Annotated in this window: 120 protein-coding genes and 4 tRNA genes (2 of these 124 cut by a window edge); 84 read left to right on the top strand and 40 right to left on the bottom strand. The window is 70.8% G+C overall.

What is annotated here, in order from left to right; genetic code table 11:
• Together ACFYXU_RS04990 and ACFYXU_RS04985 are read left to right on the top strand one after the other, a co-directional pair.
• Window positions 1-1,361 carry the 3' portion of an MFS transporter gene (locus tag ACFYXU_RS04990; RefSeq protein WP_376507451.1) on the top strand. It extends 28 nt beyond the left edge of the window, so the window shows 1,361 of its 1,389 coding nt (coding positions 29-1,389); the start codon falls outside the window, past its left edge; it ends in the stop codon at window positions 1,359-1,361.
• Window positions 1,362-1,390: 29 nt separating this feature from the next.
• Entirely contained in the window at window positions 1,391-1,708 is a 318-nt protein-coding gene (locus ACFYXU_RS04985) for a DUF6401 family natural product biosynthesis protein (protein WP_389407490.1), read from the top strand.
• 40 nt (window positions 1,709-1,748) lie between these two features.
• Here the strand turns inward: ACFYXU_RS04985 and rarD are convergent, their stop codons facing one another.
• Both rarD and ACFYXU_RS04975 read right to left on the bottom strand, forming a co-directional pair.
• Window positions 1,749-2,654, bottom strand: coding sequence for an EamA family transporter RarD (gene rarD / locus ACFYXU_RS04980; protein WP_376507494.1), 906 nt, complete (start codon window positions 2,652-2,654; stop codon window positions 1,749-1,751).
• 154 nt (window positions 2,655-2,808) lie between these two features.
• Window positions 2,809-3,684 (bottom strand): NmrA family NAD(P)-binding protein, encoded by an 876-nt coding sequence (locus ACFYXU_RS04975; RefSeq protein WP_376507453.1) that lies wholly within the window; start codon window positions 3,682-3,684, stop codon window positions 2,809-2,811.
• Window positions 3,685-3,784: 100 nt separating this feature from the next.
• Between ACFYXU_RS04975 and ACFYXU_RS04970 the strand changes: the two genes are divergently transcribed.
• The 4 genes from ACFYXU_RS04970 to ACFYXU_RS04955 all read left to right on the top strand — a co-directional run bounded on the left by ACFYXU_RS04970 (window position 3,785) and on the right by ACFYXU_RS04955 (window position 9,546).
• Entirely contained in the window at window positions 3,785-4,186 is a 402-nt protein-coding gene (locus ACFYXU_RS04970; protein WP_389456512.1) for a winged helix-turn-helix transcriptional regulator, read from the top strand.
• A 107-nt stretch (window positions 4,187-4,293) separates the two neighbouring features.
• A complete protein-coding gene (locus tag ACFYXU_RS04965) occupies window positions 4,294-5,088 on the top strand; it encodes a hypothetical protein (RefSeq protein WP_389407488.1) in 795 nt (264 codons plus the stop codon).
• Window positions 5,085-7,349 (top strand): bifunctional serine/threonine-protein kinase/ABC transporter substrate-binding protein, encoded by a 2,265-nt coding sequence (locus tag ACFYXU_RS04960; protein ID WP_389456510.1) that lies wholly within the window; start codon window positions 5,085-5,087, stop codon window positions 7,347-7,349. The genes ACFYXU_RS04965 and ACFYXU_RS04960 overlap by 4 nt, the downstream gene beginning before the upstream one ends.
• Before the next feature lies 1 nt (window position 7,350).
• Window positions 7,351-9,546: a bifunctional serine/threonine-protein kinase/ABC transporter substrate-binding protein gene (locus tag ACFYXU_RS04955; RefSeq protein ID WP_389456508.1), complete on the top strand. Its 2,196-nt coding sequence runs from the start codon at window positions 7,351-7,353 to the stop codon at window positions 9,544-9,546.
• A 6-nt stretch (window positions 9,547-9,552) separates the two neighbouring features.
• On the opposite strand, the gene ACFYXU_RS04950 is transcribed toward ACFYXU_RS04955, so the two are convergent.
• From ACFYXU_RS04950 to ACFYXU_RS04930, 5 genes are all read right to left on the bottom strand, one after another.
• A complete protein-coding gene (locus tag ACFYXU_RS04950) occupies window positions 9,553-10,614 on the bottom strand; it encodes a 2-oxoacid:ferredoxin oxidoreductase subunit beta (protein ID WP_376507457.1) in 1,062 nt (353 codons plus the stop codon).
• On the bottom strand, window positions 10,607-12,544 hold the full coding sequence (locus tag ACFYXU_RS04945) for a 2-oxoacid:acceptor oxidoreductase subunit alpha (RefSeq protein WP_389456506.1): 1,938 nt from the start codon (window positions 12,542-12,544) through the stop codon (window positions 10,607-10,609). Before ACFYXU_RS04945 ends, ACFYXU_RS04950 begins: the two co-directional genes overlap by 8 nt.
• A 282-nt stretch (window positions 12,545-12,826) precedes the next feature.
• The gene (locus tag ACFYXU_RS04940; RefSeq protein ID WP_376507496.1) at window positions 12,827-13,498 is read right to left on the bottom strand and encodes a LuxR C-terminal-related transcriptional regulator; all 672 of its coding nucleotides are present in this window, start codon (window positions 13,496-13,498) and stop codon (window positions 12,827-12,829) included.
• Between the two features lie 591 nt (window positions 13,499-14,089).
• A complete protein-coding gene (locus tag ACFYXU_RS04935) occupies window positions 14,090-15,406 on the bottom strand; it encodes a sensor histidine kinase (protein WP_376507458.1) in 1,317 nt (438 codons plus the stop codon).
• 367 nt (window positions 15,407-15,773) lie between these two features.
• Window positions 15,774-17,072: a sensor histidine kinase gene (locus ACFYXU_RS04930; protein ID WP_389456503.1), complete on the bottom strand. Its 1,299-nt coding sequence runs from the start codon at window positions 17,070-17,072 to the stop codon at window positions 15,774-15,776.
• A 181-nt stretch (window positions 17,073-17,253) separates the two neighbouring features.
• Here ACFYXU_RS04930 and ACFYXU_RS04925 point away from each other — a divergent pair, with 181 nt between their 5' ends.
• The 13 genes from ACFYXU_RS04925 to ACFYXU_RS04865 all read left to right on the top strand — a co-directional run bounded on the left by ACFYXU_RS04925 (window position 17,254) and on the right by ACFYXU_RS04865 (window position 29,212).
• Window positions 17,254-17,682, top strand: a complete 429-nt coding sequence (locus ACFYXU_RS04925) for an NADH-quinone oxidoreductase subunit A (protein ID WP_329854508.1) — start codon at window positions 17,254-17,256, stop codon at window positions 17,680-17,682.
• On the top strand, window positions 17,673-18,251 hold the full coding sequence (locus tag ACFYXU_RS04920) for an NADH-quinone oxidoreductase subunit B (RefSeq protein WP_389407483.1): 579 nt from the start codon (window positions 17,673-17,675) through the stop codon (window positions 18,249-18,251). The genes ACFYXU_RS04925 and ACFYXU_RS04920 overlap by 10 nt, the downstream gene beginning before the upstream one ends.
• Window positions 18,248-19,831 carry an NADH-quinone oxidoreductase subunit C gene (locus ACFYXU_RS04915; protein WP_389456501.1) on the top strand — a complete coding sequence of 528 codons (1,584 nt, stop codon included), beginning with the start codon at window positions 18,248-18,250 and terminating at the stop codon, window positions 19,829-19,831. The genes ACFYXU_RS04920 and ACFYXU_RS04915 overlap by 4 nt, the downstream gene beginning before the upstream one ends.
• Window positions 19,828-20,796, top strand: coding sequence for a complex I subunit 1 family protein (locus ACFYXU_RS04910; RefSeq protein ID WP_329854503.1), 969 nt, complete (start codon window positions 19,828-19,830; stop codon window positions 20,794-20,796). The genes ACFYXU_RS04915 and ACFYXU_RS04910 overlap by 4 nt, the downstream gene beginning before the upstream one ends.
• Window positions 20,796-21,371 (top strand): NuoI/complex I 23 kDa subunit family protein, encoded by a 576-nt coding sequence (locus tag ACFYXU_RS04905; RefSeq protein ID WP_389407481.1) that lies wholly within the window; start codon window positions 20,796-20,798, stop codon window positions 21,369-21,371. The genes ACFYXU_RS04910 and ACFYXU_RS04905 overlap by 1 nt, the downstream gene beginning before the upstream one ends.
• Window positions 21,368-21,916: an NADH-quinone oxidoreductase subunit J gene (locus tag ACFYXU_RS04900; protein WP_389456499.1), complete on the top strand. Its 549-nt coding sequence runs from the start codon at window positions 21,368-21,370 to the stop codon at window positions 21,914-21,916. Before ACFYXU_RS04905 ends, ACFYXU_RS04900 begins: the two co-directional genes overlap by 4 nt.
• Window positions 21,916-22,257, top strand: coding sequence for an NADH-quinone oxidoreductase subunit NuoK (nuoK, locus tag ACFYXU_RS04895; RefSeq protein ID WP_329854497.1), 342 nt, complete (start codon window positions 21,916-21,918; stop codon window positions 22,255-22,257). Before ACFYXU_RS04900 ends, nuoK begins: the two co-directional genes overlap by 1 nt.
• The gene (locus ACFYXU_RS04890; protein ID WP_389456497.1) at window positions 22,254-24,233 is read left to right on the top strand and encodes an NADH-quinone oxidoreductase subunit L; all 1,980 of its coding nucleotides are present in this window, start codon (window positions 22,254-22,256) and stop codon (window positions 24,231-24,233) included. Before nuoK ends, ACFYXU_RS04890 begins: the two co-directional genes overlap by 4 nt.
• Before the next feature lie 27 nt (window positions 24,234-24,260).
• Window positions 24,261-25,814: a NuoM family protein gene (locus tag ACFYXU_RS04885; RefSeq protein WP_389456739.1), complete on the top strand. Its 1,554-nt coding sequence runs from the start codon at window positions 24,261-24,263 to the stop codon at window positions 25,812-25,814.
• The gene (locus ACFYXU_RS04880) at window positions 25,811-27,313 is read left to right on the top strand and encodes an NADH-quinone oxidoreductase subunit N (RefSeq protein WP_389456495.1); all 1,503 of its coding nucleotides are present in this window, start codon (window positions 25,811-25,813) and stop codon (window positions 27,311-27,313) included. Before ACFYXU_RS04885 ends, ACFYXU_RS04880 begins: the two co-directional genes overlap by 4 nt.
• A 29-nt stretch (window positions 27,314-27,342) precedes the next feature.
• Window positions 27,343-27,798: a large conductance mechanosensitive channel protein MscL gene (gene mscL / locus ACFYXU_RS04875; RefSeq protein ID WP_329854492.1), complete on the top strand. Its 456-nt coding sequence runs from the start codon at window positions 27,343-27,345 to the stop codon at window positions 27,796-27,798.
• A 155-nt stretch (window positions 27,799-27,953) separates the two neighbouring features.
• A complete protein-coding gene (htpX, locus tag ACFYXU_RS04870) occupies window positions 27,954-28,817 on the top strand; it encodes a zinc metalloprotease HtpX (RefSeq protein ID WP_329854490.1) in 864 nt (287 codons plus the stop codon).
• Complete coding sequence (locus ACFYXU_RS04865; protein ID WP_329854488.1) at window positions 28,814-29,212, top strand: YccF domain-containing protein; 399 nt, start codon at window positions 28,814-28,816, stop codon at window positions 29,210-29,212. The genes htpX and ACFYXU_RS04865 overlap by 4 nt, the downstream gene beginning before the upstream one ends.
• 529 nt (window positions 29,213-29,741) lie before the next feature.
• Here the strand turns inward: ACFYXU_RS04865 and ACFYXU_RS04860 are convergent.
• From ACFYXU_RS04860 to ACFYXU_RS04850, 3 genes are all read right to left on the bottom strand, one after another.
• On the bottom strand, window positions 29,742-30,371 hold the full coding sequence (locus tag ACFYXU_RS04860) for an alpha-ketoglutarate-dependent dioxygenase AlkB family protein (protein WP_384560969.1): 630 nt from the start codon (window positions 30,369-30,371) through the stop codon (window positions 29,742-29,744).
• Entirely contained in the window at window positions 30,368-30,865 is a 498-nt protein-coding gene (locus tag ACFYXU_RS04855; protein ID WP_389456493.1) for a methylated-DNA--[protein]-cysteine S-methyltransferase, read from the bottom strand. The genes ACFYXU_RS04860 and ACFYXU_RS04855 overlap by 4 nt, the downstream gene beginning before the upstream one ends.
• Before the next feature lie 117 nt (window positions 30,866-30,982).
• Window positions 30,983-31,474 (bottom strand): YajQ family cyclic di-GMP-binding protein, encoded by a 492-nt coding sequence (locus tag ACFYXU_RS04850; RefSeq protein ID WP_329854483.1) that lies wholly within the window; start codon window positions 31,472-31,474, stop codon window positions 30,983-30,985.
• A gap of 195 nt (window positions 31,475-31,669) precedes the next feature.
• Here ACFYXU_RS04850 and ACFYXU_RS04845 point away from each other — a divergent pair.
• A tRNA-Tyr gene (locus ACFYXU_RS04845) sits at window positions 31,670-31,751 on the top strand.
• A gap of 59 nt (window positions 31,752-31,810) precedes the next feature.
• Here the strand turns inward: ACFYXU_RS04845 and ACFYXU_RS04840 are convergent.
• Window positions 31,811-32,467: an NAD(P)H-binding protein gene (locus tag ACFYXU_RS04840; protein ID WP_376507467.1), complete on the bottom strand. Its 657-nt coding sequence runs from the start codon at window positions 32,465-32,467 to the stop codon at window positions 31,811-31,813.
• A gap of 2 nt (window positions 32,468-32,469) precedes the next feature.
• Window positions 32,470-33,750 carry an amidohydrolase family protein gene (locus tag ACFYXU_RS04835; protein ID WP_376507468.1) on the bottom strand — a complete coding sequence of 427 codons (1,281 nt, stop codon included), beginning with the start codon at window positions 33,748-33,750 and terminating at the stop codon, window positions 32,470-32,472.
• A 205-nt stretch (window positions 33,751-33,955) separates the two neighbouring features.
• Here ACFYXU_RS04835 and ACFYXU_RS04830 point away from each other — a divergent pair.
• From ACFYXU_RS04830 to ACFYXU_RS04805, 6 genes are all read left to right on the top strand, one after another.
• Window positions 33,956-34,028, top strand: a tRNA-Thr gene (locus ACFYXU_RS04830).
• A 44-nt stretch (window positions 34,029-34,072) separates the two neighbouring features.
• A tRNA-Met gene (locus ACFYXU_RS04825) sits at window positions 34,073-34,145 on the top strand.
• 88 nt (window positions 34,146-34,233) lie between these two features.
• Window positions 34,234-34,398, top strand: coding sequence for a 50S ribosomal protein L33 (rpmG, locus tag ACFYXU_RS04820; protein WP_003956487.1), 165 nt, complete (start codon window positions 34,234-34,236; stop codon window positions 34,396-34,398).
• A gap of 105 nt (window positions 34,399-34,503) precedes the next feature.
• Complete coding sequence (locus tag ACFYXU_RS04815; RefSeq protein ID WP_389456491.1) at window positions 34,504-34,956, top strand: MaoC family dehydratase N-terminal domain-containing protein; 453 nt, start codon at window positions 34,504-34,506, stop codon at window positions 34,954-34,956.
• A gap of 2 nt (window positions 34,957-34,958) precedes the next feature.
• Entirely contained in the window at window positions 34,959-35,387 is a 429-nt protein-coding gene (locus tag ACFYXU_RS04810) for a MaoC family dehydratase (RefSeq protein WP_389456489.1), read from the top strand.
• A 54-nt stretch (window positions 35,388-35,441) separates the two neighbouring features.
• The gene (locus ACFYXU_RS04805) at window positions 35,442-36,500 is read left to right on the top strand and encodes a UDP-N-acetylmuramate dehydrogenase (RefSeq protein ID WP_384825388.1); all 1,059 of its coding nucleotides are present in this window, start codon (window positions 35,442-35,444) and stop codon (window positions 36,498-36,500) included.
• An 11-nt stretch (window positions 36,501-36,511) separates the two neighbouring features.
• Here the strand turns inward: ACFYXU_RS04805 and ACFYXU_RS04800 are convergent, their stop codons facing one another.
• Window positions 36,512-37,144 (bottom strand): NAD(P)-dependent oxidoreductase, encoded by a 633-nt coding sequence (locus ACFYXU_RS04800; RefSeq protein ID WP_389456487.1) that lies wholly within the window; start codon window positions 37,142-37,144, stop codon window positions 36,512-36,514.
• An 87-nt stretch (window positions 37,145-37,231) separates the two neighbouring features.
• Here ACFYXU_RS04800 and ACFYXU_RS04795 point away from each other — a divergent pair, with 87 nt between their 5' ends.
• Window positions 37,232-37,828, top strand: a complete 597-nt coding sequence (locus tag ACFYXU_RS04795; RefSeq protein WP_376507472.1) for a TetR/AcrR family transcriptional regulator — start codon at window positions 37,232-37,234, stop codon at window positions 37,826-37,828.
• On the opposite strand, the gene ACFYXU_RS04790 is transcribed toward ACFYXU_RS04795, so the two are convergent.
• Window positions 37,821-38,837, bottom strand: coding sequence for an adenosine deaminase (locus ACFYXU_RS04790; RefSeq protein ID WP_329854472.1), 1,017 nt, complete (start codon window positions 38,835-38,837; stop codon window positions 37,821-37,823). The genes ACFYXU_RS04795 and ACFYXU_RS04790 overlap by 8 nt on opposite strands.
• 119 nt (window positions 38,838-38,956) lie before the next feature.
• A complete protein-coding gene (locus tag ACFYXU_RS04785) occupies window positions 38,957-40,183 on the bottom strand; it encodes a pyridoxal phosphate-dependent aminotransferase (RefSeq protein ID WP_329854471.1) in 1,227 nt (408 codons plus the stop codon).
• Window positions 40,184-40,388: 205 nt separating this feature from the next.
• On the opposite strand from ACFYXU_RS04785, the gene ACFYXU_RS04780 reads away from it, so the two are divergent.
• From ACFYXU_RS04780 to ACFYXU_RS04735, 10 genes are all read left to right on the top strand, one after another.
• Window positions 40,389-40,461 (top strand) — tRNA-Trp (locus ACFYXU_RS04780).
• A 104-nt stretch (window positions 40,462-40,565) separates the two neighbouring features.
• Window positions 40,566-40,853, top strand: coding sequence for a preprotein translocase subunit SecE (gene secE, locus ACFYXU_RS04775; protein ID WP_329854469.1), 288 nt, complete (start codon window positions 40,566-40,568; stop codon window positions 40,851-40,853).
• 43 nt (window positions 40,854-40,896) lie between these two features.
• Window positions 40,897-41,778 (top strand): transcription termination/antitermination protein NusG, encoded by an 882-nt coding sequence (nusG, locus tag ACFYXU_RS04770; protein WP_329854467.1) that lies wholly within the window; start codon window positions 40,897-40,899, stop codon window positions 41,776-41,778.
• 158 nt (window positions 41,779-41,936) lie between these two features.
• Window positions 41,937-42,371, top strand: coding sequence for a 50S ribosomal protein L11 (rplK, locus tag ACFYXU_RS04765; RefSeq protein WP_015035536.1), 435 nt, complete (start codon window positions 41,937-41,939; stop codon window positions 42,369-42,371).
• Between the two features lie 79 nt (window positions 42,372-42,450).
• Window positions 42,451-43,179, top strand: coding sequence for a 50S ribosomal protein L1 (gene rplA, locus ACFYXU_RS04760; RefSeq protein WP_329854465.1), 729 nt, complete (start codon window positions 42,451-42,453; stop codon window positions 43,177-43,179).
• 115 nt (window positions 43,180-43,294) lie between these two features.
• A complete protein-coding gene (locus ACFYXU_RS04755; protein WP_389456484.1) occupies window positions 43,295-44,221 on the top strand; it encodes a hypothetical protein in 927 nt (308 codons plus the stop codon).
• Between the two features lie 251 nt (window positions 44,222-44,472).
• Window positions 44,473-45,003 carry a 50S ribosomal protein L10 gene (gene rplJ, locus ACFYXU_RS04750; protein ID WP_030687887.1) on the top strand — a complete coding sequence of 177 codons (531 nt, stop codon included), beginning with the start codon at window positions 44,473-44,475 and terminating at the stop codon, window positions 45,001-45,003.
• Between the two features lie 112 nt (window positions 45,004-45,115).
• Window positions 45,116-45,499 (top strand): 50S ribosomal protein L7/L12, encoded by a 384-nt coding sequence (gene rplL / locus ACFYXU_RS04745; protein ID WP_073910766.1) that lies wholly within the window; start codon window positions 45,116-45,118, stop codon window positions 45,497-45,499.
• A 548-nt stretch (window positions 45,500-46,047) separates the two neighbouring features.
• Window positions 46,048-49,530 (top strand): DNA-directed RNA polymerase subunit beta, encoded by a 3,483-nt coding sequence (gene rpoB / locus ACFYXU_RS04740; RefSeq protein WP_329854460.1) that lies wholly within the window; start codon window positions 46,048-46,050, stop codon window positions 49,528-49,530.
• A gap of 109 nt (window positions 49,531-49,639) precedes the next feature.
• Window positions 49,640-53,554: a DNA-directed RNA polymerase subunit beta' gene (locus ACFYXU_RS04735; protein WP_329854458.1), complete on the top strand. Its 3,915-nt coding sequence runs from the start codon at window positions 49,640-49,642 to the stop codon at window positions 53,552-53,554.
• Window positions 53,555-53,613: 59 nt separating this feature from the next.
• Here ACFYXU_RS04735 and ACFYXU_RS04730 read toward each other — a convergent pair whose 3' ends face one another.
• The 14 genes from ACFYXU_RS04730 to ACFYXU_RS04665 all read right to left on the bottom strand — a co-directional run bounded on the left by ACFYXU_RS04730 (window position 53,614) and on the right by ACFYXU_RS04665 (window position 65,683).
• A complete protein-coding gene (locus tag ACFYXU_RS04730) occupies window positions 53,614-53,877 on the bottom strand; it encodes a hypothetical protein (RefSeq protein ID WP_361393234.1) in 264 nt (87 codons plus the stop codon).
• On the bottom strand, window positions 53,864-54,097 hold the full coding sequence (locus ACFYXU_RS04725) for a hypothetical protein (RefSeq protein WP_329854454.1): 234 nt from the start codon (window positions 54,095-54,097) through the stop codon (window positions 53,864-53,866). The genes ACFYXU_RS04730 and ACFYXU_RS04725 overlap by 14 nt, the downstream gene beginning before the upstream one ends.
• A gap of 17 nt (window positions 54,098-54,114) precedes the next feature.
• Window positions 54,115-55,026: a peptidoglycan-binding protein gene (locus ACFYXU_RS04720; RefSeq protein WP_376507475.1), complete on the bottom strand. Its 912-nt coding sequence runs from the start codon at window positions 55,024-55,026 to the stop codon at window positions 54,115-54,117.
• Between the two features lie 76 nt (window positions 55,027-55,102).
• A complete protein-coding gene (locus tag ACFYXU_RS04715) occupies window positions 55,103-55,486 on the bottom strand; it encodes an ATP-binding protein (protein ID WP_329854451.1) in 384 nt (127 codons plus the stop codon).
• Window positions 55,487-55,502: 16 nt separating this feature from the next.
• Window positions 55,503-56,072 carry a hypothetical protein gene (locus ACFYXU_RS04710; RefSeq protein ID WP_329854450.1) on the bottom strand — a complete coding sequence of 190 codons (570 nt, stop codon included), beginning with the start codon at window positions 56,070-56,072 and terminating at the stop codon, window positions 55,503-55,505.
• Window positions 56,072-57,202: a hypothetical protein gene (locus ACFYXU_RS04705; protein ID WP_376507476.1), complete on the bottom strand. Its 1,131-nt coding sequence runs from the start codon at window positions 57,200-57,202 to the stop codon at window positions 56,072-56,074. Before ACFYXU_RS04705 ends, ACFYXU_RS04710 begins: the two co-directional genes overlap by 1 nt.
• An 11-nt stretch (window positions 57,203-57,213) precedes the next feature.
• On the bottom strand, window positions 57,214-58,356 hold the full coding sequence (locus ACFYXU_RS04700; RefSeq protein WP_389407474.1) for a hypothetical protein: 1,143 nt from the start codon (window positions 58,354-58,356) through the stop codon (window positions 57,214-57,216).
• A gap of 40 nt (window positions 58,357-58,396) precedes the next feature.
• Window positions 58,397-59,587, bottom strand: a complete 1,191-nt coding sequence (locus ACFYXU_RS04695) for a hypothetical protein (RefSeq protein WP_376507479.1) — start codon at window positions 59,585-59,587, stop codon at window positions 58,397-58,399.
• 39 nt (window positions 59,588-59,626) lie between these two features.
• Window positions 59,627-60,820 carry a hypothetical protein gene (locus ACFYXU_RS04690; RefSeq protein WP_389407473.1) on the bottom strand — a complete coding sequence of 398 codons (1,194 nt, stop codon included), beginning with the start codon at window positions 60,818-60,820 and terminating at the stop codon, window positions 59,627-59,629.
• A 39-nt stretch (window positions 60,821-60,859) separates the two neighbouring features.
• Window positions 60,860-61,783, bottom strand: coding sequence for a phage distal tail protein (locus ACFYXU_RS04685; protein ID WP_361393248.1), 924 nt, complete (start codon window positions 61,781-61,783; stop codon window positions 60,860-60,862).
• A gap of 166 nt (window positions 61,784-61,949) precedes the next feature.
• Window positions 61,950-63,197: a tape-measure protein gene (locus ACFYXU_RS04680; protein ID WP_329854439.1), complete on the bottom strand. Its 1,248-nt coding sequence runs from the start codon at window positions 63,195-63,197 to the stop codon at window positions 61,950-61,952.
• Window positions 63,194-64,393, bottom strand: a complete 1,200-nt coding sequence (locus ACFYXU_RS04675; protein WP_389407472.1) for a phage tail protein — start codon at window positions 64,391-64,393, stop codon at window positions 63,194-63,196. Before ACFYXU_RS04675 ends, ACFYXU_RS04680 begins: the two co-directional genes overlap by 4 nt.
• 29 nt (window positions 64,394-64,422) lie before the next feature.
• Window positions 64,423-65,376 (bottom strand): hypothetical protein, encoded by a 954-nt coding sequence (locus ACFYXU_RS04670; RefSeq protein ID WP_389456482.1) that lies wholly within the window; start codon window positions 65,374-65,376, stop codon window positions 64,423-64,425.
• 97 nt (window positions 65,377-65,473) lie between these two features.
• Complete coding sequence (locus ACFYXU_RS04665; RefSeq protein ID WP_361393254.1) at window positions 65,474-65,683, bottom strand: hypothetical protein; 210 nt, start codon at window positions 65,681-65,683, stop codon at window positions 65,474-65,476.
• Window positions 65,684-65,985: 302 nt separating this feature from the next.
• Between ACFYXU_RS04665 and ACFYXU_RS04660 the strand changes: the two genes are divergently transcribed.
• Window positions 65,986-66,807, top strand: coding sequence for a hypothetical protein (locus tag ACFYXU_RS04660; protein ID WP_389456480.1), 822 nt, complete (start codon window positions 65,986-65,988; stop codon window positions 66,805-66,807).
• Window positions 66,808-66,858: 51 nt separating this feature from the next.
• Here the strand turns inward: ACFYXU_RS04660 and ACFYXU_RS04655 are convergent, their stop codons facing one another.
• From ACFYXU_RS04655 to ACFYXU_RS04640, 4 genes are all read right to left on the bottom strand, one after another.
• Window positions 66,859-67,194 (bottom strand): hypothetical protein, encoded by a 336-nt coding sequence (locus ACFYXU_RS04655; RefSeq protein WP_389456478.1) that lies wholly within the window; start codon window positions 67,192-67,194, stop codon window positions 66,859-66,861.
• Window positions 67,195-67,307: 113 nt separating this feature from the next.
• Window positions 67,308-67,598, bottom strand: a complete 291-nt coding sequence (locus ACFYXU_RS04650; RefSeq protein ID WP_329854431.1) for a hypothetical protein — start codon at window positions 67,596-67,598, stop codon at window positions 67,308-67,310.
• Window positions 67,599-67,686: 88 nt separating this feature from the next.
• The gene (locus ACFYXU_RS04645) at window positions 67,687-68,298 is read right to left on the bottom strand and encodes a phage tail protein (protein WP_329854429.1); all 612 of its coding nucleotides are present in this window, start codon (window positions 68,296-68,298) and stop codon (window positions 67,687-67,689) included.
• Window positions 68,299-68,407: 109 nt separating this feature from the next.
• The gene (locus tag ACFYXU_RS04640; protein ID WP_329854427.1) at window positions 68,408-68,815 is read right to left on the bottom strand and encodes a hypothetical protein; all 408 of its coding nucleotides are present in this window, start codon (window positions 68,813-68,815) and stop codon (window positions 68,408-68,410) included.
• Between the two features lie 465 nt (window positions 68,816-69,280).
• On the opposite strand from ACFYXU_RS04640, the gene ACFYXU_RS04635 reads away from it, so the two are divergent.
• Window positions 69,281-70,105 (top strand): hypothetical protein, encoded by an 825-nt coding sequence (locus ACFYXU_RS04635; RefSeq protein WP_376507484.1) that lies wholly within the window; start codon window positions 69,281-69,283, stop codon window positions 70,103-70,105.
• Window positions 70,106-70,160: 55 nt separating this feature from the next.
• Here ACFYXU_RS04635 and ACFYXU_RS04630 read toward each other — a convergent pair whose 3' ends face one another.
• The 3 genes from ACFYXU_RS04630 to ACFYXU_RS04620 are packed head-to-tail and all read right to left on the bottom strand — an operon-like array spanning window position 70,161 to window position 71,351.
• Window positions 70,161-70,364 carry a hypothetical protein gene (locus ACFYXU_RS04630; protein WP_329854424.1) on the bottom strand — a complete coding sequence of 68 codons (204 nt, stop codon included), beginning with the start codon at window positions 70,362-70,364 and terminating at the stop codon, window positions 70,161-70,163.
• Complete coding sequence (locus ACFYXU_RS04625) at window positions 70,358-71,083, bottom strand: hypothetical protein (protein ID WP_376507647.1); 726 nt, start codon at window positions 71,081-71,083, stop codon at window positions 70,358-70,360. Before ACFYXU_RS04625 ends, ACFYXU_RS04630 begins: the two co-directional genes overlap by 7 nt.
• On the bottom strand, window positions 71,076-71,351 hold the full coding sequence (locus ACFYXU_RS04620) for a WhiB family transcriptional regulator (protein WP_361393264.1): 276 nt from the start codon (window positions 71,349-71,351) through the stop codon (window positions 71,076-71,078). Before ACFYXU_RS04620 ends, ACFYXU_RS04625 begins: the two co-directional genes overlap by 8 nt.
• Window positions 71,352-71,603: 252 nt before the next feature.
• Here ACFYXU_RS04620 and ACFYXU_RS04615 point away from each other — a divergent pair, with 252 nt between their 5' ends.
• From ACFYXU_RS04615 to tuf, 5 genes are all read left to right on the top strand, one after another.
• Entirely contained in the window at window positions 71,604-72,053 is a 450-nt protein-coding gene (locus ACFYXU_RS04615) for a helix-turn-helix transcriptional regulator (protein WP_361393266.1), read from the top strand.
• A gap of 409 nt (window positions 72,054-72,462) precedes the next feature.
• Window positions 72,463-72,834, top strand: coding sequence for a 30S ribosomal protein S12 (gene rpsL, locus ACFYXU_RS04610; RefSeq protein ID WP_003948652.1), 372 nt, complete (start codon window positions 72,463-72,465; stop codon window positions 72,832-72,834).
• 2 nt (window positions 72,835-72,836) lie between these two features.
• Window positions 72,837-73,307: a 30S ribosomal protein S7 gene (gene rpsG / locus ACFYXU_RS04605; protein ID WP_015035567.1), complete on the top strand. Its 471-nt coding sequence runs from the start codon at window positions 72,837-72,839 to the stop codon at window positions 73,305-73,307.
• Window positions 73,308-73,346: 39 nt separating this feature from the next.
• Window positions 73,347-75,476: an elongation factor G gene (gene fusA, locus ACFYXU_RS04600; protein ID WP_329854419.1), complete on the top strand. Its 2,130-nt coding sequence runs from the start codon at window positions 73,347-73,349 to the stop codon at window positions 75,474-75,476.
• 153 nt (window positions 75,477-75,629) lie between these two features.
• Window positions 75,630-76,823, top strand: coding sequence for an elongation factor Tu (gene tuf, locus ACFYXU_RS04595; protein ID WP_329854418.1), 1,194 nt, complete (start codon window positions 75,630-75,632; stop codon window positions 76,821-76,823).
• A gap of 146 nt (window positions 76,824-76,969) precedes the next feature.
• Here the strand turns inward: tuf and ACFYXU_RS04590 are convergent, their stop codons facing one another.
• Window positions 76,970-78,943, bottom strand: a complete 1,974-nt coding sequence (locus tag ACFYXU_RS04590) for a PIG-L family deacetylase (RefSeq protein ID WP_389407469.1) — start codon at window positions 78,941-78,943, stop codon at window positions 76,970-76,972.
• Between the two features lie 201 nt (window positions 78,944-79,144).
• Here ACFYXU_RS04590 and ACFYXU_RS04585 point away from each other — a divergent pair, with 201 nt between their 5' ends.
• The 33 genes from ACFYXU_RS04585 to truA all read left to right on the top strand — a co-directional run bounded on the left by ACFYXU_RS04585 (window position 79,145) and on the right by truA (window position 98,350).
• Window positions 79,145-79,507, top strand: a complete 363-nt coding sequence (locus tag ACFYXU_RS04585; protein ID WP_376507649.1) for a YciI family protein — start codon at window positions 79,145-79,147, stop codon at window positions 79,505-79,507.
• On the top strand, window positions 79,504-80,745 hold the full coding sequence (locus ACFYXU_RS04580) for an RNA polymerase sigma factor (RefSeq protein WP_376507650.1): 1,242 nt from the start codon (window positions 79,504-79,506) through the stop codon (window positions 80,743-80,745). The genes ACFYXU_RS04585 and ACFYXU_RS04580 overlap by 4 nt, the downstream gene beginning before the upstream one ends.
• A 433-nt stretch (window positions 80,746-81,178) precedes the next feature.
• Window positions 81,179-81,487 carry a 30S ribosomal protein S10 gene (gene rpsJ, locus ACFYXU_RS04575; RefSeq protein WP_003948644.1) on the top strand — a complete coding sequence of 103 codons (309 nt, stop codon included), beginning with the start codon at window positions 81,179-81,181 and terminating at the stop codon, window positions 81,485-81,487.
• Window positions 81,488-81,500: 13 nt separating this feature from the next.
• Window positions 81,501-82,145 carry a 50S ribosomal protein L3 gene (gene rplC / locus ACFYXU_RS04570; protein ID WP_361393272.1) on the top strand — a complete coding sequence of 215 codons (645 nt, stop codon included), beginning with the start codon at window positions 81,501-81,503 and terminating at the stop codon, window positions 82,143-82,145.
• A gap of 7 nt (window positions 82,146-82,152) precedes the next feature.
• Window positions 82,153-82,803, top strand: coding sequence for a 50S ribosomal protein L4 (rplD, locus tag ACFYXU_RS04565; RefSeq protein WP_376507652.1), 651 nt, complete (start codon window positions 82,153-82,155; stop codon window positions 82,801-82,803).
• The gene (gene rplW, locus ACFYXU_RS04560; RefSeq protein WP_024755407.1) at window positions 82,803-83,126 is read left to right on the top strand and encodes a 50S ribosomal protein L23; all 324 of its coding nucleotides are present in this window, start codon (window positions 82,803-82,805) and stop codon (window positions 83,124-83,126) included. The genes rplD and rplW overlap by 1 nt, the downstream gene beginning before the upstream one ends.
• 40 nt (window positions 83,127-83,166) lie before the next feature.
• Complete coding sequence (rplB, locus tag ACFYXU_RS04555) at window positions 83,167-84,003, top strand: 50S ribosomal protein L2 (RefSeq protein ID WP_030208986.1); 837 nt, start codon at window positions 83,167-83,169, stop codon at window positions 84,001-84,003.
• A 12-nt stretch (window positions 84,004-84,015) separates the two neighbouring features.
• Window positions 84,016-84,297, top strand: a complete 282-nt coding sequence (rpsS, locus tag ACFYXU_RS04550; protein ID WP_015035577.1) for a 30S ribosomal protein S19 — start codon at window positions 84,016-84,018, stop codon at window positions 84,295-84,297.
• Window positions 84,298-84,339: 42 nt separating this feature from the next.
• The gene (gene rplV / locus ACFYXU_RS04545; RefSeq protein WP_004571827.1) at window positions 84,340-84,687 is read left to right on the top strand and encodes a 50S ribosomal protein L22; all 348 of its coding nucleotides are present in this window, start codon (window positions 84,340-84,342) and stop codon (window positions 84,685-84,687) included.
• A complete protein-coding gene (rpsC, locus tag ACFYXU_RS04540; protein ID WP_015035579.1) occupies window positions 84,687-85,526 on the top strand; it encodes a 30S ribosomal protein S3 in 840 nt (279 codons plus the stop codon). The genes rplV and rpsC overlap by 1 nt, the downstream gene beginning before the upstream one ends.
• 5 nt (window positions 85,527-85,531) lie before the next feature.
• Window positions 85,532-85,951 carry a 50S ribosomal protein L16 gene (gene rplP, locus ACFYXU_RS04535; protein WP_017239579.1) on the top strand — a complete coding sequence of 140 codons (420 nt, stop codon included), beginning with the start codon at window positions 85,532-85,534 and terminating at the stop codon, window positions 85,949-85,951.
• Entirely contained in the window at window positions 85,951-86,175 is a 225-nt protein-coding gene (rpmC, locus tag ACFYXU_RS04530) for a 50S ribosomal protein L29 (protein WP_056552388.1), read from the top strand. Before rplP ends, rpmC begins: the two co-directional genes overlap by 1 nt.
• A complete protein-coding gene (rpsQ, locus tag ACFYXU_RS04525) occupies window positions 86,175-86,456 on the top strand; it encodes a 30S ribosomal protein S17 (protein WP_024755411.1) in 282 nt (93 codons plus the stop codon). The genes rpmC and rpsQ overlap by 1 nt, the downstream gene beginning before the upstream one ends.
• Window positions 86,457-86,563: 107 nt before the next feature.
• A complete protein-coding gene (gene rplN / locus ACFYXU_RS04520; protein WP_003956455.1) occupies window positions 86,564-86,932 on the top strand; it encodes a 50S ribosomal protein L14 in 369 nt (122 codons plus the stop codon).
• 2 nt (window positions 86,933-86,934) lie between these two features.
• On the top strand, window positions 86,935-87,246 hold the full coding sequence (rplX, locus tag ACFYXU_RS04515; protein WP_015035583.1) for a 50S ribosomal protein L24: 312 nt from the start codon (window positions 86,935-86,937) through the stop codon (window positions 87,244-87,246).
• The gene (gene rplE / locus ACFYXU_RS04510) at window positions 87,243-87,800 is read left to right on the top strand and encodes a 50S ribosomal protein L5 (protein WP_106975815.1); all 558 of its coding nucleotides are present in this window, start codon (window positions 87,243-87,245) and stop codon (window positions 87,798-87,800) included. Before rplX ends, rplE begins: the two co-directional genes overlap by 4 nt.
• Before the next feature lie 5 nt (window positions 87,801-87,805).
• Window positions 87,806-87,991, top strand: coding sequence for a type Z 30S ribosomal protein S14 (locus ACFYXU_RS04505; RefSeq protein ID WP_003948630.1), 186 nt, complete (start codon window positions 87,806-87,808; stop codon window positions 87,989-87,991).
• 208 nt (window positions 87,992-88,199) lie between these two features.
• The gene (gene rpsH, locus ACFYXU_RS04500; protein WP_015035585.1) at window positions 88,200-88,598 is read left to right on the top strand and encodes a 30S ribosomal protein S8; all 399 of its coding nucleotides are present in this window, start codon (window positions 88,200-88,202) and stop codon (window positions 88,596-88,598) included.
• A 21-nt stretch (window positions 88,599-88,619) separates the two neighbouring features.
• Complete coding sequence (rplF, locus tag ACFYXU_RS04495) at window positions 88,620-89,159, top strand: 50S ribosomal protein L6 (RefSeq protein ID WP_024755414.1); 540 nt, start codon at window positions 88,620-88,622, stop codon at window positions 89,157-89,159.
• A 3-nt stretch (window positions 89,160-89,162) separates the two neighbouring features.
• Window positions 89,163-89,546 carry a 50S ribosomal protein L18 gene (gene rplR, locus ACFYXU_RS04490; protein WP_015035587.1) on the top strand — a complete coding sequence of 128 codons (384 nt, stop codon included), beginning with the start codon at window positions 89,163-89,165 and terminating at the stop codon, window positions 89,544-89,546.
• A 45-nt stretch (window positions 89,547-89,591) separates the two neighbouring features.
• Window positions 89,592-90,194, top strand: coding sequence for a 30S ribosomal protein S5 (gene rpsE, locus ACFYXU_RS04485; RefSeq protein ID WP_015035588.1), 603 nt, complete (start codon window positions 89,592-89,594; stop codon window positions 90,192-90,194).
• Entirely contained in the window at window positions 90,194-90,376 is a 183-nt protein-coding gene (gene rpmD / locus ACFYXU_RS04480; protein WP_015035589.1) for a 50S ribosomal protein L30, read from the top strand. The genes rpsE and rpmD overlap by 1 nt, the downstream gene beginning before the upstream one ends.
• A gap of 1 nt (window position 90,377) precedes the next feature.
• Complete coding sequence (rplO, locus tag ACFYXU_RS04475; protein WP_030318646.1) at window positions 90,378-90,833, top strand: 50S ribosomal protein L15; 456 nt, start codon at window positions 90,378-90,380, stop codon at window positions 90,831-90,833.
• A 213-nt stretch (window positions 90,834-91,046) separates the two neighbouring features.
• On the top strand, window positions 91,047-92,366 hold the full coding sequence (gene secY / locus ACFYXU_RS04470) for a preprotein translocase subunit SecY (protein ID WP_329854403.1): 1,320 nt from the start codon (window positions 91,047-91,049) through the stop codon (window positions 92,364-92,366).
• Window positions 92,366-93,013 (top strand): adenylate kinase, encoded by a 648-nt coding sequence (locus tag ACFYXU_RS04465; RefSeq protein WP_329854402.1) that lies wholly within the window; start codon window positions 92,366-92,368, stop codon window positions 93,011-93,013. The genes secY and ACFYXU_RS04465 overlap by 1 nt, the downstream gene beginning before the upstream one ends.
• Before the next feature lie 97 nt (window positions 93,014-93,110).
• The gene (gene map / locus ACFYXU_RS04460) at window positions 93,111-93,962 is read left to right on the top strand and encodes a type I methionyl aminopeptidase (RefSeq protein ID WP_190101706.1); all 852 of its coding nucleotides are present in this window, start codon (window positions 93,111-93,113) and stop codon (window positions 93,960-93,962) included.
• Between the two features lie 204 nt (window positions 93,963-94,166).
• Complete coding sequence (gene infA, locus ACFYXU_RS04455) at window positions 94,167-94,388, top strand: translation initiation factor IF-1 (RefSeq protein ID WP_003956442.1); 222 nt, start codon at window positions 94,167-94,169, stop codon at window positions 94,386-94,388.
• A 63-nt stretch (window positions 94,389-94,451) separates the two neighbouring features.
• Window positions 94,452-94,565, top strand: coding sequence for a 50S ribosomal protein L36 (gene rpmJ / locus ACFYXU_RS04450; RefSeq protein WP_003956441.1), 114 nt, complete (start codon window positions 94,452-94,454; stop codon window positions 94,563-94,565).
• A 189-nt stretch (window positions 94,566-94,754) separates the two neighbouring features.
• A complete protein-coding gene (gene rpsM / locus ACFYXU_RS04445) occupies window positions 94,755-95,135 on the top strand; it encodes a 30S ribosomal protein S13 (RefSeq protein ID WP_017239590.1) in 381 nt (126 codons plus the stop codon).
• A 66-nt stretch (window positions 95,136-95,201) separates the two neighbouring features.
• The gene (rpsK, locus tag ACFYXU_RS04440; RefSeq protein ID WP_006376016.1) at window positions 95,202-95,606 is read left to right on the top strand and encodes a 30S ribosomal protein S11; all 405 of its coding nucleotides are present in this window, start codon (window positions 95,202-95,204) and stop codon (window positions 95,604-95,606) included.
• A 131-nt stretch (window positions 95,607-95,737) separates the two neighbouring features.
• Window positions 95,738-96,760 (top strand): DNA-directed RNA polymerase subunit alpha, encoded by a 1,023-nt coding sequence (locus ACFYXU_RS04435; protein ID WP_003966937.1) that lies wholly within the window; start codon window positions 95,738-95,740, stop codon window positions 96,758-96,760.
• Window positions 96,761-96,937: 177 nt separating this feature from the next.
• Window positions 96,938-97,402, top strand: a complete 465-nt coding sequence (rplQ, locus tag ACFYXU_RS04430) for a 50S ribosomal protein L17 (protein ID WP_329854398.1) — start codon at window positions 96,938-96,940, stop codon at window positions 97,400-97,402.
• 90 nt (window positions 97,403-97,492) lie between these two features.
• On the top strand, window positions 97,493-98,350 hold the full coding sequence (truA, locus tag ACFYXU_RS04425) for a tRNA pseudouridine(38-40) synthase TruA (RefSeq protein WP_389407468.1): 858 nt from the start codon (window positions 97,493-97,495) through the stop codon (window positions 98,348-98,350).
• Here the strand turns inward: truA and ACFYXU_RS04420 are convergent.
• On the bottom strand, window positions 98,321-99,445 hold the full coding sequence (locus ACFYXU_RS04420; protein ID WP_376507656.1) for a hypothetical protein: 1,125 nt from the start codon (window positions 99,443-99,445) through the stop codon (window positions 98,321-98,323). The genes truA and ACFYXU_RS04420 overlap by 30 nt on opposite strands.
• A gap of 56 nt (window positions 99,446-99,501) precedes the next feature.
• Between ACFYXU_RS04420 and ACFYXU_RS04415 the strand changes: the two genes are divergently transcribed.
• The 4 genes from ACFYXU_RS04415 to glmM all read left to right on the top strand — a co-directional run bounded on the left by ACFYXU_RS04415 (window position 99,502) and on the right by glmM (window position 103,867).
• Window positions 99,502-101,124 carry an ABC-F family ATP-binding cassette domain-containing protein gene (locus tag ACFYXU_RS04415; protein ID WP_376507657.1) on the top strand — a complete coding sequence of 541 codons (1,623 nt, stop codon included), beginning with the start codon at window positions 99,502-99,504 and terminating at the stop codon, window positions 101,122-101,124.
• Between the two features lie 251 nt (window positions 101,125-101,375).
• Window positions 101,376-101,819 (top strand): 50S ribosomal protein L13, encoded by a 444-nt coding sequence (rplM, locus tag ACFYXU_RS04410; protein WP_190101702.1) that lies wholly within the window; start codon window positions 101,376-101,378, stop codon window positions 101,817-101,819.
• A gap of 44 nt (window positions 101,820-101,863) precedes the next feature.
• The gene (gene rpsI / locus ACFYXU_RS04405; protein ID WP_015035601.1) at window positions 101,864-102,376 is read left to right on the top strand and encodes a 30S ribosomal protein S9; all 513 of its coding nucleotides are present in this window, start codon (window positions 101,864-101,866) and stop codon (window positions 102,374-102,376) included.
• A gap of 132 nt (window positions 102,377-102,508) precedes the next feature.
• Entirely contained in the window at window positions 102,509-103,867 is a 1,359-nt protein-coding gene (glmM, locus tag ACFYXU_RS04400) for a phosphoglucosamine mutase (protein ID WP_361393276.1), read from the top strand.
• A gap of 70 nt (window positions 103,868-103,937) precedes the next feature.
• Here glmM and ACFYXU_RS04395 read toward each other — a convergent pair whose 3' ends face one another.
• Both ACFYXU_RS04395 and coaA read right to left on the bottom strand, forming a co-directional pair.
• Window positions 103,938-104,885 (bottom strand): DUF389 domain-containing protein, encoded by a 948-nt coding sequence (locus ACFYXU_RS04395; RefSeq protein WP_389407467.1) that lies wholly within the window; start codon window positions 104,883-104,885, stop codon window positions 103,938-103,940.
• Window positions 104,886-104,903: 18 nt separating this feature from the next.
• Window positions 104,904-106,103 (bottom strand): type I pantothenate kinase, encoded by a 1,200-nt coding sequence (gene coaA / locus ACFYXU_RS04390; RefSeq protein WP_389407466.1) that lies wholly within the window; start codon window positions 106,101-106,103, stop codon window positions 104,904-104,906.
• Between the two features lie 262 nt (window positions 106,104-106,365).
• Here coaA and ACFYXU_RS04385 point away from each other — a divergent pair, with 262 nt between their 5' ends.
• The 3 genes from ACFYXU_RS04385 to ACFYXU_RS04375 all read left to right on the top strand — a co-directional run.
• Complete coding sequence (locus ACFYXU_RS04385) at window positions 106,366-107,133, top strand: hypothetical protein (protein ID WP_389407465.1); 768 nt, start codon at window positions 106,366-106,368, stop codon at window positions 107,131-107,133.
• A 99-nt stretch (window positions 107,134-107,232) separates the two neighbouring features.
• Window positions 107,233-109,080, top strand: coding sequence for a glutamine--fructose-6-phosphate transaminase (isomerizing) (gene glmS / locus ACFYXU_RS04380; protein ID WP_376507661.1), 1,848 nt, complete (start codon window positions 107,233-107,235; stop codon window positions 109,078-109,080).
• A gap of 7 nt (window positions 109,081-109,087) precedes the next feature.
• On the top strand, window positions 109,088-109,122 hold the 5' portion of the coding sequence (locus ACFYXU_RS04375) for a holo-ACP synthase (protein ID WP_329854382.1). It continues 334 nt past the right edge of the window; the window shows 35 of its 369 coding nt (coding positions 1-35); the start codon lies at window positions 109,088-109,090; its stop codon lies off the right edge, out of view.

The following is a 109,122-nucleotide window of genomic DNA, read 5'->3' as shown; positions in this document are numbered from 1 at the left end:
TCGTCCTCTGCGGGACGATCTTCCTCGAAGGCATCGACGTCGCCATGCTCGCCGTCGCCGTGCCCACCGTCCGCGCCGACCTCGGCCTCACCACCGGCACCGCCGCCTGGGTCATGTCCGCCTACGTCCTCGGCTACGCCGGCTTCACCCTCCTCGGCGGCAGAGCCGCCGACCTGCTCGGCCGCCGCCGGATGTTCCTCGGCTGGCTCGCCGTCTTCCTGGTCTTCTCCGGCCTCGGCGGCCTCGCCGACCAGGGCTGGACCCTCATCCTGGCCCGCTTCGTCACCGGCGTCGCCGCCGCCTTCATGACCCCCGCCGCCCTGTCGATCATCACCACCTCGTACGAGGAGGGCCCCCAGCGCAACCAGGCGCTCCTGGTCTTCGCCGGCACCGCCGCCGGCGGCTTCTCCCTCGGCCTCGTCATCGGCGGACTCCTCACCCAGCTCGGCTGGCGCTGGGTCTTCTTCGCCCCCGTCCTGCTCGCCGCCGCGCTCCTCGTCGCCGCGCTGCGGCTCGTCCCGAAGGAGCCGCGCCCGGCCCGCGGCCAGGGCGGCTTCGACCTCGCCGGGGCGCTCACCGCCGCCGGGGCGATGCTGCTCCTCGCCTACGGCGTCGTCCGTCTGGAGCACGGGCTCGACGGCTGGACCGTCACCGCCGCCGCGGCCGCCGGGGGGCTCCTCCTCGCCGGGCTCTTCGTCGCCGTCGAGCGCCGCGCCGCCGTCCCGCTCGTCCGGCTCGGCATCCTCCGCCGCGCCTCCCTGGTCCGCGCCGACCTGGGCGCCCTGCTCTTCGTCGGCTCCTTCTTCGGCTTCCAGTTCGTGGCCACCCTCTACCTCCAGGAGCTGCGCGGCTGGTCGTCCCTGGAGACGGCGCTCGCCCTGCTCGTCATGGGCTGCGACGCGGTCCTCGCGCCGACGCTGACCCCCCGGCTCGTGGCCCGCTTCGGGAACGCGCGGGTGATCCTCGGCGGCTTCGTCCTCGCCGTCGTGTCGTACGCGCTGTTCCTGCCGGTCGGGCCGGACTGGTCGTACGCGGCGATGTTCCCGACGCTGCTGCTCACCGGGATCGCCTTCGCCCTCGCGTACGGACCGCTCACCATCGCCGGCACCGAGGGGATCGCGGAGGAGGAGCAGGGACTCGCGAGCGGCCTGCTCACCACGGCCACCCAGTTCGGCTCGGCGGTCGGCATCGCGGCCGTCACGGCGGTGTACGGCATCGCGGGCGGCGGCCTCGGCGGCTTCCGGGCGGCGCTCGTCGTGCCCGTGGTGATGGTCACGCTGGGCGCCCTGATCACGGCGACGGGGGTACGGGCCGGGCGGCGGACGGAGGTCCCGGAGGCTGCGACGGACGTCACGGTCTGAACCGCCCGGTACGCACCTAATGTGGAGGGATGAACGAATCGCCCGTCTGCCCGCTGACCGACGTCGCCGCCACGTACATGCCCCGGCTCTCGGAGTTCTCCGTCGAGCCGGGGCTCGTGGCCGCCGTCGACCAGCACGCGGCGGCCGTGTGCGACGCGCTGCTCCCGGCCCGGCGGGGCCCGGAGGGCCTGAGCTTGCGCCGGGAGGAGCTCGCCGACTACGTCCTCGGGTTCACCGACCGGCTCTCCGAGTCCGAGTGGACCGAGCCCGCGGGCCACGACTTCGCGAGCCTGCGCCTGACGGCGGTCTGCTGGCTGATCCGGGAGCACGGCCTGCTGAACGTGTGACGGCCCCGGCCGCCGGCGGGCCGGGCCCGGGGCGGGAGGCTCACGGCGCGGAGGTCACGGGGGCCACGGGGAGGGGCTCCACGGGGGACGCCGCGGCGGCCGCCGCGACCGCCGCGCGGCTCCTGCGGGCGGTGCGGAGGGCGTCCCAGGTGAGGAGCGTCAGGGCCAGCCAGACCAGCGCGAAGCCCGCCCAGCGCTCGGGCGGCATCTCCTCGTGGAAGTACACGACGCCGAGCAGGAACTGGAAGGTCGGCGCCAGGTACTGGAGCAGGCCGAGCGTCGACAGCGGGACGCGGATGGCGGCGGCGCCGAAGCAGACCAGTGGCACCGCCGTGACGATGCCGGTGGCGGCGAGCAGCGCGGTGTGGCCGGCGCCGTGGGAGCCGAAGGCCAGACCGCCGGTCGTGCCCAGCCAGACGAGGTAGCCGAGGGCGGGCAGGAACTGCACGGCGGTCTCGGCGGCGAGCGACTCCAGGCCGCCGAGGTTGACCTTCTTCTTCACCAGGCCGTAGACGGCGAAGGAGAACGCGAGGGTGAGCGAGATCCAGGGCGGCCGCCCGGCGCCCACCGCGAGGACCACCACGGCCGAGAGGCCGACGCCGACCGCCGCCCACTGCGCGGGGCGCAGCCGCTCCTTCAGGACGAGGACGCCGAGGGCGATGGTGACGAGCGGGTTGATGAAGTAGCCGAGGGAGGCCTCGACGACGTGGCCCGTGTTCACGGACCAGATGTACAGGCCCCAGTTCACGGTGATCACGGCGGCGGCGACGGTGATCAGGCCGAGCTTGCGCGGGCTGCGCACGAGCTCGGGTATCCAGCTCCAGCGGCGCACCGCGAGCAGCGCGATGCCGACGAAGGCCAGGGACCACACCATCCGGTGGGCGAGGATCTCGACCGCTCCGGCGGGCTTCAGGAGCGGCCAGAAGAGCGGGACCAGTCCCCACATGCCGTAGGCGCCGATCCCGTAGAGCAGTCCTGCTCTTCCTTCGTTCTTCTCGGTCTTCACCCGGACCTCCCGCCCTGTGCCGCGCTGTCCCGTCGAAGGTAGCGCCGCACGGGGCGGGTTGTCATGCCCGTACCGCTATACGGTCATGACAACGTCACGAGGCGGCCAGCGCCTCCTTGATCGACTCGGCGACCGGGGTGGTCGGGCGGCCGATCAGCCGCGCCAGGTCGCCGGTCCGCCGGGCGAGCGCGCCGAGCGCCACGGCCCGGTCCACGTCGACCAGGATCTCGGCGAAGGGCGCGGGGACCCCGGCGCCGGTGAGGATCTCCAGGTGGGTCGCGGCGGGCACGTCGCTGTAGACGATCTCCCGGCCGGTCTGACCGGCGATCTCGGCCGCGTACTCGGCGAGGGACCAGGCGGTGTCGCCGCTCAGCTCGTACGCCGTGTTCCGGTGCTCCTCGGCCGGGCCCGTCAGGACGGCGGCCGCGGCGGCGGCGTAGTCGGCGCGGGAGGCGGAGGCGATCCGGCCCTCGCCGGCGTTGGCGACGACGGCGCCGTGCGCCAGGACCGGGGCCAGGTTCGCGGTGTAGTTCTCGGAGTACCAACCGTTGCGCAGGAAGGTGTACGGCAGGCCGGACGCCAGGATCAGCTCCTCGGTCGCCTTGTGCTCGTCGGCGAGCGTGAAGTCGGCCTCCGGGCCGCCGAGGATCCCGGTGTAGGCGAGCTGGGCCACGCCCGCCGCCTTGGCGGCGTCGATCACGGCGGCGTGCTGCGCCACGCGGCGACCGACCTCGCTGCCGGAGATCAGCAGCACCCGGTCGCCGGCCTCGAAGGCCCCCGCCAGGGTCTCCGGGCGGCTGTAGTCGGCGATCCGCAGCTCGACCCCGCGCTCCGCGAGGTCGGCGGCCTTCTCCTTGTCGCGGACCACGGCGACGACGGACCCGGCGGGGACGGCGGACCCGCCGGTGAGGAGGGCGTCGATGACGAGCCGGCCGAGCTGTCCGGTGGCTCCGGTGACGACGATGCTCATGGTGCTTCCTTCTTCCCGTGGGGGGTGCGGTGGGCGATGCACTCACCGTATGTCGGGCGCTAACCTTTCGTAAGTACCCACTTTGAAGTAAGGTACTGGTATGGGAGTAAGTGAGAAGGCCGAGTACGGACTGCCGCAGCCCGTCGTGGTGGACGCCATGTGCCCCGAGCGCCGCGTCCTGGAGCACGTCACCAGCCGCTGGGGCGTCCTGATCCTGATCGCGCTGGGGGAGCGCTCGTACCGCTTCAGCGAGCTGCGCCGCGCCATCGGCGGGGTCAGCGAGAAGATGCTCACGCAGACCCTCCAGACCCTGGAGCGCGACGGCTTCGTCCACCGCGCCGCCCAGCCCGTCATCCCGCCCCGCGTCGACTACAGCCTCACGGCGCTGGGGGTGGACGCAGCCCGCCGGGTCTCGGAGCTCGCCCGGTGGACCGCCGACAGCCTCGACGCGGTCGAGGAGGCGCGCGTGCGTTACGACGTGGTCCGGGAAGCGTCCCAATGATGTTGTAACCAGGGCGTGTTGGGGCCCCGAGGCGTACGATCTGCTCACCATTCGGGGAGTCTGTGACCGTGCGTGGGGGAATCGTGGTCGGGACAGGGCGAAGACTGGTGCGCGCCTGCGGGGCGGCGGCGGTCGGCGGCACGTTACTGCTGGCGGGCTGTTCGGCGGGGCACGACGGCGCGGGCGGGAAGACCGGCGGCGGTACGAGCCCCACGGCGAGCGGGGCGCCGACCCCGGACGGGAAACCCACGCCCACCGCGCTCGACTTCACCCCGGACCCGAGACGCGTCCCGAAGAACGCCGCCGAGGCCCGCCGCCTGGCCCTGGAGATCGTGGCGGAGCCCGAGGCCTGGGGCCCCGACTACGTCAAGCGCAGCCCGTACCTCAGCGACCCCGACGCCTGGCCGGTCCTCGACACGGACTGCGCGTGGGAGACCGGCGCGCTTCCCTCCTCCGTCCTCGCCAGCGTCACGGCCCACAGCGAGATCCCGGCCGCCGGAGGCAAGGGCGCCCTCCGGGTCGCCGCCGTCGTCACCGTGCACCGCACCGAATCCGACGCCGACTGGGAGATGGCCGAAACCCTGGAGGAGGCGCTGCGCTGCCCGAACCAGCAGCTGCGGCAGGGCGAACGCATCGTCGACCTCGGGTCCATCGGCCTGCCCTACGGCATCGGCGGAAACGCCCATGCGAGCGACTCCCTCTCCGAACGCGGCTTCTACCTCGACGACGCCGTCAAGGGGCGGCAGGGCTACAGCTGGTTCCAGGTCCGCATCGGCCAGGTCACCATCGCCACCGCCGTCAAGGGCGCGCCCGGCCGCACCGAGGACCTCGTCACGGTCCAGACCCAGGCCCAGGTCACCATGGAAGAACGCGTCAAGACGCGGATGGGAGCCACCTCGTGAGCCCGGCCTCCCTGCCTGCCCCGGCCCCCGGTCCCGGCCCCGAGGCACTGCGGACGCTCCTGCCCTCGGACCCCTCGTCGATCGCCGGCTACCGGCTCCTCGGCCGGCTCGGCGCCGGAGGCATGGGCGTCGTCTACCTCGGCCGCACCGACACCGGCGAGCTCGCCGCCGTCAAGGTCACCCACGGCGACCAGGCCGACCAGCCCGAGTTCCGCGCCCGCTTCCGCCGCGAGGTCGAGGCCGCCCGCCGGGTCTCCAGCCCCTGGGCCGTACCCGTCACCGGCGCCGACCCCGACGCCCCCGAGCCCTGGATGGCGACCGCCTTCGTGCCCGGACCGTCCCTCGGTGAAGCCGTCGGCGCCCACGGACCGCTGCCCGAGCGGAGCGTCCGCGTCCTCGGCGGCGCCGTCGCCCGCGCCCTCGCCGCCGTGCACACGGCCGGGCTCGTCCACCGGGACGTCAAGCCCGGCAACGTCCTCCTCGCCGTCGACGGCCCGCGCCTCATCGACTTCGGCATCGCCCGCGCCACCGGCGAGACCGGACTGACCGCGACCGACATGGTCGTCGGAACCCCCGGCTTCCTCGCCCCCGAACAGGCCGAGGCCCGCGCCGCCGACATCGGCCCCGCCGCCGACGTCTTCGCTCTCGGCTGCCTCCTCGCGTACGCGGCGACCGGCCGCCCGCCCTTCGGCACCGGCGCCCTCGACGCCCTCCTCTACCGGACCGTGCACGACGAGCCCGACCTCGCCGGCCTGCCGGAACCCCTGCTCGGCCTCGTACGGCAGTGCCTCGCCAAGGACCCCGCCGCCCGGCCCACCGCCGAGGACGTCGCCGCCCGGCTCACCGAGGACGCCCCCGGCGCCGCCGCCGACTGGCTGCCCGCCCCCGTCGTCGCCACCATCGCCGCCCGCTCGGCCGCCATGCTGGCGCTCCCCGACATCGACGCCACCGCGCCCGGCACGGACCCCGCCGCCCCGGCCGGATCCAGCAGGCGCGGCTTCCTGACGCTCGGCGCCGGGGCCGCCGTGCTCGCGGCGGGCGGCGGCGCCCTCGCCCTGTGGAACTCCCGACGGGACGGCTCCGGAGACGGGAAGACCCCCGCGCCGGCCCCCCGGAAGACCTGGGCCGTCGGCGTCCTCGCCGACCTCTCCGGGCCCGCCCAGGAGATCGGCCGGGCCCAGGAACGCGGCGCCCGGCTCGCCGTCGAGCGGTTCAACTCCGTCCACCGGGGCAAGCCCTTCACCCTCGAACTCAAGGTCTCCGACGACCGGGGCGACCGCACCGGCGCCCTCGCCGCCGCCCGCCGCCTCACCTCCGACCCCTCCGTCCTGGCCGTCCTCGGCCCCACCTCGGACGACACCGGCATCGCCGCGCTCCCCGCCTTCGAAGCGGCGGGCGTGCCGCTCCTCACCACCTCGGCGGGATACAACCTCTTCACCCTGCGCGGCGACGCCGGCCCGGCGAACACCACCGTGCTGCGCGCCGTCCCGAACCACTTCATGGCCGGGGCCTTCCTCGCCTGGTCCACCACCCTGCTGCCGAGGGTCGGACGCCCCGGCGTCCTCCAGGAGCGCACCGACGACCAGTACGGCTGGCAGTACGTCAGCGGCGCCCGCTTCGGCTACCGGCAGGCCGGCCTCACCCCGCACTTCCGGGTGGTCCCGGGCCGCGCCACCGACTACCGCTCGATCCTCGGCGAGATGATCGACGCCGGCATGGACACGTACGTCCACTGCGGCGTCCGCTCCACGGCCGTCCTCGCCGCCCGCGCCCTCGACGGGCTCGGATTCACCGGAGCACGGTTCACCGGACAGCACGTCTTCGGGACGGAGTTCATCCAGGAGGCCGGAGCCGCCGCCGAGGGCTGGTACCTCTGCGCGCCGGTCATCGACCCCGTCCAACGGGCCGCCGACCCCCGGCAGAAGGCCGCCGACCGCACGCTCGTCCAGGACTTCGTCGACGCCCACCGCAAGCGCTACGGCACCGCTCCGGCCTACTACACCGGCGAGTCCTTCGACGTGGTCAACCTGGTCACGTCCTGGCTGACCTCCCGCGCGGCCCTGGGCCCGCTCACCCGCAAGGGCGCGTGGGAGGCCCTGCGCGCGCGGACGTACACCGGGGTCATGGGCGGCTACGGGTTCGACAAGAACGGCGACCTGTCCGGCGTCGGCACCTTCCTCTACCGCGTACGGAACGGGGCGTACACCTACCTCGGCGCGGCGCCCGCCGAACCCGCGAAGACCAAGCCCGGAAAGACCTGAGGTGCGGCCGCTCCAGAGGTCCGACCCCTCCGCCGTCGCCGGGCACCGGCTCCTCGGGCGGCTCGGCACCGGCGGCATGGGCGTCGTCTACCTCGCCCGGTCCCCCGGCGGCGCGCTCGCCGCGCTCAAGCTCATCCGCGCCGAGCACGCCGCCGACCCCGGCTTCCGGGCCCGTTTCCGCCGCGAGGCGGCCACCGCGGGGACCATCGGCGGCCGGTGGGTGGTCCGGGTCATCGGATCCGACCCGGAGGCCCGCGAACCCTGGCTGGCCACCGAGTACGTGCCCGGCCCCTCGCTCGCCGAGGCCCTCGCCCTGCACGGCGCCCTGCCCGAGCCGACCGTACGCGTCCTCGGCGCACGCCTGGCCGACGCCCTCGACGGCATGCACGCGGCCGGACTCGTCCACCGCGACGTCAAACCGGGGAACGTCCTCCTCGCCCTCGACGGACCCCGGCTCATCGACTTCGGCATCGCCCGGGTCGGCGGTGCCACCGCGCTCACCGCCACCGACGCGATGATCGGCACGCCCGGCTTCCTCGCGCCCGAGCAGGCCCGCGTCCTGGGCGTCGGCGAGGTCGGACCTGCCAGCGACGTCTTCTCGCTCGGCTGCGTCCTCGCGTACGCGCTGACCGGCAGCCGCCCGTTCGGCGCGGGCGCGGTCGCCGCCGTCGTCTACCGCACCGTCCACGAGGAACCCGACCTCGACGGCCTGCCCGAGGCACTGCGCCCGCTGGTCGAGGCGTGCCTCGCCAAGGACCCCGCGGACCGGCCCACCGCCGCCGAGGTACGGGACGCCCTCGGTCCGTACGAGACGCCGGCGGCGGGCGACTGGCTGCCGCCGGGCCTGCCCGCGCTGATCGCCCAGCGCTCCGCGCAGGTCCTCGACCTGCCCGTCGCCGACCCGACGGCGCTCGACCCCGGCGAGCCGGCCGGGACCTCGCGGCGGCGCCTCCTGGCCCTCGGCGCCGCCGGCGCGGTCGCGGCCACGGGCGGCCTCACCGCCTGGCTGCTCGGCCGCAACCCCCCGAGCGGCACGGGCGGCACGAGTGGTGGCGCCGGCGGCACCGCGGCACCGCGGGGGAGGCACACCCTGGGCGTGGTCACCGATCTCAGCGGCCCGGGCACGGCGGACGGGCGGGCCCAGCAGCGCGGACTGCTCCTCGCCCAGGAGACCTTCAACGCCCGCGCGGACCGGCCCTTCGACCTGGTGGTCGAGGTGCGGGACGACGGCGGGGACCCGAAGCGGTCCACCGCTGCGGCCCAGGCCCTGCTCAAGCGTCCCGCCCTGGTCGCCGTGCTCGGCCCGACGACCGCCGACACGGCCGTCGCCACGGCGAACGCCCTCGTCGACGCGGGGGTGCCGGTGCTGGACGTGGTGGCCGCGGTTCCCCCCGGGACCACGATCCGAGGGCAGATGCCCGCCCTGCGCACGTACTTCGAGGCACGGCCCTACGCCCAGGCGTCGATCGCGCCGTTCGGCCGCTGGCTCACCGAGCACCACCGGGACCGCACCGCGGTCATCGACGACCGCGCCGCCGGCGACCTCGGCTGGCTCATGGTCCAGGCCCTGCGGCAGTCGCCTCCCGCCCGGGGCACGGTCACCGTGCACCAGGTGGAGGCCGACGACGACGACTTCGGCCCGGCGGTCCGGGCCGCGCTCGCCGCCGCCCCGACGGGCGTGATGTACGTCGGGACCTCGCCGCGCCGGGCCGCCCTGTGCGCCAAGGCACTGGGGCGGCAGGGGTACCGGGGCCCCCGCGGAAGCGTCGAGCCCGCGCTCCGGCCGGAGTTCCTCACCGAGGCGGGCCCGGCCGCCGAGGGGTGGTACTTCGGGGCGGGCTACATCGACCCCGACACGGTCCCGGCCGCGAAGGCCTTCGCCGCCGCGTACCGCGCGCGCTGGGGGCTCGCCGCCTCCGACCCCGTCGACCGCTTCGCCACCGAGTCGTACGACGCCCTGCACTGGCTGGCACAGGCCCTGCGCACCGCCCTCGCGAGGAACCCGGGGCACCCGGTCGCCGCGATGCCGAACGTGCTCATGAACACCGACCGGCGGTACCGGGGCGTGGGCCGGAACTACGAGTCGATGGCCGCCGAGGGCGCGGTCGCCACCCTCGACGGACTGAGCCTCTGGCGGATCAGCTCCGGACGGCCCCGCTGCCTCGGCCCGTACGCCGAGGCGGCGAAGCGCGGCTGAACCCGGTCAGCCGACCACCGTCCACGTGTCCCGGCCCGTGAGCAGCTGGGCCAGGTCGCCCTTGCCCTGCTGCTCCACGGCCGTCTCCAGCTGCTCCGCCATCAGCGTGTCGTACACCGGACGGTCCACCGAGCGGAGGACGCCGATCGGCGTCCGGTGCAAGGTGTCCGGGTCGGCCAGGCGGGAGAGGGCGAACGCGGTCGTCGGGGAGGCCGCGTGGGCGTCGTGGACGAGGATCCGGGCCTCGTTCTCCGGGGTGACCGTGACGACCTGGAGGTCGCCGGTGGCCGGGTCGCGGACGACGCCCTTCCCGTTCCCGGCGCCGAAGCGGATCGGCTCTCCGTGGGTGAGACGGATGACGGCCTCCTGCGCCTGGTCCTTGTCCTTGAGGGCCTCGAAGGCGCCGTCGTTGAAGATGTTGCAGTTCTGGTAGATCTCGACCAGCGCGGTGCCGTCGTGCTCGGAGGCCTGCCGCAGCACCTCGGTGAGGTGCTTGCGGTCGGAGTCGACCGTCCGGGCCACGAAGCTCGCCTCGGCGCCGAGCGCCAGCGACACCGGGTTGAAGGGTGCGTCGAGGGAGCCCATCGGGGTCGACTTGGTGACCTTGCCGAGCTCGGAGGTGGGGCTGTACTGGCCCTTGGTGAGGCCGTAGATCCGGTTGTTGAAGAGCAGGATCTTCAGGTTCACGTTGCGGCGCAGGGCGTGGATCAGGTGGTTGCCGCCGATGGAGAGCGCGTCGCCGTCGCCGGTGACCACCCAGACGGACAGGTCGCGGCGGGAGGTCGCGAGGCCGGTCGCGATGGCCGGGGCGCGGCCGTGGATGGAGTGCATCCCGTAGGTGTTCATGTAGTACGGGAAGCGGGAGGAGCAGCCGATGCCGGAGACGAAGACGATGTTCTCCTTCGCCAGACCGAGTTCGGGCATGAAGCCCTGCACGGCGGCGAGGACGGCGTAGTCGCCGCAGCCGGGACACCAGCGGACCTCCTGGTCCGACTTGAAGTCCTTCATCGACTGCTGGGCCTCGGCCTTCGGCACCAGGCTGAGGAGGGTCTCCGTGGGCTCAGGCATCGATGGCCTCCTTGAGGACGGCGGCGAGCTGCTCGGCCTTGAACGGCATGCCGTTGACCTGGGTGTGGCTGCGGGCGTCGACGAGGTACTTCGCCCGGACCAGGGTGGCGAGCTGGCCGAGGTTCATCTCGGGGATCACGACCTTCCCGTACCGCTCCAGGACCTCGCCGAGGTTCTTCGGGAAGGGGTTGAGGTGGCGCAGGTGGGCCTGGGCGACGGCACCGCCCTCCCGCCGGATGCGGCGCACGGCGGCCGTGATCGGCCCGTAGGTGGAGCCCCAGCCGAGGACCAGGGTGCCCGCGCCGTCCGGGTCGTCGACCTCGACGTCCGGGACCTCGATGCCGTCGATCTTGGCCTGGCGGGTGCGGACCATGAACTCGTGGTTGGCGGGGTCGTACGAGATGTTGCCGGTGCCGTCCTGCTTCTCGATGCCGCCGATGCGGTGCTCGAGTCCGGGGGTGCCGGGCACGGCCCAGGGGCGGGCGAGGGTCTCCGGGTCCCGCTTGTACGGCCAGAAGACCTCGGTGCCGTCGGCGAGCGTGTGGTTGGGCCCGGTGGCGAACAGCGTCCGCAGGTCCGGGAGTTCCTCCACGTCCGGGATGCGCCAGGGCTCGGAGCCGTTCGCCAGGTAGCCGTCGGAGAGCAGGAAGACCGGCGTGCGGTACGTGAGCGCGATCCGGGCGGCTTCGAGGGCCGCGTCGAAGCAGTCGCCGGGCGTCCTCGGGGCCACGACCGGCACCGGCGCCTCGCCGTTGCGGCCGTACATGGCCTGGAGCAGGTCGGCCTGCTCGGTCTTGGTCGGCAGACCGGTGGACGGGCCGCCGCGCTGGATGTCGACAATCAGCAGCGGCAGTTCGAGCGAGACGGCGAGCCCGATGGTCTCGGACTTCAGCGCCACGCCGGGGCCGGAGGTGGTCGTCACGGCGAGCGAGCCGCCGAAGGACGCGCCGAGCGCCGCCCCGATGCCGGCGATCTCGTCCTCCGCCTGGAAGGTGCGCACGCCGAAGTTCTTGTGCCGGCTCAGCTCGTGCAGGATGTCCGAGGCCGGGGTGATCGGGTACGAGCCCAGGTAGAGCGGCAGGTCCGCCTGGCGGGCGGCGGCGACCAGGCCGTACGAGAGGGCCAGGTTCCCGGAGATGTTCCGGTAGGTGCCGGTGGGGAAGGCCCGGGTCGCCGGGGCGACCTCGTAGGAGACGGCGAAGTCCTCGGTGGTCTCGCCGAAGTTCCAGCCGGCCCGGAACGCGGCCACGTTGGCCTCGGCGATCTCGGGCTTCTTCGCGAACTTCCGGCGCAGGAACGTCTCGGTGCCCTCGGTCGGACGGTGGTACATCCAGGAGAGCAGCCCGAGCGCGAACATGTTCTTGCTGCGCTCGGCCTCCTTCCGGGGCAGCCCGAAGTCCTTGAGCGCCTCCAGGGTCAGCGTCGTCAGCGGCACCGGGTGGACCCGGTAGCCCTCCAGCGAGCCGTCCTCCAGGGGCGAGGTCGTGTAGCCGACCTTCGCCATCGCCCGCTTGGCGAACTCGTCGGTGTTGACGATGACCTCGCCACCGCGCGGCACGTCCCCGATGTTCGCCCTGAGGGCGGCCGGGTTCATCGCGACCAGCACGTTCGGGGCGTCGCCCGGCGTCAGGATGTCGTGGTCGGCGAAGTGGAGCTGGAAGGACGAGACCCCCGGCAGGGTCCCGGCGGGTGCCCGGATCTCGGCGGGGAAGTTCGGCAGCGTGGAGAGGTCGTTCCCGAAGGACGCCGTCTCCGAGGTGAAGCGGTCACCCGTGAGCTGCATGCCGTCACCCGAGTCACCCGCGAAGCGGATGATCACCCGGTCGAGCCGGCGCACTTCCTTCTCGGTGCCGTGGTGGGGCGTCGCCGGGGCGCTGCGCTGCTCCCCGACCAGGGCCTCACCGGCCTCGCTACTGACCTGGCTGGTCACTGAACTGGACCTCCCTCGCGGCAAGGGGACTCTCCGCCGGAGGCGGGGAGAAGGCTCGGGGCGCGGCGGGTGGTCCCCCTGCGGAGATCACCTTCCGTCCCGAGGCCCACCCTACGACGGTGAGGGGGGCCTTCCCGGGACTTCTCACATCACGGACCTCATTTTGAGACGCCCTCTTGCCCTGAATTGTCACGTTCTGTCGCCACCCGGAGTGTTCCGGAAAGTCTGATTCCGCCTCATCCCGTGGATGAGTACCAGGCTATCTGGCAGAGTGTCAGATGATCAGGACTTCAGGTACGTCAACACCGCGAGGACCCGGCGGTGGTCGCCGTCGCTCGGGGAGAGCCCCAGCTTCAGGAAGATGTTGCTGATGTGCTTCTCCACCGCGCCGTCGCTCACGACCAGCGCTTTCGCGATCGCCGAGTTCGTCCGGCCCTCCGCCATCAGGCCCAGGACCTCCCGCTCGCGCGGGGTGAGGTTCGCCAGCACGTCCTGCTGACGGCTCCGGCCCAGCAGCTGCTGGACGACCTCCGGATCCAGGGCCGTACCGCCCCCGGCGACCCGCACGACCGCGTCCACGAACTCGCGGACCTCCGCGACCCGGTCCTTCAGCAGATACCCCACGCCCCGGCTGGAACCGGCCAGGAGTTCGGTGGCGTACTGCTCCTCCACGTACTGCGACAGCACCAGCACCCCCAGGCCCGGGTACTCCTTGCGCAGCCGCACCGCCGCCCGCACGCCCTCGTCGGTGTGGGTCGGCGGCATCCGCACGTCCGCCACCACCACGTCCGGCAGCGCGCCCTCGCCCGCGAGACCCGCCACCGTCTCGACCAGCGCCTCGCCATCGCCCACACCGGCGACGACCTCGTGCCCCAGATCGGTCAGGAGCCGGGTCAGCCCCTCCCTGAGCAGCACGGAATCCTCGGCGATGACCACCCGTACCCGCCCCGCCACATCTTGCACACTCACGCCCTGCCGCCCCCTGCGTCGATCCATCTCGGACGTTCAGCATGTCAGCTGACGGGGGGTGCGGGGGGTGGGGTTGCGGGGGTGCGGGGTGCGGCGGTACGGGACTGCTCCCGGCCCCGTGTGCCCGCGCCCGCTGCTACACCCGCGTCCGTGTGCGCCCGTGCGCGGCCGCCGCGTGCGCGTGTGCCTGCGCCGTCGTGCGGGGGTTCGCCCCGCCACTGCGGCGCCGTCGCCGGCGCCCGTGTGGGCGCCCCACCCGCTGCCCGTGTGGGCAATCGTCCCGCTGGGCGGGACGGGTGGGCACACGGGACGGCGCGCTGAGCGGCGCCTCCGCGATCTGGGCCCTGGCCCGCACCACGCGTGACGGGCACGAATCGGTGCGGGTTCGGGCGCAGGAGCCTCTGGCGCCGGCAAGGGCGCCGTTCCGTTGTGCCCACCCGTTCCGCCCCTTGCGGAACGCCTGCCCACAACGGGGCCGGCGGGGGCGCCGCCCACAACGCGGCGGGCGCGGGCCCACGACGGACCGGCGGCGCGGGCCCGCAAGCCCGGCGCCGACCTGCAACGGACCGCCGGGGCTCAACCGCGGGGCCGCCACGGCAGCTCCGCCGTGACCGTCGTGGGGCCGCCCGCCGGCGAGTCCACCGCCAGCACCCCGTCCACCGCCCCCACCCGCTCCGCGAGACCGGTCAGACCCGACCCCGCCGCCCCGACACCCGCGCCGCCCACACCGTCGTCCCGCACCTGAAGCATCAGCCGGTCCCCGGACCGCCACACGTCCACCCAGGCGCGCCGCGCCCGCGCGTGCCGGGTGACGTTCTGGAGGAGCTCCGAGACCGTGAAGTACGCGATGCCCTCGATCGCCGGCGCCGGCCGCGCCGGCAGGTCCACGTCCACGGACACCGGCACCGCGCACCGCGAGGCCACCGCCGACAGCGCCGCGTCCAGCCCCCGGTCGGTGAGGACCGCCGGGTGGATGCCCCGGGCGAGGTCCCGCAGTTCCTGGAGGGCCAGCTTCACCTCGCCGTGCGCCTCGTCGACGAGGACCGCCGCCGCCTTCGGGTCCCGCGCCAGCTTCTCCTTCGCGAGCCCCAGGTCCATGGCGAGCGCGGCGAGCCGCGCCTGCGCACCGTCGTGCAGGTCCCGCTCGATGCGCCGCAGGTCCGCCGCGGCGGTGTCGACGACCACGCCCCGGTCCGACTCCAGCTCCGTGACGCGCGAGGCGAGGCGCGACGGGCCGAGGAGCCCGGAGACGAGCAGCCGGTCGACGGAGACGAGCCCGCGCAGCACCCACGGCCCGACGAGGACGAACACCAGCCCGACCAGGCTGGTCACGGCGATCTCGAAGGGCGCGTCGAGGTAGAGGGCGTGGGTGGCGTCGCCGTACAGCTGGATCCCGTCCTGCCCCACCCACGCGGGGAAGGTCCACTGCCACAACGGGTACGTGAAGAGGCTCCAGCCCCAGCCCCACAGCGCCACCGTCACCGAGAACGAGAACACCGCCCACGGCATGTGCAGGACCGCGTACAGCAGGTGCCGCCACGACGCCCCGCTCTTCAGCACGGCCCCCATCCAGGAGAACGCCCCGCCCGTCCGCCCGCGCACCGGCTCCGGCGCGGCCACGTCGAGGCCGAGCAGCCCCCGGGCCCTGGCCCGCTCCACCGTGCCGAAGCCCCTGCACATCGCGAGCGCCCCGGCCAGGATCGGCACCCCGAGGAAGGTGATGAGCAGCCCGGCGCCGGCCGAGACGAAGGAGACGGACAGCGCGAACCAGAGCACGCTCAGCGGCAGCCCGATCAGCACGTACCCGAAGGCGCGCCACGTGCGGGCCTCGAACGGCGCGCGGATCGCGGCGGGAAGTCGGTGGGAGGCGGGTGCGGAGGTGGAGGCGGCCATCACGGTGTTCCTTCTCTGCTCGGAGCGTTTCCGGGGAGGCGGGCGGTACGCGTTCCAGGGTTCCGTCCCGCGCCCCGCCGGACCATGAGGCGGGTGGGCGTCCCGGGGCGGGGGTTTTCCCCACCCGGGAGCCGGGGGTGGCGTCAGGGGACGGCCGGGTAGTACGGCACGGGCCGCCGTCAGAGGACGGGCCGGGACCGCGACGGCAGCCCCGTCCGGTCCGCCGTCAGAGGACGGGCCGGGACTGCCACGGCAGCCCCGTCGGGGCCGCCGTCAGGAGACGGGCCGGGACCGCCACGGCAGCCCCGTCGGGGCCGCCGTCAGGAGACGGGCCGGGACCGCGATGGCAGCCCCGTCGGGGCCGCCGTCAGGAGACCGGTCGGGACCGCCACGGCAGCTCCGCCGTGACCGTCGTCGGGCCGCCCTCGGGGGAGTCGACGACGAGCAGCCCGTCGACCGCCCCGAGCCGCTCCGCGAGCCCCGCGAGCCCCGTGCCGCCGTCGAGGCGCGCCCCGCCGGCTCCGTCGTCCTCCACCCGCAGCATCAGCCGGTCGCCGGACCGCCACACGTCCACGGAGGCGGACCGGGCGCGCGCGTGCTTGGAGACGTTCTGGAGGAGCTCGGACACCGTGAAGTACGCGATGCCCTCGATCGCCTCGGCGGGCCGCTCCACCAGGTCCACGTGCACCTTGACCGGCACCGTGCAGCGCGCGGAGACCGAGGAGAGCGCCGCGCCGAGCCCCCGGTCGGTGAGGACCGCCGGGTGGATGCCCCGGGCGAGGTCCCGCAGTTCCTGGAGGGCCAGCTTCACCTCGCCGTGCGCCTCGTCGACCATCGCCGCCGCGGCCTCGGGGTCCTCCAGGAGCTTCTCCTTCGCCAGGCCGAGCCCCATCGCCAGGGCCACGAGCCGGGCCTGGGCGCCGTCGTGCAGGTCGCGCTCGATGCGCCGCAGGTCCGCCGCGGCGGTGTCGACGACGACGCCCCGGTCCGACTCCAGTTCGGCGATCCGCCGCTCCAGCTCGTCGGAGGGCGAGAGCAGCCCCCGGACCATGCCCCGGTCGCCGTTGGCCAGGCCGCGGGCCAGGAAGGGGAGCACGGGCCAGAGCACGAGGAGCGAGACGAGACCGACGGTGAACGTCACGATCCCCCAGGGCAGCCGGATCAGCCCGTACAACTGCGTCCGCCAGGCCACCGGGTCCGTCAGCCGGGACCACAGCCAGCCGAAGAAGCCGCCGCGCGAGGGCGGCGGGGAGGGCTCGGCGACCTTCACCCCGAGCAGCGCGCGGGCCCGTGCCCGCTCCGAGCGGCCGAGGAGCCGGGCGCCGCCGAGGCCGAGGGCGAGCAGCGGCAGGCCGATCACGGTGACCGCGAGCCCCACGCCCAGGGCGATGCTGACGACCGCGTAGACGAAACCGGCCAGGGCGGTGAAGAGGTTGGAGAGGAGGAAGGCGATCTCCTTCCACGTCTCCTTCCCGTAGGCGAGCCGCAGCGGCGGGCGGGGGTTGTCCGCGGAGCCGGGGCCGTCCGTGGAGCCGTGGCGGTCCACGGTGCCGGGGCCGTCCGTGGAGCCGTGGCGGTCCACGGTGCCGGGGCGGTCCGCGGAGCCGAGGGTGTCGGCGGAGCCGGACGGCTCGGCGGACTCGACGGGATCAAGATCGGCGCTCATGGTCCCCAGACTGCCGGGCGGGAAGGGCGCGACGCCATGGGGGAGGTGGGTGAGACGGAGGGGGGATATCCCCACCGGTACGGGCGTCCGCGGACGTACCGGCAGGTAGCCGCGTAGGCCACCGCGACTGCTTATCGCCCCTTTAGCAGGGCCTAGACTCGCGTCCGTACACAAGTGACTCATGAGACACCGAGACCGAGGGGCGGACGTGCGGGAACCGACCGTTGTCGCGGCCGACGCGGCGGACTACTTCCAGACGTACTCCGTCGTCGGCCTGCTCGCCGTCGTCGGCGTGCTCTTCGTCGCCGTGGCGTTCGGCGCGGGCCGGCTGCTCCGGCCCGTCGTGCCGACGCCCGAGAAACTCCTCACCTACGAGTGCGGCGTCGACCCCGTGGGGGAGGGCTGGGCCCACACCCAGGTCCGCTACTACGTGTACGCCTTCCTCTACGTGATCTTCGCCGTCGACTCGATCTTCCTCTTCCCCTGGGCGACGGTCTTCGCCGCGCCCGGATACGGCGCCACGACCCTGGTCGAGATGTTCGTCTTCCTCGGCTTCCTGGCCGTGGGGCTGCTCTACGCCTACAAGAAGGGCGTCCTGGCATGGATGTGACACCCCTGCCCGCTCCGAAGCTGGGGCCCCTCGCCCGCCTGGCCCCCGAGCCCATGAAGGTGGTCCTGAACTGGGGCCGCCGCTACAGCCTGTGGGTCTTCAACTTCGGGCTCGCCTGCTGCGCGATCGAGTTCATCGCCGCGTCGATGGCCCGGCACGACTTCATCCGCCTCGGCGTGATCCCCTTCGCGCCGGGCCCCCGCCAGGCCGACCTGATGATCGTCTCCGGCACGGTGACGGACAAGATGGCACCCGCCGTGAAGCGGCTGTACGAGCAGATGCCCGAGCCGAAGTACGTGATCTCCTTCGGCGCCTGCTCCAACTGCGGCGGCCCGTACTGGGACTCGTACTCGGTCACCAAGGGCGTCGACCAGATCATCCCCGTCGACGTGTACGTGCCGGGCTGCCCGCCGCGGCCGGAGGCGCTGCTCCAGGGCATCCTCAAGCTCCAGGAGAAGATCGCCCGGGAGAGCCTGGCGGAGCGGTACGCGGCCGCTCCCTCGGTCGCGCAGCTGACGAGCCCCCTGGTCGAGCGGCCGGCCCCCGAGGCGCCCGGAGGCACGGCATGACCGCCTACGACTCCCTCCCGGACACCGTGACCGAGGTCTTCGGCGAGGAGGCGACGGCGGAGCGGGCGTACGACCTGCTGACCGTCGACGTCCCGCCGGCGTCCTGGCTCACGGCGCTCACCACGGCCCGCGACGACCTGGGCTGCACCTACTTCGACTGGCTGAGCGCGGTCGACGAGCCGGGCACCGGCTTCCGCGTCTGCGCCCACGTGGTGGCCCTCGGCGAGGGCCGGCCCCGCCGGCTCCTGCTGCGCACGACCGTCCCGCACGACGCGCCCGTCCTGCCGACGGCGATCGGGGTGTACGCGGGCGCGGGCTGGCACGAGCGCGAGACCCACGAGATGTTCGGCGTCGCCTTCGAGGGCCACCCGCACCTCGTCCCCCTCCTCCTCCCCGAGAACTTCGAGGGCCACCCGCTCCGCAAGGACTTCGTCCTCGCGGCCCGGGTCGCCAAGGCGTGGCCGGGAGCGAAGGAACCGGGCGAGTCGCACGACGGCGGCCCGAAGCGCCGCCAGATGCTCCCGCCGGGCGTCCCGGACCCCAACGAATGGGGCCCCCTGAAGGGCCAGCTCCCCCCGGCCCCCGCCCGCCCGGCCCGCGCGGCCGCGGGCGACCGCCCGGCCCGCCGCACCCGCACGACCACGGAGGGCTCGACGCCCCAGGCACCGGCGGAGCCGGGCGCGGCCCCGGCCCGCCGTTCGCGCTCGGTCTCCGAGGGCTCGGCGAGCCAGACACCGGTGGAGCCGGGCGCGGCTCCGGAGCCGGGCGCGGCCCCGGCGCGTCGTTCCCGCTCGGCGTCGGAGGGCTCGGCGAGCCAGGCCGTCCCGGACCCGGGTGCGGCCCCGACCCCGGAGCCGGGCGCTGCCCCGGCCCGCCGTTCCCGCTCGGCGTCGGACGGCTCGTCGAGCCAGTCGGCCCCGGAGCCGGGCACGGCCCCGGCCCGTCGCTCGCGCTCGGCGTCGGACGGCTCCGCGAGCCAGGCCGTCCCCGCGTCGGACGGTACGTCGGAAGGCCCGGCGCCCACCGCCCGCCCGCCGCGCCGTTCCCGCTCGGCGGCCGACGGCTCGGCGAGCCAGTCGGCCCCGGCCGACGGGCAGGCGACCCCGGACACCGACGGCCCCGCGCCCCGCGCCGCGGCGGCCACCCCGCGCACCCGCAGCTCGGACGCCCCCTGGCACCACGCCCGCCCGGCCTTCGAGGAGCCCCCGGCGACACCGGAGGCCCCGGCCGACCCCGGGACCCCGGCGACACCCGCCGCCCCGGCCGCGCCCCAGCCCGAGCCCCCGGCCGCACCCCAGCCCGAGGCGGCACCCGAGCCCGAGCCCGAGCCAGCCCCCGAACCCCCGGCGGCACCCGCGAAGGCCCCTGCCGAGGAACCGGCTCCGGCCGAGGAACCGACCCCGGCCGAGGAACCGACCCCGACCGAGGAACCGGCTCCGACCGAGGAACCGACCCCGGCCCGGCAACCCACCCGCGACGGCCACCCCACCGACCCCACCGACCCCACCGCCCCCACCGGAGACCCCGGCCGGGACGGCGACGACCACCCCACCACCCCCGCCGGAGGCGATCCCGCGTGAACGACGCACTCGACGTCGCCGTCCGCCTGCTCGTCGTCTTCGGCGTCTTCCTCGTGCTGCCGCTCGTCGTCGGGCAGACCGAGCACAAGGTCATGGCGCACATGCAGGGCCGCCTCGGCCCCATGTACGCCGGCGGCTTCCACGGCTGGGCCCAGCTCGTCGCCGACGGCGTGAAGTTCGCGCAGAAGGAGGACGTGGTCCCGAAGGACGCGGACCGGCGCGTCTTCCAGCTCGCGCCCGCCGTCGCCCTCCTCCCGTACCTGCTCGTGCTCGTCGCGATCCCGATCGGCCCGAGCGAAGGCGCCGTCGGTCAGGTCGTCGACGCCGGCATCTTCTTCGTGCTGGCCGTGATGGGCGTCGGCGTCCTCGGCTCGCTCATGGCCGGCTGGGCCTCCGCGAACAAGTTCTCGCTGCTCGGCGGCCTCCGCACCGCCGCCCAGCTCCTCGCGTACGAGCTCCCGATGCTGCTCGCCGCCGCCTCCGTGGCGATGGCCGCCGGCACCGTCTCGCTGCCCGGCATCCTGAACGCCTTCGAGTGGTGGTGGCTGCCCTGGCAGATCATCGGCGCGCTCGTGTTCTTCGTCGCCGGACTCGCCGAGCTCCAGCGGCCCCCGTTCGACATGCCGGTCGCCGACTCGGAGATCATCTTCGGCGCGTACACCGAGTACACCGGACTCCGCTTCGCGCTGTTCCTGCTCGCCGAGTACGCGGGCATCGTCGTCCTCTGCGGTCTCACCACCGTCCTCTTCCTCGGCGGCTGGCACGGCCCCTTCGGAGCCGACGGCCTCGGCTGGGTCTGGACCCTGCTCAAGACGGCCGTCCTCGCCTTCGTCGTGATCTGGCTGCGGGTCAGCTACCCGCGCCTGCGCGAGGACCAGTTGCAGAAGCTCGCCTGGACGGCCCTCGTCCCGCTCGCGCTCGCGCAGATCGCACTCACCGGCATCGTGAAGGTGGCGATCCAGTAATGCCCATCCCCGGCTCCGGCCTCGCCAAGGGCCTCGCCGTCACCCTGCGCACGATGACGAAGAAGACCGTCACCGCGCAGTACCCGGACGTGCAGCCCGAGCTCCCGCCCCGCACCCGCGGGGTCATCGGCCTCTTCGAGGAGAACTGCACGGTCTGCATGCTGTGCGCCCGTGAGTGCCCCGACTGGTGCATCTACATCGACTCCCACAAGGAGACGGTGCCGCCCGCCGCCCCCGGCGGCCGCGAGCGCAGCCGGAACGTCCTCGACCGCTTCGCCATCGACTTCTCCCTCTGCATGTACTGCGGGATCTGCATCGAGGTGTGCCCCTTCGACGCGCTGTTCTGGTCGCCCGAGTTCGAGTACGCGGAGACCGACATCCACGAGCTCACCCACGAGCGCGACAAGCTCCGCGAGTGGATGTGGACGGTCCCCGAGCCGCCCGCGCTCGACCCGCGCGCGGAGGAGCCGAAGGAGATCGCCGCGGCCCGCAAGGCGGCGGAGAAGGCCGCCGTCCAGGCGGCCGCCGAGGCCGAGGCCGCCGCCCAGGCGCGGGCCCAGGAGGACCAGCAGTGACCCTCGCAGCACAGAGCGCCGGCTTCCTGTCGCCCACCGGCGTCGAGATCGCCTTCGTCCTCGTCGGCCTCGTCACCCTCGGCGCCGCCCTCGTCACCGTCACCACCCGCCAGCTGGTGCACGCCGCCCTCTGGCTGGTCGTGGCGCTCGGCGGGCTCGCCGTCGAGTACCTCCTCCTGACCGCCGAGTTCATCGCCTGGGTCCAGGTCCTGATCTACGTCGGCTCCGTCGTCGTGCTCCTCCTCTTCGGTCTCATGCTCACCAAGGCCCCCATCGGCCGCTCCCCGGACGCCGACTCCGGCAACCGGCCGGTCGCCCTCGCCGTCGCCCTGGCTGCCGCGGCCGCCCTCGTCTGGGTCGTCGTCGACGCCTTCCGCACCACCTGGATCGACCTCGATGGACCCGCCCGGGGCTCCACCGCCGTCACCGGCGAGTTCCTCTTCCAGCACTGGGTGCTGCCCTTCGAGGCGCTGTCGGTGCTGCTCCTCGCCGCCCTGGTCGGCGCGATCGTCCTCTCCCGGAAGAAGAAGGAGGACGAGAGCTGATGCACCTCGCCTACCCGGCCGTCCTCGCCTCCCTCCTCTTCGCCGTCGGCCTCTACGGCGTCCTCGCCCGCCGCAACGCGATCCTGGTCCTGATGTCCGTCGAGCTGATGCTCAACGCCGTCAACCTGAACCTCGTCGCCTTCGACGTCTGGCTCCGCGACGCCCTCCACGCCGGCCAGGCGCTCACCCTCTTCACGATCGCCGTCGCCGCCGCGGAGATCGGCATCGGTCTCGCCATCGTCCTGATGGTCCACCGCAACCGCGGCACCGCGGACGTCGACCGCCTCCGCGACACCAAGGAACAGCCGTCCGCCGAGGAGAAGGCCGAGGCCGCCGCGTGACCACGACCACCCTCGCCGTCCTCGTCCCCCTCCTCCCCTTCCTCGGCTCCGCCGCCGGACTCCTCCTCGGCCGCACCGCGCCCGGCTTCGTCCGCCCGCTGGCCGTGCTGCCGACGCTCGCCGCCGCGGTCCTCGCCGTGCTCGTCGCCGCCCGCCAGGGCGGAGGGAAGGCGATCGACGCCTCCACCCAGCTCACCCCCACCGGCTCGGTCCCCATCGACCTCAGCCTCCACATCGACGGCTTCGCCGCGCTCACCGCCGTCCTCGTCGGCGTCGTCGCGACCTGCGTGCAGATCTACTCGACCGGCTACCTCCGCGCGGACCCGCGCTACCCCTCGTACGCCGCGCTCGTCTCCCTCTTCACCTCCGCGATGCTCGTCGTCGTCTACTCCGGCGACCTGATGGTCCTGCTGGTCGGCTGGGAGGTCATGGGCATCTGCTCGTACTTCCTCGTCGGCCACTACTGGGAGACCCCCGAGGCACGCTCCGCGTCCCTGAAGGCCTTCCTCGTCACCAAGCTCGGCGATGTCCCCTTCCTCATCGGGCTCTTCGCGCTCGCCACCGACGCCGGCACCTTCCGGATCACCGGCGTCCTCGGCGCCGTCGCGCACGGCGGCCTCGACCACCCCACCCTGATCGCGCTGCTGCTGCTCGCCGGCGTCGCCGGCAAGTCCGCGCAGTTCCCGCTCCACACCTGGCTCCCGGACGCCATGGCCGGCCCCACCCCCGTCTCCGCGCTCATCCACGCGGCGACGATGGTCGCCGCCGGCATCTACTTCACGGCCCGGCTCCTCCCGGTCTTCGCCGCCTCCGCCGCCGCGATGACCGTGCTCGCCGTGATGGCCGCGATCACGATGGTCGGCTCGGCGCTCGCCGCCCTCGCCCAGGACGACATCAAGCGCGTCCTGGCGTACTCGACGATCGGCCAGCTCGGCTACATGGCCGGTGCCCTCGCCGTCGGCGACCGCGGCGCCGCCGTCTTCCACCTCGTCTCGCACGGCGCCTTCAAGGCGCTGCTGTTCCTCGCCGCCGGCGCGGTCATCCACGCCGCCGGCACGAACTCGCTGACCGCCATGTCCCGCATGAGCGGCCTCGCCCGGCGCGTCCCCGACGCCTACTGGACGATGACCGTCGCCCTCCTCGCGCTCGCCGCCATCCCGCCCTTCGCCGGCTTCTTCTCCAAGGAGGCCGTCCTCGTGGCCGCCGAGCACACCGCGCTCGGCGAGCGGGACGTCGCGCCCGCCGGGGCCGGCTGGACCGTCCTCGTCGCCGGACTGCTCACGGCCCTGCTGACCGCCGCGTACGCGCTCCGCCTCTGGCTGCGGACCTTCCGCGGCCGGGGCGCCGAGGCCCCCGATCACGGGCGCCAGCCGATCGCCATGACGAGCGTCCTGTGGGTCCTCGCGATCCCCTCCCTCGGCTTCGGTCTGAGCGTCACCTACCTCGACGACTGGTTCGACGGGCACCCCCTCACCCCGACCCTGACCACGGCCGTCCTCGGCACCGGACTCGCCGTCGCCGGCGCCGCCGTCACCTACGCGGTCTGGCGCACCCTCGCCGCCCGCACCCCGGTCACCGCCCCCGTCCTCCACGTCGACCACCCGGACGCCGAGGCGGGCCAGGTCGAGGCCGAGGCGCTGCACCTGCCGCACCCCGCCGAGGACCCGGACGACCCCGGCCGCGTCCTGCTCGGGCCGCTGCACGCACCGGCCCGCGACGGCTTCCACCTGGACGCCGTCTACCGGACCGCCTTCGTCCGCCCCGTCCTCGCCGCCGCCTCCCTGGTCCGCTTCCTGGACCGCGAGGTCGTCGACACCTACGTCCGCGCCGCGGGGAACAGCGCCAAGGGCCTCGGATGGCTCGTCCGGCGCGCCCAGACCGGCAACGTCCAGACCTATCTGAGCGCCCTGCTCGCCGGCTCCGTCGTCCTGGCGATCGTCGCCGTCGCCCTCGCCAACGCCGCCGCCGGAGCGTGAGCCGTGATCGATATCAGCGAATCCGTGATGCAGTTCCTCCTGGCGGCGATCGTCGCCGGCCCGCTCCTCGGCGCCGTCGCCGCCCTCCTGCCCGCCCCGCCCGGACTGAAGGGGAAGTCACCCGACCAGGCCGTGCTCCGCCACGGCGTCACCGTCACCGGCGTCATCCTGCTCGCCGCGATCGTCCTCGCCCTCGGCTTCGACCACGACCACCCGTCGAGGATGCAGGCCACGACGGACATCAGCTGGATCAGGGCACTCGACGTGCGGATCCACCTCGGTGTCGACGGCATCTCCCTCCCCCTCCTGGTCCTGACCGCGCTGCTGACCTTCCTCTGCGCGCTGTACAGCTACTTCAAGATGCCGTCCGGGCCCTCCCCCAAGGCCTTCGTCGCGCTCCTCCTCGTCCTGGAGTCCGGCACCCTCGCCACCTTCGCCGTCCTCGACCTGGTCCTGTTCTTCCTGGCCTTCGAGACGGTCCTCATCCCGATGTACTTCCTGATCGCCCGCTGGGGCGGTGCGGGCAGGCGCGCCGCCGCCTGGAAGTTCATCCTCTACACGCTGCTCGGCTCCGTCGTCATGCTGCTCGGCCTGCTCCTCATCGGCGTGAAGGCGGGCACGTTCGACATGGTGGCACTCGCCACTGACAACGGCCGTGGACTGACCACGTCGGTGCAGGTCATCGCCGTCCTCGCGATCGGTCTCGGGCTCGCGGTGAAGACCCCGATGTGGCCGCTCCACAGCTGGCTCCCGGACGCCCACACCGCGGCCCCGACCGTCGGCTCCGTCCTCCTCGCCGGCGTCCTCCTGAAGATGGGCACGTACGGCTTCGTGCGGATCGTCCTGCCGATCGCCCCCGACGGCATGCGGACCTTCGCCCCGTACCTCGCGGCCTTCGCCGTCGCCGGGATCATCTACGGATCGCTGGCCTGCCTCGCCCTCGTGCGCCCCGGCAGCAAGGGCGACCTCAAGCGCCTCATCGCCTACTCCTCCGTCGGCCACATGGGCTTCGTGCTCCTCGGCATCGCCACCATGACGCCCACCGGCGTCAACGGCGCCCTCTTCGCCAACATCGCCCACGGCCTCGTCACCGGCCTGCTGTTCTTCCTGGTCGGCGCCGTCAAGGACCGCTACGGCACCGCCGACCTCGACACCCTCGCCGGAGCCACCGGCGCCGCCCTCTACGGCCGCGCGCCGCGCCTCGGCGCGCTCCTCGCCTTCGCCGCCGTCGCCTCCCTCGGGCTGCCCGGCCTCGCCGGCTTCTGGGGCGAGATGCTCGCCCTCTTCGGCGCCTTCGCACCGGCCGAGGGCCTCAGCCGCCCCGCCTTCCTCACCTTCATGGCGATCGGCGCCTTCGGCACCCTCCTCACCGCCGCCTACCTCCTCCTCGTCGTCCGCCGCGTCTGCATGGGCGGCCCCCGGCCGGCGGGGGAGACGGCGATCGCCGACGTCCAGGGGTACGAGTTCGCCGCCTGGACCCCCCTCGTCGCCCTCACCGTCCTCGCCGGACTCTGGCCCGCCGTCCTCCTCGGCCTCACCGACCCGGCCGTCCAGCAGCTCCTCGCGGGAGGACCCCGATGACGTCCCTCGTCCAGTCCGTCGACTGGCTCACGATCGCGCCCCCCACCCTCACGGCCGTGGTCGCCCTCGTCGTCCTCGTCGCCGACCTCTTCGTGCCCCAGGAGCGCAAGCGGCTCCTCGGCTGGACCGCGATCGCCGGCCTCACCGCCGCCCTCGCCCTCCTGCTGCCGCTGCGGGCCGGCGACCGCTCCACCTTCTGCCTCACCGCCAAGGCCCAGGCCGAGGCCCACGCGGACGCGTGCAGCTACACCGCCGACCACTTCACCCTCGTCATCCAGCTGCTCGTGCTCGCCGGAGCGCTGGTCACCGCGCTCCTCTCGCTCGACGAGACCCGCGAGAGGCTCCCGGCCGGCGAGTACTGGTTCCTGCTGCTGTCCTCCGCGGCCGGCGCCGCCCTGCTGCCCGCCTCCCGCGACCTCGCCACCCTCGTCGTCGCCCTCGAAGTGGCCTCGCTGCCCGCCTTCGCGCTCGTCGGCCTCAAGCGCGGCGACCGGATGTCCGGCGAGGCCGCCCTCAAGTTCTTCCTCTCCTCCGTCACCGCGACCGCCGTCACCCTGCTCGGCGCCAGCTTCGTGTACGCGGCCACCGGCACCCTCCACCTCACGGAGATCGCCCAGCGACTCGACGACGTCCCCGGGCAGCTCCAGACGCTCGCCGAGGCCGGAGTCGCCCTCACCCTCGTCGGCTTCGCCTTCAAGACGGCCGCCGTCCCCTTCCACTTCTGGGTGCCCGACACCTACGCCGGCGCCCCGCTGCCCGTCGCCGCCTACCTCTCCGTCGTCGGCAAGGCCGTCGGCTTCACTGGCCTCATCCTGGTGACCGTCGTCGCCTTCCCGTCGTACGCGGACGTGTGGGGCCCGGCGCTCGCCGTGCTCGCCGCGCTCACCATGACCGCCGGGAACGTCGCGGCGCTCCGCCAGGTGTCCACGCGCGCGGGGAGCGCGGTACGGCTGCTCGCCTGGTCCTCCGTCGCCCAGGCCGGCTACCTCCTGGTGCCGATCGCGGCCGCCGCGTACTCCGGCGACGACCAGGTCGGCGCCACCGTCGCGTACGCCCTGATGTACGCCGTGGTGAACCTCGGCGCCTTCGCGGTCGTCGCGCTCGTCGCCCGCACCTGCCCCGAGAACCGCCTCTCGGACTACCGGGGCCTGTACGCCACCGCCCCCGCGGCAGCCCTCACATTGGGGTTCTTCCTCCTGAATCTGGCCGGTTTGCCCCCGGGTATCATCGGCCTCTTCGCCAAGGTGACCGTCTTCTCGGCGGCCGTCGACGCGGGCCTCGGGTGGCTGGCCGTGATCATGGGCGTCAACGTCGTGATCGCGCTGTACTACTACCTGCGCTGGACGGCCCAGCTCTTCCGCGCGCCGGAGGGCGTGCCCGTCCCGCACAAGGCTCCCGCGCCGCTCACCCTGGCGATCGCGCTGACCGCCGCCGCCGGTGTCGTGCTGTCGGGCTACCCGCAGTTCGCCCTCCGGTTCGCGGCGGCGACGCTGTTCTGATCCCCTAGAGAAACGAGGAGCAACACCCCGTGCTGAACGGATTCAAGGACTTCATACTCCGTGGCAACGTCGTCTCGCTGGCCATCGGTCTGGCCGTCGGCTCCGCGTTCACGGCCGTCGTCACCGGCTTCAGCAAGGCGTTCATCACCCCCCTCATCGGTCTGGCGACCGGCTCGGTCGGCGACTTCAGCGAGGCCAGCTTCTCCGTCAGGGGAACGCAGTTCCCGTACGGCCTGGCCATCGCCGCCGTCATAGCGTTCGTCATCACGGCCGCCGTCCTCTACTTCCTGATCGTCCTCCCCATGACGAAGATCCAGGCGAGGTTCGCCAAGGAGGAGGCCGCCGACCCGAAGGCCGAGAAGCGCGACTGCCCCCGCTGCTTCACCGAGATCCCGGCCATCGCCACCCGCTGCGCCCACTGCACCAGCGAGGTCGAGCCCACCGCCGCCCCGCTCGTCAGGGAGAAGGTCCCGGCCGCGCGCTGATCACCCGTACGGCCCGCACCGCACCCCCAGCGAGCCTGGGAACCCGAACCTCCCGCCTGGCGTTGACCAGTACGGGAGGGTCCACTGGACGAGTGGACCACCAGGAACACCACGAGGAAAAGGGTTCCCCTGCCGCACCACTTGGAGGGCGTACCGTGCACCGCCGGCACAACGGGCTGAGGACCGCGGTCCTCCTCGGAGGGCTCTCGGCCCTCATCATCGTCATCGGCAGCTTCTTCGGGCGTACGGGGCTGATCGTCGCGCTGGTCGTGGCGCTCGGCACCAACGCGTACGCCTACTGGAACAGCGACAAGCTGGCCCTGCGGGCCATGCGGGCCCGCCCGGTGAGCGAGTTCGAGGCCCCCGCGCTGTACCGGATGGTGCGCGAGCTCTCCACCCAGGCGCGGCAGCCCATGCCCCGGCTCTACATCTCGCCGACGCAGGCGCCCAACGCCTTCGCGACCGGCCGCAACCCGCGCAACGCCGCCGTCTGCTGCACCGAGGGGATCCTCGCGATCCTCGACGAGCGGGAGCTGCGCGGGGTCATCGGCCACGAGCTGAGCCATGTCTACAACCGGGACATCCTCATCTCCTCGGTCGCCGGAGCCCTCGCCTCCGTGATCATGTTCCTGGTCAACTTCGCCTGGCTGATCCCGGTCGGCCGGTCCAACGACGACGAGGGCCCCGGCCTCCTCGGCTACCTGCTGATCCTGATCCTGGGCCCGATCGCCGCCTCCGTCATCCAGCTCGCGATCTCCCGCTCCCGGGAGTACGAGGCCGACGCCTCCGGCGCCCAGCTCACCGGGGACCCGCTGGCCCTGGCCAGCGCCCTGCGGAAGCTGGAGGCCGGGACGAAGCAGCTGCCGCTGCCGCCCGAGCCGAAGATCGAGACCGCGAGCCACATGATGATCGCGAACCCGTTCCGGCCCGGACAGGGCCTCTCCAAGATGTTCTCCACCCACCCGCCGATGGCCGAGCGGATCGCCCGGCTCGAACAGATGGCAGGTCGACGCCCGTGAAGACGATCCTCAACGTCATTTGGCTGGTCCTGTGCGGGTTCTGGATGTTCCTCGGCTACATGGCCGCGGGCGTCCTGCTCTGCATCACGATCATCGGCATCCCCTTCGGACTCGCCGCGTTCCGCATCGGGATCTACGCGCTCTGGCCCTTCGGGCACACGGTCGTCGACCGGCGCGACGCCGGAGCACCGTCCTGCGTCGGCAACGTGCTGTGGCTGCTCCTGGCGGGCTGGTGGCTCGCCCTGGGGCACATCACCACGGGGATCGCCCTGTGCATCACGATCATCGGCATCCCGCTGGGCATCGCGAACTTCAAGATGATCCCGGTGTCGCTGCTCCCCCTGGGCAAGGAAATCGTCCCGTCGGACCAGGCGTACGGGTACACCCCGAACTGACCCCACGCGCCGGGACCGCGCCCGCTGCCGCCCGTTGCGGGTGCCTCCTCCGCTGCCTGCGTGGGCCCCGTGCGCCCGCGCCGGGCCGGGGCCTTAGCCCCCCGCCCGTGTGGGCCGCCGCCCGCGCCCGTGAGGGCGCTCGCCCGCTGCCCGTGTGGGCAATCGTCCCGCTGGGCGGGACGGGTGGGCACACGGGACGGCGCCCTCTCGCGGCGCCTCCGCGTCCTGCGCCCTGACCCGCACCGCCCAGTGACCGTGTACGGGGGTGCGGGTTCAGGCTCAGGGGCCTCTGGCGCCGGCAAGGGCGCCGTTCCGTTGTGCCCACCCGTTCCGCCCCTTGCGGAACGCCTGCCCACAACGGGGCGGAACGCCTGCCCACAACGGGGTCGCCGGGTGGGCCGCAGGCCCGGGCACGTGGCGATCCCCACGTACCCCGCACATGCAAAGAACCGCCTGCCCCCGCTCCGCCCCCAGGTGCGTCCCGACGGTCAGCGCCACCGCCGCGCACCCCGGCCCCCCGCACCGCACGTCACCCCCCGAGGCCCGTCTCCCTGAGCGTGATGTTCAGGCGTCCCACCAGGCCCAGCGCGGGCTCCGCCGTGTCGGGGAACACCTTGGGGACGCCGTGGTGGACCCAGCGGGACGCACCGCCGAAGACGAAGAGGTCGCCGGAGGCCAGGTCGACGTCCTGGTACGGACGGCCGCGGTTCTCCTCGTTCCCGAAGCGGAAGACGCAACGGTCCCCGAGGCTCAGCGACACCACCGGCGCACCGGAGCGCTCCTCCCGGTCCTGGTGCATGCCCATCCGCGCCCCCGGCGCGTAGAAGTTCACGAGCGCCGTGTCGGGCGTGAAGCCCCCGTGGTCCCCGTACGCCTCGACGAGCGCCTCGCGGCCCAGCTCGACCAGCCGGTCGGGCACGGGGACCCCGACGGTGTCGAGGTAGCGGTACGGCACCCAGGGCCGGCCCAGGCACAGCGACCGCACGGACATCACGCCCCCGCCGGGCAGCACCGTCTGCCGGTACGGGACGGGCCCGCGCCCCCACGCGCGGCAGGCGTCCACCAGCTCGCGCTGGAGCGCGAAGGGGAGCCACCCGGGCACGTGCACCGCCCCGGGCGCCACCGTGACCCGCTCGCGGGGGAAGAGCCCCTCGCTCACACGTGGGCCCCTTCCAGGCCGAGGAGCCGCTCCTTGCGGTCGAGCCCGGCGGCGTACCCGCGCAGGTTCCCGTCGGCTCCGATCACCCGGTGACAGGGCCGCACGACGAGCAGCGGGTTCCGCCCGATCGCGGTGCCCACCGCCCGGACCCCGGCGCCGGCCGAGCCGACCCGGCGGGCGATCTCCCCGTACGAGACGGTCGTCCCGTACGGGATCTCCTCCAGGGCCCGCCAGACGCGCCGCTGGAAGTCGGTCCCGGTGTCGGCGGCGAGCGGCAGGTCGAACCGGTCGCGCCGCCCGGCGAAGTACTCGTCCAGCTGCCGGGCGGCCTCGGCGAACGCCCCGGGCGCGGGCGTCCAGCCGTCCTCGACCTCGACGGCGCCCTTCTGCCCCGGCAGGGACAGCGAGCGCAGCACCGCCCGGCCCCCCGCGGCGAGCTGCCCGACGAGCAGCATCTCGCCCAGGGGGCCGTCGACGTACGCGTACACGGTCATGACTGGTTCCTCTCCCCGCACGGGTCTTCCCGGAACCCAGTGTGCGGGGACCGCCGAGCCCGGGGCTGGCGGTATTCGGACACGGCCCTCATGACCGCCGACGGGTCCGCTCCGGGGTCAGCGGTAGTTCACGAACTGGAGCGCGAAGTCGAAGTCCTTGCCCTTGAGCAGCGCCTGCACGGCCTGAAGGTCGTCACGGCTCTTCGAGCTGACACGCAGCTCGTCGCCCTGGACCTGGGCCTTGACGCCCTTGGGGCCCTCGTCGCGGATGGTCTTCGCGACCTTCTTGGCGTTCTCCTGGGAGATGCCCTCCTCGACGGAGGCGAAGAGCTTGTACTCCTTGCCGGACAGCTGCGGCTCGCCCTCGACCTTCAGGCACTTGAGCGAGATCCCGCGCTTGACCAGCTTGGTCTGGAAGATGTCGAGGATCGCCTTGACGCGCTCGTCGCCGCTCGCCTGCATGAGGATCTTCTCGCCCGACCACTCGATCTTGGCGTTGGTTCCCTTGAAGTCGTAGCGCTGGGAGATCTCCTTCACGGCCTGGTTGAGGGCGTTGTCGACCTCCTGCCGCTCGACCTTGGACACGATGTCGAAACTGGAGTCGGCCATGACTCGTGGCTCCTTGCTCGGATGCTGTGGGGTAACCCCCAAAGCCTAGGGGGTGAGCCACGGCCCGAACCGCTGATCAGCCGTCGATCGGACGCCGATCAATCCGGTGGCGAACCACCCCCGGGGATCGGGTATTGTTTACGTCGTTGCCGGGGAACACCGCAGAAAAGCGGGAATCCAGGGCAGCGAACCCATGGCGATGTGCCCGAGTGGCCAATGGGAGCGGACTGTAAATCCGTCGGCTTAGCCTACCCAGGTTCGAATCCTGGCGTCGCCACGTGAAGAAGGTCCCCGGTGCTCGCACCGGGGACCTTCACTCGTTTCCGGGCGCCGGCGTCAGTTGCCGGCCACGTCCTTCACCGCCACCGAGAGCGGGACCGAGCCGGCGATCAGTTCCAGCGTCAGGCCGGCGGTCGCCGGGGTCTCCAGGAGCTCGGCCAGGACCGCGGCCACGTCGTCCCGGGGGATCGGCCCCCGGCCCGTGCGGGACTCCAGGCGGATCAGGCCCTTGCCCGCGTCGTTCGTCAGCGCGCCGGGCCGCAGGATCGTCCAGTCCAGGGCCGTCCGCGAGCGGACCTCGTCGTCGGCCGCGCCCTTCGCGCGCAGGTAGGCGTCGAAGATCTCGTCGCCCGGGTGGTCGGCGTCCGCCCCCATCGAGGAGACGACGACATAGCGGCGCACGCCCGCGCGCTCCGCCGCGTCGGCGAAGAGCACCGCCGCCGCCCGGTCCACCGAGTCCTTCCGGTCGGCTCCGCTGCCCGGGCCCGCGCCCGCCGCGAAGACGGCCGCGTCCGCGCCCTGCAACACCGCGGCGACCATCTCGACCGACGCCGACTCCAGGTCCAGGACGACGGGCTCGGCGCCCGCCTCCCGCAGGTCCGCGCCCTGCTCCGGTCTGCGGATGATCCCCGCGACCTCGTGCCCGCCCGCCGAGAGCAGCCTCTCCAGGCGCAGGGCGATCTGTCCGTGTCCTCCAGCGATGACGATGCGCATACTCACGACCGTACGACGGGACCGGCCGGAGGGCTCCCCGGCTCGGGCGGACGCTCCGGGCGCGCCTGGCGCGGCAGGTCCAGCGCCGCCGCCGAGTCGCAGTACTCCCGCACCGCGCTCGTCCGCGCCACCACCCGCCCCCGGTGCACCACGATCCGGCTGTACGCCAGGGACAGCACGCCCGCCAGGCGTTCGCCGCGCACCGCGAGCAGCTCCGCCGGGAAGCCGGCCTCCACCCGCACCTCCGGAAGACCCATCACCGCCCGCGCCTCCGCGCCCACCGCCCCGTACGCCTCCCGGGGCGGCAGCCCGCCGAGCGAGGCCAGCAGGTAGGCCGCCTCCAGCGGATCCCCGCGGCCCACCGGATTGGCCACGTCCCGCAGGGCCCCGCCGCCCGCCGCGACCCGCACCCCGGCCGCGCGCAGCAGCCGCACCGGCGCCGCCCCGCGCGACTCCACGCCGCCGCAGCCGCCCTGCGGGAGGCAGACCACCGTCACCCCGGCCGCCGCGAGCCCGTCCGCCGCCCGGCGTGCCGCGTCGGCGGGCAGCCGGGCGAGCCCGGCGCACGGGCCGATCGTGACCCCGGGCCGCAGCCCGCCGGCCATCGCCGCGAGCCGGGCGAGCCGGGCCGGGTCGTCGCCCTCGGTGTGCAGGTCGACCGGGACGCCGTGCTCGGCCGCGAGGTCGAGCACCGCCTCGACGTACCCCGCAGGGTCCGGGTCGAGGTCCGGGCAGCCGCCGACCACCCCGGCGCCCATCTTCACCGCGTCCCGCAGCATCGCGAGCCCGTCCGCGCCCGCGACGCCGGTGAGCAGCCGGGGCACCGCCACGGCCGTCAGGTCGGCGAGCCCGCGCAGCGAGCGGCGGGCCTGGAGCACCGCTTCGAGCGGGCCGAGTCCGTGCACGTCGCCGATGCGCACATGGGCGCGCAGGGCCGTCGCGCCGTGGCCGAGCTGGAGCAGCGCCGCCTCGGTGGCCCGCCGCTGCACGTCCTCGGGGGCGTACGAGACGGGTCCGGGGGTGTCGGCGGTGAGCGCGGTGTCGGCGTGGGCGTGGGGTTCGGCGGCGGCGGGCAGCAGCAGGTAGCCGGTGAGGTCGACCCGCGCGCCGGCGGCGGTGAGACTGCCCGCGGTGCCGACGGCCTCGATCCGGCCGCCGACGAGCCGCACGTCGACGGTCCGTCCGTCGGTGAGGCGCGCGTGGGAGAGCAGGAGCGAGGCCGAGTCGGCGGTGGTGGCGGCCCCGTCCTCGGGCGGCTGGGGCTGCTTGCTGTCGGCGGACATCGGCTCCTCACGGCTCCTCAGGATCAAGATCACGCAGCGTGGGGCCGAGCCTAGGGGCGCCCGGAGCGAGCTTCCGGGAGGAGCGCAATAGTCGTACCGATGAGGGCACGAGTGGCGTACGGGACGCCTGGTGAGGGCCCCCGTGAGCCCTCGGGGAAACGGATTTGGGTGATGGGCCGGAGACCGTGTAATGTCTTCCTCGCTCGCCCCAATAGCTCAGTCGGTAGAGCGTCTCCATGGTAAGGAGAAGGTCTACGGTTCGATTCCGTATTGGGGCTCTGGTGAGAAGGATCCCGTCTTCGGACGGGTTCCAGATCATCAAAGCGGTGTAGCTCAGTCGGTAGAGCAAGCGGCTCATAATCGCTGTGTCACCGGTTCAAGTCCGGTCACCGCTACAGACAGTAGCCGATTGTGGGGTCGGTCCTTCGATCGGCTACTCTTCTATGCGTTCATCCGTCCATCCGTCCGTCAAGGAGCACTCACGTGGCTGCCACCGACGTCCGCCCGAAGATCACGCTGGCCTGCGTGGAGTGCAAGGAGCGGAACTACATCACCAAGAAGAACCGGCGTAACAACCCGGACCGTCTTGAGATGAAGAAGCACTGCCCTCGCTGCAACTCGCACACTGCGCACCGCGAGACGCGCTAACCAGGCTCGTACACGAGGCCGTCCCCACTCGGGGGCGGCCTCGTGTCGTTTGTATCGGCACCGTCCGCACCAACGGGAACACATTCAGCAGGAGGTATCGAGTCCATGGCGCTCGACCAGTCCTTCGTGGGCCGGACCTATCCGCCCACCGCGCCCTACGAGGTCGGCCGCGAGAAGATCCGCGAGTTCGCCGAGGCCATCGGTGACGCCAATCCCGCGTACACCGACACCGAGGCGGCCAAGGCGCTGGGGCATTCCGAGGTGATCGCCCCGCCGACCTTCGTGTTCGCCATCACCTTCAAGGCGGCCGGCGCCGTCATCGAGGACCCCCAACTGGGCCTCGACTACAGCCGCGTCGTCCACGGCGACCAGAAGTTCTCCTACACCCGGCCCGTCCGCGCCGGGGACCGGCTCTCGGTCACCTCCACCATCGAGGCGATCAAGTCCCTGGCCGGCAACGACATCCTGGACATCCGCGGCGAGGTCCACGACGCCTCCGACGAGCACGTCGTCACCGCCTGGACGAAGCTCGTCTCCCGCGCACCCGAGGGGGCCTGACCATGACCGCGAAGATCGCCTACGACGAGGTCGAGGTCGGCACCGAGCTGCCCGCGCAGACCTTCACCGTGACCCGCGCCACGCTCGTGCAGTACGCCGGTGCCTCCGGGGACTTCAACCCGATCCACTGGAACGAGAAGTTCGCGGTCGAGGTCGGCCTCCCGGACGTCATCGCCCACGGCATGTTCACCATGGCCGAGGCGGTCCGCGTCGTCACCGACTGGGCCGGCGACCCCGCCGCCGTCGTCGAGTACGGCGTCCGCTTCACCAAGCCGGTCGTCGTCCCGAACGACGGGACCGGCGCGCTGATCGAGGTCTCCGCCAAGGTCGCGGCCAAGCTGGAGGACCAGCGGGTGCGGGTCGACATCACGGCGACGAGCGCCGGACAGAAGGTCCTGGGCCAGTCCCGGGCCGTGGTCCGCCTCGCCTGAGCCCGGGAGGGTGCTTGCCCGTCGTGCGTGCGGCGGGTAAGTACCCTTGGGCCCGTGCAGCTCCTCAACGACGCCCCCCTCGCGCCCCTGACCACCTTCCGGCTCGGCGGTCCCGCCGCCCGGCTCGTCACGGCCACCACCGACGACGAGGTCGTCGCGGCGATCCGCGAGGCGGACCGCACCGCCACCCCGCTGCTCGTCATCGGCGGCGGATCCAACCTGGTCATCGGGGACAAGGGCTTCGACGGGACCGCGCTGCGCGTCGCCACCACGGGCTTCGCCCTCGACGGGAACCGGCTGGAGGTCGCCGCCGGCGAGGTCTGGACCGATGTCGTCGCCCGGACCGTCGAGGCCGGGCTCGCCGGGATCGAATGCCTGGCCGGCATCCCCGGCTCGGCGGGCGCGACCCCCATCCAGAACGTCGGCGCCTACGGGCAGGACGTCTCCGCCACGATCACCGAGGTCGTCGCCTACGACCGGCGCACCGAGGAGACCGTCACCCTCACGAACGCCGAGTGCGCCTTCTCGTACCGGCACAGCCTCTTCAAGGACCGGCCCGACCGGTACGTGGTGCTGCGGGTCCGCTTCGAGCTGGAGGACGCGGACGGCATGTCCGCCCCGCTCAAGTACCCCGAGACCGCTCGCGCCCTCGGCGTGGAGGCGGGGGACCGGGTGCCGCTCGCCGCCGCCCGCGAGACGGTGCTGCGGCTGCGGGCCGGCAAGGGCATGGTCCTCGACCCGGAGGACCACGACACCTGGTCCGCCGGCTCCTTCTTCACCAACCCGATCCTCACGGCGGGGGAGTACGCGGCCTTCCTCGCGCGCGTGGGGGAGCGGCTCGGCCCGGACGTCACCCCGCCGGCCTTCCCCGCGGGCGAGGACGGCGCCGTGAAGACCTCGGCGGCCTGGCTGATCGACAAGGCCGGCTTCACCAAGGGGTACGGCTCCGGTCCCGCGCGGATCTCCACCAAGCACACCCTCGCCCTCACCAACCGCGGCACGGCGACCACCGAGGACCTCCTCGCGCTGGCCCGCGAGGTCGTCGCCGGAGTACGGGACGCCTTCGGGATCACCCTCGTCAACGAGCCCGTCACGGTGGGCGTGGAGCTCTAGGGCGGACACCCCTAGTACGCGACGCCCACGCCCTGCCGGACCGTCGCCGGGTCGTCGATCATCGCCAGCATCGCGTGCGCCACGTCCGCGCGGGCCAGGGAGCGGCCCCGGGGCGGGGTCCCGCCGACGACCTTCCGGTACTGCCCGGTGCCCGGTCCGTCCGTCAGCTTCGGCGGGCGTACGGAGGTCCAGTCGGCTTCGCTCGCGGCGAGGTCGGACTCCATGACCCGCAGATCGGCGTAGACGTCCTTCAGGACCGCGCCGACCACCGAGAGGACCGCCCGGTCGACGAGGCCCTGGCCCTCCGGGACCGGGCCCAGCGGGGCCGCGCTGACCACCAGGAGGCGGCGCGTCCGCTCGGCCGCCATGGCGGTGAGCACCGAGCGGGTCAGCGGGGCGGTCACGCCCGCGTCCGCCCGGGTGCGGGCCCCGAGGCCCGAGAGGACCGCGTCCCGGCCCGCGACGGCCGGGCGCAGGGCCTCCGGGTCGGTCAGGTCGGCCCGCAGGACCGTCAGGCGCGCGCCGGTCGCCGTGAGCCGCGCCGGATCCCGCACCACCGCCGTCACCTCGTGTCCGGAGGCCAGTGCCTGCCGGACGACCTCCCGGCCGATGCCGCCGGTCGCGCCGAAGACTGTGAGCTTCATGTCGCACCCTCCCCGGGTGGGTAAGTATTCACTCACCTCCAGGGTGAGTGGATACTCACTCTGACGTCAAGCGTGGCTGGAGGATGCATGGAACAGAGGCCGACCCGGACCCGGATCGTCGACGCCGCCCGCGACCTCATGCGGACGGTGGGGCTCGCCCGCACCACCACCAAGGAGATCGCCAGGGCGGCCGGCTGCTCGGAGGCCGCGCTCTACAAGTACTTCAGCAGCAAGGAAGAGCTCTTCCTGACCGTCCTGAACGAGCGGCTGCCCCAGCTCGGCGGACTGCTCGGCACGCTCGCCCACGACCCCGGCGGCCGCACCGTCGAGGAGAACCTCGTCGAGGTCGCCCGGCAGGCCGCGCTCTTCTACGAGCAGACCTTCCCGATCGTCGCCTCCCTGTACGCGGAGCCCCAGCTCAAACGGCGCCACGAGGAGGCCATGCGCACGTACGGCATGGGCCCCCACAAGCCCATCGAGGGCCTCGCCGCCTACCTCCGCGCCGAGCAGCGGCACGGGCGCATCGGACCCGACGCCGACCCGGTCGCCGCCGCGTCCCTGCTCCTCGGGGCCTGCGTGCAGCGCTCGTTCGCCTGGGAGACGACCCCCGACCGCAGGCCGCCGGACTCCCTCGACGACTTCGCCCGCGCACTCGCCCGCACCCTGCTCCGGGGCATCAGCTGAGCCAGTCGTCGATCCCCGCGAGCAGCTTCGCCCGCACGCCCTCGGGCGCCGCCGAACCCCGCACCGACTGACGGGCCAGCTCTGCCAGCTCCGCGTCCGTGAACCCGTGGTACCGGCGGGCGATCTCGTACTGCGCCGCGAGCCGCGAGCCGAACAGCAGCGGGTCGTCCGCGCCCAGCGCCATCGGCACCCCGGCCTCGAAGAGCGTCCGCAGCGGCACGTCCTCGTGCCTCTCGTACACCCCGAGAGCCACGTTGGACGCCGGGCACACCTCGCAGGTCACGCCCCGCTCCGCGAGCTTCCGCAGCAGCCGGGGGTCCTCCGCCGCCCGCACCCCGTGGCCGACCCGCGCCGCCCGCAGATCGTCCAGGCAGTCCCGGACGGACGAGGGCCCCGTCAGCTCGCCGCCGTGCGGGGCCGCGAGCAGACCGCCGTCGCGCGCGATCGCGAAGGCCCGGTCGAAGTCCCGGGCCATGCCCCGCCGCTCGTCGTTGGAGAGCCCGAAGCCGACCACCCCCCGGTCCGCGAAGCGCACCGCGAGCCGCGCCAGCGTCCGCGCCTCCAGCGGATGCTTCATCCGGTTCGCCGCGACCAGCACCCGCATCCCGAGCCCGGTCTCCCGCGAGGCCGCGTCGACCGCGTCGAGGATGACCTCCAGGGCCGGGATCAGGCCACCGAGGTGCGGGGCGTACGAGGTCGGGTCGACCTGGATCTCCAGCCACCCCGAGCCGTCCCTGACGTCCTCCTCGGCCGCCTCCCGGACGAGCCGCTGGATGTCCTCGGGGGAGCGCAGGCAGGAGCGGGCGAGGTCGTAGAGCCGCTGGAAGCGGAACCAGCCGCGCTCGTCGGTCGCCCGCAGCCGGGGAGGCGTACCGCTCTTGAGCGCCTCCGGGAGGTGCACGCCGTACTTGTCGGCCAGTTCGAGCAGCGTCGTGGGCCGCATCGAACCGGTGAAGTGCAGGTGCAGGTGGGCCTTGGGCAACAGGGTGAGATCGCGTACGTGCTCCATTGGCCGATACTGCCGCACTCGAACGGACGAATGCAGTCCCTTTCCCCGATCGGGACCTTGCTAGAACGCAAAAACGGGCCCCCGGTTCCGGAGAACCGGGGGCCCGTCAGTCAGGAGGATCAGTCCGTCGCCTCGGCGAGCAGCTTCTGGATCCGGGACACGCCCTCCACCAGGTCCTCGTCACCGAGGGCGTACGACAGGCGTAGGTAGCCCGGGGTGCCGAAGGCCTCGCCCGGCACGACCGCGACCTCGGCCTCGTCCAGGATCAGGGCGGCCAGCTCGACCGAGGTCTGCGGGCGCTTGCCGCGGATCTCCTTGCCGAGCAGGCCCTTCACCGACGGGTACGCGTAGAACGCGCCCTCCGGCGTGGGGCAGTAGAGGCCCTCGATCTCGTTCAGCATGCGCACGATCGTCTGCCGGCGGCGGTCGAAGGCGGTGCGCATCTCGGCGACCGCGTCCAGGCTCCCGGAGACGGCGGCGAGCGCGGCGACCTGCGCCACGTTGCTCACGTTGGACGTGGCGTGCGACTGGAGGTTCGTCGCGGCCTTGACGACGTCCTTCGGGCCGACGATCCACCCGACGCGCCAGCCCGTCATCGCGTACGTCTTCGCCACGCCGTTCACCACGATGCACTTGTCGCGCAGCTCGGGCACGATCGCCGGCAGCGAGGTGAACTTCGCGTCGCCGTAGACCAGGTGCTCGTAGATCTCGTCCGTCAGCACCCACAGGCCGTGCTCGACGGCCCAGCGGCCGATCGCCTCGGCGTCCGCCTCGCTGTACACCGCGCCGGTCGGGTTCGAGGGCGACACGAAGAGGACGACCTTGGTCCGCTCCGTGCGGGCCGCCTCCAGCTGCTCCACGGACACCCGGTATCCGGTGGTCTCGTCGGCGACGACCTCCACCGGGACGCCGCCCGCGAGACGGATCGACTCGGGGTACGTCGTCCAGTACGGCGCCGGGACGATGACCTCGTCGCCCGGGTCGAGGATCGCGGCGAAGGCCTCGTAGATCGCCTGCTTGCCGCCGTTGGTCACCAGGACCTGGGAGGCGTCGACCTCGTAGCCGGAGTCGCGCAGCGTCTTGGCGGCGATCGCGGCCTTCAGCTCGGGCAGGCCGCCGGCCGGCGTGTAGCGGTGGTACTTCGGGTTCTTGCAGGCCTCGACGGCCGCGTCGACGATGTAGTCCGGGGTCGGGAAGTCGGGCTCACCCGCGCCGAAACCGATCACCGGGCGCCCGGCGGCCTTGAGGGCCTTGGCCTTGGCGTCGACGGCGAGGGTGGCGGACTCGGAGATCGCACCGATCCGGGCGGAGACCCGACGCTCGGTGGGAGGGGTAGCAGCGCTCATGCGGCCATGGTCCCAGACCGCCTCGGAGCCCGGCACACAGGTTTCACGGAGCGGACAGGAACGGTCAATCCCGGTCGTACGCGCTTCCGACGGCAGGTCGGCGTGCTTTCTGTTCGACGTAGGGGCCCATGACCACGTATGCTCACTCCTCGTTGGCCCGCACCGACCGCATCTCAGGATGCGGTACGTTGGGGGACACCGACAAAGGGTCGTAGCTCAATTGGTAGAGCACCGGTCTCCAAAACCGGCGGTTGGGGGTTCAAGTCCCTCCGGCCCTGCTACACACACCGCCAGGTGTTGTGCGCATGTACGTACTTCATTGCACCGCCGTGCGGCTCCATCCCGGGCGCGGCACGGCCGACCCGGAATCAGGTGAGAGATCGTGACGGACGCCGTAGGCTCCATCGACATGCCTGATGCCGACGACGAGACCGCAGAGTCGAAGAAGAAGTCCCGCAAGGGCGGGAAGCGCGGAAAGAAGGGCCCTCTGGGCCGTCTCGCGCTCTTCTACCGCCAGATCATCGCCGAGCTCCGCAAGGTCGTCTGGCCCACGCGCAGCCAGCTGTCGACGTACACCACCGTGGTGATTGTCTTCGTCGTCATCATGATCGGCCTTGTCACCGTGATTGACTATGGCTTCCAGGAAGCAGTCAAGTACGTCTTCGGCTGACTTTTTGTTCCACCCATCTGTATCGCAGGAAGAAGCAGCCACCGTGTCTGACGCGAACCTGAACGACGCCTTCGAGTCCGAGTCCGCCGAGGACGAGCTGGACATCGTCGAGGCCGCCGACGAGGACGTCGAGGACGTCGAGGTCGACGCTGCTGAGGACGCTGCGGACGAGGACGTCGAGGCCGAAGAGGCCGCCGAGAGCGACGAGGACGAGACCGCCGGGGACGACGAGGACGAGACCGTCGTCGCCGACGAGGTCGAGGACGCCGAGGAAGAGACCGAGGAGGAGGCCGAGCCGGCCGCCCCGGTCGACCCGGTCGCCGCGCTCCGCGAGGAGCTCCGCACCCTCCCCGGCGAGTGGTACGTCATCCACACCTACGCGGGCTACGAGAAGCGCGTGAAGGCCAACCTCGAGCAGCGTGCCGTCTCGCTCAACGTCGAGGACTTCATCTACCAGGCCGAGGTCCCCGAGGAAGAGATCGTCCAGATCAAGGGCGGCGAGCGGAAGAACGTCAAGCAGAACAAGCTCCCCGGCTACGTCCTCGTCCGCATGGACCTGACGAACGAGTCCTGGGGCGTCGTCCGCAACACCCCCGGCGTCACCGGCTTCGTGGGCAACGCCTACGACCCGTACCCGCTGACCCTGGACGAGATCGTCAAGATGCTGGCCCCGGAGGCCGAGGAGAAGGCCGCCCGCGAGGCCGCCGAGGCCGAGGGCAAGCCGGCTCCCGCCCGCAAGCTGGAGGTCCAGGTCCTGGACTTCGAGGTCGGCGACTCGGTCACCGTCACCGACGGCCCGTTCGCGACCCTCCAGGCCACGATCAACGAGATCAACCCCGACTCGAAGAAGGTCAAGGGCCTCGTCGAGATCTTCGGTCGCGAGACCCCGGTCGAGCTGAGCTTCGACCAGATCCAGAAGAACTGATCTCACCGTCTTCCGACCAGGTCAGAGTGGCTGTCGCAGCCGCTCTGACCTGCTCGGTTTTTAGCCGCACGTCTATACCCGTTATCGTTGTGCGGTATGCCTCCATCCGGATGACCGGATGGCGGGCTGAACACTCTCACTAGGACCCGGAGAGAGCAATGCCTCCCAAGAAGAAGAAGGTCACGGGGCTTATCAAGCTCCAGATCAACGCCGGTGCGGCGAACCCGGCCCCGCCGGTCGGCCCCGCGCTCGGTCAGCACGGCGTCAACATCATGGAGTTCTGCAAGGCCTACAACGCCGCGACCGAGTCGCAGCGTGGCATGGTCGTGCCGGTGGAGATCACGGTCTACGAGGACCGCACCTTCACCTTCATCACCAAGACTCCGCCGGCCGCCAAGCTGATCCTCAAGGCCGCGGGTGTGGACAAGGGCTCCGGCGAGCCGCACAAGACCAAGGTCGCCAAGCTCACGGCCGCCCAGGTCCGCGAGATCGCCACGGTCAAGCTCCCCGACCTCAACGCCAACGACCTGGACGCCGCGTCCAAGATCATCGCTGGCACCGCCCGCTCCATGGGCATCACGGTCGAGGGCTGATCACCCCCCTCGTGACCTAGTGGTAGGGCCAGCGCCGGCCCGCACCACGACTCCACACCTGAACCAACAGGAGAAGAAGTTGAAGCGCAGCAAGGCTCTCCGCACTGCGGACGCCAAGATCGACCGCGAGCGTAACTACGCTCCTCTCGAGGCCGTCCGTCTCGCCAAGGACACCGCCACCACGAAGTTCGACGGCACCGTCGAGGTCGCCTTCCGCCTGGGTGTCGACCCGCGCAAGGCCGACCAGATGGTCCGTGGCACCGTGAACCTTCCGCACGGCACCGGCAAGACCGCCCGGGTCCTGGTCTTCGCGACCGGTGACCGTGCCGAGGCCGCGATCGCCGCGGGCGCCGACATCGTCGGCTCCGACGAGCTCATCGACGAGATCTCCAAGGGCAACCGCCTGAACGAGTTCGACGCCGTGGTGGCCACCCCGGACCTCATGGGCAAGGTCGGCCGCCTCGGCCGCGTCCTCGGCCCGCGTGGTCTCATGCCGAACCCCAAGGTCGGCACCGTCACCCCCGATGTCGCGAAGGCTGTCAACGACATCAAGGGCGGCAAGATCGAGTTCCGCGTCGACAAGCACTCGAACCTGCACTTCATCATCGGCAAGGTCTCCTTCGACGAGACGAAGCTGGTCGAGAACTACGCCGCGGCGCTGGAGGAGATCCTCCGTCTGAAGCCGTCCGCCGCCAAGGGTCGCTACATCAAGAAGGCGACCATCACCACGACGATGGGCCCCGGCATCCCGCTGGACTCCAACCGCACCCGGAACCTCCTCGTCGAGGAGGACCCGGCCGCGGTCTGAACCTCACCGGTTCACTGAGTGGTCAGGCCGGCCCCGCACCTTTCGAAGGTGCGGGGCCGGCTTTTTGCTACGGTTCAAAAGACCGCAAAGAACTGATCAAGGGTGGGGAACGCTCATGAACAAGTCCGCATGGAAGAGTGCGGGCGTCGCCCTGACGGCCATGGCCGTCGTGACGGGCGTCGCGGGCTGTCAGGACGGCGGAGACGCCAAGTCGGCACCCGAGAAGCAGGGGGCCAAGGCCGCCCCCGCACAGCAGGGCCAGGGGGAGGCCAGCAAGGTCATCCAGGCCGCGTACGAGAAGACCTCGGCCGCCAAGGCCGCCAAGGTCAAGATGACCATGACCATGGCCGGTGTCCCCGAGGGGTCGGGCACCGTCGAGATGACCGGCGTCCAGGGCTGGTCCCCGGCCGTCATGGACATCACCATGAAGGGCTCCATGCTGGCCGCGGGCAACCCCGGCGGCCCGGAGCAGATGCGCATGATCATGCTGGACCAGGTCATGTACATGGACATGGGTGCCGCGCAGGCCGCCGAGATGGACGGCAAGCGCTGGATGAAGCTCGACATGAAGGCCGCGGCCGAGGCCTCCGGCGACAAGGCGCTGCAGAAGCAGATGACCGGCGGCCTGGACAACATGAACCAGGACCCGGCCCAGCAGCTCGCCCTGCTCCTGGACTCCCCGGACCTGAAGCACGTCGGTGCCGAGAAGGTCAACGGCATGGAGACCCAGCACTACAAGGGCACGCTCACCATCGAGCAGATGCTGAAGGCCAACGAGTCGTCGAAGCTCCTCTCCAGGGAGGACCACGACAAGCTCATCGCCAACGTGAAGAAGGCGGGCCTCAAGGGCTACGAGACCGAGCTCTGGGTCAGCGACGAGGGCTACCCGGCCCGGATGGACGTCGGCATGACCATGGCCCAGGGCACGATGCGGATGCGCGCCGACTACAGCGACTACGGCACCAAGGCCGCCGTCGCGGCCCCGCCGGCCAAGGACACCGTGGACCTCTTCGCGATGCTGAAGGAGCTCGGCCAGGGCTGATTTGCCCGGAGCCGTACCCGTCACGTACGCTTCCCCAGAAGCCAAAGACCGCTGGTCGTTGCTGTGCCCCTACCGGGTGCGGTGGCCGAAGGATCCGCTGACAACGGACGACCCGCGCAGGTGACTGTGGAAGTGTTCCCGGACTTCATTGCCCGGTCGAGCAAAGCCCCGTGCGCCTGCGCCCGGGGCGTTTTGTATTGTCCAGCCCCCTTCTGAGCGGTCCTCATCACCCGGAAGGAGGCCGACGCACTATGCCGACGCCCAACAAGGCTGCATCGGTGGCCGAGCTCAAGGACGCGTTCCAGAGCTCCAACGCCGCCGTGCTGACCGAGTACCGGGGTCTCACCGTCGCGCAGCTCAAGACGCTGCGTCGCTCTCTCGGTGAGAACGCCCAGTACGCCGTGGTGAAGAACACGCTGACCAAGATTGCGGCCAACGAGGCCGGGATCACCGCACTGGACGAGCACTTCGCTGGTCCGACCGCGGTCGCCTTCGTCACCGGTGACCCGGTGGAGTCGGCGAAGGCCCTGCGTGACTTCGCCAAGGAGAACCCGAACCTCATCATCAAGGCCGGTGTCCTTGACGGTAAGGCTCTCTCCGCCGACGACATCAAGAAGCTTGCGGACCTCGAGTCCCGCGAGGTTCTGCTCAGCAAGCTGGCCGGTGCCTTCAAGGGCAAGCAGTCTCAGGCTGCCTCGCTCTTCCAGGCGCTGCCGTCGAAGTTCGTCCGCACCGCGGAAGCGCTTCGCGTCAAGCTCGCCGAGCAGGGCGGTGCCGAGTAATTCGGCTCGCGCATTGATCCGCGCCGCCTAGTGCGCGGGTCGTAGCGGGCCGTTACGCCCGCCTCTCTAGACACATCGGCACCTGCCGAGATTAGTGGAAGGATCGCCCATCATGGCGAAGCTCTCTCAGGACGACCTCCTCGCCCAGTTCGAGGAGATGACCCTCATCGAGCTCTCCGAGTTCGTGAAGGCCTTCGAGGAGAAGTTCGACGTCACCGCCGCCGCGGCCGTCGCCGTTGCCGGCCCGGGTGCCCCGGTCGCCGGTGCCGAGGCCGTCGAGGAGCAGGACGAGTTCGACGTCATCCTCGAGGGTGCCGGCGACAAGAAGATCCAGGTCATCAAGGTCGTGCGCGAGCTCACCTCCCTGGGCCTCAAGGAGGCCAAGGACCTCGTCGACGGCACCCCGAAGCCGGTCCTCGAGAAGGTCGCGAAGGAGGCCGCCGAGAAGGCTGCCGAGTCCCTCAAGGCCGCCGGCGCCTCCGTCACGGTCAAGTAAGACCGTTTCGAGTCGCTGTAGCTGACTCCTGCCCCCGTGTAACGCGGGGGCAGCGAAAGGCGATCACCCTTCTGGGTGGTCGCCTTTCGGCGTTCCCGGGACGGGCGTGGCGAGGGGCTTGAGGGGCGCGGGATGCGGAGTATGGTGATCTTCGCCGTGCGCCCCGCAGACCGGCGGGTCTTGACGAACCGCACGCAGCGCGCAATTCTCAGGACGCGTCGTCACAACGATCCGTATCCGAGGCATGGATCGACGACTGAACGGGCAGTATCGAGGTGCGCCGCACGGCGCGAGGTACCGCGGAGTTGAGAGCAACGAGGGTCGCGAATTATTCGCCCTGGACATCAGTGAGCCAAGTGGCTACACTGACCCTTTGCGCTGCCTGTTAGCTGCCCCCTGCCCGTCACCAGGGGCATACCTTCGCATCCGCTGCTCGGACCGACCCCGTCTGACCTGGCTCTTCGGCCATCTCAGGAAAAGTCTGCCGTGAAGCGATGCAGGGGACCGGTACGCGCGTAGTGAGTCCGAGCCCTCGGAAGGACCCCCTCTTGGCCGCCTCGCGCAACGCCTCGACCAATACGAACAACGGCGCAAGCACCGCCCCGCTGCGCATCTCCTTTGCAAAGATCAAGGAGCCCCTCGAGGTTCCGAACCTCCTCGCGCTGCAGACCGAGAGCTTTGACTGGCTGCTCGGCAACGCCGCCTGGAAGGCTCGCGTCGAGGCTGCCCTTGAGTCGGGACAGGACGTCCCCAGGAAGTCCGGTCTGGAGGAGATCTTCGAGGAGATCTCCCCGATCGAGGACTTCTCCGGGTCGATGTCGCTGACCTTCCGCGACCACCGCTTCGAGCCGCCGAAGAACTCGATCGACGAGTGCAAGGACCGTGACTTCACGTACGGCGCCCCGCTCTTCGTCACCGCCGAGTTCACCAACAACGAGACCGGCGAGATCAAGTCCCAGACGGTCTTCATGGGCGACTTCCCGCTCATGACGAACAAGGGCACCTTCGTCATCAACGGCACCGAGCGTGTCGTGGTGTCGCAGCTGGTCCGTTCGCCCGGTGTCTACTTCGACTCGTCGATCGACAAGACGTCCGACAAGGACATCTTCTCCGCCAAGATCATCCCGTCCCGGGGTGCCTGGCTGGAGATGGAGATCGACAAGCGCGACCTGGTCGGTGTCCGCATCGACCGCAAGCGCAAGCAGTCCGTCACCGTCCTCCTCAAGGCTCTCGGCTGGACCACCGAGCAGATCCTGCAGGAGTTCGGCGAGTACGAGTCCATGCGCGCCACCCTGGAGAAGGACCACACCCAGGGCCAGGACGACGCGCTGCTCGACATCTACCGCAAGCTGCGTCCGGGCGAGCCGCCGACCCGTGAGGCCGCTCAGACGCTGCTCGAGAACCTCTACTTCAACCCGAAGCGCTACGACCTCGCGAAGGTCGGCCGCTACAAGGTGAACAAGAAGCTCGGCGCGGACGAGCCGCTGGACGCCGGCGTGCTCACCACCGACGACGTCATCGCCACGATCAAGTACCTGGTCAAGCTCCACGCGGGCGAGACCGAGACGACCGGCGAGAACGGCAACGAGATCGTCGTCGAGACCGACGACATCGACCACTTCGGCAACCGTCGTCTGCGCAACGTCGGCGAGCTCATCCAGAACCAGGTCCGCACGGGTCTGGCTCGTATGGAGCGCGTCGTCCGCGAGCGGATGACCACCCAGGACGTCGAGGCGATCACGCCGCAGACCCTGATCAACATCCGGCCGGTCGTCGCCTCCATCAAGGAGTTCTTCGGCACCAGCCAGCTGTCGCAGTTCATGGACCAGAACAACCCGCTGTCGGGTCTGACGCACAAGCGTCGTCTCTCGGCGCTGGGTCCCGGTGGTCTGTCCCGTGAGCGGGCCGGCTTCGAGGTCCGAGACGTGCACCCGTCCCACTACGGACGCATGTGCCCGATCGAGACCCCCGAAGGCCCGAACATCGGTCTGATCGGTTCGCTCGCCTCGTACGGCCGCGTCAACGCGTTCGGCTTCATCGAGACGCCGTACCGCAAGGTCGTCGACGGCCAGGTCACCGACGAGGTCGACTACGTCACCGCCGACGAGGAGGACCGCTTCGTCATCGCGCAGGCCAACGCCGCGCTCAACGACGACCTGCAGTTCACCGAGCCGCGCGTCCTGGTCCGCAAGCGTGGCGGCGAGGTCGACTACGTCGAGCCGTCGGACGTGGACTACATGGACGTCTCGCCGCGCCAGATGGTGTCGGTCGCGACCGCCATGATCCCGTTCCTCGAGCACGACGACGCCAACCGTGCCCTCATGGGCGCGAACATGATGCGTCAGGCCGTCCCGCTGATTAAGTCGGAGGCCCCGCTCGTCGGCACCGGCATGGAGTACCGCTGCGCCACCGACGCCGGCGACGTGCTCAAGGCCGAGAAGGACGGTGTCGTCCAGGAGCTGTCGGCCGACTACATCACGGTCGCCAACGACGACGGCACGTACATCACGTACCGCCTGCACAAGTTCTCCCGCTCCAACCAGGGCACCTCTGTGAACCAGAAGGTCGTCGTGGACGAGGGCGACCGCGTCATCGAGGGCCAGGTCCTCGCCGACGGTCCCGCCACCGAAGACGGCGAGATGGCGCTCGGCAAGAACCTCCTCGTGGCGTTCATGCCGTGGGAGGGCCACAACTACGAGGACGCGATCATCCTGTCGCAGCGCCTCGTGCAGGACGACGTCCTCTCCTCGATCCACATCGAGGAGCACGAGGTCGACGCCCGTGACACCAAGCTCGGCCCGGAGGAGATCACCCGGGACATCCCGAACGTCTCCGAGGAGGTCCTCGCGGACCTCGACGAGCGCGGCATCATCCGTATCGGTGCCGAGGTCGTCGCCGGCGACATCCTCGTCGGCAAGGTCACGCCCAAGGGTGAGACCGAGCTGACGCCGGAGGAGCGCCTGCTCCGCGCGATCTTCGGTGAGAAGGCCCGTGAGGTCCGTGACACCTCGCTGAAGGTGCCGCACGGCGAGATCGGCAAGATCATCGGTGTCCGCGTCTTCGACCGCGAGGAGGGCGACGAGCTTCCCCCGGGCGTGAACCAGCTGGTCCGCGTCTACGTCGCCCAGAAGCGCAAGATCACCGACGGTGACAAGCTCGCCGGCCGTCACGGCAACAAGGGCGTCATCTCGAAGATCCTCCCGATCGAGGACATGCCGTTCCTGGAGGACGGAACCCCGGTCGACATCATCCTCAACCCGCTGGGTGTCCCGTCCCGAATGAACCCGGGACAGGTCCTGGAGATCCACCTCGGCTGGCTCGCCAGCCGCGGCTGGGACGTCTCCGGTCTCGCGGACGAGTGGGCGCAGCGCCTCCAGGCGATCGGCGCCGACCAGGTCGCCCCCGGCACCAACGTCGCGACCCCGGTCTTCGACGGTGCGCGTGAGGACGAGCTCGCGGGCCTGCTGAACCACACCATCCCGAACCGCGACGGCGAGCGCATGGTGCTCCCGACCGGTAAGGCGAGGCTGTTCGACGGCCGCTCCGGCGAGCCGTTCCCGGACCCGATCTCCGTCGGGTACATGTACATCCTCAAGCTGCACCACCTGGTCGACGACAAGCTGCACGCGCGTTCGACCGGCCCGTACTCGATGATCACCCAGCAGCCGCTGGGTGGTAAGGCCCAGTTCGGTGGCCAGCGCTTCGGTGAGATGGAGGTGTGGGCGCTGGAGGCTTATGGCGCCGCGTACGCCCTCCAGGAGCTGCTGACGATCAAGTCCGACGACGTGACCGGCCGCGTGAAGGTCTACGAGGCCATCGTCAAGGGCGAGAACATCCCTGAGCCCGGCATCCCCGAGTCCTTCAAGGTGCTCATCAAGGAGATGCAGTCCCTGTGCCTCAACGTGGAGGTGCTGTCCTCGGACGGCATGTCCATCGAGATGCGCGACACCGACGAGGACGTCTTCCGCGCAGCGGAGGAGCTCGGCATCGACCTGTCCCGGCGCGAGCCGAGCAGCGTCGAAGAGGTCTGACGGGAGTCCGGTCGGGGGCTCGGCGATTTCACCGCCGAGTCCCCGGCCGGCCCCAGGACCCCCGTATCAGACCCCAAAGCCTTACAACCCTGAGAGGGATTGACGCATAGTGCTCGACGTCAACTTCTTCGACGAGCTCCGGATCGGTCTGGCCACCGCTGACGACATCCGTCAGTGGAGCCACGGCGAGGTCAAGAAGCCGGAGACCATCAACTACCGCACGCTCAAGCCCGAGAAGGACGGACTCTTCTGCGAGAAGATCTTCGGTCCGACCCGGGACTGGGAGTGCTACTGCGGCAAGTACAAGCGCGTCCGCTTCAAGGGCATCATCTGTGAGCGGTGTGGCGTCGAGGTCACCCGCGCCAAGGTGCGCCGCGAGCGGATGGGCCACATCGAGCTCGCCGCTCCCGTCACCCACATCTGGTACTTCAAGGGCGTTCCCTCGCGCCTCGGCTACCTGCTCGACCTCGCCCCGAAGGACCTCGAGAAGGTCATCTACTTCGCGGCGTACATGATCACGTACGTCGACGACGAGCGTCGTACGCGTGACCTGCCCTCGCTGGAGGCGCACGTCTCCGTCGAGCGCCAGCAGATCGAGAACCGTCGCGACTCCGACCTGGAGGCCCGCGCCAAGAAGCTCGAGAACGACCTCGGCGAGCTGGAGGCCGAGGGCGCCAAGGCCGACGTGCGCCGCAAGGTGCGCGAGGGTGCCGAGCGCGAGATGAAGCAGCTGCGCGACCGCGCGCAGCGCGAGATCGACCGTCTGGACGAGGTCTGGTCGCGCTTCAAGAACCTCAAGGTCCAGGACCTGGAGGGCGACGAGCTCCTCTACCGCGAGCTGCGTGACCGCTTCGGCACGTACTTCGACGGTTCGATGGGTGCCGCGGCGCTGCAGAAGCGCCTGGAGTCCTTCGACCTCGACGAGGAGGCCGAGCGCCTCCGCGAGATCATCCGCACCGGCAAGGGCCAGAAGAAGACCCGTGCGCTCAAGCGCCTCAAGGTCGTCTCCGCGTTCCTTCAGACCGCGAACAGCCCCAAGGGCATGGTTCTCGACTGCGTGCCGGTCATCCCGCCGGACCTGCGTCCGATGGTGCAGCTGGACGGTGGCCGCTTCGCGACCTCCGACCTGAACGACCTGTACCGCCGCGTGATCAACCGCAACAACCGTCTGAAGCGTCTGCTCGACCTCGGTGCCCCCGAGATCATCGTGAACAACGAGAAGCGGATGCTCCAGGAGGCGGTCGACGCCCTCTTCGACAACGGCCGTCGCGGTCGCCCGGTCACGGGCCCCGGCAACCGTCCGCTGAAGTCCCTCAGCGACATGCTGAAGGGCAAGCAGGGTCGATTCCGTCAGAACCTGCTCGGCAAGCGTGTCGACTACTCGGCGCGTTCCGTCATCGTCGTCGGCCCGCAGCTCAAGCTGCACCAGTGCGGTCTGCCGAAGGCCATGGCGCTGGAGCTCTTCAAGCCGTTCGTGATGAAGCGCCTGGTCGACCTGAACCACGCGCAGAACATCAAGAGCGCCAAGCGGATGGTCGAGCGCGGCCGCACGGTCGTGTACGACGTCCTCGAAGAGGTCATCGCCGAGCACCCGGTGCTGCTGAACCGTGCGCCCACGCTGCACCGCCTCGGCATCCAGGCCTTCGAGCCGCAGCTGGTCGAGGGCAAGGCCATCCAGATCCACCCGCTCGTCTGCACCGCGTTCAACGCGGACTTCGACGGTGACCAGATGGCCGTCCACCTGCCGCTCTCCGCGGAGGCGCAGGCCGAGGCCCGCATCCTGATGCTGTCCTCGAACAACATCCTGAAGCCGGCCGACGGCCGTCCGGTCACGATGCCGACCCAGGACATGGTCCTCGGTCTGTTCTTCCTGACCACCGACGGTGAGCTCCGTGACACCAAGGGCGAGGGCCGCGCGTTCGGCTCCACGGCCGAGGCGATCATGGCGTTCGACGCCGGCGAGCTCGCGCTCCAGTCGGAGATCGAGATCCGCTTCCCCGTCGGCACCGTCGCTCCGCGCGGCTGGACCCCCCCGGTCTCCGAGGAGGGCGACGACCACGTCGGCGCGGCCGAGTGGCAGCAGGGCGACACCTTCCGTCTGCGGACGACCCTGGGCCGCGCGCTCTTCAACGAGCTGCTGCCCGAGGACTACCCGTTCGTCGACTACTCCGTCGGCAAGAAGCAGCTCTCCGAGATCGTCAACGACCTCGCCGAGCGCTACCCCAAGGTCATCGTGGCGGCGACGCTCGACAACCTGAAGGCGGCCGGCTTCTACTGGGCGACCCGCTCCGGCGTCACCGTGGCCATCTCCGACGTCGTCGTTCCCGAGGCGAAGAAGGAGATCGTCAAGGGCTACGAGGCGCAGGACGAGAAGGTCCAGAAGCAGTACGAGCGCGGTCTGATCACCAAGGAAGAGCGCACGCAGGAGCTCATCGCGATCTGGACCAAGGCGACCAACGAGGTCGCCGAGGCGATGAACGCGAACTTCCCGCGGACGAACCCCATCTTCATGATGGTCGACTCGGGTGCCCGAGGAAACATGATGCAGATGCGTCAGATCGCCGGTATGCGTGGTCTGGTGTCCAACGCCAAGAACGAGACGATCCCGCGTCCCATCAAGGCGTCGTTCCGCGAGGGCCTCACCGTCCTCGAGTACTTCATCTCCACGCACGGTGCCCGTAAGGGTCTCGCCGACACCGCCCTGCGTACCGCCGACTCGGGTTACCTGACCCGTCGTCTGGTGGACGTCTCGCAGGACGTCATCATCCGCGAGGAGGACTGTGGCACCGAGCGCGGTCTGAAGCTGCGGATCGCGGCCAAGGACGAGGCCGGTGTCCTGCGGAAGACGGACGACGTCGAGACCTCCGTGTACGCGCGGATGCTCGCCGAGGACGTCGTCGTCGACGGCAAGGTCATCGCGCCGGCCAACGTCGACCTGGGTGACGTGCTCATCGACGCCCTGGTCAACGCGGGCGTCGAGGAGGTCAAGACCCGTTCGGTCCTGACCTGTGAGTCCGCGGTCGGCACCTGTGCCTTCTGCTACGGCCGTTCGCTCGCCACCGGCAAGCTGGTCGACATCGGTGAGGCGGTCGGCATCATCGCCGCCCAGTCCATCGGTGAGCCCGGTACCCAGCTGACGATGCGTACCTTCCACACCGGTGGTGTGGCCGGTGACGACATCACCCAGGGTCTGCCCCGTGTCGTCGAGCTCTTCGAGGCGCGGCAGCCGAAGGGTGTCGCCCCGATCTCCGAGGCGGCCGGTCGCGTCCGCATCGAGGAGACCGAGAAGACCAAGAAGATCGTCGTCACCCCGGACGACGGCACCGACGAGACGGCGTTCCCGATCTCGAAGCGTGCCCGTCTGCTCGTGGGCGAGGGCGACCACGTCGAGGTGGGCCAGAAGCTCACCGTGGGTGCCACCAACCCGCACGACGTGCTCCGGATCCTCGGTCAGCGCGCGGTCCAGGTCCACCTGGTCGGCGAAGTCCAGAAGGTCTACAACTCGCAGGGCGTGTCGATCCACGACAAGCACATCGAGATCATCATCCGGCAGATGCTGCGCCGCGTGACGATCATCGAGTCCGGCGACGCGGAGCTCCTGCCGGGCGAGCTGGTCGAGCGGTCGAAGTTCGAGACCGAGAACCGTCGTGTGGTCACCGAGGGCGGTCACCCCGCCTCCGGCCGTCCGCAGCTGATGGGTATCACCAAGGCCTCGCTCGCCACCGAGTCGTGGCTGTCGGCGGCGTCCTTCCAGGAGACGACCCGAGTTCTGACGGACGCGGCGATCAACGCCAAGTCCGACAGCCTCATCGGCCTCAAGGAGAACGTCATCATCGGTAAGCTCATCCCGGCCGGTACGGGTCTGTCCCGCTACCGCAACATCCGGGTCGAGCCGACCGAGGAGGCCAAGGCCGCGATGTACTCGGCCGTCGGCTACGACGACATCGACTACTCGCCGTTCGGCTCGGGCTCCGGCCAGGCCGTGCCGCTGGAGGACTACGACTACGGTCCGTACAACCAGTAAGAGCGCATGACCGAAGGGCGGTCACCCCCACGGGGGTGGCCGCCCTTCGGCGTACCCGGCTATCGGGCGGCCAGCTCCCAGACCGCGACGAGCAGTCCGGCGCTCGCGGTGAGCGCGGCGATGCTGCTCAGCGGCCAGCGGGCGCGCTCCAGGGCGTCCAGGCGGGCCTCGTGGTCGGCGAGCTGGCGGTCGGTCTGGTCGCTGCGCTGCACGAGCAGCGCGAGGGAGCCGTCGACCCGGGCGAAGCCGGCCTCCAGGGTGCCGCGCAGCCGCTCCAGTTCGATGGCGACGGCGACCGGGTCGTTCGGCTCAGGCTCGGTCATCGGCACCTCCCGGGGTGGGGCGCAGCCAGGACGGCAGCAGGTTCTGCACCGCGTCGAGGGCCATCACCCGGGCCAGTCCGCCGGCGACGGCCAAGGCCCCGGCGACCCAGGGGAGGGTCGCGGGGACGCCGGAGGCGTCGACGAGGGCGGGGAGCACGACGGCGATGCCGACGGCGGACTGGAGGACGGTTCGGGCCGTGCGCTTGGCGGCATCGGACATCGGTCTGCTCCTCTGGGTCACTTCGTGTGGGGGACCTTCAGCGCGTTCCAGGACGCGGCGCCCGGGATGCCGTCGGCGTCGGTGCCGCGGAAGCCGAGCTTGTGCTGCCACTTGGCGTAGCTGAGCCGGTCGGCCTCGCTCCAGCGGGGGCTGGGGCCGACGGTGTACGCGGAGCAGCCCTCGGCGACGAGGCGGCGGCCCATGGCGGTGATGACCGGGGAGCTCGTCTCGCCGCGGAAGAACGAGGTGCCCGGGAAGGGCTGGAGGCGCGGGGTGGCGGGCTTCCCGGAATCGGGGGCGGGCCTGGCGGGAGCCTTGTTCAGCCGGGCCTGGACCCGGTCGCGCATCGTGGGCATGGCGAAGCCGCGGGGGTCGTCCTTCCAGTCCGACCACTCCTTGTGGCCGATGACCGAGCGGGCCCCCCAGCCGTGGGCCCGGCACAGGGCGGCGGAGACCCGTTCGATCGCGTCGAGCTGGGCGGGCGGCCAGGGGTCGGTGCCGTCGCCGAGGTTGACGCACTCGAAGCCGTAGAAGCGGGAGTTGCCGTCGACGGCGCCGGAGCTGCCCTGGTGCTCGCGCGGGGCGGGCGGCCGGTCGCCGTACGTCTCGCTCGTCACGGCCCGCAGGACGGACGGGTCGCCGCCGCCGGCGTGGTTGGCGCGGCCGTTCGCGACGAGGTGGACGCTGCCGTCCTTGGCGATGACGCCGTGGCACAGCGGGCCCGGGAGTCCCTCGTAGCCGTCGAAGCACATCTGGACGGTGTGGGCGGTGCCGGCGGAGACGGTGTGGTGGACGATCACGCCGGTGACCGGGCCCCAGGCGCCGACGTGGTTGCGGTGGTGGGTGCGCCAGCCGGGGTGTTCGACGACGGTGACGCCTTCGGCGCGGAGTGCGGCGACGAGCCGGTCCGCGGTCAGGGGAGTGGCCATCTGGTGTCCTCCGGACATGAAAAAGGCCCGCCGGAGATCCGGTCGGGCGGGCGTACGGGACGGGGCTCGGGCGGCGTTACGGGGCCGGGACCGGCGGCTCGGGCGGGGCCCAGGTCGCGCACAGGGCGGCGAAGGCGGCCCGGCGGGTCTCGAAGTCGGCCAGGGCCGCCGTGACCGCGCGCTGCACGGCGGTCTGGTCGGGGACGGCCGGGACGCCGTCGCGGGCGTCCACGACGATCAGGGCGGAGCCGCGCAGGAAGGTGTCGCCGGTGCCCCGCTCGGTGACCTCGGCGGTCACGTACACCGAGGGGTACTGCCCGGTCACCGGGTCGCGCTGGAGGGTGTAGCCCATGCTGTTGTCGTAGACGCGCACGGTGAGGGTGTGGGCGTCCTCGGTGACGACGGCGCGGCCCGCGTAGTCGATGGCCACGCCCCAGGGCTGGGTGGGGTCGATGTTCATGGGTGCTCCTCGGGGGTCAGGTCTGGGCGCCGTGGATGAGAAGCGGCTGGGCGTAGACCGTGCCGGCGCTCGCCATGGCCTGGATCTCGATCGTCATCGTCTGGCCGAAGCGGGTCTTCATGTCGCCCGGCAGCAGGCCGAGGTTGTTGTAGGTGGTGCCCGCGGTGACCGTGGGGCCGAACGGGACGTTGTCGACGAGGACCCGCACCTGGCCGGTGCCGCCGCTCGACGCCGCCGTGGCGAGGGAGAGCCGCAGCTTCGGCTGCCAGACGGGGTTCATGCAGCGGGCGATGGTGACGAAGGTGGGGGAGCTGGTCGACGGCCACTTGGCCGGGTCGCTGACCAGCGGCGGCATCAGCTGGAGCCAGGGCCGGGCCAGGCCGCCGGTCAGGATGTCGTCCGCGAAGATCTCGTGGTCGTAGCCGTCGAAGATCCGGAACAGCGGCCGGGTGATCGTGACGCCGCCGGTCTGCGCGGGGCGGAACTCGTTGACGGCGGGGCGGGTGTTGACGGCCGTGGACAGGGCCTTGATCCGGCGTTCCATCTGGTTGAGCCGGTCGATGATGTCCTCGGGCAGCTGGGGCATCAGGCCTCCTCGAGGTAGAGCTCGGCGGTGTCGGGACGCCCGCGTTCCGGCGGGGTGACCTTGACGCCGACGATGCGGTAGCGGGCGTCCAGGCCCTGGGAGTACCACTCGTCGGTGATCCGGATCCGGGCGACGCGGCCGAGCAGCGCCGGCGGGACGATCCCGCCGAGGTGGATGGAGACGGACGGGATCACCACGGCGCCGCGGGCCTGCTTGAGTTCCGTGGCGGCCACCGAGTCGAGCGCGAGCGGGTCGGTGATCTCGTTGTGGTCCGAGGACAGGTCGATCAGCGGCCAGCCGTCGACGAGCAGGTCGCTGGCGTACTGCTGGGTGGAGAAGATCGGCCGGGACTCGGCGGCCGCGTTGGCGTTGGTGGAGGCGCCGCGGGCCAGGGCGGTGGTGCCGCCGCGGGTGGCGTCGTACGGGAAGGAGTACGACAGGATGACGCCGGGCCGGTCGAAGACCAGGTCGGTCGCGCCGGTGACGATCTTGGGCTCGCCGAGGCGGAGCTGCCGGATCCGTGAGCCGGTGACCGGGTCGCGGTAGACGAGGATCTGGTACTCGAAGCCGTCCTCGGTGGAGGCGAGCTGGTCGAGCGCCTCCAGGTAGACGGTCTCGTCGCCCTTGCGCCAGGAGGCCGTCTTGCGGAACTTGGGGATCTCGTCGCCGAAGGTGATGCCGAGGCGGCGGGGGTCCTCGCCCTCGGGGGCGTCGGGGTAGGACTGGACGTCGAGCTCGCGCCAGAGCCGGCGGGCGATCTCCACCTGGTCGGTGGGGGTGTCGTAGGTGATGTCGGTCCGGATGCGGCGGCGTCCGGCGTACGAGTCGAAGGTGGCGGCCTGGATGCCGAGGGTCAGCACCCCCCGGCCGCTGGACTGGAGGGTGCTCGTCCAGACGATGCCGCCCCACCACAGGTCGCCGCCGCGCTCCAGGTAGACCGAGGTGCGGCCCTCGCGGACCTTCTTCACGCGGTCGGCGATGGCCTGGTCGGGGATGGGGATCGTGCCGGAGAGCGAGCCGGCCTTGCCGATGTAGTCGTCGAAGGAGACGTCCCGCAGCGGGAGGATGTCCAGCGTCTGGTCGGTGAGCAGGTCGCAGAAGATCGCCCGGTAGGGCGTGTCGATGGCCATCGGGGACCTCCTTACAGGACGTAGGTGGCGGAGACGCGGATGTTCCGGCCCGCGGCGAGGGCGCCGTTGGAGGACCAGGTGCGCAGGTTGACCTGGCCGCCGGTGGTGATGTTGGCGCCGCCGTCGCCGAAGCCGTCGCTGGCCGAGGCCTCGAAGTCCATGGAGGGGCGCCAGCCGGCGGGCAGGGTGCACAGCGGCTCGTCGGTGATGTTGCCCGCGCTGTCCGCGTTGACCTGCGCGCCGCTGCGGGTGACGGTGACCGTGATGGTGCACAGGCCGCCCTTGGTCCGGCGGCCGCTGAAGGAGACCAGCGACCAGTTGGCCAGGGCCGTGGCCCCGGAGGTCGTGGTCTCCACCTCGACCGGCGGCTGGTAGACCACCCAGGTGCTGCCGTTCCAGCGCTGGAGCTGGCCGCCGTTGTAGTCGCGGTACTGGCCGGTGTAGCTGCCGGTGGTGATCGTGCCGCTGGGCGCGATGCCGCCGATCTCCTTCGGGTAGGCGACCCAGAGGGTGCCGTCCCAGCGCTGGAGGAAGTGGGCGTTGTCGTTGTCCTGGTACTGGCCCGGGTAGGAGCCGGGGACGCCCGCGTTGTTGTAGACGGGCAGGATGCCGCCGGCGGACACGGTCGTGGTGCGCAGGTCGGTGGAGGCACCGCCGGCCCAGTCGATGCCGCCGGTGCCGGCGGAGGCGCCCTTCTTCACCTTCACCGTGAACAGGGTGAGGGAGCGGGCGGGCGCGGTCGGGGCGACGGGGGCGGCCGCCGGGGTGCCCTTGACGATCTCGACGCCGGCCTCGAACCGGCCGAGGGCGTCCACGTCGTTGTCGTAGACGCGCACCACGACCAGGTCGACGCGGTCGTTGAGCGGGTCGCCGTCGGCGAAGGTGATCGTGATGTCCTCGTCGAGGGCGACCGGGTAGGCGCCGTCGGTGGTGCCGCCCTGGACGACGGCCTTGCCGTGGTAGACGGTGGCCGTCATCGGGCCGGTGGAGCTCATCCACAGGCCGCCGACGCGGAACTTGCCGTCGTACGTGCCGGGCAGGACGCCGGACCTGACGCCGAGCGGGTTGACGGGGGTGGTGGCCCCGATGTTGGTGATGCGGGTGTTCTGGCGGGTCTGCCCGGTGGGCATCAGCCATCCGGAACGTACGGGCATGGGGGACTCCTGTCGGTGGGTGGGCCGGGGGCGCCGGGGGTCAGTACTGCGGGTCGACGCGGACGAACGCGTTGTCGTACCAGGACTGGGCGCCCGCGCTGTTGGCCACGAGCCGGTAGTGGAGGGTGAAGGTGTAGGTGAGGCCCGGGGTGAGGCCCGACAGGCGCCGGTTCATCGACAGCGTGCTGAAGTTCTCGTTCGAGCCGACCACCGCGTACTCGTCGTCCGGCTCCTGGACGACGGTGGCGCCCTGCGTGAGCCTCAGCGCGAGGTATCCGTAGTAGTCCTTGTGGGACCGCATCCGGGCGCCGAAGTTGACGATGACGGCCTTCGACGCCGGGGCGACGAAGGACACCTGGATCGGGCCCTGGGTCGTGTCGAGCAGGGTGCTCGTGTACGTGGTCGAGGTGGTGTAGCCCGCGTCCGTGAGGTCGGCGTAGAACGGGCCCGGGAACGCCGGCCGCCAGGTCGCCCCGTCGTAGCGCTGGAGTTCGCCGCCCGCGCCGTCCCGGTACTGGCCGGTGTAGCTGCCCTGGAGGGTGGAGGCCGAGCTCGGCACGATGCCGCCGACCGCCTCCGGGTAGGCCACCCACTTGCCGCCGTCCCAGCGCTGGAACTGGTTGTTGGCGGTGTCCTGGTACTGGCCGGGGTGGGCGCCCGGCAGGACCGGGCCGTCGACCGGGAGGATGCCGCCGAGGGAGACGACCGGGGTGCGCAGGTCCTTCAGGGAGGTGTTCCACGGGATGCCGCCGTTGCCCGCGCTGGCGCCGGCCGGGACCGTCACCTCGTACAGCGGGAGGCTGCGCGCCGGGGCCGCCGGCGCCTTGGGAGCCTGGCCGGGGACGCCCCGGACGATCTCGACCTTGGCCTCGTTGCGGGTGCTGCCGTCGTAGAGGTTGTCGTAGACCCTCAGGACGACCAGGTCGATCCGGCCGTACTGGGCGTCGCCCGCGGCGAAGGTGACCTGCTCGGAGGAGGGCAGGGCCACCGGGTAGACGCCCTGGGAGATGTCGCCCTGGATGACGGCCCGGCCCTCGGAGACCGTCGCCGTCATGGCGGAGGCCTTGTCCATCCAGAAGCCGGCCATCCGGTTCTTGCCGTCGTACGAGCCCGCGAGGATGCCGGACCGGACCTGGACGGGGTTGACCATCGTCGTCGCGCCGACCTGGGTGAGGCGGGTGTCCTCGCGGGTCTGGCCGGTCTCGGCGACCCAGCTGCTGCGCAGTGCCATGGGGGTTGCTCCAATCGGGAGGTGCGGTGGGAGGGGCGGTCAGGACCTGATCCACTGGGCGGACAGGTTGCTGGAGTAGCCCGAGCCGCCGAGGGTGCGGACGGCGGCGGTGTGGTTGTGGTAGCCGGCGAGCTGAAGGACGTTGCCCGCGGTGAGCTTGATCAGCCCCTGCCCGCCGACGGTGACGGCGCTGGCCGACGCCGGGGCCAGCCAGGTCATCCGGGGGACGCCGACGCCGCCGAGGGTGACCCGGGCGCCGCGGGCGCCGTTGGCGGAGTCGCCGTTCCAGGCGACATGGCCGGAGACCCGCCACCAGCCGGTGCGCGGGACGACGAAGCTGTCGGTGCCGTTCCAGCCGGTGAAGTCGTCGATGTCGACGTACTGGAGGGTGATCGGCGTCCAGGTGCTCGCCGGCACGCTCTGCATGGCGGTCTGCGAGGCGCTGAACAGGACGGCCGCCTTGCCCTCGGCGTACTGCCAGGCCGAGCCGTCCCAGCGCTGGAGGACGCCCGCGTTGTCGCGGTACTGGCCGGTGTAGCCGCCGGTCGTCATGGTGCCGTGCGGGGCGATGCCGCCGATGGGCTTCGCGTACGACACCCAGGCCGAGCCGTCCCAGCGCTGGAGCAGCCCGGCGACGTCCCGGTACTGGCCGGTGTAGGCGCCCTTGAAGCCGCTGGTCGGGATGATCCCGCCGAGCGCCGTCATCGGGTAGTGCAGGGTCGTGACGACGCCCGGGGTGGTCCACGCCACGCCGCCGGTGCCGGCCGAGGTGCCGGCCGGCACGGAGACGGTGTAGAGCGGGAAGGCGCTGCCGGGGCCCGAGGAGGGTACGACCGGGGTGGCCGAGGGGGTGCCCCTGACCACCCGGACGACGGCGTCCGTCGCGCCGCTGCGGTCGTACGCGTCGTCCAGCACGGCCAGTTCGATCAGGTCGATCCGGCCGAACTGCGGGTCGCCGTCCGCGAGGGTCAGGATCTCGGGGGCGGTCACCGCGAGCATGTACGCGCCCTGGGCGGTGTCGACGCCCTGGACGACGGCCCGGCCGGTGCCGATCGAGCACTGCATCGCCGCGGTGCCGGTCAGCACGAGCCCGCCGGGCACGATGCCGGGCCGCGAGCGCAGCGGAGTCTCCGCGGCGCTCTGCCCGTTGGGCGTGAGCAGCGCGGACAGCGCCAGCCGGGTGTCCTCGCGGGTCTGGCCGGTGGAGTGGAGCCAGGCGGCCCGTACGGTCATGGGTTCACCTCTTCTGTGCGGGGCGGGAAGGGGGCCGGATCACCACTCGGCGCTGCGCCAGCGGATCGTCATCAGCGCCTCCGGGGTCGCGGAGTCGGGGCGGAACGACAGCTCCGTGCGGCCCGGTTCGAGGAGGAACAGCTCCTCCGGGCTGGAGTCGGCCATCGCGGTGTGGCGGCGGGAGGCGGTGTTGTTGAGCGTCACCGTGCCGTTGGCGGTGTCGACGACGAGCTCGTCGCCGGCGGCCAGGTCGATGGCGTACCGGAGCCGGCGCTTGCTGCCCCGCTCGGTGACGGTCGGCATGGAGCAGGGGCCGCGGAAGACGATCACCGGGTGGGTGGCGGCGGAGCCGGTGTTCTCGGCGACGGCGTCGCCGGTGGACTTGGCCTGGCCCCAGTTGAGCGGCCAGACCAGCGGCCAGGTGAGGCCGGTCTCCGGCTGCGGGGGCGTGGTGGAGGCGCTCTGCTCGTTGACGGTGTAGCGGCGCGGGTCGGAGGCCAGCCACTGGATCGACATCCGGGAGCTGCCCTGGGTGGCGAAGCCCTGGTCCGCGGGGACCACGCGCTGGGCGATCCGGGCCCGCACGGCGAGGAGCTCGCCGTGCAGCCGGACGGTGAGCCAGCGCTCCTCGTCGAGGAGGGCGAGCGACTGGCGCAGGGCCCGGATGGCCTCGGCGGCGGCGTCGTACTCCGGCATCAGCACGATCGTCCCGCTGATCTTGCGCGGCTTGGCGTACCGGGAGCCGGGCCAGGCGCCGTGCGAGGTGGGCCGGTCGGCGTCGGAGGAGTCGTACTCGGGCAGGTCCTCCCAGCCCTGGAGGCCGGACCGGTCGACGTTGAAGGGCGTGCCGGGGCCGATGAGGAGCCCGGCCCACTGGATCTGCCCGTCCTGGGTGATCAGCGAGCCGGGCGCGAGGTCGGCGGTGAGGCTGTTTCCGGCGTAGGGGGCGGTGGTCTCGGCCATGGGGCCGTCACCTCACTTCTGAGGGGCTGTGGGTCTTCTGACGGTCTGTCGGTGGCGGGCCTCGGGGTGGGCGGTGCGCGGGGCTCAGCGGTGCGCGGGGCTCAGCCGTGGGCGGGGCGCGGGCCTCAGCCGTGGGCGGGGCGCGGGGCTCAGCCGTGGGCGGGGCTCAGCCGTGGGCGGCGAGGAGGAAGAGCAGGTCCTCGGCGGTCGACCTCGGTCCGGCGCCCGGGTCCTCGCGGAACTCCGCGATGCGGTGGGGCCGGCGGGGCGCCTCGGTGAGCGCCGGGACGCGCCGCTGTTCGAGCACGGTGAGCGGGTCGATGCGCGGCGCGCTGTCGGCGCCGGGGAAGACGACGCCGCCCTCGGCGAGCATCGGGATCTTGTCGAGGTCGACGCCGAACTTCTTGCCGAGGATGCTGAAGCTCAGCTTGTCGAGCCCGTCGATGATCCAGTTGGCGAAGGCGATCAGACCGTTGATCGGTCCCTTGACGACTCCCAGCACGGCGGTCAGGGCGCCCTTGACCAGCTCGCCCATGCCGTGCAGGGCCCTGCCGACCGCCTCGTTGGCGGTGCGGAAGAAGCCCGGGATCCGGTCGGTGAAGAAGGACAGGAACGGGCGGACCGCGTCCTTGACGCCGCCGATCGTGCGCGAGGCGATGCCGCGCAGGGCCTCGGTGGCGGAGGTGACGGTGGTGCGGACGCGGGAGATGCCGCTGATGCCGGAGCCGATGAGCTTCAGGGCCGTGGTGAAGACGGTGAGGTAGGCCTTGACGTAGGTCCCGACGGCCTGGCCGATCGCCTTGAGGACGGGCTGCAGGAACGTCCAGGCGGACTGGAAGCCCTTCAGCGCCTGCTGCATGACCTGCCGGATGATCTTCTGGCCGGTCTCGCTGTTCACCGCGTACTCGACGAGCCAGGCGATGACCGGTACGAGGATGCCGGCGAGGAACCCGAGCGGGTTGCCGCGCATGGCGAGGTTGACGCCGGTCATCGCGACGGAGGCGATCTCCATGACCGTGCCGTAGGTGTCCATCAGCTTGGCGAGGGTCCCGGCGAAGGGCAGCAGCGGCGCCAGGATGGTCAGGATCGCGCCCACCGCCGGGCCCAGCCGGCCCGCCGCGGTCCGGATCCTCCCGGCCGCGGCGCCGAGCTGCCGGAGGCCGGTGGCGGCCTTCGACCGCTGGATCCGTCCGACCGAGGCCGCCGCGCCGGAAGCGGTGCTCCCGAGGGTGCGTACGGAGGTGCCGGCGGTCCGCAGCGCGGTGGCGAACCCGGTGATGCCGCCGGCCGCCGCCTGGACGTCCTGCTTGAGCCGCCCGAGCGAGCCGTTGGCCGTCTCGGCGCCCTGCCGCAGGGAGGTCATCGTCGGCGTCATGCGGCCGAACGCCGGCATGCGGACGGCGACGGCACTCATCCGCGTGCCTTCGCCAGGTACATCAGTGCGTCCGCCGTGGACTGCGGGTCGCTGTCACGGGCCGCGTGGTAGTTCTCGATGTGCAGGCCCGCACCGCCGCCGCCGGGCTGCAACTGCGCCGACATCCGGGCCCGGCGGGCGGTCAGGGCGAGCAGCCGGTCCAGCTTGGACAGCGGCAGGACGGCCTCGGCCTCGCCGGCCTCGGCGAGGATCGCCGGGACACCGCCGCTGCGGGGCATGACGACGCCGCCGGTGGCGAGCATGGGGATGGTCGGGACGTTGACGCCGAAGGTCTTGCCGCCCACGACGGGGACCCAGCCGGGGACGCTGACCTTGACGCCGTTGACGGCCCGGATCATCCGGTTGATCAGGCCGATGACGGCGTTGACCGGGCCGGACACACCGCTCTTGATCCCCTCGAACGCCCGGGTCGCGATGCCCTTGAGGCCGTTCCAGATCGAGGACATCTTGTCCTTGACGGCGCTGAAGGCGTTCGGGATCGCGCTCTTGATCCAGTTCACCACCGGGGTGATGACGGACTTGATGCCGTTCCAGACGGTGCTGATCACGGTCTTGATCGCCTTCATCACCGTGGTGATGACCGTCTTCCAGATGTTGACGTAGGTCTTGATGACGGTGGCGACGGCCTTGACGACGGTGGAGATCGCCGACTTGATGCCGTTCCAGACCGTCTTGATCAGCTGACCGGCCTTCTGCATGATCGGGCCGACGGCCTTCATCACCGAGCTGATCACGGTCTTGATGGCGTCGAAGGCCTTCTTGAGGATCTTCTGCATCGTCTTCGACTGCATCGCCATCTCGACGATCTTCTCGATGAGCGGCATGAAGAGCTCGATCAGGCGGGCGAGGAGATTGCCCTTCATGGACTTGTTGAGCTTGTCCTGGCCCTTGGCGGCCTTGCCGGCGCCCGATTCGTACGTGCCCAGCTTCTTGCCGGCGGACTGGGCGGTCGTGCCGGCCTTCGCCATGGACCTCTCGGCCTGGTCCGAGGCCGTCTTGAGGTTCTTGAGCTGGGTGTTGGAGCCCTGGGCGTTGGTCCTGAGCGTCTGGAGCTGACCGGACGCGGACTTTCCGGCGTCGCCGACCTTCTTGACCGAGGTGCCGGCGCCGGAGGCCTGGGTCTTGAGGGTGCGCAGGGAGTCGGACGCGTTCTTGAGCGATCTGACGAGAGACATGGGTTACCTCCTTTCGTGGTGGGGTGGACTCAGCCGCCGGTCGCGCCGAGCTGCTGGTCGAGGGACTGGACCGTCAGCCGGAGCTCGTTGAACTTGGTGCGCAGGGTCCCGGTCGCCGCGGCGAGGTTGGTCATCGCCGTGTCCGTGCCCCGGATGTCCGCCGCCTTGGGGATCTTGGCCGGGTTGAAGCCGAGCATGGCCGTCTTGAGCTTGTCCGTGGCCCTGGCGACCTTCTCGACCTTCTTGGGGTCGGCGTTCCGCATGGCGTTGTTGATCTTGTTGACGCCCTCGGCGACCGGCTGCATCCGCGTGTGGTCGACGCCGGCGATGGCCGTGGCGATGCGCTCGACGCCCTTCGCGGCCTTCTCGGCCTTGGCCTCGGTCGGCAGCTTGCGGAAGGACTGGAGGAAGGCGGGCGCGCGGTTGTTGAACTTCAGCAGTTCCGGGTTCAGCTGCTGGAGCTGGGTGCGCAGGTTGTCGAAGTTCGCGTCGGCCGGGATCTGGCCGAGGGGACTACCGCCGCCGTTCTGCTGGGCCTGGATGTCCGTGAGCCGCTGACGCGTCCAGGTGCCTTCCTGGTTCGGGCCGAAGGTGACGCCGCCGTTCCTGCCGGCGTGCCACGTCTGGAGCTTCAGGATCAGCCACGCGCCCAGGGCGGCGGTGAGGACGGGGATGACGACGGCCGCGAGGGCGGTGCCGATCGCGCCGAGGGCACCGAGGATGCCGCCCTCCAGCCCCGTCTTGATGACCTCGGCCAGGGTGCCGAGGCCCACCTTCTCCATCCACTCTTCCCAGGGGGCCTTGGCGGCCTCCTCGGCGGCCTTCTCCTGCTGGGCCTTGAGGTCCTCGACCAGCTTGTTGATGGGCGCCAGCTGCTGCTTCATCCAGTCGGTGGTGGGCAGCCAGCCCCCGTCCACCTTCCTCAGGTAGTGCCTGAGGCCCGCCACTTGGATCGAAAGTTCTTCGTTCGTCACTTCTGCCATGTTCTGCTCCGCTTCCGGCCCGGGAGGGCCAAGCGCCGAAAAGCCCCTGCCGGTGTGGAGCTTCGGCAGGGGCTCGTGCGTGGGGCGGTTCGGAGGGCTAGGCGTCGTCCCGGCGGGAGCCGTGGCGTACCGTCGCGAGCGCGTCGTTCCAGCCCGCCGCGTACGCGAGGGTCTCGTAGCGGCCGACCTCGGCGCACAGCGTGCCGAGCAACGCTCTCTTGTCGAGCGCGGCGGGTCCGTCGAGGAGCTGGCGGAGGCGGTCCTGGAGCGGGATGTGCGGTCGCGATGCCTCGGCCTGCTGAGTCATGGACGCCTGCCTTCCGGTTGCTTGCCCGTGCGTGTGTGGCGGCGCCGCGGAGTGAGGCGGGGGCACCACGTTATCGAACTACTGTGCGAACAGAGTTTGGAACAACCGTTCGGGTTTGTCGAGCGTGAAACGTCTGACGGCGTGTCTTCCTGCCTGTTCCCCAGGGGGGTTGGTGCGAGAACAGAGCTTCTGTTCGACCGGGGTACTCTGGAAATGGCTATCCCTGGACTTGACTCCTCCGGGGAGCCGGGGGCGCGAGGGGCGCGTGGGGACCCCAGGGGGTCGGAAGGCAGTGCAGACGCATGGACACGGAGCCGGGCGGTAACCGGCGCGAGCACGTCGTCGACTGGCTCGAATCCCATCCCGACCTGCCCCATCTCTTCGCCCGCCTCGCCGAACTCGTCCACGTCTCCGGGTACGCCCCGGAGGACCTCGTCGTGCTGCCCCGGGCCGAGGTGGACCGCCGCGAGGCCGCCGCGTTCACCGGCGGCTGGGCCGAGGCCGTCGCCGACGAACTCCCGCGCATCCGCAGGGAGTACGAGAAGCGCGTGGCCGACGCCTATGCCCAGGGCCAGGGCGACGCCCGGGGCGTACGGCGCCCGCAGCGGCGCACGGACACCGCCCCCCAGGACGGGGCCCGGGTCATCCCGCTGCCCTTCGCCCGGCTCATGGAACCGCCGGACGCGGTCGTCAGGGCCGAGGAGCGCGTCCGGCGGGAGCGCGAGCTGTTCGAACCGCGCCCCGAGCCGGAGCACGAGGAGCACGAGGCGTACGAGGAGTACGAGGCGTACGAGCCGGAGTCCGGCCCCGCGCCCGCGTCCCCGCACGGGTACGAACCCGAGCCGGAGCACACGTCCGGACCCGGACCCGCGGCCGGGCGGGATTCCCGGGCAGACGCCCGGGGCTCGCGGGAGAGCCGCACCCGCAGGAACCCGCAGCCGGTGCGGAAGGTCGTCCGCGGCAAGGGCGGACGTCCGATCGTGCCCCCGCTCAGCGGCGTACCCGGCCAGACCGGGGGCGCCCCCGAGCGGCGCGGCCGCCGGCTCTCCGAGCGGGCCCGGGACCTGGAGGAGGAGCTGGCCGCCGAGCGAGCACAGGAAGCGCCCCCGGAGCCCGCTTCCTGAAGGGAGCGGGCTCCGGGGGCAGCGGGTGCCTCGGCCGACGGGACGGCGGCCTCAGCCGAAGAAGCGGGCGAGGGCCGAGGGGGAGACGGCCGGACCGGCACCCCCCGGCGACGACGCGCCGCCCCGCCCCTCTGTGTCCTGGCCGTCCTGACCGGTCTCACCGTCCTCGCCGTCCTCGTCCGTGACGCCCGGACGGGGAACGGGCTTCGGCGGGTCGGGGGTCTCGTCGTCCTCACCGGTGTTCACGCACTGGAACATCCAGTTGGAGACGGCCAGATGGTCCACCGCGGCGGCGAGGAGGTGGTCGGAGAGCGACCACTCCGCCGACTCCCCGTGGATCCGGCGCTGCACCGCGGCGTCCGCCGGCAGGTGCTTCACCAGGACCATCAGGCGCCGACTGGAGAGATCGCCCCGATACCAGTCGAGGAGATCGGTGGCGTAGTAGCGGATCAGGTCCGCTTCGAGCGCCTCGGCGTGTTCGTCGACGAACTCGGCGAGGCTCAGTCTTCCCCCAGGCCGAGCCCGGTCTCCTTGCCGTAGGCCTCCAGGATCGCGGCGATGTCCTGCATCGTGAGGTCGTGCTCCTCGAAGCGGGCGAACTGCTCCTCACCCATCAGGAGCGCGAGCAGGCCGTCCACGTCGTTGTCGTCGAGCCTGCGCAGCGCCTTCGCGGTCGTGCGGGACAGCTCGGTGGGAAGCGTGTAGGACTCGCCGTCCAGCTCGAACGACCAGGTGCGGCCGTGGGCCTCCAGGCGCTGGGCGCGGGCGGCGTTGACGTCGAAACGGGCCATGGTGATGCGTACTCCTTGTTCGGGTGAGTGAGGAGGAGAGGGGTGGGACGGGACGGCGGTGCGCCGTCCCGCCCCGGGTGGAGAGGGATCAGACGGTCGCGGAGTACTGGCTGTCCTTCATGAGGAAGGTCGCCAGCGGCTTGCCGTCGCCCTTCGACATCGCGGTGAAGGTGACACCCAGCTGGGAGGCCGCCTTGCGGGCCAGCTTGATGTCGTCGGTGGCGGTGACCTGGCCGCGCGGGATGATGAAGCGGTACTTCACCGCGGTCGTGCCACCGGCCTTGACGTCGGTGAACTCCAGGCCGAGGGCGCGGACGTCCGCGAACGGACGCTCGGCGATCTCGTAGCGGTAGGTGTCGACCGCCGGGGTCGGCTCGGCCTTCACCGCGTCGCCGCCCATGAAGAACGGCAGCGTGTCCTCGTTGAACTGGAGCAGCGAGAACTTCAGCGACAGGTCACGGCTGGAGTAGATGTAGTGGACCGGGGAGACCGACTGCCACGAGTCGATGGCCTCCAGCTTGTCCTTCTTCGAGAACGTGACGCCGTCGCTGGAGGTGAAGCCGAGGTCCTTCCAGCCCGCGCCGGTCCAGTCGGCGGCGGAGTCCGCGCCGAAGGTGGCCGGGAGGGAGGTGCCGGCGTCGGCGACGAAGAGCTTGCCGATGCCTGCGACGCGGATCTCGGCGGAGTTGTTTCCTGCCATGGTGGGTCTTCTCCTTGGGTGATGAGGGCGGCCGGGCCCGGACGGGGAGGTCCGGGCACGGCAAAGGCCCCGCCGGACGGCGAGGCCTGGTCTGTGGGTCGCTGGGTGTCTAGAAGACGTTCAGCGAGAGCTGGACGACGCAGAGGTAGCGGTTGGCGCCCCGGTAGAGGTAGTCGGGCATCCAGCGCGGCCCGTCCTGTTCCTCGGCGTCGCTCACGAAGTGGGCGCCGAGCTGCTTGCCGAGGGTGGCGAGCAGGGCGCGCCGGGCGGCGTTGGCCAGGACGTGGGCCGCGGTCTTGGTCGGTCCGTACACCTCGAACTCGATCAGCGGCTTGTCGACGTGCAGGTCGCCGATCCAGGCGCCGCCGCGGCGGTTCACCAGGACGGCGTTCTGCGTGCCGTCGAAGCCCGCCGGCGCCTGGGCGGCGACGGTGACGCCGGCCAGGGCCGGGTCGGCCTTGAGGACGTCGACGACCAGCTTCTCGACGTCCGGGAACGCACTCGGGGGAGTGGTCATGACGGTTCTCCTCGGGAGACGGGGGCGGGACGGGCCGGTCCGGGGCGCTCGACGCGGGGAGGGGCGGGGGCGCGGAGCGCTCCCGGACGGCGGACGGCGGAGCCGCGTCCCGCTCAGCGGGCGCAGCTCCGCCGCTGCACCAACTGTGACAGGGAGCGTGCGCGCACGCAACTAGTTCTGTCGGTGGATCCGGTTCGCCGGTCCGGGCCCCGCCCACGGAGGCCGCCTCCGGCCCGGGGCGCGACGGCCGAGACCGGATCCGGCCCGGGCCCCGGCGACGACGGTCTGCCCGGCGGGTGCACGGCGGGCGGCGCCTCCTGTCCGGGCCACCCCGACGGAGCCCGGATCCCGGCCGGGCCACGGCCACCGCGGCCGTCCCCACCGGGCCGAGGCGGGCGGCCGCCTCCGGGGGCTCCCCCGCCGGTCGGTAGGTTGGCGGTCCCGCACCGACCCAGGAGCCGCCCCGTGTCCCCCCGACCCCGTCTGCTCTACGTCACGGACCTCGCCTATCCGGCCCGGGGGCGCCGCTACGGCGACGAGGACATCGGTCTCACCGCCCGGCTCCGCGACTCCTTCGACCTGGCGCTCTGCCACCCGCTCGACGCCGCCGCCCTCATGGACGGCTTCGACGCCGTCGTCGTCCGCAACAGCGGCCCGGTCCTCGGCTACCAGCGGGAGTACGAGGACTTCCGCGCCCGGGCCCTCGCCCGCGGCACCCGCGTCTACAACCCGCTGCACGGCCGGGGCGACATGGCCGGCAAGCAGTACCTCCTCGACCTCACCGCCGCCGGCCTCCCCGTCATCCCCACCGTCGACCGCGCCGAGGACCTCCACCGCCTCCCCGAGGCCGAGCTCTACGCGGTCAAGCCCAAGGCCGGCGCCGACTCCATAGGGCTGCGCTTCGTCCCGTACGAGGAGCTCGGCGCCCTCGTCCACGGCGAGCTCCTCGTCCAGCCGCGCGTCGACTTCCGCTACGAGGTCTCCTTCTACTTCGTCGACGACCTCTTCCAGTACGCCCTGTACGCCCCCGACCCCGAGCGCCGCTGGGTCCTGGAGCCGTACGAACCCACCGCCGACGACCTCGCCTTCGCGCGCCGCCTCATCGACTGGAACACCCTCGACCACGGCGTCCAGCGCGTCGACGCCTGCCGCGCCCCCGACGGCGCACTCCTCCTCGTCGAGCTGGAGGACCTCAACCCCTACCTCTCCCTCGACCGCGTCCCCGAGCCGGTGCGCGAGCGCTTCGCCGTCGCCCTCACCGAATCGATCCGCCGCTTCCTGGCGGCATGACGAAGCGCCCCGCGTCCGGGGGGAACCGGACGCGGGGCGCTTCTGTGGCGGAAGGTCAGGCGGTGCGGGGACGGCGGCGGGCCAGCCGCTCCGCCGCGAAGACGTCCTCCAGGCGGAACAGCTGCGCCCGGCCCGCCCGCCCGGCCGCCCGCAGATGGCCCAGCTGGACCCACTTGCGGATCGTCGCGGGCGCCACCCCCGCCTCCTCGGCGGCCAGCGGGCCGGGGACCAGCGTGGGCAGGTCGGGTGAGCTCAGCACGAGGTCTCCTTCGGGTCGTCCATCGCCGCCTCGATCTCGTCGGTACGCGTCCCCGACGCCCGGGACAGCTCCTCCCAACGCTCCTCCGGCCACAGGTGCCGGTACGCCGGGTCGTCCTGGCAGCCGCACACCGCGTCGGCGCACACGCAGGCCGGGTTCACGCACAGCACCGCGCGCCGGTCCGGGAACGCCCGCAGCGACACCGAGTCGCACCAGGGGCAGCGGCCCGAGACCCGGACGATCGTCTCCGCGTCGCCGAGCGTCCGGGCGCAGCGCCGGGCCATCCGCCGGATCTCGTCGCGCACGTGCCGGGCCAGGTCGGGGTGGACGGCGATCGGGTCGAGCAGCTCCACCAGCCGGCGGAGCCGGTCGATCACCCCGGCGCGGGGCGGCCGGGGCAGCGCGAGCCGGGCGCGGACGGCCTCCTCCAGCTCCACGACGCCGTCGGTGATGTCGCGGATGGCGTCGGAGACGTGCAGCCGGATCGGGGCCGCCCCGTGGCCGGGGACGACGAGGCCGTGCCGCTGCTGGAGCAGCAGCGCCTCCCGGCGCTCCTCGCGGATCAGCGCGTCGCGTCCGGCGGGGGAGGGGCCGGGGGCGGAGCCGGCGGGCCCGCGCCGTCCGGGCGCGAGCTCCTCGGAGAGCTCCGGGAACTGGCGTACGAGGGAGGCGGTCCAGAGCGCGATGTCCCGCAGGACGAGGTCGGTGCGGTCAGCCACGGCGGCCGCTGCCCGTCGTGGCGAGGGCCTTCTCGACGCGACGGGCGTCCGCGGGACGGCCGTTGCGCCAGAGCCGGCCCGCGCAGACTCCGTCGAAGTAGCTCTCCGACGGGGCCACGGCCGTCTCGCACTCGCTCCGCACGGGGCAGGCGGCGCAGGCCCGCAGGGCGGGGGCCGCCTCCTTGGCGCGGCGGGCGAAGACGACGGACGGGGAGAGGCCGGCGCACGCGGCGGAGGCCTGCCAGGGGGACGGGTCGGGACGGAACAAGGGGTTCTCCACGGTCCGGGGCCCACCGGGGCCGTCCATGGGGCCGGTGGGGCGCCTGGGGCTCAGGGGGCCGACGAGTACGGCGGCGAGTCAGAGTTACACGTTGCGTGCGAGCGCGCAACGAAAATCCCGAGGGGTGGGTCGGAGCCTTCACCGATTCGACACGATTGCGTGCCCGAAAGCACGTAATTCCGTGCGCGCAAGCACGCTAAGGTGGGAATCCGGAGGGTGGGGAGCGAGGAGCGGAAGAACATGAGCACTCAAGGGCTCGACGCGTTCGCAGGCTGGGTCGAAGGCCTGATGAGACAGCGCGGCTACGACATCGACAGCCCGCGCGGCGGCGGCAAGTCCCGGATCGCGGACGAGGCCGGAGTCCACCGCGCCGCCGTCACGCGCCTGTTGCAGCGGCAGAGCATGCCCGACCTGGAGACCATGCGCCGGATCGCCCCGCTGCTCGGCGTCTCCGTCCGCGACATGCTCATCCGGTCCGGCCGCGTGACCCCCGAGGAGCTCCCGATGGCGGCGGACCTGCTGCCGCCGAGCGACTGGCAGCCCTCGATGGAGGACTTCGCGCGCTGGCTGGGCGTGCCCGACGAACGCATGGGCGTCTTCGTCAAGGTCGTGAACCAGTTCCTGGAGCCGGACACCGACGCGGCCGGCGCCGCCGAGGCGCCCGAGCCCCGCCGCAGCGCCCGGGACTGACCGGCCGGGGGAGGGTCTCGCGGCCCGAACCCGCCGACGGGGGACCGGAGTCGGCCGCGCGGGCCGCGGTCCCGCGGGCACCGGCCTCCCCGAGGGTCTCCGGGCTCCGGACCGGTCCCCGTGCCGTGACGATCCGCCCTGGTCCCGGCCCGCTCCGGCCGGGACCGCGTGCGCGTGGGCATTTGTTTTGACCGGAGTCCGTGCGATAGGTACGCTCATGCCTTGTGCCTGGGGTGTGCCTGGGCTCCCGTGCGTGTCATCAGCCGCACGGCGAGTCATATACCGGCCACCGTGATCCGCACCTTTCCGCCCCGGTGGAGAGGTCCGCGAGATTCGACACACCCGACCGCGTGGGTCGGCGAATGTTCCAGGTTAGTTTCACCGACGGCACACAGAAACCGGAGAAGTAGTGCCTACGATCCAGCAGCTGGTCCGGAAGGGCCGGCAGGACAAGGTCGAGAAGAACAAGACGCCCGCACTCGAGGGTTCCCCTCAGCGTCGCGGCGTCTGCACGCGTGTGTTCACGACCACCCCGAAGAAGCCGAACTCGGCCCTCCGTAAGGTCGCGCGTGTGCGTCTGACCTCCGGCATCGAGGTCACGGCCTACATCCCGGGTGAGGGTCACAACCTGCAGGAGCACTCCATCGTGCTCGTGCGCGGTGGCCGTGTGAAGGACCTGCCGGGTGTTCGTTACAAGATCATCCGCGGTTCCCTCGACACGCAGGGCGTCAAGAACCGTAAGCAGGCTCGCAGCCGCTACGGCGCCAAGAAGGAGAAGTAAGAATGCCTCGTAAGGGCCCCGCCCCGAAGCGCCCGGTCATCATCGACCCGGTCTACAGCTCTCCTCTTGTCACCTCGCTGATCAACAAGATCCTGCTGGACGGCAAGCGTTCCACCGCCGAGCGCATCGTGTACGGCGCCATGGAGGGTCTTCGTGAGAAGACCGGCCAGGACCCGGTCATCACGCTGAAGCGCGCTCTCGAGAACGTCAAGCCGGCCCTCGAGGTCAAGTCCCGCCGTGTCGGTGGCGCCACCTACCAGGTGCCGATCGAGGTCAAGCCGGGCCGCGCGTCCACGCTGGCCCTCCGCTGGCTCGTCGGTTACTCCCGCGCCCGTCGCGAGAAGACCATGACCGAGCGCCTCATGAACGAGCTCCTCGACGCCTCCAACGGCCTCGGTGCTGCCGTCAAGAAGCGTGAGGACACGCACAAGATGGCCGAGTCCAACAAGGCCTTCGCGCACTACCGCTGGTAGTCGCAACCCACATCGAGACCGAGAGAAGACTGAGCCGATATGGCTACCACTTCGCTTGACCTGGCCAAGGTGCGCAACATCGGCATCATGGCCCACATCGACGCGGGCAAGACGACCACCACCGAGCGGATCCTGTTCTACACCGGTGTCTCGTACAAGATCGGTGAAGTCCACGACGGCGCTGCCACGATGGACTGGATGGAGCAGGAGCAGGAGCGCGGCATCACGATCACGTCTGCCGCGACGACCTGCCACTGGCCGCTCGAGAATGTCGATCACACGATCAACATCATCGACACGCCGGGCCACGTCGACTTCACCGTCGAGGTGGAGCGTTCGCTGCGCGTGCTCGACGGTGCTGTCACCGTGTTCGACGGTGTGGCCGGTGTCGAGCCCCAGTCCGAGACTGTCTGGCGTCAGGCGGACCGCTACGGCGTCCCGCGCATCTGCTTCGTCAACAAGCTCGACCGCACGGGTGCCGAGTTCCTCCGCTGCGTCGACATGATCGTGGACCGCCTCGGCGCCGTCCCGATCGTCATGCAGCTCCCGATCGGCGCCGAGATGGACTTCCAGGGCGTCGTCGACCTGGTCCGCATGAAGGCGCTTGTCTGGTCCGCCGAGGCCAGCAAGGGTGAGATGTACGACGTCGTCGACATCCCGGCGGACAAGCTCGAGCAGGCCGAGGAGTACCGCGCCAAGCTCGTCGAGACCGTCGCGGAGAACGACGAGGAGCTCATGGAGCTCTTCCTCGAGGGCGTCGAGCCCACCGAGGAGCAGCTGTACGCGGCTGTCCGTCGTATCACCATCGCCTCCGGCAAGGGCAACGGCGAGAAGACGGTCACCCCCGTCTTCTGCGGCACCGCGTTCAAGAACAAGGGCGTCCAGCCCCTGCTCGACGCTGTCGTCCGTTACCTCCCCTCGCCCCTGGACGTCGAGGCCATCGAGGGCCACGACGTCAAGGACGCCGAGCTCGTCGTGAAGCGCAAGCCGTCCGACGACGAGCCGCTGTCGGCCCTCGCGTTCAAGATCGCGAGCGACCCGCACCTCGGCAAGCTCACCTTCGTCCGGATCTACTCCGGTCGCCTGGAGGCCGGCACCGCGGTGCTGAACTCCGTCAAGGGCAAGAAGGAGCGCATCGGCAAGATCTACCGCATGCACGCGAACAAGCGTGAGGAGATCGACTCGGTGGGCGCCGGCGACATCGTCGCCGTCATGGGCCTCAAGCAGACCACCACCGGTGAGACGCTGTGCGACGACAAGAACCCGGTCATCCTGGAGTCCATGGACTTCCCGGCCCCGGTCATCCAGGTCGCCATCGAGCCCAAGTCCAAGGGTGACCAGGAGAAGCTGGGTGTCGCCATCCAGCGTCTCGCGGAGGAGGACCCCTCCTTCCAGGTTCACTCGGACGAGGAGACCGGCCAGACCATCATCGGTGGTATGGGCGAGCTTCACCTCGACATCCTCGTCGACCGCATGCGTCGCGAGTTCAAGGTCGAGGCGAACGTCGGCAAGCCGCAGGTCGCGTACCGCGAGACGATCCGCAAGGCCGTCGAGCGCGTGGACTTCACCCACAAGAAGCAGACCGGTGGTACCGGTCAGTTCGCCAAGGTGCAGATCGCGATCGAGCCCATCGAGGGTGGCGACGCCTCCTACGAGTTCGTGAACAAGGTCACCGGTGGCCGCATCCCGAAGGAGTACATCCCTTCGGTCGACGCGGGTGCGCAGGAGGCCATGCAGTTCGGCATCCTGGCCGGCTACGAGATGACTGGCGTCCGCGTCATCCTTCTCGACGGTGCCTACCACGAGGTCGACTCCTCCGAGCTCGCGTTCAAGATCGCCGGTTCGCAGGCCTTCAAGGAGGCCGCGCGCAAGGCTTCTCCCGTCATTCTTGAGCCGATGATGGCCGTCGAGGTCGTCACGCCCGAGGACTACATGGGTGAGGTCATCGGTGACATCAACTCCCGCCGTGGCCAGATTCAGGCCATGGAGGAGCGCAGCGGCGCCCGCGTCGTGAAGGGCCTCGTGCCGCTTTCGGAGATGTTCGGCTACGTCGGAGACCTCCGCAGCAAGACCTCGGGTCGCGCAAGCTACTCGATGCAGTTCGACTCCTACGCCGAGGTTCCGCGGAACGTCGCCGAGGAGATCATCGCGAAGGCCAAGGGCGAGTAACTCTCCCGAGTTCACGCTTTAGGCTTGACACCAGTCGCCGGGGCTCAGCCCCCCGAAACCCGAGGGATCGGGCCCCGGTTTACTGGCATCCCAGCAAAGATCACCTGGCGCCGATGAAGCAAGGCGTACAGAACCACTCCGCAGGAGGATTCAGTGGCGAAGGCAAAGTTCGAGCGGACTAAGCCGCACGTCAACATCGGTACCATCGGTCACATCGACCACGGTAAGACGACCCTCACGGCCGCCATTACCAAGGTGCTGCACGACGCGTACCCGGACCTGAACGAGGCCTCGGCCTTCGACCAGATCGACAAGGCTCCCGAGGAGCGCCAGCGCGGTATCACCATCTCGATCGCGCACGTCGAGTACCAGACGGAGTCGCGTCACTACGCGCACGTCGACTGCCCCGGTCACGCTGACTACATCAAGAACATGATCACGGGTGCCGCGCAGATGGACGGCGCCATCCTCGTGGTCGCCGCCACCGACGGCCCGATGCCGCAGACCAAGGAGCACGTCCTCCTTGCTCGCCAGGTCGGCGTTCCGTACATCGTCGTCGCCCTGAACAAGGCCGACATGGTGGACGACGAGGAGATCCTGGAGCTCGTCGAGCTCGAGGTCCGTGAGCTCCTCTCCGAGTACGAGTTCCCGGGCGACGACCTGCCGGTCGTCCGTGTCTCGGCGCTCAAGGCGCTCGAGGGCGACAAGGAGTGGGGCGAGAAGCTTCTCGGCCTCATGCACGCCGTCGACGAGTCGATCCCGCAGCCCGAGCGTGACGTCGACAAGCCGTTCCTGATGCCGATCGAGGACGTCTTCACGATCACCGGTCGTGGCACCGTCGTCACCGGTCGTATCGAGCGTGGTGTCCTGAAGGTCAACGAGACCGTTGACATCATCGGCATCAAGCAGGAGAAGACCACCACCACGGTCACCGGCATCGAGATGTTCCGCAAGCTGCTCGACGAGGGCCAGGCCGGTGAGAACGTCGGTCTGCTCCTCCGTGGCATCAAGCGTGAGGACGTAGAGCGCGGCCAGGTCATCATCAAGCCGGGTTCGGTCACGCCGCACACGAACTTCGAGGCCCAGGCCTACATCCTGTCGAAGGACGAGGGTGGCCGTCACACCCCGTTCTTCAACAACTACCGCCCGCAGTTCTACTTCCGTACCACGGACGTGACCGGCGTCGTGACCCTCCCCGAGGGCACCGAGATGGTCATGCCGGGCGACAACACCGCCATGAGCGTTGAGCTGATCCAGCCCATCGCCATGGAGGAGGGCCTCAAGTTCGCCATCCGTGAGGGTGGCCGGACCGTCGGCGCCGGCCAGGTCGTCAAGATCACTGCCTGATCTTGAACTGACCTGGTAGCTCCTACGAGCTGCTAGTAGTGAGGGAAGGCCCCGCACCGGAAGGTGCGGGGCCTTCTCGCGTTCCCGGACGCCCTGGGTGTGGTGCCGATCAGGCCGGGCTCGCGGCCCGATCGGCACCACACGCCCTACGGCCGCCAGCTCCACGGGTGACCGTCCGCCCCCAGGCCCACCACCGTCGCCCCCCGCGCGTCCAGCCGGAGCGCCGTCGCGACCGCCGTCCCGCCGCGCGTGCGGAGCCGGCCGCCGGCCCGGAGCGCAGGCCGGCCCCTCCCGTCCGTGCCGAGCAGGACGGTCCCGAGCTCGGGGGACCGGGCGGCGACCACGGCCCCGTAGCCGTCCAGACCGGCGTCGCCGTCCGGGCCGTCCAGCCGGGCCGACGCCGGCGCCCGGTGGTAGAGCTCGCCGCCCGCGCTCGCCACCGTGGACCCGGAGAGCGGCAGCCGGGCCGGACCGGGCAGCCCGTCCACCCAGTGCCGTACGGACTCCCGCCCCGCCGCGTACACGTGCACCCGGCCGGACGCGTCGAGCGACACCGCCAGACCGTCCTGGACCTCTCCGCCACCGGGGAGCGGCCGCCACGGCGACCAGGACCCGTCCGCCGCCCGCACCCGCGTCGAGACGCCCTGATCCGCGTTCCGTACGAAGAGGTGGACCCGGCCGTCGGGGGCCGTCACCGCGACCGGGGAACCGATCCTGCGGCCCCGGTCGTCCCCGCGCTCCGGGCTGCCCAGGCCCCGCCAGGCCAGGAAGCCGCCGCCGGGGGAGCGCTGCTCCAGGAGCACCACCTCGCGCCGGTTGGCCCCGCCGTGTCCGTCGAGGGCGGCGAAGCGCACCCCGACGAGCAGGACCCGGCCGTCGCCGAGCACCGCCGAGCCGAGGACCGGTGCGAGCGGGCCGCCGCCCAGGTCCACCGGCGCGCTCCAGACGCCCGGAGCGGTCTCCCGCCAGCGGACCGCGCGCAGCCCGAGCACCCCGTAGGCCGCGAGCCGGCCGTCCGGCCCGGCCGCGAGCGCCGGGGCCGGGCCCGGCCAGCGGTGGTGCGTGGAGCGGACCCAGCCCTTGCGGTTGGTCAGCGGCCGGTCGCCGCCGACGCCGTAGTCGCCGCAGCCCGAGGGGTTCCCGCACCGCCAGGACGGGTCCCCGCCGTACGGGACGAGGCGGGCCGCCTTCTCCGCCAGGACCTCCGGCGGGAGGTTCTTGGGCCAGTGCCGGTTGTAGTAGCCGCGGAAGGCGCTGGTGGTGAAGGCCGGTATCGGCTCGCCGGCGCGGACCGCGTCGGAGACCCAGCGGCACAGCGCGGCCCAGGTGAAGGAGGCCACCGCCGTGTGGTCCCCGTGGTCCGAGTAGCCCGGCTGCTCGGAGTCCCGCCCGCGGGTGGCCTCGTTGCTGTGCTGGATGTCGGGGTCCGGGTCCAGGGTGTGCACCACCGTGGGCCGGTGGCGGCGGAGCAGCCCGGTGAGGACCTCGACCAGCCGGTCGTAGTCGTAGGGGTCGGAGCGGGTGACGGGGGAGTCCGCCGACAGATGGGTGCGCAGCTCCAGGGCCCGGTCCCGCCAGAGGGCGGGCACGGCCATGTACCGGCGACCGGTGTGCATCGGCAGGTTGAGGAAGACCAGCTCGATCCTGCGGCCGCCGTGCGTGAGCACGTCGGACTCGGCCCGCCGGCCGCCGGACAGCGTGAGGACCTCGCGCCGCCAGGGCGTGAACGCGGGCAGGCCGAGGGCCACCGCGTACGACTGGCGCAGGCCCTGGTGGCGGGCGGAGGAGTAGGCGGCCCGGTCCGGGGGCGTCTCGGGCATCCCCGCGATCCGGTTCCGGCCGGTGTGCTCGCCGGCCGTCACGTACACGGAGACGAGGGGGACCCCCGCGTCGAGCAGCCGCTGCGTGTCCGGGTTCATGAAGTACAGGTCGTCGTCCGGATGCGCGGAGAACTGCATGAGCAGCGCCCGCCGGGACCGTGCCGAGGCGATCGGCTTGCCGGGCGCCGGGTCGGCGGTCGGCGCGGCCCGGCGCGGCTCCGGGACGGAACACCCGGCGGCGGCCGAGGTGACCGCGAGGGCGGCGGCGAGGACCGTCCGCCGACGGGGAGGAGTGTGCACGGCAGGGCCCTTCGCTCAATCGGTCTCCTGGAAGACGGATGTTCGAGCGCGGGGGTTGTGCGCCGGCGGAGTCGACGGGGAGGAACTCCGGAGGAAGGGATCTCCGGCATCGTGCGGACGCGTGTCGAGCGGGCGATCCTGGTTCCGACCGGAGGGTGACGGCGCGCCGGTGGGGCGCGCGGCACGGAGGGGACACCCGAGATGAAGTACGTCGCGATGATCTACGGCAACCAGGCCAAGTGGGACTCCTTCCCCGCCGAGGCCTGGCCCGAGGCGATCGCCCGCCAGGAGGCCTTCAACCGGAGGTACCGCGAGAGCGGCGAGCTGATCGGCGCGTACGGCCTCGCCGACGCGGCCGCCGCCCAGCTCGTCCGGCGCGTGGACGGGGCCCCCGCGGTCACCGACGGCCCCTACCTGGAGACGAAGGAGTACCTCGCCAGCTTCTACCTGCTCGACTGCGAGAGCCTGGAGCGGGCCCAGGAGATCGCCGCGGACATGCCCTTCGCGGACGTCGAGCCGGTCGAGCTGTGGCCGGTCCTGCACGAGTCCGCGGCGGACGTGTGAGCGGCCCGCACCCGATCGAGGACCTGCTGCGCACCTGCGCTCCGCAGGTCCTCGGCGCGCTCGTGCGGCGGTACGGGGACTTCGACCTCTGCGAGGACGCCGTCCAGGAGGCCCTGATCGCCGCCGCCCGGCAGTGGCCCGGGGAAGGGGTCCCGGACAACGCCCGCGGCTGGCTGCTGACCGTCGCCGGCCGCAGGTACGTCGACCTGGTGCGCAGCGAGGCCGCGCGCCGCCGCCGCGAGGACGCCGTGGCCCTCGCCACCCCGGACGCCGAACTCCTCGCGCACGCCCCCGACGACGAGCGGGACACCGACGCGGACGACTCCCTGGCGCTGCTCTTCCTCTGCTGCCACCCGGACCTGTCGCCGCCCAGCAGGATCGCCCTGACCCTGCGCGCCGTCGGCGGCCTCACCACGGCGCAGATCGCCGCCGCCTTCCTGGTGCCCGAGGCGACCATGGCGCAGCGGATCAGCCGGGCCAAGCAGACGATCAGGGGCGCCGGCCTGACCCTCGCGCCGCCGGAGGGCGCGGACCGCACTGCCCGGCTCGCCGAGGTGCGGCACGTGCTCTACCTGGTCTTCAACGAGGGCTACACGGCCAGCGCCGGGGACGCCCTGACCGCGCCCGAGCTGTCCACGGAGGCGATCCGGCTGGCCCGGATGCTGCACCGGCTGGTCCCGGACGACCCGGAGACGGCGGGCCTGCTGGCCCTGATGCTGCTCACCGACGCCCGGCGGCCGGCCCGCACGGGCCCGGGCGGGGAACTCGTACCGCTCGCGGAGCAGGACCGGGGGAGCTGGGACGGCGCCCTGATCGCCGAGGGGGTGGCGCTGATCAGCCGCACCCTGCCGCGGGGACGGGTGGGCCCGTACCAGCTCCAGGCGGCGATCGCGGCCGTGCACGACGAGGCCCCTTCGGCGCGGGACACGGACTGGCCGCAGATCCTCGCCCTGTACGAACTCCTGGAGCGCACCGGGCCGAACCCGATGATCACGCTCAACCGCGCGGTGGCGGTCTCGATGGTCCACGGCCCGGAGGCGGGGCTCGCGCTGCTCGACGGGCTCGGGGCGGACCGGCTGCTCGCCCGGAACCACCGGCTCCTCGCGACCCGCGCACACCTCCTGGAGCTCCTCGGCGACCGCGCGGCGGCGGCCGAGGCCTACCGCGAGGCGGCCCGGCACACCACCAGCGCGCCGGAGCGGCGCCATCTGACCGAGCGGGCGCGGCGGTTGGGATGAGGGGGAAGTGGGGGGCTCGCGTGACGGGCGCGTGCGCCCCGGCGCATGCCCTGACGTGACGTGGGGTACAGTCTTCCCTCCCGATTGGCGGCCGGATGGCCCCGTATGGCAGACTGTCGGGGTTGCTCGGTTGAGTGCCGATGCTGCGCGCCTCCCGTCGGGAGGACCGGAAGCGAGTCCCACAGTACTCGTCGCTCCTTCTCAGGAGCGGACGTACGGGAATCTTCTGGGAAGCGTCAGCGGGGTGCCGACCAGGCGCCCGGTGGGTGTTTCGCCCCCGGCCTGCGGTCATGGTGACCGCGCCCCCTTGGTTGGGAAATCCCTCTGGGATTTCTGCGTAGAGGGAGCGCGACACGCCCGACCGCGTGGGTCGGAGCGAAACGGGAACGTACCGGGCTCCGGAGCGTTACGAGACAAAGGACTACTAGTAGCCATGGCGGGACAGAAGATCCGCATCCGGCTCAAGGCCTACGACCACGAGGTCATCGACTCCTCGGCGAAGAAGATCGTCGAGACGGTGACCCGCACTGGTGCGTCGGTCGCGGGCCCGGTGCCGCTGCCCACTGAGAAGAACGTGTACTGCGTCATCAAGTCGCCGCACAAGTACAAGGACTCGCGCGAGCACTTCGAGATGCGCACGCACAAGCGCCTCATCGACATCCTCGACCCCACGCCGAAGACGGTTGACTCGCTCATGCGCCTCGACCTGCCGGCGGGCGTCGACATCGAGATCAAGCTCTGAGGTGACGCGCGAGATGGCTAAGAACATCAAGGGCATCCTGGGCGAGAAGCTCGGCATGACGCAGGTCTGGGACGAGAACAACCGGATCGTTCCGGTGACCGTCGTCAAGGCCGGCCCCAATGTCGTGACCCAGGTGCGTACGAACGACGTCGACGGCTACGAGTCGGTCCAGATCGCCTTCGGCGAGATCGACCCGCGCAAGGTGAACAAGCCCCTCAAGGGCCACTTCGCCAAGGCCGACGTCACCCCGCGCCGCCACCTGGTGGAGCTCCGCACCGCTGACGCCTCCGAGTACACGCTCGGCCAGGAGATCACCGCCGAGGTCTTCGAGGCCGGCGTGAAGGTCGACGTCACCGGCAAGAGCAAGGGCAAGGGCTTCGCCGGTGCGATGAAGCGCCACAACTTCCGTGGTGGCAAGGCCTCGCACGGTGCCCACCGCGTGCACCGCAAGCCCGGTTCGATCGGTGGCTGCGCCACCCCGGGCCGCGTCTTCAAGGGCATGAAGATGGCCGGTCGCATGGGCAACGAGCGTGTGACCACCCAGAACCTGACCGTCCACGCCGTTGACGCCGAGAAGGGTCTGCTGCTCATCAAGGGCGCCGTCCCCGGCCCCAACGGTGGCCTCGTCCTGGTCCGCACCGCGGCCAAGGGGGTTTGAGGAACCGATGAGCACCATTGACATCCTTTCGCCGGCAGGCGACAAGACCGGGACCGTCGAGCTCCCCGAGGAGATCTTCGGCGCCAAGGTCAGCGTTCCGCTGATCCACCAGGTCGTCGTCGCGCAGCTGGCCGCGGCCCGTCAGGGCACGCACAAGACCAAGCGCCGTGGCGAAGTCCGTGGTGGTGGCAAGAAGCCTTACCGCCAGAAGGGCACCGGCCGCGCCCGTCAGGGTTCGACCCGCGCCCCGCAGTTCGCCGGTGGTGGCGTCGTCCACGGCCCGCAGCCGCGTGACTACTCCCAGCGGACCCCGAAGAAGATGAAGGTCGCCGCCCTCCGCGGTGCCCTCTCGGACCGGGCGAGCCACTCGCGTATCCACGTCGTCTCCGGCGTGGTCGACGGCAACGTCTCCACCAAGGCCGCCAAGACGCTGTTCGGCAAGATCTCGGAGCGCAAGAACCTGCTCCTGGTCGTCGAGCGCTCCGACGAGGCCGCGTGGCTGTCCGCTCGTAACCTGCCCCAGGTGCACATCCTGGAGCCGGGCCAGCTCAACACGTACGACGTGATCGTCTCCGACGACGTGGTCTTCACCCAGGCCGCCCTCGAGTCCTTCGTGTCTGGCCCCCAGACCGCTGAGACCGAAGGGAGCGACGCCTGATGACTGAGGCCGTCGTCACCAGCAAGACCTTCTCGGACCCGCGCGACATTCTCGTCAAGCCGGTCGTCTCGGAGAAGAGCTACGCCCTGCTGGACGAGAACAAGTACACGTTCATCGTCGCGCCTGGCTCCAACAAGACCCAGATCAAGCAGGCCGTCGAGGCGGTCTTCTCGGTCAAGGTCACCGGGGTCAACACGATCAACCGCCAGGGTAAGCGCAAGCGCACCAAGGCCGGTTTCGGCAAGCGCAAGGACACCAAGCGCGCCATCGTGACCCTTGCCGAGGGCAACCGTATCGACATCTTCGGCGGTCCGACCGCCTAACGGCGGTCTGGATCGTCCGGAATCGGACGAGGACTGAGAAATGGGAATCCGCAAGTACAAGCCGACTACGCCGGGCCGCCGTGGCTCCTCCGTAGCCGACTTCGTCGAGATCACGCGGTCCACGCCGGAGAAGTCGCTGGTCCGCCCCCTGCACAGCAAGGGCGGCCGTAACAACACCGGTCGTGTGACCGTCCGTCACCAGGGCGGTGGCCACAAGCGCGCCTACCGCGTGATCGACTTCCGTCGTCACGACAAGGACGGCGTGCCGGCCAAGGTCGCTCACATCGAGTACGACCCCAACCGCACCGCGCGCATCGCGCTCCTCCACTACGTGGACGGCGAGAAGCGCTACATCATCGCCCCCAAGGGTCTGACCCAGGGCGACCGCGTCGAGAACGGCCCCGGCGCGGACATCAAGCCCGGTAACAACCTGGCGCTCCGCAACATCCCGGTCGGTACCACGATCCACGCGATCGAGCTCCGTCCCGGTGGCGGCGCCAAGTTCGCCCGCTCGGCCGGTGCCTCCGTGCAGCTGCTGGCGAAGGAGGGCACGATGGCCCACCTTCGTATGCCGTCCGGTGAGATCCGTCTCGTCGACGCCCGCTGCCGCGCCACCATCGGCGAGGTCGGCAACGCCGAGCAGTCGAACATCAACTGGGGCAAGGCCGGCCGCAAGCGCTGGCTTGGCGTTCGCCCGACCGTCCGCGGTGTGGCGATGAACCCGGTCGACCACCCGCACGGTGGTGGTGAGGGCAAGACCTCCGGTGGTCGCCACCCGGTCTCCCCGTGGGGTCAGAAGGAGGGTCGTACTCGTTCGCCGAAGAAGGCTTCGAACAAGTACATCGTCCGCCGCCGCAAGACGAACAAGAAGCGCTAGGAGCGGGTTTAGATGCCGCGCAGTCTCAAGAAGGGACCCTTCGTCGACGGCCACCTCGTCAAGAAGGTGGACGCCCAGAACGAAGCCGGTACCAAGAACGTCATCAAGACCTGGTCCCGTCGCTCGATGATCATCCCGGCCATGCTCGGCCACACGATCGCGGTGCACAACGGCAAGACCCACATTCCGGTGTTTGTCACCGAGTCGATGGTCGGCCACAAGCTCGGCGAGTTCTCGCCGACGCGCACCTTCCGGGGTCACGTGAAGGACGACCGGAAGTCGAAGCGCCGCTAGTAGCGGGGTGGAATGACCATGACAGACACTGGAAGGACAACCATGGAAGCCAGGGCCCAGGCGCGGTACATCCGCGTCACGCCCATGAAGGCCCGCCGCGTGGTGGACCTTATCCGTGGCATGGACGCCACGGAGGCTCAGGCGGTCCTGCGTTTCGCCCCGCAGGCCGCGAGCGTGCCGGTTGGCAAGGTGCTTGACAGCGCCATCGCCAACGCCGCGCACAACTACGACCACACCGACGCCTCTTCGCTGGTCATCAGCGAGGCGTACGTGGATGAGGGCCCGACCCTGAAGCGGTTCCGTCCGCGTGCTCAGGGCCGTGCCTACCGGATCCGTAAGCGGACCAGCCACATCACCGTGGTCGTCAGCAGCAAGGAAGGAACCCGGTAATGGGCCAGAAGGTTAACCCGCATGGGTTCCGGCTCGGCATCACCACGGACTTCAAGTCCCGCTGGTACGCCGACAAGCTGTACAAGGACTACGTCAAGGAAGACGTCGCCATCCGTCGGATGATGACGTCCGGCATGGAGCGCGCCGGCATCTCGAAGGTTGAGATCGAGCGCACCCGTGACCGCGTGCGGGTGGACATCCACACCGCGCGTCCCGGCATCGTCATCGGCCGCCGTGGCGCCGAGGCCGACCGCATCCGCGGCGACCTCGAGAAGCTCACGGGCAAGCAGGTCCAGCTGAACATCCTCGAGGTCAAGAACCCCGAGATGGACGCCCAGCTGGTCGCTCAGGCCGTTGCCGAGCAGCTCTCCTCCCGCGTCTCCTTCCGTCGCGCCATGCGTAAGAGCATGCAGGGCACGATGAAGGCCGGCGCCAAGGGCATCAAGATCCAGTGCGGCGGTCGTCTCGGCGGCGCCGAGATGTCCCGCTCGGAGTTCTACCGCGAGGGCCGTGTGCCCCTGCACACGCTCCGCGCGAACGTCGACTACGGCTTCTTCGAGGCCAAGACCACCTTCGGCCGCATCGGCGTGAAGGTCTGGATCTACAAGGGCGACGTCAAGAACATCGCCGAGGTCCGCGCCGAGAACGCCGCTGCCCGTGCGGGTAACCGCCCGGCCCGTGGCGCCGGCGCTGGCGACCGCCCGGCCGGCCGTGGTGGCCGCGGTGGCGAGCGTGGCGGCCGCGGCCGCAAGCCGCAGCAGTCGGCTCCGGCCGCCGAGGCCCCCAAGGCCGAGGCTGCCGCCGCTGCTCCGGCTGAGAGCACCGGAACGGAGGCCTGACCGAAATGCTGATCCCCCGTAGGGTCAAGCACCGCAAGCAGCACCACCCGAAGCGCTCCGGCGCCAGCAAGGGTGGTACGCAGGTTGCGTTCGGCGAGTACGGCATTCAGGCCCTCACGCCGGCGTACGTGACCAACCGCCAGATCGAGGCGGCCCGTATCGCGATGACCCGCCACATCAAGCGTGGCGGCAAGGTCTGGATCAACATCTACCCGGACCGCCCGCTGACGAAGAAGCCGGCCGAGACCCGCATGGGTTCCGGTAAGGGTTCTCCGGAGTGGTGGATCGCGAACGTCAAGCCGGGTCGGGTGATGTTCGAACTGTCCTACCCGAACGAGAAGATCGCGCGCGAGGCCCTGACCCGTGCGGCCCACAAGCTGCCGATGAAGTGCAAGATCGTGAAGCGCGAAGCAGGTGAGCTGTGATGTCGGCCGGTACCAAGGCGTCCGAGCTGCGCGAGCTGGGCAACGAGGAGCTTCTCAACAAGCTCCGCGAGGCCAAGGAAGAGCTGTTCAACCTCCGCTTCCAGGCGGCGACGGGTCAGCTCGAGAACCACGGTCGGCTCAAGTCCGTCCGTAAGGACATCGCCCGGATCTACACCCTGATGCGCGAGCGCGAGCTGGGCATCGAGACGGTGGAGAACGTCTGATGAGCGAGAGCAACGTGACTGAGAAGACCGAGCGCAACGCTCGCAAGGTCCGCGAGGGCCTGGTCGTCAGCGACAAGATGGACAAGACCGTCGTCGTCGCTGTCGAGGACCGCGTCAAGCACGCGCTGTACGGCAAGGTCATCCGCCGTACGAACAAGCTCAAGGCTCACGACGAGCAGAACGCTGCCGGCATCGGTGACCGCGTCCTCCTGATGGAGACCCGGAAGCTGTCGTCGACGAAGCACTGGCGCGTCGTCGAGATCCTCGAGAAGGCCAAGTAATTACTCGAGGGGTTTCCCTCGGGTCAGTTCCGCCAGGCTCGGTGGGGTCGCGCTGCTCCGCGTAGCGCGACCCCGCCGGGAACCGGCAGACAAATCAGGAGATAGACGTGATCCAGCAGGAGTCGCGACTGCGTGTCGCCGACAACACTGGTGCCAAGGAGATCCTTTGCATCCGTGTTCTCGGTGGCTCGGGTCGCCGCTACGCGGGCATCGGTGACGTCATCGTCGCCACCGTCAAGGACGCGATCCCCGGTGGCAACGTGAAGAAGGGTGACGTCGTCAAGGCGGTCATCGTTCGCACCGTCAAGGAGCGCCGCCGCCAGGACGGCTCGTACATCCGCTTCGACGAGAACGCCGCTGTCATTCTCAAGAACGACGGCGACCCTCGTGGCACCCGTATCTTCGGCCCGGTCGGCCGTGAGCTGCGCGAGAAGAAGTTCATGAAGATCATCTCGCTCGCGCCGGAGGTGCTGTAAGCATGAAGATCAAGAAGGGCGACCTGGTCCAGGTCATCACCGGTAAGGACAAGGGCAAGCAGGGCAAGGTCATCACGGCCTTCCCCCGCGAGAACCGCGTCCTCGTCGAGGGTGTCAACCGGGTCAAGAAGCACACCAAGGCCGGCCCGTCGCAGGCCGGTGGCATCGTCACGACCGAGGCTCCGGTCCACGTCTCCAACGTCCAGCTGGTCGTGGAGAAGGACGGCAAGAAGGTCGTCACGCGTGTCGGTTACCGCTTCGACGACGAGGGCAACAAGATCCGCGTTGCCAAGCGGACGGGTGAGGACATCTGATGGCTACCACCACTCCGCGTCTCAAGACGAAGTACCGCGAGGAGATCGCGGGCAAGCTGCGTGAGGAGTTCTCGTACGAGAACGTCATGCAGGTTCCCGGCCTCGTGAAGATCGTGGTCAACATGGGTGTCGGCGACGCCGCCCGTGACTCGAAGCTCATGGACGGTGCCGTCCGTGACCTCACCACGATCACCGGCCAGAAGCCGGCCGTCACCAAGGCTCGCAAGTCCATCGCGCAGTTCAAGCTGCGTGAGGGCCAGCCGATCGGTGCGCACGTCACCCTCCGTGGCGACCGCATGTGGGAGTTCCTGGACCGCACCCTGTCGCTCGCGCTTCCGCGCATCCGCGACTTCCGTGGTCTGTCCCCCAAGCAGTTCGACGGGCGTGGCAACTACACCTTCGGTCTCACGGAGCAGGTCATGTTCCACGAGATCGACCAGGACAAGATCGACCGTGTCCGGGGTATGGACATCACCGTGGTGACCACGGCGACCAACGACGACGAGGGCCGTGCCCTTCTGCGTCACCTCGGCTTCCCGTTCAAGGAGGCGTAAGCGAGATGGCGAAGAAGGCTCTCATCGCGAAGGCTGCCCGCAAGCCCAAGTTCGGCGTGCGCGGCTACACGCGCTGCCAGCGCTGTGGTCGTCCCCACTCCGTGTACCGCAAGTTCGGCCTGTGCCGCGTGTGCCTCCGTGAGATGGCTCACCGTGGCGAGCTGCCGGGCGTGACCAAGAGCTCCTGGTAATCCCTTAGTTGGGATGACCGGAGTCTCTCGGTAAGCACTGGGTTGGCGGATGCCCAGGCCTCCATGGCTTAGGCTAGGAGGGTTGGGCGTCCGCCGCCCGTACGACTTACTACGCCGTAGGTCCCCGCGCCGCACCCGTCCCGCCCCTGTGTGGGGAGAGGGATGGCGCATACAGGAAACCCCGGCGAGAGAGGCCGAAGGCCAATTCATGACCATGACTGATCCGATCGCGGACATGCTGACTCGTCTGCGTAACGCGAACTCGGCATACCACGACTCCGTGACGATGCCGCACAGCAAGATCAAGTCTCACATCGCGGAAATCCTCCAGCAGGAGGGCTTCATCACGGGCTGGAAGGTCGAGGACGCCGAGGTCGGCAAGAACCTCGTCCTCGAGCTCAAGTTCGGTCCGAACCGTGAGCGCTCCATCGCGGGCATCAAGCGGATCTCGAAGCCCGGTCTCCGGGTTTACGCGAAGTCCACCAACCTGCCGAAGGTTCTCGGCGGCCTGGGCGTGGCGATCATCTCCACGTCCCACGGTCTCCTGACCGGCCAGCAGGCAGGCAAGAAGGGCGTAGGTGGGGAAGTCCTCGCCTACGTCTGGTAGTCGGGAACGGAGGAATAGCTAATGTCGCGTATTGGCAAGCTGCCTATCCAGGTTCCCGCCGGCGTGGACGTCACCATCGATGGCCGCACGGTCACGGTCAAGGGTTCCAAGGGCACCCTGAGCCACACCGTCGCCGCTCCGATCGAGATCGTTAAGGGCGAGGATGGCGTGCTCAACGTCAACCGTCCGAACGACGAGCGTCAGAACAAGGCCCTTCACGGCCTGTCCCGCACGCTGGTGGCCAACATGATCACCGGTGTGACCCAGGGTTACGTGAAGGCGCTCGAGATCAGCGGTGTCGGTTACCGCGTCGCCGCGAAGGGCTCCAACCTGGAGTTCCAGCTCGGCTACAGCCACCCGATCCTGGTCGAGGCGCCCGAGGGCATCTCGTTCAAGGTCGAGTCGCCGACCAAGTTCTCGGTCGAGGGCATCGACAAGCAGAAGGTCGGCGAGGTCGCGGCGAACATCCGCAAGCTGCGGAAGCCCGACCCGTACAAGGCCAAGGGCGTCAAGTACGCCGGCGAGGTCATCCGCCGCAAGGTCGGAAAGGCTGGTAAGTAAGCCATGGCATACGGTGTGAAGATCGCCAAGGGCGACGCTTACAAGCGTGCGGCCAAGGCTCGCCGCCACATCCGCATCCGCAAGAACGTGTCGGGTACGGCGGAGCGTCCGCGCCTCGTCGTGACGCGTTCGAACCGCGGCATCACCGCTCAGGTCATCGACGACCTCAAGGGTCACACCCTTGCGTCCGCGTCGAACCTGGACGCGTCGATCCGCGGTGGCGAGGGCGACAAGTCCGCGCAGGCCAAGCAGGTCGGTGCCCTGGTCGCTGAGCGCGCCAAGGCCGCCGGTGTCGAGGCCGTCGTGTTCGACCGTGGTGGCAACAGGTACGCCGGGCGCATTGCCGCTCTGGCTGACGCCGCCCGCGAAGCCGGGCTGAAGTTCTAAGCCCCGGTTCCGGGACTAACGGACGTAACAGAGAGAGGTAATCCAATGGCTGGACCCCAGCGCCGCGGAAGCGGTGCCGGTGGCGGCGAGCGGCGGGACCGGAAGGGCCGCGACGGTGGCGCTGCCGCCGAGAAGACCGCGTACGTTGAGCGCGTTGTCGCGATCAACCGCGTCGCCAAGGTTGTCAAGGGTGGTCGTCGCTTCAGCTTCACCGCGCTCGTCGTGGTGGGTGACGGTGACGGCACCGTAGGTGTCGGTTACGGCAAGGCCAAGGAAGTTCCCGCGGCCATCGCCAAGGGCGTCGAGGAAGCCAAGAAGAACTTCTTCAAGGTTCCCCGCATCCAGGGCACCATCCCTCACCCGATCCAGGGCGAGAAGGCCGCGGGCGTCGTCCTGCTCAAGCCGGCTTCCCCCGGTACCGGTGTCATCGCCGGTGGCCCGGTGCGCGCCGTGCTCGAGTGCGCCGGCGTTCACGACATCCTGTCGAAGTCGCTCGGCTCCGACAACGCGATCAACATCGTGCACGCGACCGTGGAGGCCCTGAAGGGCCTGCAGCGTCCCGAGGAGATCGCGGCTCGCCGTGGTCTGCCCCTCGAGGACGTCGCCCCCGCGGCTCTGCTCCGTGCACGTGCCGGGGCGGGTGCGTAATGGCTCGCCTCAAGGTCACGCAGACGAAGTCGTACATCGGCAGCAAGCAGAACCACCGCGACACCCTGCGTTCGCTCGGCCTCAAGAAGGTCAACGACGTGGTTGTCAAGGAGGACCGCCCCGAGTTCCGCGGCATGGTGCACACCGTCCGCCACCTCGTGACGGTCGAGGAGGTTGACTGACATGGCGGAGACCAACCCGCTGAAGGCCCACAACCTCCGTCCCGCCCCGGGCGCCAAGACCGCCAAGACCCGTGTGGGTCGTGGTGAGGCGTCGAAGGGTAAGACGGCCGGTCGTGGTACCAAGGGCACCAAGGCCCGTTACCAGGTTCCGCAGCGCTTCGAGGGTGGGCAGATGCCCCTCCACATGCGTCTGCCGAAGCTCAAGGGCTTCAAGAACCCGTTCCGCACCGAGTACCAGGTCGTGAACCTGGACAAGCTCACCGCGCTCTACCCGCAGGGTGGCGAGGTCACGGTGGCCGACCTGGTCGCCAAGGGTGCGGTTCGCAAGAACCAGCTCGTCAAGGTGCTCGGCACCGGCGAGATCACCGTGGCGCTGCAGGTGACGGTCGACGCCGTCTCCGGCTCCGCCAAGGAGAAGATCGCCGCCGCCGGCGGCACCGTCACCGAGCTCGTCTGAGACGACTCGATGGCTTGAACATCCGATCGGGGATGCCTCTCAAAAGGGGCATCCCCGATTGGTCGTTCCTAGGGGGGCATGCTCGCCGGTAAGGTGGCGTGCACTGTCTAGACTCCGTGCGGTATGCCCGCACGGGATTGATGACCGATTCCTATTCGTCGAACCTCAAGACCGTCACCCTTGACGCCTAGCGCGGGGGTCGCAGGAGGCACCGTGCTCACCGCGTTCGCCCGGGCGTTCAAGACGCCCGACCTGCGCAAGAAGCTGCTCTTCACGCTCGCCATCATCGTGCTGTACCGCCTCGGGGCCCACATCCCGGTCCCCGGCGTCAGCTATGAGGCCGTCCAGCAGTGTGTCAAGCAGGCCAGCGAGGGCAACAACAGCCTCTTCGGCCTGGTCAACATGTTCAGTGGCGGAGCGCTGCTGCAGATCACCATCTTCGCGCTCGGCATCATGCCGTACATCACGGCCAGCATCATCCTGCAACTGCTGACCGTCGTGATCCCGCGCCTCGAAGCCCTCAAGAAGGAGGGTCAGTCCGGCACTGCCAAGATCACGCAGTACACCCGGTACCTGACCGTGGCCCTCGCCATCCTCCAGGGCACCGGCCTCGTCGCCACCGCCAAGAGCGGCGCGCTCTTCAGCGGCTGCATCGTCGCCGACCAGGTCGTCCCGAACCAGTCGATCTTCACCATCGCCACCATGGTCCTCACCATGACCGCGGGCACCTGCATCGTCATGTGGCTCGGTGAGCTGATCACGGACCGCGGCATCGGCAACGGCATGTCGATCCTGATGTTCATCTCGATCGCGGCCGGCTTCCCGGGCGCCCTCTGGGCCATCAAGAAGAGCGGCAAGCTCGCCCAGGGCTGGATCGAGTTCGGCGTCGTCATCCTCATCGGCTTCGTGATGGTGGCCCTCGTGGTCTTCGTCGAGCAGGCCCAGCGACGCATCCCGGTCCAGTACGCGAAGCGCATGATCGGCCGGCGCTCCTACGGCGGTACGTCCACTTACATCCCGTTGAAGGTGAACCAGGCGGGTGTGATTCCCGTCATCTTCGCGTCGTCGCTGCTCTACATCCCGGCCTTGATCGCGCAGTTCTCGAACTCCACCGCAGGGTGGAAGACCTGGATCGAAGCCCACTTCGTCAAGGGTGACCACCCCTACTACATCGCCGCGTACTTCCTCCTGATCGTGTTCTTCGCCTTCTTCTACGTGGCGATCTCGTTCAACCCCGAGGAAGTCGCGGACAACATGAAGAAGTATGGTGGCTTCATCCCGGGTATCCGGGCTGGTCGACCTACTGCCGAGTATCTGAGCTACGTGCTCAACCGGATCACTTGGCCGGGCTCGCTGTACTTGGGTCTGATCGCTCTTGTGCCGACGATGGCGTTGGCAGGCTTCGGTGGCGCCAATGCCAACTTCCCCTTCGGCGGGACGAGCATCCTCATCATCGTGGGTGTGGGGCTGGAGACCGTGAAGCAGATCGAGAGCCAGCTCCAGCAGCGCAATTACGAAGGGTTCCTCCGCTGATGCGAATCGTCCTCGTCGGACCGCCCGGTGCGGGCAAGGGCACGCAGGCCGCGTACCTCGCCAAGAACCTGGGCATCCCGCACATCTCTACGGGCGACCTGTTCCGTGCCAACATCTCGCAGGGCACGCCGCTGGGTGTAGAGGCGCAGTCGTACATGAAGGCCGGCCAGCTCGTGCCGGACTCCGTGACGATCGGGATGGCCGAGGACCGCATGCACCAGGCGGACGCCGAGGGCGGCTTCCTGCTCGACGGGTTCCCCCGGAACGTGGCCCAGGCCGAGGCGCTGGACGCCTTCCTGAAGGCCGACGGCATCGAGCTGGACGCGGTCCTGGACCTCGAGGTCCCCGAGGACGAGGTCGTGAAGCGGATCGCGGGTCGCCGCATCTGCCGCAAGGACTCCGCGCACGTCTTCCACGTGACGTACAACGCTCCCGAGACCGAGGGCGTCTGCGACGTCTGCGGCGGCGAGCTGTACCAGCGCGACGACGACACGGAGGAGACCGTCCGCAAGCGTCTGTCGGTCTACCACACCGAGACCGAGCCGATCATCGACTACTACCGGGCGCAGAACCTGGTGGCGACGATCTCGGCGCTCGGCAAGGTGGACGAGGTCACCGCCAAGGCGATGGCCGCGCTCAAGAAGTAACCCCTGGTTCGTTCGATACGGCCGCGGTGCCCCTCGGGGGCGTCGCGGCCGTATCGTTGTTCTGTCCCCCGTACTCGATGGAAAGGCCGCGGCCACGATGGTGCAGATCAAGACCCCCGAGCAGATCGCGAAGATGCGCGAGGCGGGCCTGGTCGTCGCCGCCATCCACGCGGCGACGCGTGAGGCGGCCGTGCCGGGCGCCACGACGAAGGACCTGGACGAGGTCGCGCGCAAGGTCATCGCCGACCACGGGGCGAAGTCGAACTTCCTCGGGTACGGCGGCTTCCCCGCGACGATCTGCACCTCGGTGAACGAGGTCGTCGTCCACGGCATCCCCGACGACAAGACCGTCCTCAAGGACGGCGACATCATCTCCATCGACGCCGGCGCGATCGTGGACGGCTGGCACGGCGACGCGGCCTACACGGCCTTCGTGGGCACCGGGCACGCGCCCGAGCTCGTCGAGCTCTCCCGGGTGACCGAGGAGTCGATGTGGGCCGGCATCGCGGCCATGAAGCTCGGCAACCGGCTGGTGGACATCTCGAAGGCGATCGAGACGTACATCAAGCGGCAGCCGCGCCCGGCCGTCGGCGACCACAGCCTGGGCCGGTACGGGATCATCGAGGACTACGGCGGCCACGGCATCGGCACCGAGATGCACATGGACCCGCACCTGCTGAACTACGTCTCCCGCAAGCGCGGCAAGGGCCCCAAGCTGGTCCCCGGCCTCTGCCTGGCGATCGAGCCGATGGTCTCCCTGGGCACCCCGCAGACGGAGGTCCTGAAGGACGACTGGACGGTCATCACGACCGACGGCACCTGGTCCTCGCACTGGGAGCACTCCATCGCCCTGACCGAGGAGGGCCCCCTGGTGCTCACCGCGGTCGACGGCGGCAAGGCGAAGCTGGCGGAGCTGGGCGTCACGGCGGCCCCGGACCCGCTGGCCTAGGCGCGGGAGTCCCTGCGCCCGGCGGGGCGACCCGCCGGGCGGATGCCGATTCGGTGTTCGCGTAATGATCTTCTAGCGTGGGCAGACTTCCCGATTCGTCTTTTCCAGGGCCCTGACGTAGACTGATGCGTCGGCTCTCGTGTACCCGTGTGTCCGCACACGGCGCCGGAAGTCGATCAAGGTAGCCGATTCGAAAGGCGAAGCGTGGCCAAGAAGCAAGGTGCCATCGAAATCGAGGGCACCGTGATCGAGTCCCTCCCGAACGCCATGTTCAAGGTGGAGCTCCAGAACGGTCACAAGGTCCTCGCGCACATCTCCGGCAAGATGCGGATGCACTACATCCGAATCCTCCCGGACGACCGGGTCGTCGTGGAGCTCTCTCCGTACGACCTGACGCGTGGCCGGATCGTCTACCGGTACAAGTAGATCTTGCCCGCACCCCGCCTCCGCGCGCGGGTGGTGGCACTGACCCGGAGAACCTCACATCCCATGAAGGTCAAGCCGAGCGTCAAGAAGATCTGCGACAAGTGCAAGGTGATCCGCCGTCACGGCCGGGTCATGGTCATCTGCGACAACCTGCGCCACAAGCAGCGCCAGGGCTGACGCACGCCGACCGACCTGCATTTCGCAGTTCTTCGCGCGACGCATAGCAATTCGTACATACGCAGAGCCCGTCCGACCGTGTCCCACGGTTGACGGCACCTCCGGCGGGGGCCGGGGACCCGACCTGTACCTCATACGGCAGCCGGGAACGGTTCTGCAGCAGACCCCCGAGAACACAGGAGCCATTGAATGGCACGCGTTTCCGGTGTTGACATCCCGCGCGAAAAGCGTGTGGTGGTCGCACTCACCTACGTCTTCGGCATCGGGCGTACCCGGTCCGAGGAGATCCTCGCCTCGACCGGCGTGAACCCGTCCACCCGTGTCCGCGACCTTGCCGAGGAAGACCTCGTCAAGATCCGCGAGTACGTGGACGCCAACCTCCAGACCGAGGGTGACCTCCGCCGCGAGATCGCCGCCGACATCCGCCGCAAGGTCGAGATCGGCTGCTACCAGGGCCTGCGCCACCGTCGTGGCCTGCCCGTCCGCGGCCAGCGCACCAGCACGAACGCTCGTACCCGCAAGGGCCCGCGTCGCGCCATCGCCGGCAAGAAGAAGCCGGGCAAGAAGTAGTCCTCAGCGGACGCTTGACCAAGCGGTCTTCGCTGTAGGACCGACCACCTCCCGTAGGAGTTATAGATGCCCCCCAAGGGTCGTCAGGGCGCTGCCAAGAAGGTGCGCCGCAAGGAAAAGAAGAACGTCGCTCACGGCCACGCGCACATCAAGAGCACGTTCAACAACACGATCGTCTCGATCACGGACCCCGCGGGCAACGTGATCTCCTGGGCCTCCGCCGGCCACGTCGGCTTCAAGGGCTCGCGCAAGTCCACCCCGTTCGCCGCGCAGATGGCCGCCGAGTCGGCCGCTCGCCGCGCGCAGGAGCACGGCATGCGCAAGGTCGACGTCTTCGTCAAGGGTCCCGGCTCCGGCCGTGAGACCGCGATCCGCTCCCTCCAGGCCACGGGCCTCGAGGTCGGTTCGATCCAGGACGTCACCCCCACGCCGCACAACGGCTGCCGTCCCCCCAAGCGCCGCCGCGTCTGACGCACGGCCTGCTTGACCAGGGCTTTCGGGCGGTGCGCCCCCTTCCCGGGGCGTACCGCCCGTACCCTTGCAGTACGTAGTACCCCGAGGACGTCAAATGGTGGGCGTCCACGACTGAAGGACACACAGACATGCTTATCGCTCAGCGTCCGTCGCTGACCGAAGAGGTCGTCGACGAGTTCCGCTCCCGGTTCGTGATCGAGCCGCTGGAGCCGGGCTTCGGCTACACCCTCGGCAACTCCCTCCGCCGTACCCTCCTCTCCTCGATCCCGGGTGCCGCTGTCACCAGCATCCGCATCGACGGCGTCCTGCACGAGTTCACCACCGTGCCGGGTGTCAAGGAGGACGTCACCGACCTCATCCTCAACATCAAGCAGCTGGTCGTCTCCTCGGAGCACGACGAGCCGGTCGTGATGTACCTGCGCAAGCAGGGACCGGGTCTGGTCACCGCCGCCGACATCGCGCCCCCGGCCGGTGTCGAGGTGCACAACCCCGACCTCGTTCTCGCCACGCTCAACGGCAAGGGCAAGCTGGAGATGGAGCTGACCGTCGAGCGCGGTCGCGGCTACGTCTCCGCCGTCCAGAACAAGCAGGTCGGCCAGGAGATCGGCCGCATCCCGGTCGACTCCATCTACAGCCCCGTGCTGAAGGTCACCTACAAGGTCGAGGCGACCCGAGTCGAGCAGCGCACCGACTTCGACAAGCTCATCGTCGACGTCGAGACCAAGCAGGCCATGCGCCCGCGCGACGCCATGGCGTCCGCCGGCAAGACCCTGGTCGAGCTGTTCGGTCTGGCCCGCGAGCTCAACATCGACGCCGAGGGCATCGACATGGGCCCGTCCCCGACGGACGCCGCCCTGGCCGCCGACCTGGCGCTGCCGATCGAGGAGCTGGAGCTCACCGTTCGGTCGTACAACTGCCTCAAGCGCGAGGGCATCCACTCCGTGGGTGAGCTCGTCGCCCGCTCCGAGGCCGACCTGCTCGACATCCGCAACTTCGGTGCGAAGTCGATCGACGAGGTCAAGGCGAAGCTGGCCGGCATGGGCCTGGCCCTCAAGGACAGCCCGCCCGGATTCGACCCGACGGCCGCCGCCGACGCCTTCGGCGCCGACGACGACGCGGACGCGGGCTTCGTCGAGACCGAGCAGTACTGAGAACTCGGGCCTCAGGGTCCGTACCCGGCTGCGGGAACGCTGTGCTTGATCGCGCAGTTCCCCGCGCCCCCTCCGGGCGCCCCTGCGGGGCTGCCCGGATCTCCGACGGGTGACCGCCCGCTCGGACACTGACATCGGTACCTCATACGGCCGGTGCAGATCACAAGGAGAAACACCATGCCGCGTCCCGCGAAGGGTGCCCGCCTCGGCGGTTCCGCCGCGCACGAGAAGCTGCTCCTCGCCAACCTGGCGAAGTCGCTCTTCGAGCACGGCCGCATCACCACGACCGAGGCCAAGGCCCGTCGCCTGCGTCCGGTCGCCGAGCGCCTGATCACCAAGGCGAAGAAGGGCGACATCCACAACCGTCGCCTGGTGCTGCAGTCGATCACCGACAAGGGGATCGTCCACACCCTCTTCACCGAGATCGCCCCGCGTTACTCGGAGCGTCCGGGTGGCTACACCCGTATCACCAAGATCGGCAACCGTCGTGGCGACAACGCCCCGATGGCCGTGATCGAGCTGGTCGAGGGCGAGATCGCCAAGAAGGCGACCGTCGCCGAGGCCGAGGCCGCCACCGTGCGCGCCGTCAAGGAGGCCGACGCGGCCGCCGAGACCCCGGCCGAGGAGTCGAAGGACGCGTAAGCGTTCCTCCGTTTCTCGTGAGCGGGCCCGTACCCCCTGGGGTGCGGGCCCGTTCCCGTGGGTGAGTCGTGTCTTTGAGAGGATCTTCGCGTGAGCGATGACGTGCAGGACGGGTTCGTACGGGTACGCCTTGACCTTTCGTACGACGGCAAGGACTTCTCCGGCTGGGCCAAGCAGGCCCAGGGGCAGCGGACCGTGCAGGGCGAGATCGAGGACGCCCTGCGGACCGTGACCCGGTCCAGGGAGACGTACGAGCTGACCGTCGCCGGCCGGACCGACGCCGGTGTGCACGCGCGCGGCCAGGTCGCCCACGTCGACCTGCCCGTGGAGGTGTGGGCGGAGCACCGTGACAAGCTGCTGCGGCGGCTCGCGGGGCGGCTCTCCCACGACGTGCGGGTGTGGAGCGTGGCGGAGGCCCCCGCCGGCTTCAACGCGCGCTTCTCGGCCGTCTGGCGCCGCTACGCCTACCGCGTCACCGACAACCCCGGGGGTGTCGACCCGCTGCTCCGCGGACACGTGCTGTGGCACGACTGGGCCCTCGACCTGGACGCGATGAACGAGGCCGCCACCGCGCTCGTCGGCGAGCACGACTTCGCCGCGTACTGCAAGCGGCGTGAGGGCGCCACGACCATCCGCACGCTCCAGGTGCTGCGCTGGGAGCGGCGCGAGGACGGGATCCTGGAGGCGACCGTCAAGGCGGACGCCTTCTGCCACAACATGGTCCGCTCGCTCGTCGGCGCCCTGCTCTTCGTCGGCGACGGACACCGGCCGGTGGACTGGCCCGGCAAGGTGCTCGCCGCCGGCGTCCGCGACTCGGCCGTCCACGTCGTCCGGCCGCACGGCCTCACCCTCGAAGAGGTCGGCTACCCGGCGGACGAGCTGCTCGCCGCCCGCAGCCGGGAGGCCCGGAACAAGCGGTCACTCCCCGGGAGCGCCGGCTGCTGCTGAGGCCTGGGAGCGGCCCCGGGCGTAGATCTGGTTGAAGGCGAAGGTGCCGAGGTCGTCACTGGCCTGGAAGACGGGCTTGTCGGCCTTGGTGACCTTCTTGCCGTTGGTGAACCCGGCCTGGGTGAAGTACGCGTACCGGCCGATGGCGTTCGAGCGTCGCAGGCAGACCGTGGCATGGCAGAAGTCACCCACGCCGGCGCCGACCAGGGGCGCGATGCCGCCGGCGGCCTGGTCCTTCGCCTTCTGGGCCGCCGCCTCGGACGGGAAGACGGCGACGCCGACGGTGACCGCCACCCCGTCCTTCACATAGGTGGCGCGCAGCACCCGCAGGCAGCCGTTCCGTTGCAGGACGCCGCCGAGGCCGCCCTGCGTGACGGCCGCGCAGTTCGTCGTCGAGGAGGTCGCGCCCTTCTTGTACGGGCGGCCGCTCATCGTCAGCTTCTTGCCCGGGAAGAGGCCCTCCGCGCTCAGCGGGGCCTTGTCCTTCTTCGGGTCCGAGATGTAGTCCTTCGGGTTCGGCGGGGGCGGCGGGGCCACCGAGGAGAAGGTCGGCTCGGGGGTCGGGGTGCCGGTGGGGGAGACCGTGCCGGTGGGGAGCGGGCCGTTCTTGGCCTCGTCGTTCTTCTGGTTCGTGCTCACGACGGCGGTGGCGACGATCGCGCCCACGGCCACCGCGGCCACGACCCCGCCGCCGATCATCAGGAGGCGCTTGCGACGTCCGCGCGAGGCGGAGGCGTCGGCCATGGCGCCCCAGTCGGGGGTGTCACCGCCGCCCTGGGCGCCCGGGAAGGGGTCCGGCCGGTCCTGCTGCGGGGGCGGGTAGCCGTAGCCTCCGCCGCCGTTCTGCCCCTGGGGCGGGTAGCCGTATCCGCCGCCCTGCTGGGGGTTCTGCGGGTAGCCGTATCCCCCGCTCCCGCCCCCCTGCTGCTGGGGCGGGTAGCCGTATCCCCCGCCCTGCTGTGGGTCCTGTGGGTAGCCGTATCCGCCGCCCTGCTGCTGTCCCTGCCCCCGCTGTCCCTGCTCGGGCTGCTGTCCGTACCCCTGCTGCCCCTGCTGCTGCGGCTCCTGCGGCCACTGCGGTCCCCCAAAGCTCATGCCGCGCATCCTAAACCGGTTGGGCGAGGCCGACGCGGGCGGCGACAATGCATCCCATGGGACATGTCGAGGCCGCGCATCTGGAGTACTACCTTCCCGACGGGAGGGTCCTCCTCGGGGACGCCTCCTTCCGGGTCGGGGAGGGCGCCGTGGTCGCCCTCGTCGGGGCCAACGGCGCCGGGAAGACCACCCTGCTCCGGATGATCGCCGGGGAGCTCCAGCCGCACGGCGGCACCGTCACGGTCAGCGGCGGCCTCGGCGTGATGCCGCAGTTCGTCGGCTCCGTACGGGACGAGTCCACCGTCCGTGACCTGCTGGTCTCCGTCGCGCAGCCGAGGATCCGGGAGGCCGCGAAGGCGGTCGACGAGGCCGAGCACCTGATCATGACGGTCGACGACGAGGCCGCGCAGATGAAGTACGCCCAGGCGCTCAGCGACTGGGCCGAGGTGCAGGGGTACGAGGCGGAGACCCTCTGGGACATCTGCACCATGGCCGCGCTGGGCGTCCCGTACGAGAAGGCGCAGTTCCGTGAGGTGCGCACGCTCTCCGGCGGTGAGCAGAAGCGGCTGGTCCTGGAGTCGCTGCTGCGCGGCCCGGACGAGGTGCTGCTCCTGGACGAGCCGGACAACTACCTCGACGTGCCCGGCAAGCGGTGGCTGGAGGAGCGGCTGCGGGAGACCCGCAAGACCGTGCTCTTCATCTCCCACGACCGGGAGCTGCTCTCCCGGGGCGCGCAGAAGATCATCGCGGTCGAGCCCGGCCCGGCCGGGTCGGACGTCTGGGTGCACGGCGGCGGCTTCGACACCTTCCACGAGGCCCGGCGGGAGCGGTTCGCCCGCTTCGAGGAGCTGAAGCGGCGCTGGGACGAGAAGCACGCGCAGCTGAAGAAGCTGGTGATCAACCTGCGGCAGGCGGCCGCGGTCAGCCACGAGATGGCCTCCCGGTACGCCGCCGCGCAGACCCGGCTGAGGAAGTTCGAGGAGGCGGGCCCGCCGCCGGAGCCGCCGCGCGAGCAGGACATCCGGATGCGGCTGCGCGGCGGGCGGACCGGGGTGCGGGCCGTGACCTGCGAGAACCTTGAGCTGACCGGTCTGATGAAGCCGTTCTCGCTGGAGATCTACTACGGCGAGCGGGTGGCCGTCCTCGGGTCGAACGGCTCCGGCAAGTCGCACTTCCTGCGGCTGCTCGCGGGGGACGGGTCCGTCGCGCACACGGGGTCCTGGAAGCTCGGGGCCCGCGTCGTGCCGGGGCACTTCGCCCAGACCCACGCGCACCCGGAGCTGGCCGGGCGGCCGCTCGTCGACATCCTGTGGACGGAGCACGCCAAGGACCGGGGCGGCGCGATGTCGGTGCTGCGGCGGTACGAGCTGGAGCGGCAGGGCGACCAGCCCTTCGACAAGCTGTCCGGCGGGCAGCAGGCGCGGTTCCAGATCCTGCTCCTGGAGCTGGCGGGGACGACGGCGCTGCTGCTCGACGAGCCGACGGACAACCTGGACCTGGAGTCGGCGGAGGCCCTCCAGGAGGGTCTGGAGTCGTACGACGGGACGGTGATGGCCGTCACCCACGACCGCTGGTTCGCGAAGTCCTTCGACCGCTTCCTGGTCTTCGGCTCGGACGGCGTCGTACGGGAGACCACCGAGCCCGTGTGGGACGAGCGACGGGTCGAGCGGGCGCGCTGACCCCCGGGGGCACGGGGGCCGGTGCGGCGGGGGCCCGCGCGTTTTGACCCGTCCGGGGTGGCGCGGGTACTGTTGCGGTTTGTTATGCGTAGTGGCTTCGTCGTTCTCACGCGAAGAGCCGCCGCGCAGGTTCCCTGGAGCAGTTACCAGTGGCTCGCATACGGGCATCGATCCCGGCAGTGCAGGCCCCAGCTGCATGATCGCTTCAGGTGTGTCTGGACTCCATCCACTGAAGAAGCGAAGGCTACGAAGTGCGTACGTACAGCCCCAAGCCCGGCGATGTCACTCGCCAGTGGCACATCATCGACGCGCAGGACATCGTCCTGGGCCGTCTGGCGACCACGGCTGCGAACCTCCTCCGAGGCAAGCACAAGCCGGTCTACGCCCCCCACATGGACATGGGCGACTTCGTCATCATCATCAACGCCGACAAGGTCCACCTGTCCGGCAACAAGAAGACCCAGAAGCTGGCCTACCGCCACTCCGGCTTCCCGGGTGGTCTGCGCTCCGTCCGTTACGACGAGCTGCTCGCCAAGAACCCCGAGAAGGCCGTCGAGAAGGCCATCAAGGGCATGATCCCCAAGAACTCCCTGGGCCGTCAGATGATCTCGAAGCTGAAGGTCTACGCGGGCGAGAACCACCCGCACGCTGCGCAGCAGCCGGTTCCGTTCGAGATCACCCAGGTCGCGCAGTAGTTCCGGCCACACCCCCTAAGAACGAAAGAAATCTGAGGAGCATCGTGGCCGAGACCACCCCCGAGACCCCCGTCGACGAGTTCGAGGGCGTCGAGGAGTACACCACCGAGACCGAGCTCGTCGAGGGTGAGTACACCTCCGAGTCGCTCGCGTCCCGCTTCGGCGACCCGCAGCCGGCCGCCGGCCTGGGCCGTCGCAAGAACGCCATCGCCCGCGTCCGGATCGTTCCGGGCACCGGCAAGTGGAAGATCAACGGTCGCACCCTTGAGGACTACTTCCCCAACAAGGTGCACCAGCAGGAAGTCAACGAGCCCTTCAAGGTGCTCGAGCTCGACAACCGCTACGACGTCATCGCCCGCATCGCGGGTGGCGGTGTCTCCGGCCAGGCCGGCGCCCTGCGCCTCGGCGTGGCCCGTGCGCTGAACGAGGCGGACGTCGAGAACAACCGCCCGGCGCTGAAGAAGGCCGGCTTCCTCTCCCGTGACGACCGCGCGGTCGAGCGGAAGAAGGCCGGTCTCAAGAAGGCCCGCAAGGCTCCGCAGTACAGCAAGCGTTAATCGCCTGCTCGGTCTGCTTTCGTACGCCCCGGCGGCACTGCCCGTGCCGTCGGGGCGTACGTTTTTTCATAACCTCTTGCGTCACCTCTTTCATCTTTCATCAGCTTGGGCACGTATTTTCGGAGGACAGCTGTGGGACGACTCTTCGGCACGGACGGCGTACGCGGCGTCGCCAACGCGGACCTGACGGCGGAGCTCGCGCTCGGCCTGTCGGTCGCGGCCGCGCACGTGCTCGCCGAGGCGGGCACCTTCGAGGGCCATCGGCCGACCGCCGTGGTCGGGCGTGACCCGCGCGCCTCCGGAGAGTTCCTGGAGGCGGCCGTCGTCGCCGGCCTCGCCAGCGCCGGTGTCGACGTCCTGCGCGTCGGCGTCCTGCCCACGCCGGCCGTGGCCCACCTCACCGGCGTCCTCGGCGCCGACCTCGGCGTGATGCTCTCCGCCAGCCACAACGCCATGCCCGACAACGGCATCAAGTTCTTCGCGCGCGGTGGCCACAAGCTCGCCGACGACCTCGAGGACAAGATCGAGGCCGTCTACGAGGAGCACCGCACCGGCGCCCCCTGGGAGCGCCCCACCGGTGCCGGCGTCGGCCGCGTCCGTGACTACGACGAGGGCTTCGAGACGTACGTCTCCCACCTCCTCGCCGTCCTCCCCAACCGCCTCGACGGCCTCACGATCGTCCTCGACGAGGCCCACGGCGCCGCCGCCCGCGTCTCGCCCGAGGCCTTCACCCGGGCCGGTGCTCGGGTCGTCACCATCGGCGCCGAGCCGGACGGCCTCAACATCAACGACGGCTGCGGCTCCACCCACCTGGGCCTGCTCCGGGCCGCCGTCGTCGAGCACGGCGCCGACCTCGGCATCGCCCACGACGGCGACGCCGACCGCTGCCTCGCCGTGGACGCCGCGGGCGACGAGGTCGACGGCGACCAGATCCTCGCCGTGCTCTCCCTCGCCATGCGCGAGGCCGGCACCCTGCGCGGGGACACCGTCGTCGCGACCGTCATGTCCAACCTGGGCTTCAAGCTCGCCATGGAGCGCGAGGGCCTCAACCTCGTCCAGACCGCGGTCGGCGACCGCTACGTCCTGGAGTCCATGAAGGAGAACGGCTACGCGCTCGGCGGCGAGCAGTCCGGGCACGTCATCGTGCTCGACCACGCCACCACCGGCGACGGCACCCTCACCGGCCTCATGCTGGCCGCCCGCGTGGCCGCCACCGGCAAGTCGCTCGCGGACCTCGCCGGGGTCATGGAGCGGCTCCCGCAGATCCTCATCAACGTCAAGGACGTCGACAAGTCCCGGGTCACCACCTCCGGCGAGCTCGCCGCCGCCGTCACCGAAGCCGAGCGCGAGCTCGGCTCCACCGGCCGCGTCCTGCTGCGCTCCTCCGGCACCGAGCCGCTGGTCCGCGTCATGGTCGAGGCCGCCGACATCGAGCAGGCCCGCGCGGTCGCGCAGCGCCTCGCGGATGTCGTGAAGTCCGCTCTGGGCTAGCCTTTCTGAGGCACCGTCATGCAAGAGCGAGGGCCCCCGCCGGAATTCGGCGGGGGCCCTCCTCCGTGCGTCACGCCTTCGGTTCCCGGCGCCATCGGCCGCGCTGCGTGTTCCACAGCAGCTTCTGCCCGTACAGGGTGAGCGTCCCGGCCAGCATGATCCCGAAGAGGTTCAGGCCCAGCTGCTCGACCGAGCCCCACATCTGGCCCAGGTCCCCGTAGCTGAGCGCCACCGCCGCGTTCGCGCCCGCCGGGACCGTCGTCACGGAGATGGCCACGCCCACCAGGGCCCCCGACTTCGCCGAGGTCAGCGAGAGGGTCCCGGCCGCGCCCGCCAGCAGCGCCACGACGAACGAGAACGGGTCCGGCTGCCAGATGAACTTGGTGTTGGGCCGGTCCGCGTCCAGCTGCGCCTGGCTGAACAGGTCGAGCGCGTCCATCCCCAGGCTGAACACCGTCGTCGCCGCGATCGCCGCGGCGAACCCCACGACCAGCGCGAAGAGCGAGCGGGCCGCCAGCTTCGGCGCGCGCTGCACGATCGCGGTACAGACCCCGGCCAGCGGCCCGAACTCCGGCCCGACCGCCATCGCGCCCACGATCAGGATCGCGTTGTCCAGGACGACACCGCAGGCCGCGATCATCGTCGCCAGGATCATGAACGCGCTGTACGTGATGGAGAGCGTCGACTCCTCGTGCGTCGCGTCCGCCAGCTGCTCCCAGATCACCGCGTCCGCGGGCTCGCCCGGGGCCTCCGCCTCGGCCTCCTCCGCGCGGGTGGAGAGGGAGAAGTCGATGTTGTCGACGGCGATGGACCCGTCCTGATCGATCCTCAGCGCGCGCAGCCCGCCCAGCAGTTGGTGACCCGCCTCGCGGGCGACGTCGCACATCACGACGTCGCCCGTGGGGTCCCGGGCGGCGCCGGGCAGCACCACCAGATGGGCGGTGCCCACCGTCGACTCGATCAGCCGGACCGCCTCGGAGGTGCGGTCCGGCGGGACGATCATCCGCAGATGCAGCATGGGGAGAGCGTACGGAGGTCAGAGCTTCCGCAGGCTCAGGCGCTGCACCTTGTGGTCGGGGCCCTTGCGGACGACGAGGGTCGCCCGGCCGCGCGTCGGGGCCACGTTCTCCAGGAGGTTCACCTTGTTGATGGTCCGCCACATCGTGCGCGCGTAGTCGAAGGCCTCGTCCTCGGAGACCTGCGTCCAGCGCCGGAAGTACGAGGACGGGTCCTGGAACGCGGTGTCGCGCAGCTTCCGGAACCGGTTCAGGTACCAGCGCTCGATGTCCTCCGGCCGCGCGTCCACGTACACCGAGAAGTCGAAGTAGTCGGCGAGCCCCACCCTGGTCCGGCCGTCCTTGCCGGGCAGGGCCGGCTGGAGGACGTTCAGGCCCTCCACGATGAGGATGTCCGGGCGGCGCACGACGAGCCGCTCGCCGGGCACCCGGTCGTAGATCAGGTGCGAGTAGACCGGGGCCGTCACCTCGTCCTTGCCCGCCTTGACGTCCGCGACGAAGCGGGTCAGCGCCCGGCGGTCGTACGACTCCGGGAAGCCCTTCCTGGACATCAGACCGCGCGACTTCAGCTCCTCCATCGGATAGAGGAAGGCGTCCGTGGTCACCAGCTCCACGCGCGGGTGCTCCGGCCAGCGGGCGAGCAGCGCCTGGAGGAGCCGGGAGACCGTCGACTTGCCGACGGCCACCGAGCCGGCGACCCCTATGACGAAGGGCGTGCCGCGCTGCTCCGCGCTCTCGCCGAGGAACGTGTTCAGCGCGCCGCGCAGGCCGCTGGTGGCCTGCACGTACAGGTTGAGCAGCCGGGAGAGCGGGAGGTAGATGTCCCGCACCTCGTCCAGGTCGATGACGTCCCCGAAGCCGCGGAGCCGCTCGACCTCGTCGGCGGTCAGCGGGAGCGGCGTCTTGTCGCGCAGCGCGCTCCACTCGGCCCGGGTGAGATCGACGTAGGGCGTCGCCTCGGAGGGCTTGCGGTGGCCGGAGTTGTTGCGGGGGGTGGCGGGGGCAGGGGTGCCGGGTGCGGCAGGGGTGCCGGGCGGCGGGGTCCCGGTGGTGCCTGTGGGCCGGGGTGCGGGGGGCCCGGCCGTGGCGGTCGTGCCCGGCGGCTCGGGTGCGGGGGTGCCGCCGCTCCCGGGCTGGGGGCTTCCGGGTCCGGCGGGCCCTCCGGGGCCGGCGCCGTTGCCGGGTTCTCCGTCGGGGCTTCGTGGCGGCGAAGTGATCACCCCGCCATTGTCGGGGGTCGGCGGGGGACGTGGGGGGTGGGGTGGGTCACGCGACAAAAGGCGTTGCCCCGTCCCGCCGTGGCGGCGATCATGCTGTGATGCCGCGTGGGCTCCTGTTCTTCACGCGGGGGGAGCCGCCACCGGGCGGCGCGACGTCACCACGACACGACGACACCACGGCGCATGCCCACGGCGTACGCCGCCACGGCGCATGCCGCCGGGCCGTCCCGTCGTCACGAAGAGAAACAGAGAGCAGCACCCGATGCGCACGTTCACCCGCAGTACCGCCGCCGTCGTCACCGCCGCCTCCCTCGCGCTGCTCGTCAGCGCCTGCGGCAGCGGCGACGGGGACTCCGGCAAGGGCGCCGGCAAGGGATCCGCGGCGCCGAGCGCCTCCGCCACGAGCAGCGCGCCCGACACGAAGGCGCTGTCCTCCGCCGAGCTGGAGAAGCTCATCGTCGAGCAGGCCGACCTGCCGGGCCACCAGGTCCAGAAGGCCAAGCCCGCGGACCTCGTGAAGTCCGACGCCGTCGCCACCGACAAGCCGTCCTGCAAGCCGCTCGCCGACGCGATGTCCTTCCTCGCCACCGGGAACCCGGCCGCCACCGCGCACCGCAAGGCCATCGAGGTGCCGAAGTCCGAGGGCGCCACGGCCTCGCCGAAGGACGCCCTCGGTGCGCTCAGCGCGCCCGTGACCAGCGTGGCCCTCGGCTCGTACGACGGGCAGGGCGCGCAGGAGGCCTTCGCCTCGCTGAAGACGGCCGGCACGGACTGCGCGGGCGGCTTCACCGTCATCGGCGGCGGCGAGAAGACGAAGGTCACCAAGGTCGCGCCGGAGAGCGTGTCCGCCGGTGAGGAGTCCCTCGCGTGGACCGTGACCGTCGACATGGACGGCGAGCCCTTCGTCACCAAGGTGGCCGTCTTCCGCAAGGGCGGCACGCTGGCCTCCTTCTCCACCCTCAGCCTCGGCGGCACGGTCAAGGACCTGCCGAAGGCCGTGATCGACGCCCAGGCCGCCAAGCTGGGCTGACCCGGGCGGCACGGGGCGCGGCGCCGGGGGCGACACGGGCGGGGGTTCGTGACGCGTCGACTCCGGCCGGTGGGGCGGATTCCGCCGTAGTCTGCCGTCATGTGCGGAATCGTGGGATACGTCGGCGGGCAGTCGGCGCTTGATGTGGTGGTCGCGGGCCTCAAGCGGCTCGAATACCGGGGCTACGACTCGGCCGGTGTCGCCGTCCTCGCCGACGGCGGGCTCGCCGCGGCCAAGAAGGCCGGCAAGCTCGTCAACCTGGAGAAGGAGCTCGTCGAACGGCCGCTGCCCGGCGGCTCCGTGGGCGTCGGACACACCCGGTGGGCCACCCACGGCGGCCCCACCGACGCCAACGCCCACCCCCACCTCGACAACGCGGGGCGGGTCGCCGTCGTCCACAACGGCATCATCGAGAACTTCGCCGCCCTGCGCGAGGAGCTCGGCGACCGCGGCCACGCCCTGCTCTCCGAGACCGACACCGAAGTCGTCGCCCACCTCCTCGCCGAGGAGTTCTCCTCCGCCGGGGACCTCGCCGAGGCCATGCGGCTCGTCTGCCGCCGGCTCGACGGGGCCTTCACCCTGGTCGCCGTGCACGCCGACCAGCCGGACGTCGTCGTCGGCGCCCGCCGCAACTCCCCGCTCGTCGTCGGCGTCGGCGAGGGCGAGAACTTCCTCGCCTCCGACGTGTCCGCCTTCATCGCGCACACCCGCTCCGCGATCGAACTCGGCCAGGACCAGGTCGTCGAGCTGACCCGGGAGGGCGTCACCGTCACCGACTTCGACGGGGTGCCCGCCGACGTCCGGGCCTACCACGTCGACTGGGACGCCTCCGCCGCCGAGAAGGGCGGCTACGCCTCCTTCATGCTCAAGGAGATCGCCGAGCAGCCCAAGGCCGTCGCCGACACCCTCCTCGGGCGGATCGACGGGTCCGGCCGGCTCACCCTCGACGAGGTGCGCATCCCCGGCGCGGTGCTCCGCGAGGCCGACAAGGTCGTCGTCATCGCCTGCGGCACCGCCTTCCACGCCGGGCTCATCGCCAAGTACGCCATCGAGCACTGGACCAGGATCCCCTGCGAGGTCGAACTCGCCAGCGAGTTCCGCTACCGGGACCCGATCCTGAACCAGCGCACCCTGGTCGTCGCGATCTCCCAGTCCGGCGAGACCATGGACACCCTCATGGCGCTCCGGCACGCCCGCGAGCAGGGCGCGAAGGTGCTCGCCGTGTGCAACACCAACGGCTCGACCATCCCGCGCGAATCCGACGCCGTGCTCTACACGCACGCCGGGCCCGAGGTCGCCGTCGCCTCCACCAAGGCCTTCCTCACCCAGCTCGTCGCCTGCTACCTCCTCGCCCTCTACCTCGGCCAGGTGCGCGGCACCAAGTGGGGCGACGAGATCCACGCCGTCGTACGCGAACTCGCCCGGATCGGCGACGAGGTCGAGCGGGTGCTGGAGACCATGGAGCCGGTACGGGCCCTCGCCCGGACGCTCGCCGACCAGGACACCGTGCTGTTCCTCGGGCGCCACGTCGGCCACCCGGTGGCCCTGGAGGGCGCGCTCAAGCTCAAGGAGCTCGCCTACATGCACGCGGAGGGCTTCGCCGCCGGAGAGCTCAAGCACGGGCCCATCGCGCTGATCGAGGAGGGCGTGCCCGTCGTCGTGGTCGTCCCCTCGCCGCGCGGCCGCTCCGTCCTCCACGACAAGATCGTCTCCAACATCCAGGAGATCCGGGCCCGCGGAGCCCGGACGATCGTCATCGCCGAGGAGGGCGACGAGGCCGTCGTCCCGTACGCCGACCATCTCGTCCGCATCCCCGCCACGCCTACGCTGCTCCAGCCGCTGGTCGCCACGGTGCCGCTCCAGGTCTTCGCCTGCGAGCTCGCCACCGCGCGGGGCAACGAGGTCGACCAGCCGCGCAACCTGGCCAAATCCGTGACCGTGGAGTGAGTGGGAAATGATCATTGGGGTGGGGATCGACGTGGCGGAGAT

The sequence above is a fragment of the Streptomyces sp. NPDC002232 genome (assembly GCF_042890295.1).
Taxonomy (GTDB): Bacteria; Actinomycetota; Actinomycetes; order Streptomycetales; family Streptomycetaceae; genus Streptomyces.
This window is presented reverse-complemented; position numbering and strand designations above follow the sequence as displayed.

What these genes read in the sequence shown, in the direction of transcription:
- ACFYXU_RS04985 (WP_389407490.1), top strand. Translation starts at nt 1,391, where the DNA reads ATGAACGAATCGCCCGTCTGCCCGCTGACCGACGTCGCCGCCACGTAC.
- rarD (WP_376507494.1), bottom strand. Translation starts at nt 2,654, where the DNA reads ATGTGGGGACTGGTCCCGCTCTTCTGGCCGCTCCTGAAGCCCGCCGGA.
- ACFYXU_RS04975 (WP_376507453.1), bottom strand. Translation starts at nt 3,684, where the DNA reads ATGAGCATCGTCGTCACCGGAGCCACCGGACAGCTCGGCCGGCTCGTC.
- ACFYXU_RS04970 (WP_389456512.1), top strand. Translation starts at nt 3,785, where the DNA reads ATGGGAGTAAGTGAGAAGGCCGAGTACGGACTGCCGCAGCCCGTCGTG.
- ACFYXU_RS04950 (WP_376507457.1), bottom strand. Translation starts at nt 10,614, where the DNA reads ATGCCTGAGCCCACGGAGACCCTCCTCAGCCTGGTGCCGAAGGCCGAG.
- ACFYXU_RS04935 (WP_376507458.1), bottom strand. Translation starts at nt 15,406, where the DNA reads ATGGCCGCCTCCACCTCCGCACCCGCCTCCCACCGACTTCCCGCCGCG.
- ACFYXU_RS04930 (WP_389456503.1), bottom strand. Translation starts at nt 17,072, where the DNA reads ATGAGCGCCGATCTTGATCCCGTCGAGTCCGCCGAGCCGTCCGGCTCC.
- ACFYXU_RS04925 (WP_329854508.1), top strand. Translation starts at nt 17,254, where the DNA reads ATGAGACACCGAGACCGAGGGGCGGACGTGCGGGAACCGACCGTTGTC.
- ACFYXU_RS04920 (WP_389407483.1), top strand. Translation starts at nt 17,673, where the DNA reads ATGGATGTGACACCCCTGCCCGCTCCGAAGCTGGGGCCCCTCGCCCGC.
- ACFYXU_RS04915 (WP_389456501.1), top strand. Translation starts at nt 18,248, where the DNA reads ATGACCGCCTACGACTCCCTCCCGGACACCGTGACCGAGGTCTTCGGC.
- ACFYXU_RS04905 (WP_389407481.1), top strand. Translation starts at nt 20,796, where the DNA reads ATGCCCATCCCCGGCTCCGGCCTCGCCAAGGGCCTCGCCGTCACCCTG.
- nuoK (WP_329854497.1), top strand. Translation starts at nt 21,916, where the DNA reads ATGCACCTCGCCTACCCGGCCGTCCTCGCCTCCCTCCTCTTCGCCGTC.
- ACFYXU_RS04885 (WP_389456739.1), top strand. Translation starts at nt 24,261, where the DNA reads ATGCAGTTCCTCCTGGCGGCGATCGTCGCCGGCCCGCTCCTCGGCGCC.
- ACFYXU_RS04880 (WP_389456495.1), top strand. Translation starts at nt 25,811, where the DNA reads ATGACGTCCCTCGTCCAGTCCGTCGACTGGCTCACGATCGCGCCCCCC.
- ACFYXU_RS04855 (WP_389456493.1), bottom strand. Translation starts at nt 30,865, where the DNA reads ATGACCGTGTACGCGTACGTCGACGGCCCCCTGGGCGAGATGCTGCTC.
- ACFYXU_RS04850 (WP_329854483.1), bottom strand. Translation starts at nt 31,474, where the DNA reads ATGGCCGACTCCAGTTTCGACATCGTGTCCAAGGTCGAGCGGCAGGAG.
- ACFYXU_RS04840 (WP_376507467.1), bottom strand. Translation starts at nt 32,467, where the DNA reads ATGCGCATCGTCATCGCTGGAGGACACGGACAGATCGCCCTGCGCCTG.
- ACFYXU_RS04835 (WP_376507468.1), bottom strand. Translation starts at nt 33,750, where the DNA reads ATGTCCGCCGACAGCAAGCAGCCCCAGCCGCCCGAGGACGGGGCCGCC.
- ACFYXU_RS04815 (WP_389456491.1), top strand. Translation starts at nt 34,504, where the DNA reads ATGGCGCTCGACCAGTCCTTCGTGGGCCGGACCTATCCGCCCACCGCG.
- ACFYXU_RS04810 (WP_389456489.1), top strand. Translation starts at nt 34,959, where the DNA reads ATGACCGCGAAGATCGCCTACGACGAGGTCGAGGTCGGCACCGAGCTG.
- ACFYXU_RS04800 (WP_389456487.1), bottom strand. Translation starts at nt 37,144, where the DNA reads ATGAAGCTCACAGTCTTCGGCGCGACCGGCGGCATCGGCCGGGAGGTC.
- ACFYXU_RS04795 (WP_376507472.1), top strand. Translation starts at nt 37,232, where the DNA reads ATGGAACAGAGGCCGACCCGGACCCGGATCGTCGACGCCGCCCGCGAC.
- ACFYXU_RS04790 (WP_329854472.1), bottom strand. Translation starts at nt 38,837, where the DNA reads ATGGAGCACGTACGCGATCTCACCCTGTTGCCCAAGGCCCACCTGCAC.
- ACFYXU_RS04785 (WP_329854471.1), bottom strand. Translation starts at nt 40,183, where the DNA reads ATGAGCGCTGCTACCCCTCCCACCGAGCGTCGGGTCTCCGCCCGGATC.
- rplK (WP_015035536.1), top strand. Translation starts at nt 41,937, where the DNA reads ATGCCTCCCAAGAAGAAGAAGGTCACGGGGCTTATCAAGCTCCAGATC.
- ACFYXU_RS04755 (WP_389456484.1), top strand. Translation starts at nt 43,295, where the DNA reads ATGAACAAGTCCGCATGGAAGAGTGCGGGCGTCGCCCTGACGGCCATG.
- rplJ (WP_030687887.1), top strand. Translation starts at nt 44,473, where the DNA reads ATGCCGACGCCCAACAAGGCTGCATCGGTGGCCGAGCTCAAGGACGCG.
- rplL (WP_073910766.1), top strand. Translation starts at nt 45,116, where the DNA reads ATGGCGAAGCTCTCTCAGGACGACCTCCTCGCCCAGTTCGAGGAGATG.
- ACFYXU_RS04730 (WP_361393234.1), bottom strand. Translation starts at nt 53,877, where the DNA reads ATGACCGAGCCTGAGCCGAACGACCCGGTCGCCGTCGCCATCGAACTG.
- ACFYXU_RS04725 (WP_329854454.1), bottom strand. Translation starts at nt 54,097, where the DNA reads ATGTCCGATGCCGCCAAGCGCACGGCCCGAACCGTCCTCCAGTCCGCC.
- ACFYXU_RS04720 (WP_376507475.1), bottom strand. Translation starts at nt 55,026, where the DNA reads ATGGCCACTCCCCTGACCGCGGACCGGCTCGTCGCCGCACTCCGCGCC.
- ACFYXU_RS04715 (WP_329854451.1), bottom strand. Translation starts at nt 55,486, where the DNA reads ATGAACATCGACCCCACCCAGCCCTGGGGCGTGGCCATCGACTACGCG.
- ACFYXU_RS04710 (WP_329854450.1), bottom strand. Translation starts at nt 56,072, where the DNA reads ATGCCCCAGCTGCCCGAGGACATCATCGACCGGCTCAACCAGATGGAA.
- ACFYXU_RS04705 (WP_376507476.1), bottom strand. Translation starts at nt 57,202, where the DNA reads ATGGCCATCGACACGCCCTACCGGGCGATCTTCTGCGACCTGCTCACC.
- ACFYXU_RS04700 (WP_389407474.1), bottom strand. Translation starts at nt 58,356, where the DNA reads ATGCCCGTACGTTCCGGATGGCTGATGCCCACCGGGCAGACCCGCCAG.
- ACFYXU_RS04695 (WP_376507479.1), bottom strand. Translation starts at nt 59,587, where the DNA reads ATGGCACTGCGCAGCAGCTGGGTCGCCGAGACCGGCCAGACCCGCGAG.
- ACFYXU_RS04690 (WP_389407473.1), bottom strand. Translation starts at nt 60,820, where the DNA reads ATGACCGTACGGGCCGCCTGGCTCCACTCCACCGGCCAGACCCGCGAG.
- ACFYXU_RS04685 (WP_361393248.1), bottom strand. Translation starts at nt 61,783, where the DNA reads ATGGCCGAGACCACCGCCCCCTACGCCGGAAACAGCCTCACCGCCGAC.
- ACFYXU_RS04680 (WP_329854439.1), bottom strand. Translation starts at nt 63,197, where the DNA reads ATGAGTGCCGTCGCCGTCCGCATGCCGGCGTTCGGCCGCATGACGCCG.
- ACFYXU_RS04675 (WP_389407472.1), bottom strand. Translation starts at nt 64,393, where the DNA reads ATGTCTCTCGTCAGATCGCTCAAGAACGCGTCCGACTCCCTGCGCACC.
- ACFYXU_RS04670 (WP_389456482.1), bottom strand. Translation starts at nt 65,376, where the DNA reads ATGGCAGAAGTGACGAACGAAGAACTTTCGATCCAAGTGGCGGGCCTC.
- ACFYXU_RS04665 (WP_361393254.1), bottom strand. Translation starts at nt 65,683, where the DNA reads ATGACTCAGCAGGCCGAGGCATCGCGACCGCACATCCCGCTCCAGGAC.
- ACFYXU_RS04660 (WP_389456480.1), top strand. Translation starts at nt 65,986, where the DNA reads ATGGACACGGAGCCGGGCGGTAACCGGCGCGAGCACGTCGTCGACTGG.
- ACFYXU_RS04655 (WP_389456478.1), bottom strand. Translation starts at nt 67,194, where the DNA reads ATGGTCCTGGTGAAGCACCTGCCGGCGGACGCCGCGGTGCAGCGCCGG.
- ACFYXU_RS04650 (WP_329854431.1), bottom strand. Translation starts at nt 67,598, where the DNA reads ATGGCCCGTTTCGACGTCAACGCCGCCCGCGCCCAGCGCCTGGAGGCC.
- ACFYXU_RS04645 (WP_329854429.1), bottom strand. Translation starts at nt 68,298, where the DNA reads ATGGCAGGAAACAACTCCGCCGAGATCCGCGTCGCAGGCATCGGCAAG.
- ACFYXU_RS04640 (WP_329854427.1), bottom strand. Translation starts at nt 68,815, where the DNA reads ATGACCACTCCCCCGAGTGCGTTCCCGGACGTCGAGAAGCTGGTCGTC.
- ACFYXU_RS04615 (WP_361393266.1), top strand. Translation starts at nt 71,604, where the DNA reads ATGAGCACTCAAGGGCTCGACGCGTTCGCAGGCTGGGTCGAAGGCCTG.
- rpsG (WP_015035567.1), top strand. Translation starts at nt 72,837, where the DNA reads ATGCCTCGTAAGGGCCCCGCCCCGAAGCGCCCGGTCATCATCGACCCG.
- fusA (WP_329854419.1), top strand. Translation starts at nt 73,347, where the DNA reads ATGGCTACCACTTCGCTTGACCTGGCCAAGGTGCGCAACATCGGCATC.
- ACFYXU_RS04585 (WP_376507649.1), top strand. Translation starts at nt 79,145, where the DNA reads ATGAAGTACGTCGCGATGATCTACGGCAACCAGGCCAAGTGGGACTCC.
- rpsJ (WP_003948644.1), top strand. Translation starts at nt 81,179, where the DNA reads ATGGCGGGACAGAAGATCCGCATCCGGCTCAAGGCCTACGACCACGAG.
- rplC (WP_361393272.1), top strand. Translation starts at nt 81,501, where the DNA reads ATGGCTAAGAACATCAAGGGCATCCTGGGCGAGAAGCTCGGCATGACG.
- rplD (WP_376507652.1), top strand. Translation starts at nt 82,153, where the DNA reads ATGAGCACCATTGACATCCTTTCGCCGGCAGGCGACAAGACCGGGACC.
- rplW (WP_024755407.1), top strand. Translation starts at nt 82,803, where the DNA reads ATGACTGAGGCCGTCGTCACCAGCAAGACCTTCTCGGACCCGCGCGAC.
- rplB (WP_030208986.1), top strand. Translation starts at nt 83,167, where the DNA reads ATGGGAATCCGCAAGTACAAGCCGACTACGCCGGGCCGCCGTGGCTCC.
- rpsS (WP_015035577.1), top strand. Translation starts at nt 84,016, where the DNA reads ATGCCGCGCAGTCTCAAGAAGGGACCCTTCGTCGACGGCCACCTCGTC.
- rplV (WP_004571827.1), top strand. Translation starts at nt 84,340, where the DNA reads ATGGAAGCCAGGGCCCAGGCGCGGTACATCCGCGTCACGCCCATGAAG.
- rpsC (WP_015035579.1), top strand. Translation starts at nt 84,687, where the DNA reads ATGGGCCAGAAGGTTAACCCGCATGGGTTCCGGCTCGGCATCACCACG.
- rplP (WP_017239579.1), top strand. Translation starts at nt 85,532, where the DNA reads ATGCTGATCCCCCGTAGGGTCAAGCACCGCAAGCAGCACCACCCGAAG.
- rpmC (WP_056552388.1), top strand. Translation starts at nt 85,951, where the DNA reads ATGTCGGCCGGTACCAAGGCGTCCGAGCTGCGCGAGCTGGGCAACGAG.
- rpsQ (WP_024755411.1), top strand. Translation starts at nt 86,175, where the DNA reads ATGAGCGAGAGCAACGTGACTGAGAAGACCGAGCGCAACGCTCGCAAG.
- rplX (WP_015035583.1), top strand. Translation starts at nt 86,935, where the DNA reads ATGAAGATCAAGAAGGGCGACCTGGTCCAGGTCATCACCGGTAAGGAC.
- ACFYXU_RS04505 (WP_003948630.1), top strand. Translation starts at nt 87,806, where the DNA reads ATGGCGAAGAAGGCTCTCATCGCGAAGGCTGCCCGCAAGCCCAAGTTC.
- rpsH (WP_015035585.1), top strand. Translation starts at nt 88,200, where the DNA reads ATGACCATGACTGATCCGATCGCGGACATGCTGACTCGTCTGCGTAAC.
- rplF (WP_024755414.1), top strand. Translation starts at nt 88,620, where the DNA reads ATGTCGCGTATTGGCAAGCTGCCTATCCAGGTTCCCGCCGGCGTGGAC.
- rplR (WP_015035587.1), top strand. Translation starts at nt 89,163, where the DNA reads ATGGCATACGGTGTGAAGATCGCCAAGGGCGACGCTTACAAGCGTGCG.
- rpsE (WP_015035588.1), top strand. Translation starts at nt 89,592, where the DNA reads ATGGCTGGACCCCAGCGCCGCGGAAGCGGTGCCGGTGGCGGCGAGCGG.
- rpmD (WP_015035589.1), top strand. Translation starts at nt 90,194, where the DNA reads ATGGCTCGCCTCAAGGTCACGCAGACGAAGTCGTACATCGGCAGCAAG.
- rplO (WP_030318646.1), top strand. Translation starts at nt 90,378, where the DNA reads ATGGCGGAGACCAACCCGCTGAAGGCCCACAACCTCCGTCCCGCCCCG.
- ACFYXU_RS04465 (WP_329854402.1), top strand. Translation starts at nt 92,366, where the DNA reads ATGCGAATCGTCCTCGTCGGACCGCCCGGTGCGGGCAAGGGCACGCAG.
- map (WP_190101706.1), top strand. Translation starts at nt 93,111, where the DNA reads ATGGTGCAGATCAAGACCCCCGAGCAGATCGCGAAGATGCGCGAGGCG.
- rpmJ (WP_003956441.1), top strand. Translation starts at nt 94,452, where the DNA reads ATGAAGGTCAAGCCGAGCGTCAAGAAGATCTGCGACAAGTGCAAGGTG.
- rpsM (WP_017239590.1), top strand. Translation starts at nt 94,755, where the DNA reads ATGGCACGCGTTTCCGGTGTTGACATCCCGCGCGAAAAGCGTGTGGTG.
- rpsK (WP_006376016.1), top strand. Translation starts at nt 95,202, where the DNA reads ATGCCCCCCAAGGGTCGTCAGGGCGCTGCCAAGAAGGTGCGCCGCAAG.
- ACFYXU_RS04435 (WP_003966937.1), top strand. Translation starts at nt 95,738, where the DNA reads ATGCTTATCGCTCAGCGTCCGTCGCTGACCGAAGAGGTCGTCGACGAG.
- rplQ (WP_329854398.1), top strand. Translation starts at nt 96,938, where the DNA reads ATGCCGCGTCCCGCGAAGGGTGCCCGCCTCGGCGGTTCCGCCGCGCAC.
- ACFYXU_RS04420 (WP_376507656.1), bottom strand. Translation starts at nt 99,445, where the DNA reads ATGAGCTTTGGGGGACCGCAGTGGCCGCAGGAGCCGCAGCAGCAGGGG.
- ACFYXU_RS04415 (WP_376507657.1), top strand. Translation starts at nt 99,502, where the DNA reads ATGGGACATGTCGAGGCCGCGCATCTGGAGTACTACCTTCCCGACGGG.
- ACFYXU_RS04395 (WP_389407467.1), bottom strand. Translation starts at nt 104,885, where the DNA reads ATGCTGCATCTGCGGATGATCGTCCCGCCGGACCGCACCTCCGAGGCG.
- ACFYXU_RS04385 (WP_389407465.1), top strand. Translation starts at nt 106,366, where the DNA reads ATGCGCACGTTCACCCGCAGTACCGCCGCCGTCGTCACCGCCGCCTCC.
- glmS (WP_376507661.1), top strand. Translation starts at nt 107,233, where the DNA reads ATGTGCGGAATCGTGGGATACGTCGGCGGGCAGTCGGCGCTTGATGTG.